The organism is Hallella mizrahii (assembly GCF_009695775.1).
Classification (GTDB): domain Bacteria; phylum Bacteroidota; class Bacteroidia; order Bacteroidales; family Bacteroidaceae; genus Prevotella; species Prevotella mizrahii.
In genome coordinates, this window is record NZ_VUNG01000008.1 from 1 (window position 1) to 102,278 (window position 102,278).

Consider the following 102,278-nt stretch of genomic DNA (forward strand, 5'->3'; position numbering starts at 1 on the left):
ATGGTATAAAGGTACAAAAAAAACGGGACATATGCAAGGAAACAGCGACATAAATACGGTATATCGGATGCATAGAAACAGGCTCTGTGCATAAACATCTAGACAAATTAGTTTGGCAGCAGCCTCGGTAACCCCCGCCCCTACGTTCTCTCCGCCTGCCGCACCGTCAACGGGGTAATACCTCCCAAACGATGTGGATGCTATCCACCAAAAGTCTACTTCTGACGAATCACAACTTACTAACTTCTCCATCGGTAGTGACATTATCCACCGTAGGGGCGGGGTTTATCCCCGCCCTAACCCCCGTGACAGTAATCATTCCACACCCGTGCCATATGTTTGTATATCTTTTGCGGGGTTAGGGCGGGGATAAACCCCGCCCCTACGTTCTCACCGCCTGCCGCACCGTTGTGGCGACATCATCCAAGTAGGGGCGGGGTTTATCCCTGCCCTAACCCCGCAAAAGATATGATTTAACCGATATGGTTACGTCTTACTTGACTTTGAAGTGAAACCAATCGATGTCTACCTGTCCACCGAGCTGCCGGGTGGCGTAGTTGTAGATGCCAAAGCGTGTGCCCATGAAAAAGCGACGGTAGTCGAAGACGAGTTTGAAGCCACTCAAAACCGTTGTCCAATGCTTGCCGTCGAGGCTGTAGGCCAGTGAGGCCACATCTTTGTGGAGACGGAAATCAGCACTTACCTTCAAGTAGACGATGTTCTGTGACAAGACCTTGCGGTAGACTTCGTGACGATGATCGGCAAGGACATGGAGATCCTTTGGCTCCATCTCCACAGAGTCCGTCGAGGCCACGATATATTTCTTACCCTTTTCTTTCACTACGGAGAGCAGGGCGGCATCGTTCTGAAAGGCACAGAAGCCTGCCACATCGCCATCCTGCATCTTGCTGACATCCATGCGGATGATACCCTCGCTCTGTGGTCCCATCATGCGCGTGGTCAGTGTGTTGCGGGCCAGAAAGATGTTGGGAACCACAGCAGCCGTATGCAGACGCAGCCAGCCACGGCGCTCGGTGAGCGACCAGGCGTTGTCCACGGGGTTGTGGTTCCACTGCCAGTCGAGGCTCAGTGTAGGTTTGTTGAACTCATCGCTGTTGACGATGCTCGTCTTCTTATTGCCCGCAAAGGGTACCTCCATCGTTGCGGGCACATAGTCAACCTTTGGCCAGCCGTCGACCCAGCGGACGGGAGAGAGCGTCGGCACGCGGCCTACGCCGCCACGATCCTGGAAGATCAACGCAAACCAACGGCCGTCTGGCGTGTCTACTATCGTGCCCTGCCCGACACCGCCGAAGCCGCCGAACTCTGTCTCGAGCATCACACGCTTAGTATATGGGCCTTGGATATCTTTTGCGCGGTAGACGACTTCGCGGCGCGGATGGCCGTTGGTCCACGAAATCATCTGGAGATAGTAGCGACCGTCGTGCTTGATGACACGAGAACCTTCGAGGAGTCCCTTCTCCTCACTGTCGCGCTGGAAGAGCTGGCGGTGAGAGCCTTCCACGACCTGCTTGAGATCGCTGCTGAGCTCCACCATCTCGCCGGTAGCATAGAAGACATACGCACGGTCGTCATCGTCGAAGAACAGCGTGGCGTCGTGGAAATGAGGCAACCGGCTGACGAGTGTCCACGGACCTTCAGCCTTCTTGGCCGTCATGATATACGTCTCGCCACCGGGATTGTCATTGGGAGCGAAGAGTGCATAAAACCGTCCTTTGTGATACTTCAGCGAGGTGGCCCACTGCCCGCGGCCGTAGACGGTGCCCTGCTCCATATTATATTTAGGCGAGTCAGTGAGTTTGTCGAAGATGTAGCCCACTGTCTGCCAGTTGACAAGGTCGCGCGAGTGCATGATGGGACCGCCCGGCATGAGGTGCATCGTCGTCGAGACCATATAGTAGTCGCTGCCCACACGGATCAAGTCCATGTCGGGCACGTCCGACCAGATGACGGGATTGGAGAACATTGCGGTCTGCGAAGCTTCGTGATTCACGATTTTGCCCATGGGCTTCTTTACCGTCTCCGTTGCCATCATGGGCAGAGACAGTGCAGCGAGAAGCAGAAGGGCTGGGATTGTTTTTGTTTTCATTGATTTGTCTGTTTCTAATCTGCTTGATTCATGAACATTCAGTTCTTCTTTGTAGAACATGGAATTGCCATGAATTAACCACGAATGATTTACAACGATGATGTTGATGAGTAATTCATGGTCAATTCATGAACATCCATGTAAAAGATATATACATGAAACAAGCAGCTAATTTATTTAGTCTTTATTGTTATTTTCTCTAACACCACACCCGGGTCGAGTGGTTCGAAGACGAGGCGATGGATGCCGTCGCTCAGCTGTTGCAACGGCAGCGTGACCTGCTTTTCAACGATGCGGCGGGCTACCGTTGGGTAGTAGATGCTGTAGATATTCTCCGGCTTCTCATTGAGGTTGGCGTTGAAGTTCACCGTTTTACCCTTGCCGTCGAGGCTCACGCGGTAGCGCAGTCCACCCTGGTTGAGGAAGTCGAGCGTGCATTTCGTTGTCACGGTGATGGTCACGCTATCGGTGGGTTGCATACCATGGAAGCGATACTCCAGTTGTGCGCCGTTGACCGATGCTGTAGTTGGACGCAGCGTCATGGCACCGAGCGACGGTCCCATGAATGGGATGTCGATCCAGCGTGCGCCTTCGCCGTCGCGCTTGCTAAAGTAGTGTTCGGCCTCCAAAACCACTTTGTCTCCCTTGGCATCGATGATCCAGCTGTCGGTACGTGGCTTCACCTGATAGAGTTTCGGCAGCATGTCGTGGGGGAAGTTGTCGTTCCAAGTGGTGTATCCGATGTGTTTCTGGATCATCATGCCGTTCCATTTTCCTCCTGCAATATTGTGATTGTAGGCAGCACAGAGCAGAGAGTCACGACGGAAGTCGTGGCGGCAGCGCTCCGCCCACGTGTTGGCATCGGGGTTGCCCTGCTCATAGAGCTGATGGTTCATGGCTTGGGCATAGTACATGTCGTAGAGATTGGCCATTGCCTGCACGGGGAAGAGGATGAGTTCCTGGTAAGCGTCGCGACAACTCTCGGGCAGAGCAGTGTATTGGCGTAGGGCGTCACGCTCCAAAGCAGCGTAGTCGCTGACCACCTTCTCCCATTCGCCATCCTTCAGACTGTAGGTCTTGGCATCGAGCATCTCCGCTGTGCAGCGTCCGGCATACTTGCATTGCAGGTTAAGAATACGCGCGGCCTCCGCAGCCTGCTCCTCGCCGAAGGCAGCCGCACAGAAGCGGCGGGTGTGATCCAAGAGGTTTTCTGTGGTGTAGGCAGTGGGGTTCCATGCCATGTCGATGAAGAGCTGGATGGGGTATTCCATCGGTTTGAGGTCACCGACATTGAGGATCCACAGCCGGTCGATACCGTTTTCGGCAGCCAACGTCAGCTGTTCCCACATATTCTGAATGGGCGTCACGTTGATCCACTTCGAGTTTCTCGGAGCCCCCACATAGTCGACATGATAGTAGAGTCCCCATCCGCCTTTGCGTTTTCGCTCTTTTGGCGTAGGCACACGACGTACGTCGCCCCAGTTGTCATCACAGAGCAGCAGTGTCACATCATCGGGCACACGCAGTCCGGCGTCGTAGTAGTCCATCACCTCTTTGTAGAGAGCCCATACCTGCGGCACCTCGCTGGCCTTCTTGCCACGTTCTTTCTCGATGATGCGTCGCTGGTTGCGGATGATTTTCTCCATGAGCTGAATGTTTGTGTTTTCGCTCATAGCCATGTCGCCGTCGCCGCGCATGCCGATGGTGACGATGTCTTCCGTATTTTTGTTGCGTCGCACGCCACCTGCCCAAAAAGCGTCCAAGGCCTTCTGGTTCGTGGCATAGTTCCACTGCCCGCCTGCTGCCTCACGTGAAGCGCGGTCCTGCGGCTCTACGTTCGGGTCGTCGGTGTGGCCATGCCATTCCTTTTGTGAGCGGCACATCGGCTCGTGATGTGAGGTGCCGATGATGATGCCACGGTCGTCAGCAGTCTTGCTGTTCAGTGCGTCGTCGGCGTAGAAGGCCCAGCCCCACATGGCCGGCCACATGAAGTTTGCCTTTAATCTGAGCAGCAACTCAAAGACGCGGTCGTAGAAACGGTGGTCGCCGTAGTTTGTGCCATAGGTGTTTTTCACCCATGTTGTCAGGCAGGGAGCCTCGTCGTTGAGGAAGATGCCGCGGTACTTTACTCTTGGAGAGGGCTGGTATTGGCGGCCGTTGCTATATATAATATGGTCTTGGTGCTTCACGGGAACATCAGCCCACCAGTACCACGGCGAGACACCCATCTCGCGACTGAGCTCATAGATGCCGTAGATGGTGCCGCGCTTGTCTGAGCCGACGATGACGAGGTTGCCGTCGACAACGTCGATGAGATAGCTCTCCCATTGGCCCCGCAGTTTCCTGACGTCGATTTTATGGGCTTTGACGATGTTGCTGATCATTTTACTCTTGCCGAGCGTGCCGGCGATGATGCGTCCATGTTCCGGCAAATTGACTGATGTAGCGACAAGTATGGGTGCTGCTTTGCCACAGACACGCCCAATATCAGCACTGAGATCGCGTGCAGCCAATCTGACACCCGTCCAGTCTGTGGTGTCCACCACGATGGCGGCAGGTTGCTGTCCGGGCTTGGCAATGTAAAAGTCATTGGCACTGGCCAGCAGAGGAAACAGAGAGAATAAGAATAGGAGGATCTTGTTCATATTGCTTATAAAAGATTATCTAATGCCAAAAACGGCATACGACTTCCCGGGTTGGGTGTCGATGTCATATTCATATACGTGCGGAATCTTCACCTCTTGAAGTTTTTGTGTGTGGATGAGCGGCTTCCTGACTACGGCAGGAGCAAACAGCGCATTGGGGCAAGCACCTTTGGCTTCCCGCAATCCCTGTCCTTTCAGAGGCTGGTAAGCGCGCAGACGCAGCACGCCGCCGATGGTAGAGGTGATGGTGGCTTGTTTAAGCTTGCCGTCGCTCCACTGTTCACTGACGACGAAACCACCACGGGTTCTGATACCCTTCACGCTTCCCTCGTGCCAGGCAGCAGGCAGTGCTGGCAAGAGATGCACGGCACCGTCGTGACTCTGTACCAGCATCTCGGCGATGCCAGCGGTGAAACCAAAGTTACCGTCAATCTGAAAGGGCGGATGCGCATCGAAGAGATTGGGATAGACACGGCCGTTGGGATACTGCCGTTGCAGTGAGTCGCAAGGTAGCAGGTGCAGCAGGTTGTTGATGATTTGCAGCGCATGATCGCCGTCGAGCATACGTGCCCAGAAGTTGATCTTCCATCCTAAGCTCCATCCCGTGGCCATATCGCCGCGCTGGAGCAGGGTGGTGTGAGCGGCGCTGAAAAGCTCAGGATGGCTGAAAGGCGAAATCTGATTGCTCGGATACAGCCCGTAGAGATGAGAGATATGGCGGTGCTCGTCTTTCGGATTGTCACCGTCTTGCAGCCATTCTTGCAGTTGACCGTAGCGACCTACTTGCATGGGAGGCAGCAAAGCGAGCTTCTCTTGTGCCTCGTGGCGGAATGTCGTGTCGGTACCGAGTATTTCTGAAGCCCTGATAGCCGAGGACAGTGCGTCGAAAGCAATCTGGTTGTCCATCGTGCACCCCGCTGTTACGGACGTGCGTTTACCCATTGGGCCGTGCTCAGGACTGACAGACGGAGAGAGGAGAAACGCTTTGTGAATGTTGAAAGTTGAAAGTTGAGAGTTGAGAGTTGAAAGTTGAGAGTTGAAAGTTGAAAGTTGAGAGTTGAAAGTTGAAAGTTGAGAGTTGAACTGATAGAGCGAATCTGTGGGCACGATCTGGCCATAGTCCATCAGGAAGCGGGCGGCGGAGCGGAGAACAGGATACCACTGACGTAGGAAACTCTTGTCGCCTGTGAAGAGATAGTGTTGCCACAGATGCGTTGTCAGCCACGCTCCGCCACAGGGAAACATGCCCCAGTAAGCACCGTCGATCGGGCCGGCAACACGCCAGATGTCGGTGTTGTGATGAGCTACAAAGCCGCGGCAGCCATACATTGTCTGTGCGGTTTGGGCACCAGTCTGGCTGAGATCGTGGATGAGAGAAAAGAGAGGGGGCAGGGTAGAAGTGAGGTTGGTCACCTCTGCCGGCCAGTAGTTCATCTCTGTGTTGATGTTGATGGTGTACTTGCTGTCCCATGGTGCGAAGCGTTCCTTGTTCCAGATACCTTGTAGGTTGGCTGCCTGACCGCCGGAGCGTGATGAGGAGAGCAGGAGATAGCGGCCATATTGAAACATCAGCGTCACAAGACGGGGATCTTGCTGCTGAGGATATTGCTGGAGCAAAACGTCTGTCGGAAGAACCTGACTTTGTGATTTTGCGGGATTGATGCTTAAGCTTACCGTGTTGAAAAGCGGCTGATAAGCAGCTATATGTGCCCGAAGTTGCTCGGCATAGTTACCGGCAAGAGCCTGCTCCAACGCCAGTTGTGCCTTGCCTTCCGCGTTGCCACTGATGTCGTGATAGTTGACGAAATTCGTGGCAGCGGTCAGATAGATGGTAGCGGAGGTGGCATGAGTGATGCTCAGACGATCGTCTTGACTCATCGTTTTGCCGTCGGTTTTCACAGCCACCTTGCACACGGCATGCAGTCCGGCCTTTACGCCTTCCTGTTCTTCACCCTGACAGACCATCGACAGTTGCTGTCGCTGAGCCTCTACCTTGTGGTTGAGGATTGAGGAAAGCGAGACACTGAAGTGCAAGGCACCTTTTCGCGAAGCCTGGAGATGCACCGCCATGAAACGCCCAGCAAAAGAAGTGAAGACCGTGCGCTTGATTTTCACACCGTCTTGAACGAAAGTTGTGGTATTAACCGCTTGCTCCAGAGACAGAGAGCGATGGTAGCTGTTGTCACCAGAGAGCTTGGCCGATGCTTTGAGCTGACGTTTATTTCCCTGACCTTCCGTAGGCATGTCAATGAGCAGCGAGCCCAACGGCAAGAAGCGCATACCGTTCTTGCCGGTGAAGAAGTTGCGGTTGATGACGCCCTCGGCCTGTTCCTCCTTACCATGACGAATCAGTTTGCGCACACATTGCAAGGAATCTTTGGCACGTGGCGCATCGTTGTTGTATGGTGATCCGGACCAGAAAGTAGTCTCATTGAGGTCGATACGCTCGTGCGAAGTACCGCCGTAGACCATCGCCCCGATGAATCCGTTGCCTAAGGGCAGTGCTTCCCACCAGTTTCGGGCAGGTTGCTGATACTCCAAAAGCAACCTTTCGTGGATAGAAGGGGTCGTACTCCAACTCTGAAGACAGATGAGCAGGAGTGAAGAGAGCATCAGAAAATACCCTTGGGTTTTGTTTTGCCAAGTATAGATAGAAGGAAATAGCTTTACCATCATGATTCGTTTCCAGTTATTTTTGCAAAGTTACGCATTTTGTCTCAATGTTTATTTGCCAAACGTTTCATTTTGCTTGTTATTTGTTGCAGATGAAATGTATTTTTGCTCTTTTGTTAGTTTCCTTTGTCAATATCCGAACAGTATTTTGCATATTCGTTATTTTTGTGTTACTTTGCAGCAAGAAAAGAATTAAAGAGTAGAAGCATCGATGAAAGCGGTACTCACGATCACAGGTTCAGACAGTTGTGGCGGTGCCGGCATACAGGCCGACATCAAGACGATCAGTCAGTTGGGTGGCTATGCCCTCACGGCCATTACGTCCATCACGGTTCAGAATACGTTGGGTATTCAGAACTATTACGACTTGCCCCCGGAGACTGTTCGGGGACAGGTGGAGGCCGTCATCAATGATGTGGAACCCAATGTTGTGAAGGTGGGACTGATCCGCACACTTGCCACGCTCAACGTCATTGTCGACTTGTTGCAGAAATATCGTCCCGACAGCATCATCTATGATGCCGTTGTGCGCACAGCTCAGGGCGAGCAGTTGATACCCGATGATGTTCACGACATGATAGTCCGGCGCCTGCTGCCCCTATGTACTGTAGTGATTATCGGCAAGGAACAGTCCATCAGCAAGTTGCCCGATTCGATACATACGATCGCTATCGACGACAATCCCCAGCACGGTTACGCCAACGGCTTTTCCTCAGCTCTGGCTTGTTTTGTCAGCCAGGGACTGTCAGTGGCCGAAGCCAAGGGTAAGGCCCTGGCTTTCGTAAACGCCCAGTCAGCCACAGTCTCAGATGCTACGGGGCGCTGTGGCGAGCTTTATCGGTTGTTTCTCGAAGCGATCGCCGAGCGGGGCGACGAGTATCACGACATTAACTATTATGCCGATCACCTCAACGTCAGTGCCCGCTACCTGGCGCAGGTCACCCATCGGGCTGTGGGGCTCACCCCAAAACAGATTGTAGATAAGGAGATGACACATATCCTACAGTCAGCATTGCTCTCGTCGGCACAGCCACTTCAGCAGTTGGCATACGACCACGGCTTCACCTCCCAGCAGCATTTCACCAAGTTCTTCAAGAAGCAAACGGGGCTGACGCCAAGCCAATACCGTGCGGAGGTCAAACGGAAACGGAGAGAGTGATAAAAAGCGAGTTAGTATTGAACACTTATAAATCAGGATAAGAAACACAACTAAAAGACAGAAACAATGGAAAACGACAGACAAACTTTGAACCGCAACTTGGCACAGATGCTCAAGGGCGGTGTGATCATGGACGTGACAACGCCTGAGCAGGCAAAGATCGCGGAAGAGGCAGGAGCGTGTGCCGTCATGGCGTTGGAACGCATCCCCGCAGATATCCGTGCCGCAGGCGGCGTGGCCCGCATGAGCGATCCGAAGATGATTAAAGGCATTCAGGCTGCTGTGAGCATCCCGGTGATGGCCAAGTGCCGTATCGGACATATTGCCGAGGCTCAGATCTTGCAGGCTATCGACATCGACTACATTGACGAGAGTGAGGTACTTTCGCCTGCCGACGATGTCTATCACATCGATAAGACACAGTTCCGCGTGCCCTTTGTCTGTGGTGCCCGAAATCTGAGTGAGGCTCTGCGCCGTATCGCCGAGGGAGCTACGATGATCCGTACCAAAGGTGAGCCAGGTACCGGCGATGTGGTTCAGGCCGTGCACCACATGAGACTGATGCAGCGTCAGATCCGCGACCTTGTCGCCAAACGCCCCGACGAGCTTTTCGAGGCAGCCAAAGAGTTGCAGGCACCTTACGATTTGGTGAAATATGTCCATGATCACGGCAAGTTACCGGTGGTGAATTTTGCAGCCGGTGGTGTGGCAACGCCAGCCGATGCTGCTCTAATGATGGAGTTGGGCGCAGAAGGTGTGTTCGTTGGCAGTGGCATCTTCAAGAGCGGCAACCCCCGCAAGCGTGCCGCCGCTATCGTCAAAGCCGTCACCAACTACAACGATCCGAAGGTGCTGGCAGATATCAGTGAGGATCTTGGCGAGGCCATGGTGGGCATCAACGCCGACGAGATACAGCTGTTGATGGCCGAGAGAGGTAAATAAGCGAGAGGAGGACCTTTGTCTATGAATAAACGTATTGCTGTGTTGGCACTGCAAGGAGCCTTCATTGAACATGAGAAGATGTTGCAGCGGCTCGGTGCGGATGTCTTTGAGATCAGAGAGAAAGCCGACTGGCAACAGCCTAAGGACGGGCTTGTCATCCCAGGTGGCGAGAGCACGGTGATGGCCAAACTGCTTGTGGAGTTGGGACTCCACGAAGAGATTCGCAACGATATCGTAGCCGGTCTCCCCGTCTTCGGCACGTGTGCGGGTCTGATACTCTTGTCGGAGTATGTGCGCCAGCATGAAGATGAGGAAGCGGAACCGATGGCAGGAGGGCTGTCGACCATGGACATCACCACTTGCCGCAATGCTTACGGTCGTCAGTTGGGCAGCTTTGCCACGGAATCCGACGTAGAGGGTGTGGGCAAGGTGCCGATGACGTTCATCCGTGCGCCGTATATCGAGTCAGTAGGACCCAAGGCTGAGGCATTGGCGAGCGTCGACGGACATATTGTAGCCGCCCGCCAGGACAATCAGCTTGTCACCGCTTTTCATCCAGAACTCACTGATGACACTCGGGTGCACGAAGCCTTTCTGAGGATGATATAAGAGGAATAGTAGCTGTAGATCTGTAAGCCACGCTAACTCTTCCTCCCTCTCTCAACGTGGAGAGGGAGGAAGAGTTTCTTATTTGTTTTTTTCTTCCCGATACACTTTCGGTGATACACCATAATAGCGCTTGAAGACCTGCGAGAAGTGGTTTTGGTCATTGAAGCCGACACGATAAGCAATCTGCGAGATGTTGATAGTTCCCAGATCGAGAAGATGGACAGCCTCCTTCATGCGAATGTCGCGGATGAACTTGCCGGTGGCTATTCCTGTCATCTCTTTCATCTTGCGATGGAGTTGGGCACGGCTGAGGCCTATTTCTTCAGCTAATGTCTCTACATTATATTCGGGATCGGAGAGATGATCATGGATGCAATTGACGATACGCTCCATCAGCACTTCATTGTTGCCCTTTATCTCTTCCTGCCCGATCATCTTCTCTATTTGCGGCTCTGTCGTCACCTTGCCTTTGACACGTCGCAGCGTGTTGATCAGATTGTCGATCGTCAACCGTAACTCTTCCATGTTGAAAGGTTTGGAGAGATAGGCGTCAGCACCATGACGCAAGCCCGTGACACGGTCATCAACAGCGTTTTTGGAAGAAAGCAGAATGACAGGCAGCGCACTGAGATGGGGATTTTCCTTGATTCGCTCCAACAGCGTGATGCCATCCATCTCCGGCATGGACACATCGCTGACGACAATATCGTAATGTCCGGGCATCATCAGCAATTTCTTCATGGCCTCACGCCCATTTCCGGCCACGGTGACATAGTACTCATCGCCCAGCTCCATGGCCACATAACGCGTCAACTCCTCATCGTCGTCAACAAGCAGCACCTGTACATTGCTCTTGGGACGTGAAGCACCTGTCACGCCTTTGTCCTGCAGTGCCTTGCTGTCAATGATTTCCTCTGGCATGAGATGATCCTTTCCAAGCGGCAGGGTCACCGTGAAGCAAGCGCCATGTGCCACATCCGTGCGGTTGGAAGCCTCTATTGTGCCGTGATGCAAGGCCACAACGGAGCGGCAAAGATCCAGTCCGATACCGGTACCCTGGATTTTCAGATTGGTGTTGTTCACACCTTGGTTGAAACGGTCGAAGAGGTGCTTAGCCGTCGATTCGTCACCAACACCAATGCCATTGTCAAGCACCTGGATGACAGCATTGGTGTCTGTCGAGGACAAGACGATTCGAATCTCGCCACCGTCGTCGGTGTATTTAAAAGCGTTGCTGAGCAAATTGCCGATCACTTTGTCGATGTTCATCCGGTCGATCCATACTCGCACATCTTGTTCATGCTCAAAAGTGAAGTGCATGCCACGTTGCTGAGCCTCGTATTCATAGAGCTTGCAGGTGCCGGTGATCAGTTTGACGAGGCTCGTTTCCTGACAATGGATCTGCAGGGCCTCTTTGTCGAGTTTGCGCTTGTCGAGAATCTGATTGACCAGCTGACTGATACGCTTCGTGTTGCGGTCGATGACCTGCAACAGGTTGAGCTTCGAGGGGTCTGTCTCTGCCGACAACAGGTTTTGCAACGGATTGACAATCAAGGTCAGCGGTGAGCGCACATCATGCATGGCGTTGATGAGGAACCGCATCTTCGCCTCGTCAAATTGGTGCTGCTTCCGGTGCCAGTAGAGATGCCAAAGATAGTAAGCCAGTAAGCAAAGAAGCAAAAAATACACGCAATATGCCAAGGTGCTGGCATACCAGGGCGCATGTACCACAACATTGATCTGACAGACACCCGGCAACGTGCTGCCGCCATAGACAGCCCGCACTTCAACGGGATAGGTGCCCGTGCCCAGACTGTTGAACCGGATGGTGTTGTCGCCCGTGACATTGGTGTGCCAAGAGCCATCCTTGATACGGTATTCATAGATGACACCAGCCGCGTCGCGGTAGTCGAGAAGCGAGAAAGTCAGCGTCAGCGTATGGTTGCGGGGATACATGTCGATTTGTCGGTTTTTCGGCAAATGCCATACATCGTCAATCAATGCCCCTGTGAGCCGAACCCTGCCCTGCCGGTTCTTGATCTTTTTCACCTTTTGAGGATAAAACACGGTCAAGCCGCCGTCAAAGCCAAACCCCATCATGCCATCCGAGGAATGAAAAGATACATTGCCGAGATATTCGCCGGTGATCTGGCCGTAGCCGGTACCGTAGGAGATGAAACGGCGTAATCGATGGTCGTATTGCCACAGACCCGCGGGCGTGCTGCCCCACAGATCGCCCCACATGTCACTTTCGATGGCACAGATTTTCTGATCCTGCAACATCTCACTGCCAGGGTAGAGCCTGGCACGACGGGCAACACGGTCGTAGAGATAGAGCCCCGCTTCGGTGCCTATCACGATGTCGTCTTCGGGAGTGACACACAAGGTTCCCGTAACAAGTTCTGGCAGCAAATGATTCCAGCCAAATGGATGAAAGCTGCCCGTACGCAAATCGAGACAGCACACGCCATCCGCCGTCGCCATCCACAGACATTGATTGCGATCTACGACCATCGAGTTGACCCAGTCGTTGCACAGATGACCCAAAGGACCCTTGTCTGAAGAAAGATAATGGTGTGATGCCTTAGTGCGTGTGTTGTAGCTCACCACTCCCTGTCCCATCACTGAGAAAAAGAGCGTTCCAAGACCGTCATCGCACATCACGCCTTTTAGCCCCGCATACTTTAAAACTAAGGAAAGGCGTCCTGCCACCGGATTCAGCTCATAAAGGCCATCGCTGCGGCCCACCCAGTAACGGCCGTCACTGCCATGATAGACTATACTCGCGTCGGAGATGCCGTCTACATGCTGCGTAACGATGCCCTGATGATTGAAACGGTACAAGGCATTGCCCCAGACTGTACACCACATTCCGCCATCGTCGGTAGCCGCTACAGAAGACAACGAAACGTCGATGACTGGATTCTGAGCCATAAACGACCATACTTGGAAAGGCATTGGATAGTCGTTGAGAAGCAACAGACCTATACGGAAACAACGAACCCACAAATTGCCGTTCTTGTCGAAATCCAAGGCGTGAACAGGCGCAGTGCGGAGATTGAAACGGCCATGAATAAAACTCAAAGGTTGAGGAGCCGCATTACGACTAACTCGATAGACGCCTTGCTCGGTTCCCACATACAGTTGACCGCCGGGCGACAACCGCGCACATGCTAAGCCGGCATTGCGTATCTGATCTGAAAGACGATAGCCCGCATCTACAAATCGATTGCCTTTATACGACATCAGCGTATGCTTGAAAACCAACAATATCGTACCATCACAATCGACAGCAAACTGACAGACTTCGCCCTGCGGCAGCTTCCAGCGATTCACTCCTGCAATGTGACCGTTTTTCAGTACGACACGATAGAAGACATTATTCCTTCCTACCATCCAAAGATTGCCTTGACGGTCAAAGCAAAGCCGACCCAACATCTTGTCCCTGACAAGATGGTTGAGCCGGGTTGCTTCTTTTATTTTATCGCTGCCGTTACGGATCACAAAGACGCCATAACCCGATGTGGCTATATAGATATCGCCATTCTTTGCTTCCGCCAAATCGGAAACTCTCGGTTGTATATTCTTTGGGAAAGAAACATTGTCGAAACGGTTAGTAGCAATATCATAGCGTGACAGATTCTTGTTAGTACCCACCCACAGTCTGCCTTTGCTGTCGCTCAGCATGTCGCAAATCTCATTATTGCCAATGCTGTGAATATCGTTGCGATGATGCTGGAAAAGTGAAAAGCTGTAACCATCGAAGCGATTCAAACCATAATCGGTGCCAATCCACACAAAGCCATAACGGTCTTGGCAAACGGCCTTGACTGCACTGCTGGATAGTTGCTTGCCGGTATATAAGACTCCACCCAACTTCAAATCCGTGCCTGCTGACAGATCTGGGTCAGCGAAGGCGCACAAAGAAGGACTCTTCGGCAGAAAAGCTGCGAAGAACAAAACAAAGCATATCAGTGCAATTCGTCTCATCATCATCATTCTGGCTTTTAGTCTTGTTTAGAGTTTAATATGATGCAAAGATAATAATATCCATGGAAAAACGTTTCAATTAATGGATTTAAGTCCGGTCGGTGCAACATTTCTTATCCTATAATGCAACGTTTGTCATAGATAACCTGCCTAAAGATCAGCAAAAAACAACATGCCCGACAGGGCATCTGTCCTGCCGGGCATACAAACGTATATATAATAAGGTGTTGACAAAATAAGATAAACCGGCGGTCATGCTTAGTCAGCACGAATCCTCTTTCCCGGTTCTTTTTTCTCTTCACGCTGTGGGTGTGCAGCACCAAGGGCTTTCATCAGCTTCTGGCGACTGATCTGCGTCCGGTCATAGACAACTACAATAAGATGATGTCGCGAACTCCATGAGGCGGAAAACACACCGGGGAGCGTACGCACCAAAGAGTCGACTCTCTCCTTCCGGTCGGTCGAACAGCTGACCGGGATCTTAACGGTCGAATAGCGGCTGTGCGCTGCAACTGTCGTGGCAGCGTGACATAGAAACAAAAACAGTACCAACTGGGGAAGAGGGTTACAGAACAGCATTGGACATTTCAATCGGGATGCTAATGTGCTCAACACATTCTCTACCTTCTGCTTGATTCTTGTCCTGATGAACGCTATTCCTTTTCTATCTTTTTCCATATTGCCTATTACTGTTTCAGATTATTTCCACCTCGCGTGCCCGGGAGGGACTTCCCTCTCTTAGGCAGGATTGGTGAGGGGGCATTTTATCTCAACTTCTTCATATTCACATGAGTATAGATTCTCTCTATGATGAGCGGGAAGATGAACAGCGTGAAGAGCGTGGCCCCGACAAGTCCACCGATGATCACCGTGGCGAGCGGACGCTGGCTCTCACTGCCGATGCCATGACTGAGTGCGGCGGGCAGCAAGCCGAGGGTAGCCATCATAGCCGTCATCAGCACACTACGGATGCGCGAGTGCATGCCACGCGTCACTGCGTCGGGAAGTGCGTAGCGGTGGCGCAGGAAGTGCTTGATGTCCATGAGCATGATGACACCGTTCTGTATACAGATGCCGAAAAGACAGATAAAGCCGATGCCTGCCGAGATGGAGAAGTTGGTGTGGGTCAGGAGCAGAATGAGAATACCACCCACAGCCGCAAAGGGCACATTGGTGAGCACAAGTCCGGCGTCACGAGCATTGCCGAAGAGTACATAGAGAATGACAAAGATGAGCAGCACGCTGATGGGAACTACCTGCGCCAAACGGGTCGAGGCACGCTTCTGGTTCTCGAAGTCACCGTTCCAAGTAATCTTATAACCGGCTGGTAACTTCACCGCCTTCGCCACCTTTGCACATGCCTCGTCGACAGCCGAACCCATGTCGCGGTCGCGGACACTGAACTTCACGGCACAGTAGCGGTCATGGTTCTCGCGGTAGATGATCAGCGGACCGGTGATGGAGCGGATCGTGGCCAACTCGCTGATAGGAATCATCTGACCGTCATCAGTGGGCACCTTAATCTTTGCTATGGCCTCCGCATTGTTGCGGAACGGCTCCTCATAGCGCACTACGAGGTTGAACTTGCGCTCGGCCTCATAGACTTGTGAGGCAGCCTTGCCACCGATAGCCATCTCTATGATGCTCTGCACGTCGTCTTTCTTCACTCCGTAGCGCGCCAAGCGGTCCTCGTCGATGTCGATCTGCAGCTCCGGCTGTCCCATGTTGCGGATGACACCAAGGTCGGTGATGCCGCGGATTGGCTTCATTGTGTGATAGACCTGCCAGGCCAGACGCTCGCTCTCGGCAAGATCCTTGCCGTAGACCTTGGCAACAATGGCTCCTTTCACTCCACTTACAGCCTCCTCTACATTGTCGGAGATAGGTTGCGAGAAGTTGAAGTCAATGCCCGGATAGACACTCGGCCGCCGGTTCATGTCGTCGACAACCTGCTCTTTCGTGCGTCCCGTCTTCCATTCCTTCTCGGGAAAGAGCTTGACAAAGAGCTCAATGTTGTAGAATCCCGTAGCGTCGGTGCCGTCGTTGGGGCGTCCTGTCTGTGTCATCACCTGGCTCACCTCGGGATAGGACAACAGGATATGTCGGAACTCATTGGCGAGTTTCACGCTCTGCTTGAGCGATACACTCTGTGGCAGCGTGGCGCGCGCATAGACAGAGCCCTCGTTCATCTCGGGCAAAAACTCAGAGCCGAGCAGATGGAAGCAGGTCAAACCTGCTGTCATGCCCACAAGGGACAGGGCGATGGCCTTACGGTAATGGTGATCCTTTTTGAGCAACAACGACGACAAAACCGGTACAAGCGTCAGCGTGAAAAGCAAAGCGCCGAGCAGGGCAAAGCCAAGGGTATAGGCCAAAGGCGAGAACATCTTGCCCTCTACTTTCTGAAACGTGAAAATGGGCAGCAGAGCCGTGATGATAATGAGTTTGGAGAAAAACACCGACTTGGCCTTGCCACGTGCTGTCTGTCTGACCATGCCCAAGTGGCTGCGCCGGTTGAACGCTTCCATGCCGATGGTACGTGCCTGCGCCGAGAGTGCCACGAAAAGCGCCTCCACCATCACCACGGCACCGTCGATGATGATACCGAAGTCGATGGCTCCCATACTGAGTAGATTAGCACTCATGTCACAGACATGCAGAGCTATGAAGGCAAAAAGCAGTGCCAAGGGTATGACAGAGGCCACGATCACCGTTGTGCGCCAGTCCTTCATAAACAGCAGCACGACAAGGGTGACCAGAATGATGCCCTCCACGACATTGTGCATCACCGTGCCCACGGCAAGGTTGACGAGATCCTCGCGGTCGTAGAAAGGCACGATCTTCACGTCCTTGGGCAGGTCGTCGTGCTGTATCTCTGCTATCTTGCTTTTCAAAGACTTAATAACCTCCTCGGTGTTCTCACCTTTGCGCATGACCACAATACCCTCCACGACATCATCTTCCGTGCCGCGTCCTACCTGCCCGAGCCGTGGCTGGCAACTCTCGTGGACGCTGGCCAGGTTGCGTACAAGGATCGGCGTACCACCGACATTCTTCACCACGATGTCACCAATCTCGCGCACGTTGTTGATAAGCCCGATACCGTGCACTACGTAAGCCTGGGAACTACGCTGGATGACATCGCCGCCGACGTTGACATTGCTGTTGGCGATGGCCTGATAGAGTTCGAGCGCACTCACGCCATAGGTGGCGAGCTGGTTGGGATTGACGCTGACCTCAAAGGTCTTTACCTCGCCGCCGAAGCTGACAATGTCGGCAATACCGGGCACAGAACGCAATTTGCGCTCGACAACCCAGTCTTGCAGCGTCTTCAACTGGCGCACCGACCGCTTGTCGCTGCGGAGCGTGTAGCGGTAGATTTCACCCGTAGGGCCTGACAGCGGCTGCACATCGGGATCCACGCCGTCGGGCAGGTCGGCATCGTGAAGCAGGTTGTAGACTTGTTGCCGCGCAAACTCGTCGTCGACATGATCGTCGAAGCAAACGGTGACTACGGACAGACCAAACAGCGTGGTAGAGCGGATATCGGTCTTCTTCTGTACCGAATTCATGGCAATCTCTATAGGAATGGTGACAAACTTCTCGATCTCCTCGGCAGAGCGTCCCGGCCATTGTGTGATGATGGTCACCTTGGTGTTGGTCACGTCGGGGAAAGTGTCGATAGGGGTCCGGCGGAAACTCACCACGCCCATGATCACAACGATCAATGTGACGATAAGGATGAGATACTTGCGCTTGAGCGAGAAGGCGATGATGAAATCGATCAACTTATTCATTGCCCAGTGTATTAAAGACCAACAACGCGTTTTTGCTCACCACACGCTCACCAGGGCGCAGCCCGCTGTAGATGTATGCACTGACGGAATCCATATGCTCTACTTTGACGCGCTGTCGGCGATAACGTCTCTTACCCATATCTTTGACGACGTAGTCCACGCCGCCGTCGAAGACAATCGCCTTGGAAGGCACACAACAAAAGGCTTTGCTGCCCATGCCGGTGGACACATGCACCGTGGCAAACATTCCGGGACGGAGCAAATCGCGGCCATTGTCAAGGGTAATACGCACTTTCATCGTCTTGCTCTCGTTGTCAAGCATTCGATACACCTTATCTATATGGCCACGAAAGACTGCGTCGTCGTAAGCCATGGTGGTGACGGTGACAGGTGCTCCCTGATGTATCTTGGCGATGTCGCTCTCATAGACATCGGCAATAACCCATACTCGACTGAGATTGGCTATCTCCAGCACCTCACCGCTATCCTGACCGACATAGCTGTCGTTGTAGATATTCTTCGCCATGACATAGCCGCTGATGGGCGAACGCAGCACGGCGGTAGCCCTGCCACCAAAGCCATTGATACTCGCTACGGCAGACAGCCGGCTGCGCTCGCTGTGTGCCATGAGCAATTGCTCACGGGCCTCAGCCACCTCTTTATCCGATGCCATTCCCGAGCGGTGCATGTCCTGTTTCATCTGATAGTCGCGCTGCGCCATCTTTATCTGTGCATCGGCGTCGGCAAGTCCTTTGTTGTAGTCGGCAGCCGCCTCGCTGTGGATAGTGGCCAGCCGCTGTCCGGCAGACACTTGGTCACCGACCTCTACAGTCAATCCACTGACCCGGCCGCTGCATGGAACAAACACCTTGCGCACAAGACGCTCGTCGCAGCTCACGTCGCCATTGAGCGTGAGCGCATCACCATAGCTGCGAATCAACACGGGAGTAGATACCACCACGTCGTTGCGCAAGGACTGGTAGGTATCCTGCTCAGCCTTTTCCTCCTTCGATGAACAGGAGACCAGACACAAGAGTCCGGTAAGAAACAGTATATTTCGTTTTTTCATTATTCTCGTTTTATTTTCAGGTACTATTATTTTTTCGATGTCAAGAAATCAAGACTTCAATGATCTACCCTTAAGGATGATACACCAATTCCAAAGTTCTCAAATCCATGATACACCTTATTTATCTTATCCACACAACCTTAAGCCGCTCGGCGGCCTGTAGCATTTTGCTTTGGGCGTCAAGGTGCGCCAGCATCGTGTCGCGGTAGTTGATATAGAGATCCACAAACTCCACGAGTGAGATATGACGGCTCATAAACTGCTGCTCAGCAGCAAGCAGCATCTGGCTGAGATCCTTGTCGAGAGAGGACGCAGGTTCAGCAAGCTGCTTAAGATATTTTCCCACGATATCGAGATCTGTCTGCCGCTGCAATGTCAGGGCGAGCCGTTGTTGCTCCTTGTCAATGGCAGCCTGCTCCAAGACGGCCTGTGCACTGCGGATGTTTCCACGGTTGCGGTTCCATAGAGGTACTGCCACGCTCAGCCCCACGGCAAAGTAGTTGTGCCCTATGCTTCCGTTTTTGTCATATTCTCCTTGCACGGCCATCTGTGGCAGGCTTTGTGTGTGCTGCCAGCGAAGCGCATGTTGCGCCGCCTCAACCCGATGGTCCGTCAACTGTATCTCAGGCAGCGTATCGAGAACCGGACTTTTGTCGGAATGTAAGGTAAGATAAAGTCTCGATGCCTGGGCTACGGCGGCTTGCTCATCGAGATCCACGGTGATGGACTCGATGCCGGGAAGGGCCAATAATTGTCGTAACTGAGTTTCCAAAGCAGCGGCCTCGAGAAGCAGGTCGGTCTGTGACTTGCGCAGTTGATAGACCATTGTGGCAATGCGCTGCGTCTCCATAGCAGCGACATTGCCTTTCTCACTCTGCTCACGGCAGGCTGTGAGAATCTTCTCTGCCGAAGCTATCTCCTCATCATAGACACGAGCTTGTCGCTGCTGGTAATAAAGGGCAATCATAGCTGTGTGCACCTCCGTGCGCAAATCACGCTGCGTCACGAGCAACTGACTGTAGGATGCATTCAGCAATGACGTGTTTTGTCTCACCTGTTCAGCGTGCTGGCCACCGATGGCAAAAGGTTGCGACACTTGCACGTCGACTTCTCCAGTGCTGCCAGGGTCAAACCATCGGCGATTGGTGGGGTTTTGTACATTATACATTACATTGACAGTGGGATTGTCATAGCTACGCGATTGTGTCAACAGTCCTTCCGCGACGGTTACATTCAGGCGTGCGGAGCGTAGAACAGGATTGCGCTGGGCCAGCAGACTGTCGGCCTTTGCAAAACTGAGCCGCACGGCACGAGCTCCATCACAACAAGCCCAAGCCATGAAAAGCATCAGACATAATCGTATTTTCATATTACTTTTTTTCATCGCCGCAAAGTTACGGACTTTGCGCAAAGCCTTGAAACAGAATCGATGAGAATGCTTTCATACCATATTAAAGGTTTTTAATGGCCTTTCTTTGCCCACCCCACCAAAGCTCCCTACCTTTGCAGAGAATTTAAAAGTCGCCTCAGCGCACTGCAATATCATCAAAAGGAAATGCTATTAAAATTCTTTCTCACGTGTAATAAGATAGGCGCGTTCACACTTGGTGGCGGCTACGCCATGATACCTGTCATGGAACGGGAGTATGTCGACAAAAACCACTGGCTCGACCGCGAGGAGTTTATGGATATCATGGTAGTGGCACAGACCACTCCCGGCATCTTCTCCATCGACATGGCAAGCCACATCGGTTATAAGCTACGTGGAGTGTGGGGCGGTATCGTCGGTGCGTTGGGCATCGCGCTACCCTCCATCATCGCCATTCTGCTCATCGCCATCTTCTTTCATAACTTCAAGGACAACGTCTATGTGGAGAAGTTCTTCCGTGGTGTGCGCCCGGCTGTGGTCGCACTCATTGCCGCACCGTGCTTTAAGATGGCACGCACCGCACATATCACTTGGTCGACATGCTGGATTCCCGTGGTGAGCTGTCTGCTCATCGCTGCCTTTTCGGTGTCGCCCATCTGGATTATCATAGTCGCAGGATTGGCGGGATACATCTATGGAAGAGTTAAGAGTTAGAAGTCGTCAACGTTTCAGCAGAGCTCTTCCCCCTCTCTATCACCCAACAGACAAATCATTAAGGAGTTTTAAATGATGATATTTCTTAAATTATTCTATGTCTTCAGCAAAATAGGAATCTTCAACTTCGGAGGCGGCTATGCCATGCTCTCACTGATCTATAGCGAGACAGTAGTGAAAAACCATTGGCTTTCCAATGCTGAGTTTACCGACATCGTGGCCATCAGTCAGTCCACGCCAGGACCTATCGGCATCAACGCTGCCACCTATGTGGGCTATACCTCTGTCATCAACGCTGGCTATCCCGTGTGGGCAGCCGTGCTCGGTTCTGTGCTTGCCTCGCTGAGCATCATGTGGCTGTCCTTTATCCTGATGATCAGCATCAGCCATTATCTGCTCACCCATAAGGACGCGCCATGGGTCAAGCATGTCTTTGCAGCTCTGCGTCCGGCCATCATCGGACTTATCGCTGCCGCTGCTCTGCTGCTGATGAACAAGGAAAACTTCGGAACACCGGGGCAGAGCGTACCCTATTTCATTCTGAGCGTCGCCCTGTGTGTGGCAGTCTTTGTCGCCACACTGCGCTACAAAGTCAACCCTATATTGGCACTGCTTGCCTGCGGCATCGTAGGTTTGGTTGCTTATTAGAAAGAAATGGTTATCTTTGCACAGAAAATGACAATCAACAAAAGAGTGGTATGACAATCAATAGAAAAATAGTATGAAACGGATATTATTGGCTGAAGACGAGGAGAACATCGCCGACTTTGTGTGCCGGGGACTGGAGAGCTTTGGTTTTGAAGCGGACAGAGCAAGCAGAGGTGACGAGGCATGGGAAAAGCTGCAGACCAAAGACTATGACCTGGCAGTGCTCGACATACGCATGCCTGGAATGACGGGTCTCGACGTGTGCCGACTTCTGCGAAGGCAGCAGGGCTATGCCCTTCCTGTGATCATGCTCACCGCGCTGGGCACCACCGATGACATCGTGCTGGGATTGCAGGCCGGTGCCGACGACTATATGGTAAAACCGTTTAAATTCACCGAGTTGGTGGCTCGCATCAACGCACTGTTGCGACGCGTGGAAAGCTATCGTCAGACCCCACCGCTCACCTGTGGCGACCTGAGCATCGACGCGGTCTCGCACAAGGCAAAAAGGCAAGACACTGAGGTGGACTTGAGCACGAAGGAATACCGGCTGCTGGAATATCTCATGCGACATGAGGGGCAGACACTGACACGGCGGCAATTGCTGCGCGACGTATGGGACAAGGATTTCGACACCAACACAAATGTCGTTGATGTCTATGTGCGATACCTACGACAGAAAATCGACGAAGGCTTCGAGCCAAAGCTCATCCATACCATCGTCGGCGTGGGTTACTGTTTCAGCCGGGAGGACAGGCTATGAAAGCGGGACACAAGATTTCAATTATCTATTCGGGTATCACCATCGGACTGGTCCTCATTGCCGGATTGGTCTTCTACTTCTTCAGTTCGAACTATATCCGCAACCTCTATTTTCACTATATGCAGGAGAAGGCACATGCCGTGGCCGAGGAGAAGTTCTCTAAAGATGAACTTGACCCGGTGAAATACCGCAATGTGGTCATTCGACGCCAGACATCCATCCCTACGTCCAAGGAGCTCTTTGTCAATATCGAGAACCGTGACTTGGCGCGGCAGGTGCTCAGTGCCTATCTCGACGACGTGCAAATCAAGCAACTCTATGCCAATCAAACCGTGAACTTCGAACACGGACAGGAAGTGGGGACGGCTTTTGTCTATTACGACAACACGGGGACCTTTGCTGTTATCGTGCTCAGTCGCAACCCTTACGGCACCGACATCGCACGTACGCTACGCTGGACCTTGCTGCTCCTTGTGATTCTTTCGGCGGGAGTGCTCTGGCTCATCAGCCGCCTCTATGCCATGCGCATGCTCGACCGTATCGACCGGGACTATCAGACCGAGAAGATGTTCGTCAACAATGCATCACACGAAATCAACAACCCTCTGACCGCCATACAAGGCGAGTGCGAGGTGGGATTGCTGCGCGACTATTCTGCCCGGGAATATCAGGACATCCTGCAGCGTATCGCCCATGAAGCCGAACGCGTGGTGACCATCATGCGCGAACTGCTGCAATTCTCTCATATCAGAAGTGGCGAAGAGATGAAGGAAATCGAACCCGTGAACATTGCCCCACTATTGCAAAGTCTCTGTGAGGGACGCTGCAAGGTGAACATCCAAAGTGACTTCACGGTTCCCGGCGATGCTCATCTGCTGCGTATGGCTTTCCAAAATCTCATCAACAACGCCCTCAAATACTCCGGCGGCAAACCTGTCTCCGTCACTGCTGCCGACCGTCTTGTCATCATCCGAGACCATGGAATCGGCATCCCGCAGGAAGATCTGCCTCATGTCTTTGAGCCCTTTTACCGTGCCTCCAACACGGGAACAATCATCGGTCACGGCGTGGGACTGGCACTGGCCAAGGCTATCTTGGAGAAGCACAGAGCAAAAGTCAGCATGATATCTCAGCAGGGTGAGGGTACGAAGGTCTGTGTGGCCTTCAGATAGATTTCTGCTACTTCCCCTTGTTGATGATATAAATTCCGGCTGTTGCCAACGCTCCGGCAAGCACATATTTCCAATAGAATGTCTCATGTAGGCAAAGACACGAGCTGACGGCTCCGACTACGGGAATCAGTGAATTGTAGATGGCCACCTTGCCGACGGGATTGCAAGTGAGCAACTTGTTATACAGCGAGAATCCCACGGTGCTGATGCCGATGAGCAACAACAGCCACAGTATTCCTAATGGCGTGACCCGGGGCAACGACCCGCCGGAGAGTAAGCCAAAGCCAAAGAGTATCATGCCACCGATGGCCAGACTATACCCTGTACCGACAAACACATTCACGCGCTTACCGAGTCCCCGGGTGAGCAGAGAGGCGGTGGCCCCACAGAGCGCATTGAGGATGATCATGCCGTCGCCGAGCCAGGTGAATCGACCGCTGTCCACGCCACCTAAGTTCAGCGAGAGAATACCGGCAAAACCTATCACGCAGCCGATGATCTTGTTAGCGGTCATACGGTCGCTCTTGAAAAACATACATGCCATGATCACGACAGAGAACACGCTGAGCGAATTGAGGATAGCTGCCCGCGAACCCTCGCTGTGGGAAAGGCCTGTATAGAAAAAGGCATAGTGTAGAGTCGTGTTGACAAGACAAAAAAGCAGCACATACCACCAGTCTACTCTGCTTCTGACGTGGAAGTCCTTATGCCCCAGCCGCGCCATCAACAAAATGATAGCCCCGGCAAAGCTGAATCTCACGCCGGCAAAGAGCATCTTGCTGCCGGTCATCATAGGAGTGATCTCAAACTCGGAATAGCCCAACTTGATCAGTGGATAGGCAAAGCCCCAGGCTATGGCTGCCGTCAGGGCAAAGACGGCAACCCATAGCGGGTGCTGAAAAATAGATATTGTTTGTGTCTTCTTCATCATTTTCATATCATTATCTTTATGCCTGCACACGTGTGTTATCGTCGTGTCGCTCATGAAGCAATGCAAAGATAAGACTTTTCCCCCATATTCTGTTATGTTCTAATACAATACTGTGACATTATCAATAATGTGTAATAGTACAAAATTTGCTAAAAACAAAAGTTTTTGCTATCTATGGTTTGCAAAATTAAAATTAATCACTATCTTTGCACTGTATAACCAATACATGCATCAAAGATATCTATGGATTCCTTCTTTCGCACACATGCCTACTTGGTAGAGCACACCAACGCCCCAGTTCGCCGCGTCCTTATGGACGAGATTGACTGGAATGAGCGGCTCATTGGTATCAAGGGCACACGCGGTGTGGGAAAGACGACTTTTCTGTTGCAATACGCCAAGGAGCATTTCGGTAGCAAAGACCGCAGATGCCTATATGTCAATATGAACAACTTCTATTTCCAGGGACGCGGCATCGCTGACTTTGCAGGTGAGTTTGTCGGTCAGGGTGGTCAGGTGCTGCTCATCGATCAGGTGTTTAAGCAGCCCAACTGGAGCAGGGAGTTGCGAGAGTGCTACGACAAATATCCTCAGCTGAAGATCGTGTTCACAGGCTCGAGCGTCATGCGCCTCAAAGAAGAGAATCCTGAACTCAATGGCGTGGTGAAAAGCTACAACCTTCGTGGCTTCTCTTTCCGTGAATATCTCAACCTCAAGGCACATACCCATTTCGAGCCACTGACTCTGGACGACATCGTCAACAACCATGAGGCGATTGCCAAGGATATCGTGCAGCAAGTGGATCCTACGGCTTTTTTTGAGGATTACCTCCATCATGGCTTCTACCCATTCTTCCTTGAAAATCGCAACTTCATGGAGAATTTGCTCAAGACCATGAATATGATGACCGAGGTGGATATCCTGCTCATCAAACAGATAGAGCTGAAATACCTTACTAAGATCAAGAAACTCTTCTATCTCCTTGCACTCAATGGTCCGCAGGCTCCGAACATCAGCAAACTCGCCGACGAGATAGACACCAGCCGTGCAACAGTGATGAACTATATCAAATACCTTGCCGATGCCCGGCTGATCAACCTCATCTACAATCCCGGGCAGCAGTTTCCCAAAAAGCCATCTAAGGTGATGATGCACAATCCCAACCTGATGTATGTCATCTACCCCATCACCAGCAGCACGCAGGAAGTCATGGAGACCTTCTTCGTCAACACGCTATGGAAGGATCATCTCGTCAACCAGGGCGACAAGGACCACTGCTATCTCGTGGACAACAAACTGCGCTTTCGCGTCTGCGACGCGCTCGTGGCTGACAAAAGTCGCAACGCCATCGGCACGATCTACGCACGATACCATCAGAAAATAGGTCACGGCGACCAGATACCTTTATGGTTACTTGGTATGCTCTACTGACTCTACTATAAGTATAACGCAAAAACATTATCAACTTTTTATCATCTATTTTTCACAAAATGGCAAAAGAAAAGAAATTTATGACTTGTGATGGTAACACCGCTGCCGCTCATGTAAGCTATATGTTTACTGAGGTGGCTGCTATCTACCCCATCACACCGTCGTCGCCTATGGCTGAGCACATCGACGAATGGGCTGCCAAGGGTCGTAAGAATCTGTTTGGTCAGACCGTCACCGTACAGGAGATGGAGTCTGAGGGTGGTGCTGCCGGCGCGCTTCACGGCTCTTTGCAGGCAGGTGCTCTGACATCCACTTACACAGCATCCCAGGGACTGTTGCTGATGATCCCAAACATGTACAAGATTGCTGGTGAGCTGCTGCCATGCGTGTTCAACGTTTCCGCACGTACACTTGCCAGCCACTCTCTGTGTATCTTCGGTGATCACCAGGATGTGATGGCTTGCCGCCAGACCGGCTTCGCCATGTTCTGCTCCGGTTCCGTACAGGAGGTGATGGATCTCACCGCTGTTCCTTACTTGGCTACGCTTGAGACGTCTGTACCGTTCATCAATTTCTTTGATGGCTTCCGCACCTCTCACGAGTATCACAAGATCGAGGCTATGGACATGGAGGACATCCGTCCGCTCGTCAACCCAGAGTATATCAAGCGTTTCCGCGACCGTGCACTCTCTCCTGAGCGCCCTGTCACACGTGGTACCGCTGAGAACCCTGAGACTTTCTTCACACACCGCGAGGCTAGCAACAAGTACTACGACGTAGTGCCTGAGGTCGTTGAGAAGTACCTCGGCGAGATTTCGAAGATCACTGGACGTGAGTATCACTTGTTCAACTACTATGGTGCTCCCGATGCTGAGAACATCATCGTGCTGATGGGTTCTGCTACTGAGCCTGCACGCGAGGCTATCGACTACCTGACCAAGCAGGGCAAAAAGGTAGGTATGGTGGCTGTTCACCTCTATCGTCCGTTCTCTGTTGAGGCTATCCGCAAGGCTATCCCTGACACCGTGAAGCGTATCGCTGTTCTCGACCGCACCAAGGAGCCGGGAGCTGAAGGAGAGCCGCTGTATCTTGATGTCAAGAGTGCACTCTATGACGATCCTCGCAAGCCGCTGATCGTCGGTGGACGCTATGGTCTCGGTTCTTCCGATACTACACCTGCCAAGATCATCTCCGTATTCAACAACCTCGAGCTCAATGTGCCCAAGAACCACTTTACTGTGGGTATCGTCGACGATGTCACCTTCACCTCTCTGCCTGAGGTTGAGGAAATCCCGATGGGCGGTGACTCTCTCTTCGAGGCTAAGTTCTATGGCCTGGGCTCTGACGGTACTGTCGGTGCCAACAAGAACTCTGTTCAGATCATTGGTAACAACACCAAGAAATACTGCCAGGCCTACTTCTCTTATGACTCAAAGAAGTCTGGTGGCTTCACTTGTTCGCACCTGCGCTTCGGTGACGAGCCTATCCACAGCGCATATCAGGTCAACACGCCTAACTTCGTGGCTTGCCACGTACAGGCTTATCTCCATATGTACGATGTGACACGTGGTCTGCGCGACAATGGTACTTTCCTGCTCAATACCATCTTCGACGGTGAAGAGCTCGTCAACTTCATTCCTAACAAGGTGAAGCGCTACTTCGCTAAGCACCACATCAAGGTGTACTACATCAATGCTACGAAGATTGGTCAGGAAATTGGACTGGGCAACCGCACCAATACCATTCTGCAGTCTGCTTTCTTCCGTATCACTAAGGTGATTCCTATCGACCTCGCTGTCGAGCAGATGAAGGCCTTCATCGTGAAGTCTTACGGCAAGAAGGGACAGGATATCGTCAACATGAACTACGCCGCCGTGGATCGTGGCGGTGAGTATAAAGAGTTGACCGTTGATCCGGCATGGGCTAATCTGGCTGACGACGATGTTAAGGAGGACAACGCTCCGGCATTCGTCAAGAACCTCGTGCGTCCTATCAACGCTCAGGCTGGTGACCTGCTCAAGGTCTCTGACTTTGTCAACAACGACACTGTCGATGGCACTTGGCAGAATGGTACCGCTGCTTGGGAGAAGCGTGGTGTCGAGGCTTTCGTACCTGTATGGAATCCTGAGAACTGTATCCAGTGCAACAAGTGCTCGTTCTGCTGTCCTCACGCTTGTATCCGTCCGTTCGTCCTCGACGAAAAAGAGGCTGCCGGCTTCGACGGAAAGACCATCGACATGCTGGCTCCTAAGACGCTCAAGGGCATGAAGTTCCGCATTGAGACTTCCGTTCTCGACTGCTTAGGCTGCGGCAACTGTGCTGATGTCTGCCCGGGCAAGAAGAACAAGGAAACCGGTGAGATTGAGAAGGCCCTGAAGATGGTTCCGTTCAACGTAGATGCTCCTGACATGAAGAAGGAAGCAGAGAACTGGACTTACCTGACCAACAACGTGAAGTCTAAGCAAGACCTCGTCGACATCAAGCAGAGCCCGAAGAACTCTCAGTTCGCTCAGCCTCTGTTTGAGTTCTCCGGTGCTTGCTCCGGCTGCGGTGAGACTCCTTACGTCAAGCTGATCTCTCAGCTCTTTGGTGACCGCGAGATGATCGCCAACGCTACGGGTTGCTCTTCTATCTACTCTGCTTCTATTCCTTCTACACCATACTGCACCAACGACAAGGGTCAGGGTCCTGCTTTCGACAACTCTCTGTTCGAGGACTTCTGCGAGTTTGGCCTCGGTATGGCACTGGGCAACAAGAAGATGAAGGAGCGTATCACCGTGCTGCTCAACCAGGCCATGGAAGGCGAGCACACGCCCGACGACTTCAAGGCTGCCGCTCAGAAGTGGATCGAGCAGAAGAACGACGCCGACGGCTCTAAGGCTGCTGCCGCTGAGCTCAAGCCGCTGATCGAGAAGGGTGCCGAGGCTGGATGCCCGTTCTGCAAGGAGTTGCAGCCGCTGGAGCACTACTTAGTGAAGCGCTCTCAGTGGATCATCGGTGGCGATGGCGCTTCTTACGATATCGGTTACGGTGGTCTCGACCACGTGCTCTCTACCGGTGAGGATGTCAACATCCTCGTCCTCGATACTGAGGTTTACTCCAACACTGGCGGACAGTCCTCTAAGGCTACTCCTCTGGGTGCTATCGCTCAGTTCGCCGCTCAGGGCAAACGCGTGCGCAAGAAGGATCTGGGTCTGATGCAGACAACCTATGGTTATGTCTATGTCGCTCAGGTGGCTATGGGTGCCGACAACGCTCAGTGCCTCAAGGCTATCCGCGAGGCTGAGGCTTATCCAGGCCCGTCTCTCGTCATCGCCTATGCTCCGTGTATCAACCACGGCATCAAGGGCACCAAGAAGCTCAAGAGAAGCATGGGTAAGAGCCAGATGGAGGAGAAGCTCGCCGTTGACTGCGGTTACTGGCATCTGTGGCGTTTCAACCCCGAACTGGCTGATCAGGGCAAGAACCCGTTCACTCTCGACAGCAAGGAGCCTAACTGGGCTGACTTCCGTGAGTTCCTCCTCGGTGAGGTACGCTACTCTTCTGTTGCCAAGGCTTATCCTGCAGAGGCTGACGAGCTCTTCTCTGAGTGCGAGAAGATGGCTAAGCTCCGCTACAAGTCTTACGTCCGCAAGAGTCAGGAAGACTGGAGCGAGGAATAAATAGGGACAAGGCCGCTTAGCGGTCCCCTTCTATAGTCCTCCAAAAAGGAGGGAATAAGCAATACCCCAAAGCTGCCTTTGAGCGGCTTTGGGGTATTTTCGTGCTTGGAGATTGATACTGCAAGTTTTATAAAGTTTTTGCCTGTGCGGATAGCCCTTTTTTGCCTGTATAAATTGTTTGTTTTCGATGGATATTGCCTATACAAAGTGTTGCCATATCCCAAAGCGTATAAGACTTAAAAAGGGACGACCTAACTAGGCCGTCCCTTTTTAATTTATATGTTCTATTACGTAGGCAGTGCTGTATGTAGGAATCGTGTTATTATTGTTTTGATTTGATATAATCGCTGAAAGCCTTGTCGAAGGCTGCGAACTGCTCCTCGTTGAGGCTTCCCAACGTTTTGCGTAGCCCTTTGTAGTAGATGGCTACCTTTTTATGGATCTGGTCAGGGTCTGTGCTGGAAGCATAGATCTTGTCGATGTCGATATGCATTTGCGGTACGAGGTTATTGAGGAATACCAAGTCACCGGTGTACTGGGGTGTCTGTGCGGCAGCCTGCTGTGCGTTGTCCGTGCTGTCTGGCGAAGGAGCCACAGAGCCCGAGACGCTGTTACTGCTGGTGTCAGAGCTTTGAGACTGCTCGTTGTTGGCAATCTCTGTAGAGTCGTTGCTGGCAGTCTGCTGGTCAGACTGTCCTCCGCGGCTGAAGAGCAGCACGACAGCGATGACCACGAGTACGGCGATAGCAGCTACCAGTCCCACCATCTTTCTGTTGACGGGAGATGAGGTGGTCTCGCTCTTGCGGCTATAGCGATGATGCTCAAAGGCTTCCATGAAGTCTTCTATGCTGGCATAGCGCTCGCTGCGGCCGAAGCTGCAACTGCCGTCGATGACCTGGTCATACTCGTTGCCGAGGTTCATGGCCTTGACGATCATTCCCAAAGAGTAGACATCAGCGCGCGCGTCAAGCGTCACCGTGCCATCCTTAGCCTCGGGTGCGATGAAGCGTAGACTGCTGTTGGGCATGCTCATCGAGTCGGCATAGCGCAGTCGCAGGTTGAGCACCTTCACCTCGTCTGTCTTCTTGGTGACGAAGATAAAGGTGGGGTCAAGAGCCCCGTGTACCATACCATTGCCATGGAGGTATTCCAGAGCTGAAGCGATTTGACTGATGACGCGTTTTTTCTCGTCTTCGCTGTGTCCTTCATCAAGGTATTCGAGCAGCGAGCGTGAATCCTCCCATTCCATCTCTATGCACGTGCCGAGCCCCTCCACGTCCTTCATGGCGAGGAATTTCAGCAGATGCTGATGGTCGAAATCTTTGCAGCGGTCAAACTCCTTTTTCAGAGCCCGCTGATATTGTGGCTTGCTTTGATAGGCTTCTTTAAGAGAGACGAGCAGCACATCCTGTCCACCGTCTTTTCCTGTTGTCAGCTTTTGAATGCTGGCAGTTTTTATCTCCTGCATGTCTGTTACAGTCATGGCATTTTATGTTTTAATGATAATCTGAGTGCAAAGATAGCGCAAACGAGTGAAATGACAAAGGAAAACGAAGTTTTTCTTTTCATTTCCGAGTGCAGCCTATCTTATTTAAAGATAGCGCAAACGAGTGAAATGACAAAGGAAAACGAAGTTTTTCTTTTCATTTCCGAGAGCAGCCTGTCTTATTTAAAGATAGCGCAAACGAGTGAAATGACAAAGAAAAACGAAAAAATAGTCCTCCTTTAGCTCCCTCCCAAGGGGGCAGAACCGCAAATCCTATGCATTAACTTGGAGGGCAGCTTTCTTGTTGGTTGATATAAATCAATTAAGCCTTGTCTCAGCCCTCTCAAGTATACTGGAAAATAGCTTAGAAAGCCCATGCTTTTGACTCTTATAGTTGATATAAATCAATATCAATCGATTACGCTGTTAATTTCTTGCAAGAATATTAGGTGGTACGGAATAAGAAAACTAACTTTGTCTCCGGACAAGACGATAATCGGCACAAGCCGTGAGTCGTAGTATCAACCTTATAAACGTAAAAAGATTGTAGTTATGACAGACAAATTGGTGACAATGAATGCCCAGGCCAATCTGCAGGACAAGATGCGCATCGACATGATTCTCGGTGGCCGTCGTGCAGCCCTGGACGCTTTGAAGGCAAAGAAGGCATAATCTTTTTCGCCTTTAGTAAGATTGAGAAACATCGTTTAGAATCAGGAATCGGTGTTCACTAAGGTTCAAAGACTGTAGTGGGCACCGATATTTTTTGTTTCTCTTTATTTTTCTATCTCCATAATCTCTTGATAGATACGTTGCACAGGGAGTCCCATGACATTGTAGTAGCTTCCGTGGATGGATGTCACGCCGATGTATCCGATCCATTCCTGTATGCCGTAGGCACCGGCTTTGTCAAACGGGCGGTAGTGTGCGATGTAATAGTCTATCTCGTCGTCGGTGAGTTTCCGGAAGGCTACATCTGTAGTGACCGCAAATGTCTTTTGCGCTTTTGCCGTGGTCAGTGTCACCCCGGTGACTACCTGGTGTGTGCGTCCGCTGATGAGGCGGAGCATTCGACGGGCATCGTCGGCATCGCGTGGCTTGCCCAGTATCGTGTTGTCGACAACGACTACCGTGTCGGCGGTGAGCAGCAGTTCGTCGTCGTCGACTTGGTAGGCAGCTGCCTTCTCTCGTGAGATATACTGTGGCACTTCTTCGGCGCGTAGATTCTCGGGATAGCTCTCGCTGACACCTTTGATCACTTTCACCTCAAAGTCCAGGTCCAGTCCTGCCAACAACTCTTTGCGGCGTGGCGATGCGCTGGCAAGTATGATTTTCAGTTTCGTTGTTTCCATTTCCTGTTGTTCAAATCTTTTTTCAGCGCAAAAGTAGCCAAAAGTTATCAATGTACAAAAGGCAACGGGTTAAAGCAGGTTAATATCGATCATGGCATCACAATGATTCTGCAAGATAAAGGATGGAGCAATCTATAGCTTTACGATGTCCTCTATCGACATACCCGTTACTTTTGCGATCGTCTCCAAAGGCAGTCCCAAGGCCTTCATTGCCTTCGCATTCTTTTTCCTTTCATCGGAAGCACCCTGCTCGATACCTTTTTTCAGTCCTTTTTTCAGTCCTTTCAACTCAGCTGTGTCGAGTACATTCTTCATGTCGCGATAAACCTTCAAGCTGTCTTCATAATCCTGACGTTCTTCGGGAGTGTACCGGGCTATCTCAGCCTGGTCAAAAAGCCGTGTGAAGATGCGTTCCTGCAATGCAGCCGGACGTTTCATCAAACGAGAAAGGTTATGAAGGACAAAAAGCCATTTGTCGTACATCGTTTTCAACTCATCCTCTTTCTTTGTAAACTTTGGCATCTCAAGATAAAGGAATGTCAGCTTATCATAGAACACATGCTTGTCATCTACATCCATCAACTTCACTTCGTGGCGAAGGCAGTCTTGGGGATATTCGTTATCGGGAAAGACAAAATCCAGTATTCCGACTGTATAGACTCCTTTAAGTTTAAAATCCCATATTCCTTTCTTCCCTTGATTCTGAATAGGGAAAGTGGAATAGAACACACTTCTGTCCTTAAAAAATTGTTGCTCAGCCTTCTGCATCTCTACGATGAACGTCTCGCCCTGCTCATTCTCGCAGTATACATCAAAGATGGCACGGCGGTCGCCATAGCTATTGCCAAGGTTCTCACCATTAAGATAGGTAAGATCTCTCACTACTTCCTTGCCTTCGAACAGCGAGTTGAGAAAGCTGATCAGCAAATCCTTATTGAGAGGAGTGCCAAACAATTTCTTAAATCCGAAGTCTGTATACGGATTGATATATTTGGCACTTCCCATTTCTTCTATGTCTTGTAAGCTTCTGTTTGTCATGTCGTAGGCTCTTTAAGGGTTTTATTTGCAAATATAGGTATTGTTGATGATTTATGCAAATTATTTGGGCGGATAGTGTTTACATCACTGAAAAGATAATGGTATTGCTTTTAGCCTTTTCGAAAGGATTTTGTGCTGGGCATCCCTTACCACCCGAACGCTTTGGCGTTGTCCATCCATTTGCCTTGTGCCTTGAGCACCTGCTCGATGACATCGCGGGCGCAGCCGTGGCCTCCTTCATAACTGCTGACATAGAGCGAGATCTGCTTGATGTCGGCACAGGCGTCGGCCGGGCAGCAGGGACAGCCCACGAGGCTCATCACCTCGTAGTCGGGGATGTCGTCGCCCATATAGAGCACCTCATCATGGGTCAGGCAATTGTTTTGGAGAAAATGCGCATAGACGTCCTTTTTCATCGCGCTGCCCATGAAGATGTCCTCCACACCCAAATAAGCATAGCGCTTGCGGATGGCCTCTGAGCTGCCACCCGTGATGATGGCGATATGCAAACCGCGTTTGACGGCCAACTGAATGGCGTAGCCATCCTTGATATTGACCGTGCGAAGAGGCATCCCTTCGGCATCCATACCTACCGTGGAAGCTGACAGCACACCGTCGACGTCGAAGACAATGGCGCGAATGCGCCGTAAATCGTAGTTGATCATGGCTTCGTATGATTTTTGACGCAAAGTTACAAAATAAAAGTGGAACTTTATTTTGTGTTTCCCTTGAATTATATTAATTTTGCCACTAAGCAAGCATTCTGTAGCCATGTCGCAGTATCAGACCGCAATCTATACGCGTGGAGACACATTGCCGTCAATGGACGACGGCAATTTCTTCCATAGTCCGGAGCTCTTCCATATTGTGGAGCGGACACCGGGGCAGCGGCCTTGTATGGCGGTGGCTACCGACGGGCAGGGTAGGGTGGTCGGCCATATCCTTGTCTTCCTGCTGCGTGCCTCGTGGATGCCCTTGCTCTATTGGCAGGCGCATGCCTATGGCGAGGGCGACTATGCCGAGGATGTGAACAGCGAGGAAGTCTTCGGCCTGCTCCTCGAAGCTCTTGTCAGGCGATTGCGCCGCAGGCTGTGTTTCTTCATTGAGTTCAGCGATGTCTCCCGCAAGATGTTTGGCTACAAATATTTTCGTTCGCAAGGCTTCTTTCCCATTCCTTGGCAGGAAATCCACAATTCGCTCCACTCCATGGATCCCCACGACCGCCTACAGCCCAAAATGCTGAAAAAGATTGAGCATGCCTATCAGCAGGGTGTCGAAACCCGTGAGGTGACCACGGAAGAGGATCTCGACCGCTTCGCTCATTTGGTGCGTGGCTTCTATCGCTGGAAGGTGCATCGTGTCGTACCGCCTGAGAAGCAGATTGCTGAGCTCTATCTCAGCGACAATGGCCGCCTCTTTGCCACCCTCTACAAGGGTCGGCTGATTGGTGGCTGCGTCTGTGTCTATTCCGAAGGGAATGCCTATCTGTGGTATCTCGCTTCTCTGCGCAAGCGTTACGCCTGGCTTCATCCCGCAATGATGACCGTGTGGCAGGCGATCATTTGGGCGTGGAAACACAACTATGCCCACATCTACTTCCTCGATGCCGGGCTGCCCTATCCCAACAATCCGTTTCGAGAGTTCATCCTTCGCTTCGGTGGCAAGCCCGTGGCAAAGTACCGTTGGTTCCGATTCTCTATTGGATGGCTCAACAAACTGCTCTCCTGGATATGGAAAGAGTAGGAAGGTGGCTGTAAGCTTGCCATTCGGGATGAGAACGGTTATCTGTCCCGCCTGACATCAGATTTGTATCTTCAGGGCTTTACTTCTCTTAAAAAGAAACATGCGGGCTAAAAGTAGAGATGCATAGAATGTGTTTCTTTTCGTGGATCCGGCTGTACGGAGTAGTAGATCATTTGTTTCTCCACTGTCTTGTAAACTGACATTTTTCCGCCCCTGAGAATCGAAAAATCAGAATCAGGGACGTACTTGCGCCTGATTTTCGCCATTTTGCGAAATATTTCGTAACTAATTGATAATTAACAAGTTTGCGTTTTTGTGCTAGAGCGTAAGGGCTCTGCTTATCATCTTTTCGGCCATTTACTTCGCCAAAATAGTCGTTTTTGCCCTTCATCTCGGTACTTTTACACGGTAAAAGTACCGAGATGACCGAAAATTCTCTAGAGAATTTCTCGTCAAAGTCCTTTTTTCATCTGCAGAAAGTCCCGTGATGATACTGTCAAAGTGGCAATTTCTGTTTTTTAAGCAACAAATCTGTGATTCCCAGCTTTCGTTTTTGATTTTGTCTTCTCCAGATTGTCTCTTCTTCGTGATGACTTTTTGTCGGATAAAATCCAATGAATAGAATCATCGGCGCTTGGTATGTGCACAAAAAAAGAGGTGGCAAGCAACATGGCTTGCCACCTCTTCGTGGTTATGAGTTTTTTATTTCGATGTCTCTATTACATCATTCCGGGCTGAGCGGCTGGCATGGCCGGCTTCTCCTCAGGCTTGTCGCAGATGAGGCATTCGGTGGTCAGGAACATACCAGCCACAGAAGCGGCATTCTCCAAAGCCACGCGCTCTACCTTGGCGGGGTCGATGACACCAGCCTGGCGCAGGTCTTCGTACTTGTCCTCACGGGCATTGTAGCCGAAGTCGCCCTTGCCCTCGCGAACCTTGTTCACCACGACAGCACCCTCGCCACCGGCGTTGAAGACGATCTGACGCAGCGGCTCCTCGATGGCGCGACGTACGATGTTGATACCAGTCTGCTCATCGGCGTTGTCACCCTTGAGGTCCTTGAGCTCTTCCTGAGCACGGATGTATGTGGTACCGCCACCGACGACCACACCTTCCTCGCTGGCAGCACGTGTAGCGCAGAGTGCGTCGTCGCAACGATCCTTCTTTTCCTTCATCTCCACCTCGGAGTTAGCACCGACATAGAGCACGGCAACACCACCGCTGAGTTTGCCGAGACGCTCCTGCAGCTTCTCTTTGTCGTAAGAACTCTTGGTGTTGGCAATCTCATTCTTGATCTGGTTGATACGCTCCTGGATGTTATCCTTGGCACCGGCACCACCAACGATGGTCGTGTCGTCCTTGGTGATAGTCACCTTCTTGGCAGAGCCCAGCATGTCGAGAGTAGCCTGCTCAAGCTTCAAGCCCTTCTCCTCGCTGATGACAACACCACCGGTCAGGATGGCGATATCCTCGAGCATAGCCTTGCGACGGTCGCCGAAGCCAGGAGCCTTGACGGCGCAGATCTTCAGACCGCCACGCAGACGGTTGACAACCAAAGTAGTCAGAGCCTCAGAGTCCACGTCCTCAGCGATGACGAGCAGTGGACGGCCACTCTCGGCAGCAGGCTGCAGGATAGGCAAGAACTCCTTGAGGTTGCTGATCTTCTTATCATAGATGAGGATGTAAGGATTCTCCATCACGCACTCCATCTTGTCGGTGTCGGTCACGAAGTAGCCGGACAGATAGCCACGGTCGAACTGCATGCCCTGTACCACGCCAATGCTGGTGTCGCGGGTCTTGCTCTCTTCGATGGTGATCACGCCGTCCTTGGAGACTTTGCGCATAGCGTCGGCGATGAGCTTGCCGATCTCTGGATCGTTGTTGGCACTGACAGTAGCGACCTGCTCAATCTTGTCGTAGTTGTCGCCGACCTGCTCAGCATTGGTCTTGATGTAGTCGATGACCTTAGCCACGGCCTTGTCGATACCGCGCTTCAAGTCCATTGGGTTGGCACCGGCGGTGACATTCTTCAGACCCTCTGTGACGATGGCCTGTGTCAGGATGGTAGCTGTGGTGGTACCGTCGCCGGCGTCGTCACCCGTCTTGCTGGCTACGCTCTTGACGAGCTGTGCGCCTGTGTTCTCGAACTTATCCTCGAGTTCCACCTCTTTAGCAACGGTGACACCATCCTTCGTGATCTGTGGTGCACCGAATTTCTTCTCGATGATGACGTTGCGGCCCTTAGGACCGAGTGTAACCTTTACGGCGTCGGCCAACTGGTCTACGCCAGCCTTGATGAGGTTGCGGGCTTCTGTATTGTATTTGATAATCTTTGCCATTGTTGTGATTTCCTATTTTAGTGTTTTGATAATAGTAAACTGATTGATTGAAAAGAGATGTCTGCGACTAGCAGTGCTTTAGTCCTCTACGACAGCGAGCACGTCGCTCTGGCGCATCATCAGGTATTTCTTGTCACCGTCTTCCAACTCTGTTCCGGCATATTTGCCATAGAGCACGGTGTCGCCCTTCTTCAGAACCATAGGATCGTCTTTAGTGCCTTGGCCTACGGCAACGATCTCGCCGCGCTGTGGTTTCTCCTTGGCTGTGTCAGGGATGATGATTCCACCTACTTTTTCCTCAGCTGGTGCAGGAAGTACCAGCACTCTGTCTGCTAATGGTTTAATTGTCATAATTGCTATGTTTATTTATTGTTCAACTTTCAATATTGGTTGTTGCGTTTCCGCGACACCTTTCAAGTTGCCAAAACTGTGCCAATTGGGATGAAGAGCGGATGGTGACAAAAGTGTCATACCAAGATGTGACAGCTTGTCGTACGGTTTGGCGAGTGCGCTATATATAATAAGGTGTAGTGGGAAAACGGATAGGGATGACTGTTAAGGGAAGCCGGAAAACTTGATCAAGAAGTAAATATGGGAATCGGCGAGCGGGCAGCCTGATGAAGCTTAACTCTGTTGATACCCATTCCCATATTCTCTAATTAAAGTACTCATAAGATTAAAAATCCCCAATCCACAGTAATCACTACTCTGATTGGGGCCTTTAACCTTTTAAAAAAACTAACCTTAACCTATTGAAATGAATCTATGTTGCAAATATAGCATTTTTCTTTCAAAGTATTGTCAATATTTCGGTAAATTTAATAAAAATCTTCATGGCACGCTTTTTGCATTTTTATCGGCAAAAACTAAATTGAAAGCATACCATGAAAAAAGGTAATATTGGGGTTACTACTGAGAACATCTTCCCCGTCATCAAAAAGTTCTTGTATTCCGATCATGAGATCTTCCTTCGTGAAATGGTCTCCAACGCTGTTGATGCTACTCAGAAACTGAAGACGCTGGCACAGAAAGGCGACTTCAAGGGTGAGCTCGGTGACCTGACGATCCACGTCAAACTCGACAAAGACGCCAAGACGCTCACCATCAGCGACCGTGGACTCGGTATGACTGCTGAGGAAATCGACAAATACATCAACCAGATCGCTTTCTCGGGGGTCACTGACTTCCTGACGAAATACAAGGATGAGGCTAATGCTATCATCGGACACTTCGGACTGGGATTCTACTCCAGCTTCATGGTTTCTGACAAGGTTGAGATCATCACCAAGAGCTATCAAGAGGGTGCTAAGGCCATGCACTGGACTTGCGACGGCTCGCCAGAATTCACCCTTGAGGAGACCGAGAAGGAAGACCGCGGTACCGACATTGTGCTGCACATCGCTGACGATTGCAAGGAATTTCTTGAGAAGACGCGTATCACCGCCTTGCTCAACAAGTATTGCAAGTTCATGGCAGTGCCCATTGCCTTTGGAAAAAAGACAGAATGGAAAGACGGCAAGGAGGTGGAAACGCAGGAAGACAACATCATCAACAGCGTGGAACCTTTGTGGACCAAGACGCCGTCAACACTGAAAGATGAGGACTATAAGAACTTCTACCGTACACTCTATCCGATGCAGGACGAACCCCTGTTCTGGATTCACCTTAACGTAGATTTCCCGTTCCATCTGACGGGTATCCTCTATTTCCCGCGCGTCCACAGCAACCTCGACTTGCAGCGCAACAAGATCCAGCTCTATTGCAATCAGGTCTTTGTCACCGACCAGGTAGAGGGTATCGTGCCTGACTTCCTCACACTGCTCCATGGCGTCATCGACTCACCGGACATTCCACTGAACGTCAGCCGCAGCTATCTGCAGAGCGACGCCAACGTGAAGAAGATCTCGACCTACATCACCAAGAAGGTCGCTGACCGACTGCAGCAGACGTTCAAAGACGACCGCAAGGACTACGAGGCTAAGTGGGACGATTTGAAGCTCTTCATCAACTACGGAATGCTCTCGCAGGAGGACTTCTACGACCGTGCCAAGGATTTTGCCCTGTTTAAGGATATCAACGGCAAGTACTTCACTATGGAGGAGTACAAGACGCTCATCAAGGACAACCAGACCGACAAGAACGGTGACCTCGTATACCTCTATGCCACCGACAAGAACGACCAGTACTCTTATATCAAGGCCGCTGAGGACAAGGGCTACAGCGTGCTGTTGATGGACGGCCAGCTCGACATGCCGATGGTGTCGATGCTCGAACAGAAACTGGAGAAGAGCCGCTTCGCACGTGTCGACGCAGATATCATCGACCGTCTCATCCAGAAGGAAGACGCGAAGAAAAGTGCTTTGGAGGCCGACGACCGTGACAAACTGGCAGAGGTGTTCCGCTCTCAGATGCCTGTTGACAGCAAGGCAACCTTCAACGTCGACATGGAGGCACTCGGCGAGCAGGCTCAGCCGGTGCTGATCACCGAGAGTGAGTATATGCGTCGTATGAAGGATATGAGCCACTTCCAGCCGGGCATGAGCTTCTACGGTCAGATGCCGGACAGCTATACGGTGGTGCTCAATACCGACCACGCTCTCGTGAAAGAGGTGCTCGACGAAACCCGCAAGGCCACCGACGAGACCTTGAAGCCGATCGAGAGTGAGCTCAAGGGACAGCAGGCACGTCTCGCCGCTTTGCATCAGAGCCAAAGCAAGAAAAAGGCCGAGGAGATCACCAAGGAGGAAAAAGACGATCTCGAAAAAACCGAGAAAGCTGTCAATGAGCAGCGTGACAAGAAAAACAAAGTCCTCTGCGACTATGCCAAGGACAACAAGATCGTGCATCAGCTCATCGATCTGGCTCTCCTGCAGAACGGTATGCTCAAGGGCAAAGCCCTCGACGAGTTCCTCAAGAGATCAGTGGAGATGATCAAGAAGTAAAAGACCAGCCTCTCTTCTCCCCCAGCCCCCGTCCTCTCCCCAAGGGAAAGGACGGGGATCTGCACACCACTGACACCTTTGTGGAGGAGACTGCGGGGAGAATGTTTCGGGAGATGATGATGATTGAGCGATGGAGGTCTATGGCTCCTATAGTGTCTCTGGTTTCTATAATCTCTATGGGATTCTATAGTTACTATGGTCTCTATAGCTTCTATGGCTCTATAAGCTCTATGGTTGTCATCCCCTCTATATCAGCCTCTGCGCTTCTGTCTTTTCATTCAGCAGCGCAGAGGCTTTTTTGTGCCCTTACACTTTTTTCTTGCCAAAAGTTTGGTGGGATGAAATAATTGTGTTACCTTTGCACCCGCAATCCGAGATAGGGGCGTTTAGCTCAGTTGGTTTAGAGCATCTGCCTTACAAGCAGAGGGTCGGCGGTTCGAATCCGTCAACGCCCACGTAGGGGTGGTCCCTGTAGTCCTTCGGGATTGCGGGGATTTTTATATCGGGCGTTTAGCTCAGTTGGTTTAGAGCATCTGCCTTACAAGCAGAGGGTCGGCGGTTCGAATCCGTCAACGCCCACGTCAAAGCACTTTGACACACGTTTCAGCATACTTCTTTTTGAAAAACAGTCGTGATCGGTGATCCGTATACAGCGTGGTTGCTTGTGTGTGGGTGATACGTTGGTTTGGTTCTCTGTGCTTCTGCTGTGCAAAAGTGCTCGAGCCTCATCGTCGCTCGCCTCTTGTGGCTCGCTTTTCCTCGCTCGTTTTCTTTCTTTTCTCCTTTTTAATTATCTTTTTCATAACACTGTGATTGGATATCGAAATAAATTAGTAATTTTGCACGTAGGAATATAATACGTATTATCACAGCTTATTAATAGCATTATGAATCTGGATACATTGACGGCCATCTCGCCTATCGATGGTCGCTATAGAAGCAAGACAGAGCCTTTGGCCAACTACTTCTCTGAATATGCACTCATCCGCTACCGCGTACGTGTGGAGGTGGAGTATTTCATCACTCTGTGTGAGTTGCCGCTGCCGCAACTGAAGGACTTCGACCACAACCTTTTCGAACGCCTGCGGGATATCTATCGCCACTTCGATGAGAAAAGCGCACAGCGGGTCAAGGACATCGAGAAGATCACCAATCACGATGTCAAGGCCGTGGAGTATTTCATCAAGGAGCGATTCGATGAGATTGGAGGCTTGGATGCCTACAAGGAGTTTATTCACTTTGGCCTGACATCTCAGGATATCAACAACACCAGCGTGCCACTCTCGCTCAAAGAGGCACTGCACGATGTCTACTATCCTTTGGTGGAAGAGCTCATCGCTCAGTTGCAGCAATATGCCGATGAGTGGAAAGACGTGCCCATGCTCGCCAAGACACATGGACAGCCTGCCTCGCCCACACGCTTGGGCAAGGAAATTATGGTCTATGTCTATCGTCTGACAGAACAGCTCAACAGTCTGAAGGCCTGCAAGATTACTGCTAAGTTCGGGGGCGCTACGGGCAACTTCAATGCCCACCATGTGGCTTATCCCAACTATGACTGGAAGGCTTTTGCCAACCGCTTCGTCAGTGAGAAACTCGGCTTGGAGCGTGAGCAGTGGACCACACAGATCAGTAACTATGACTATCTCGGCGCCATCTTCGATGCTATGCGCCGCATCAATACCATCATCATCGATCTCGACCGCGACTTCTGGATGTATATCTCCATGGACTACTTCAAGCAGAAGATCAAGAAGGGAGAGGTCGGCTCCAGTGCCATGCCGCATAAGGTCAATCCGATCGACTACGAAAACAGTGAGGGTAACCTTGGCATCTCCAACGCTATCTTGCAGTTCCTCGCTGCCAAGTTGCCGGTGAGCCGCCTGCAGCGTGACCTTACCGACTCTACCGTGCTCCGCAATGTCGGCGTGCCCATGGGGCACAGCGTCATCGCTATTGAGAGCACATTGAAAGGCCTTCGTAAACTCATCCTCCATGAAGAGAAGATGACAGAGGACTTGAACAATACCTGGGCCGTGGTGGCTGAGGCTATCCAGACTATCCTGCGCCGTGAGGGATATCCACATCCCTATGAGGCTCTGAAAGCGCTGACCCGCACCAACAACGTGATGACGGAGCAGACCATCCACGACTTCATTCAGACACTCAACGTCAGTGATGACGTGAAGGCTGAGCTGATGGCGATCACACCGATGAACTACACGGGTATGTAATCGCACGTCTAAAGATTTGTTTTCATATTACACATTATTATAATATCATTTTTAGAGTATCATTTTCAAGAGTATTAACAAGTAAGCCGAGAGGCTACACAATGTAACTATTATGGCAGAAGAATTAGAAAAGAACACACAGGATTCGTCCGTACAGCCTAAGCAGAGTAGCGATGCAAGCCGTGAAGGCTATCGTCCGCAACAGGGTTATCAGAGAGATTACGTCAATGGCCGCGTACAGCGTCCACGTATTCATACACAGCGCACTTTCAGCTCTGACAAGAGTGCCAGCCGTGACGAGGGCAGCAGCTTCCGTCCCGAAGGCTTCGGCGCTGGCTTGATGGGTGGAGAACAGCGCCCGCGCAACAGCTATCAGCAGCGTCAGGGTGGCTACCAACCGCGTCAGCAAGGCGGCTATCAGTCACGTCAGGGTGGCTATCAGCCGCGTCCGCGCTACAACAACAATAATGAAGAGGGTGGCTACCAACGCGAAGGCGGTTATCAGCCACGTCAGCAGGGTGGATATCAACCGCGTCAGCAGGGTGGCTATCAACCACGCCAGCAGGGCGGCTATCAGCCACGCCAGCAGGGCGGATACCAGCCCCGTCAGCAGGGCGGCTATCGCCAGCAGGGACAGGGTGGCTATCAGCCCCGTCAGCAGGGCGGTTATCGTCAGCAGGGACAGGGTGGTTACCAGCCCCGTCAGCAGGGCGGCTATCGCCAGCAGGGCGGTTATCGTCAGCAGGGACAGGGCGGATACAACCGTCAGGGCGGCTATAACCGTCAGGGCGGCTATGGACAGCACCGTCCGGGATATGATCCCAATGCTAAGTACAGCATGAAGAAGCGCATCGAGTACAAGGAGGAGAACATCGACCCGAACGAGCCGATTCGCCTGAACAAGTACTTGGCCAACGCCGGCGTCTGCTCTCGCCGTGAGGCAGATGAGTTCATCCAGGCAGGTGTGGTGACAGTCAACGACAAGGTGGTTACCGAGCTCGGTACCAAGGTACTTCGCTCCGATGTCGTGAAGTTCCACGATCAGCCTGTCACACTCGAGAAGAAAGTATATGTGCTGCTTAACAAGCCTAAGGACTATGTCACTACCAGCGACGATCCTCAGCAGCGCAAGACAGTGATGGATCTCGTCAAGGATGCATGTCCGGAGCGTATCTATCCTGTTGGCCGTCTGGACCGCAACACCACCGGTGTGCTGTTGTTGACCAACGACGGTGAGCTGGCCAGCAAACTGACACATCCTAAGTTCCTCAAGAAGAAAGTCTATCACGTCTTCCTCGACAAGAATGTGGCAGCAGAGGATCTGCAGAAGATCGCTGAGGGCATTGAACTCGAGGATGGAGAGGTACATGCCGACGCTATCGAGTATGCCGACGACCGTGACCACAGCCAAGTGGGCATTGAGATCCATAGCGGCAAGAACCGCATTGTGCGCCGTATCTTTGAGAGTCTGGGCTACCGTGTCGTGAAGCTCGACCGCGTGCAGTTTGCCGGACTGACCAAGAAGAACGTACGCCGCGGCGACTGGCGCTTCCTCACCGAGAAAGAGGTGGAGATGCTGCGCAGTGGCATGTTTGAGTAATGAGAGTGAGTGAACAGTATGTTTGAATCAACAAAGAGAGACATATCATGAGTAGAACAAAAGTGGTTGATGCCCTGCGGAGCACCGACTTTGGAAAAGAGATGACTGTCAAAGGCTGGGTGCGCTCGCATCGTAGCAGCAAGGCGGTGGACTTCATTGCCTTGAACGACGGTTCGACCATTAAGAACATTCAGATTGTCGTTGACCCCTCAACGGTAGATGAGGAGTTGCTCAAGAGCATCACTACCGGTGCGTGCATTCGTGCTACCGGTAAGCTCGTCGAGAGCCAGGGCAAAGGACAGACCTGCGAGATCCAGGCTTCCGAACTGGAGCTCTACGGTGGTTGCCCAAGCGACTATCCTATGCAGAAGAAGGGACAGAGCTTCGAGTATATGCGTCAGTACGCTCACCTGCGTCTGCGCACAAACACTTTTGGCGCTGTCTTCCGCATTCGCCATAACATGGCTATCGCCATCCATAAGTATTTCCATGACCATGGCTTCTACTACTTCAACACGCCGCTGATCACAGCCAGCGATGCTGAGGGTGCCGGTTCGATGTTTCAGGTGACTACTCTTGACCTTGACCGTGTGGCCAAGAGCGGTAAGGTGGAGTACGACAAAGACTTCTTCGGACGTAAGACCAACCTCACCGTGAGCGGTCAGCTCGAGGGTGAGCTCGGCGCTACTGCCTTGGGTGCCATCTACACCTTTGGCCCTACCTTCCGTGCGGAGAACAGTAACACGCCGCGCCACTTGGCAGAGTTCTGGATGATAGAGCCGGAGGTTGCCTTCATCGACAAGGATGAGCTGATGGATCTTGAGGAAGACTTCATCAAGTACTGCGTGAAGTGGGCTTTGGACAACTGCAAGGACGACTTGGAGTTCCTCAACAAGATGATCGACAAGACGCTGATCGCTACACTGGAGTCTGTCATCAAGGAGGACTTTGTGCGCCTGCCTTATACCGAGGGAATCCGCATCCTTGAGCAGGCTGTCAAGGATGGACACAAGTTTGAATTCCCTGTCACCGGTTGGGGCATGGATCTCAGCAGTGAACATGAGCGTTACCTCGTAGAGCAGCACTTCAAGCGTCCGGTGATCATGACCGACTATCCTTCCGAGATCAAGGCGTTCTATATGAAGAAGAATGCCGACGGTAAGACGATGCAGGGAACTGACGTGCTCTTCCCCCGCATTGGCGAGATCATCGGCGGTTCGGTCCGTGAGGAGAACTATCAGAAGCTGCTCGATGAGATCGAGGCACGCGGCATGGACGAGAACAACTATAAGTGGTATCTCGATACCCGCAAGTTCGGTTCTTGTCCTCATGCTGGCTTCGGCTTGGGCTTTGAGCGTCTGATTCTCTTCGTGACGGGTATGCAGAACATCCGCGACGTCATTCCTTTCCCACGTACGCCGAAGAACGCTGAGTTCTAATCACTGGTGGGATAAGCAAAGGCATGTACTATCGTCAGGTAAAATGCCCCACAGCATACCGAAAGCTATGCCGGGGCTGATCCCTGGCTGTAATCATACATAAAGAAAAGAGCCCCGGTCGACGATGCTTTCGTAGACTGAGGCTCTTTTTGTTGAATATTCCCAAAGAGACATGTATTTGCTCTCTTTGGCTGAATTATTTAATTCTGACAAGAAATGATAGAAGAAAATAGCGTAAAGACCAACTCCTTTCGTGCCTGGCTCTTGGCGGCGCGCCCCAAGACATTGACGGGAGCTGCCGTCCCGGTGATGATCGGCACGGCATTGACGGTTGCTGATCATGGATGGGAAATAGCTTGGCTGCCTTGTGTGCTGTGCTTTCTCTTTGCATTTATCATGCAGATCGATGCCAACTTTGTCAATGACTATTTCGATTTCAAGCGTGGCAACGATGATGCGGCTACGCGTCTTGGGCCTCAGCGTGCCTGTTCGATGGGGTGGGTCACGGAAGAAGCCATGCGTAAGGCACTGCTTGTCACTACGGCTCTCGGCTGTGCCGTCGGTCTGCCGCTGGTATTGTTTGGTGGACTGGAAATGATTCTCGTCGGTGCATTGTGCGTGGTCTTCTGTTTCCTTTATACCACCAGACTCTCTTATCTGGGCTTGGGCGACATGCTCGTGCTGGTGTTCTTTGGCATTGTTCCTGTTTGCCTGACCTATTATCTTTGTCAGCCGGAAGGTTCACGGACGGTGACGCTGACCGTGTTTCTTGCGTCGTTGGCCTGCGGCTTCGTTATCGACACCTTATTGTTAATCAACAACAATCGCGATATCGACAATGACCGGCGTGATGGAAAAATGACGCTGGTCGTCAGAGTCGGTCATCGGGGTGGTGAGATCCTCTATTTCTTGTCCGGCATTGTCGCATTGCTGTTGAATATCGTCTTCATTGTCGAAGGGCATCTATGGGCGTTCCTTCTTCCGTTGATCGTCTATCTGCCCTTGCATACACTGGCTTTCAGCCATCTGGTGAAGATTGACCATGGACGCGAATTAAATAAGGTGTTGGGAGAAACGGCCAGGAATATGTTTCTCTTCGGCATTACTACTTCCATAGGTTTGCTCTTGTGCTAACAGATTATCCGACAATTGTCAGGGCAGTTTTTCTCTCAACGCCCCCAACTTGCACAAGGAAAGTTACGTCTTTGCAGTAAGGACGAAGTCGGCAAACGGGTGTCCGGCAGTGACCACTTTTCTCATGTTCTTCGTGCCCCCAAGTATCGTTCATGGTGGGCCTATACCGATCCAAGCGATGCTTTCCAGCATTACCCATGTCTATCTCTACAAGGTTTATAAGGATTCAAGACTGTGCTTACATCCGTATGGATCTTCTGTCGAAAGAAATTGCGCCTCTATTCAATATCTCTATTTGTGGTGTGGAGATCAGTAGCTACCGACTGCGCAAGAAGATGGGAATTGACATCAAAGTCAACCTCTCTGAATTCTTGTACAAGTTATAGTGATCGTCTCTCAACAAGGTTGTTTCGTACGGACATCTGTCTTGTTGGATAACTGACACCATTCCGGGTCTGAGAATGCATTTTTTTCGAGCAGGACATCCTTTGCCCCCCATTTCACCGAATTGTATAGTTGAGCTTTTAGTCTACTTTCAATAGAAAACAACAAAAGCCGGCAGAAATCGCCGGCTTTTGTTGTTATAGAAAAGAGCTTTCTCCCTTTGATTCCGAAGGCAATCCCTTGTTTTTCGTACGTTATGGACCTTCTGTGGAAGAAATACTGATCCTTAGCTTTTACTTATTCTCGATGTAGTTGACGATCCACTCGCCGACCTCCTTAGTGCCATAGTGCTTTCCGCCTTCGACCTGAATCTCCGGTGTGCGGACGTTCTGCTCCAGACTCTGGTCACAGGCCTCTCGGATGAGTGCGCCCTCCTTGTTCAGTCCGAAGTGCTCGAGCATCATGGCAGCGGAGAGAATCTGTGCCAAGGGGTTGGCAAGGTTCTTACCTGCAGCTTGTGGCCAAGATCCGTGAACAGGCTCGAAGAGCGGAGTATGCTCGCCCAGGGAAGCAGAAGGCTGGAGGCCCATGGAACCCGTGATAGCACTTGTCTCGTCGGTGAGGATGTCGCCGAAAGTGTTCTCCGTGACGATGACATCGAAGAAGCGGGGCTCAGTGAGCACGCGCATTGAGCAGTTGTCGATGAACATATAGTCGACATTGACATCGGGATATTTCGGTTCCATCTCCTTTGCCACCTGACGCCACAGCCGAGAGCTGGCCAGCACGTTAGCCTTGTCGACGACAGTGAGGTGGTGGTTGCGACGCTCAGCGAACTCAAAAGCCACCTTCAGGATGCGCTCAATCTCAGAACGATGGTAGATGTCGGTGTCGTAAGCCTTCTCGTCGTCTTGGTATTTCTCACCGAAGTACATACCGCCGGTGAGCTCACGGATGACCACGAAGTCAGCACCCTTGATGAGCTCTTCCTTCAGTGGGCTCTTGTGGAGCAGACAGTTGAAGGTAGCCACGGGGCGCACGTTGGCGAAGAGACCGAGTTTCTTGCGCATAGCCAGCAGACCCGTCTCGGGACGTACCTTCAAAGTGGGGTTGTTGTCGAAGCGCGGATCACCGACAGCGGCGAAGAGCACGGCATCAGCATCCATACACGTTTTGAAGGTCTCGTCGGGGAATGGATCACCTACGGCATCGATGGCATGAGCGCCACAGATCGCCTCGTGGTAGGTGAACTCATGGTTAAACTTCTTGGCCACGGCGTCGAGCACGTGGAGAGCCTGTGGCATGATCTCCGGTCCAATACCGTCACCGGGGAGAACGGCAATGTTCAGTTTCATAATATGTATTGTTTGTTATTTTTATTTTTTAGTGTTCTCTTCCTCAAAGATATTGAGCATCTTGAAGGTAGCCTTGATGGCAGCCTCTGTCTGGTCGGCGTCGAGTCCGTGGGTGCGGATGACGCGGCCATTTTCATCCTGCCAGGTGATGATGGTCTGGACGAGGGCGTCGGTGTGTCCGCCTGGCGGGATGGTGACGCTATAGTTGGTCAGGCGTGGGAACGTGCGGTTGAGGTTGTCGCGGTAGACCTTGCGTAGAGCTTTGACAAAGGCGTCGTACTGACCGTCGCCGGTGGCGTCGGCGGTGTAGACCTTACCGTTGATCTCCACTTTCAGACTGGCGATCGGCTTCAGCCCGTAAGAGGTGGAGACCATATAGCTCAGGAGTTTCACGCGCTCCTCCATGGCATCATGCCGGTTGAGCACGTCGGAAACGATGTAGGGCAGGTCGTCCTGAGTGACCACCTCCTTGCGGTCGCCGAGTTCCGTGATGCGCTGAGTGACCTTTCGGACCTGTTCCGGCGTGAGCGTCATGCCGAGCTCTTCGAGGTTTTTCTCGATGTTAGCCTTGCCAGAGTTCTTTCCGAGTGCGAACTCACGCTTACGTCCGAATCGTTCAGGCTTCAAGGCGTTGCTGTAGAGATTGTCTTTCTTGTCGCCATCGGCGTGTACGCCGGCCACCTGTGTGAAGACGTTCTCACCGACGATGGGCTCGTTTGGCGACACAGCGATGCCGCTATATCCTTCCACGACGCGGCTGATCATGTTGAGCTGGCTCTCGACGATATTCGTCTCTACGTCGCACATATCTTTCAAGACAGCCTCCACGCTCGACAGCGGTGCATTGCCGCAACGCTCGCCGAGCCCGTTGACGGTGACGTGGATACCCGATGCACCGCATCGCACAGCGGCGAGAGAGTCAGCTACAGCCATGTCGTAGTCGTTGTGGGCATGGAAGTCGAAGCGTTTGTCGGGGTACATATCCACCATCTTCGTGATGAAGTCCTCGCACTGAGTCGGCGTGAGGATGCCCAGCGTATCGGGCAGAAGGAAGCGCTCTATATTTGTATCCTTCATAGCCTCCATCATCTGGTAGACATATTCCGGGGAGTTGATCATACCGGAACTCCAGTCCTCGAGGTATAGATTCACGCGGAAGTGCTTGCTTTCAGCATAGTCGAGCACGTCGAGGATGTCCTCGATGTGCTGCTCGGGCGTCTTGTGGAGCTGCTGTGTACAGTGCTTGTACGAGCCTTTCGCCAGCAGGTTGATGACGTGACAGCCCGTGTCTGCGATCCAGTCCACGCTTTTGTTATGGTCGACGAATCCCAAGACCTCGATCCGATCCAAGTATCCGGCCTGCTCGGCGAAGCGGCAGATGCCGGTGACGGCCTCTTTCTCGCCTTCCGATACGCGTGCCGAAGCCACCTCGAGCCGGTCGACATTTACTTTCTCCAACAGCAGACGCGCGATCATGAGCTTCTCATGAGGCAGGAAGCTCACGCCGTTGGTCTGTTCACCGTCGCGCAAGGTAGAGTCCATGATCTCGATGCGCGACTTCATTTTATTTAGTGATTCCATGTTTTACGGTTCTTTTCAAAGGCCTCCACCTTGTCGCGGTTCTGCACGAGGAAGTCGACATCGTCGAGACCATTCATCAAGCAATGCTTCTTATAACCATTGATTTCGAAGTGCTCGCTCTTGCCTGTAGCCATGTTGGTGACCGTCTGGTTGGGCAGGTCCACCTTTACCTGAGTCTTATGGTCTTTGGCAATGCTGTCAAAGAGTTCCTTCAGGAAGGGCTCGCTGACGACGACAGGGAGCACAAAGTTGTTCAGTTCATTGTTCTTGTGGATGTCAGCGAAGAACGAGCTGATGACTACTCGGAAGCCATAACCGGCTATTGCCCATGCGGCATGTTCGCGGCTTGAACCTGATCCGAAGTTCTTTCCTGCCACGAGGATACATCCCGAGTAGCTGGGATCGTTGAGGACGAAGTCCTTCTTCAGGCTGCCGTCTTTGTTGTAGCGCCAGTCGCGGAAGAGGTTGTCGCCGAAGCCTTCCTTGTCGGTAGCCTTGAGGAAGCGGGCGGGAATGATTTGGTCTGTATCTACATTCTCCAGGGGAAGAGGAATGCAGCTGGATGTGATGACATTGAATTTCTGTTTCATTGCGATAAAATACTGATGTGTTCAACCAAGAAGATTACATGAACTCACGCGGGTCGGTGACTTTGCCGGTGATAGCTGCTGCTGCTGCGACCAGCGGACTGGCGAGGATGGTGCGTGAGCCAGGGCCTTGTCGCCCCTCAAAGTTACGGTTGGAGGTAGACACGCTGTAGAGTCCTGCCGGTACCTTGTCATCGTTCATGGCCAGACAAGCCGAGCATCCGGGCTGACGGATCTCGAAGCCAGCTTCGTTGAGTACCTTGTCGAGCTTCTCGTTTTTGATCTGCTGTGCCACTGCCCAAGAGCCGGGGACGAGCCATGCCACCACGTTGGGTGCCTTGTGATGTCCCTTGACGAGCGAGGCGAAGGCACGGAAGTCTTCGATGCGGCCGTTGGTGCAGGCACCGAGGAACACATAGTCGATGGGATGACCAAGGAGTTTCTCACCCGGCTCGAAGCCCATGTATTTCAGACTCTTCTTGAACGAAGCCTGGTCGCTCTCGGGAATCTCGTCGAGTGTAGGGATCGTGCCGTTGATAGCAATGCCCATACCTGGGTTTGTGCCGTAGGTGATGCGAGGTTCAATGTCGGCCGCGTCGTAGTTTACCTCCCGGTCGAAGACGGCGTCATCGCCGGATTTCAGCGTTTTCCAATAAGCCACGGCACGGTCCCAGTCCTCACCCTTGGGCGCGTATTTCTTGCCTTTGATATAGGCGAAAGTCTTCTCGTCCGGTGCTACGAAACCACCTCGGGCACCCATCTCTATGGACAGGTTGCAGAGGGTCAGACGACCTTCCATGCTCATGTTTCGCACCACGTCGCCGGCATACTCCACGAAGTAGCCCGTAGCGCCTGAGGTTGTCAGCTGTGACATCAGGTAAAGCGCGACATCCTTTGCGGTCACTCCCGGTTTGAGCGTACCGTTGATGTTGATGCGCATCGACTTTGGTTTCTGCTGCAAGATGCACTGCGAGGCGAGTACCATCTCCACCTCGGAGGTACCGATGCCGAAGGCGACGGCACCCATAGCGCCGTGGGTAGAGGTGTGAGAGTCACCGCAGACGATAGTCATGCCCGGCAGGGAGAGTCCTGTCTCGGGACCCACGACATGGATGATACCGTTTTCGGGCGTGTTCATCTTGAACTCCGTGACGCCGAACTCCTTACAGTTTTTGTCGAGCGTGTCGATCTGTTTGCGTCCCACGGGGTCAGCGACGGGCTTGTCCTGGTCGTGGGTTTGTATGTTGTGGTCAGGCATGGCAAAGACCTGCTGGGGGCGGAACACCTTCAGTCCGCGCTGGCGCAAGCCTTGGAAAGCCTGTGGAGTAGTCACCTCGTGGCAGTAGAGACGGTCGATATACAATTGAGTGGGACCGTCCTTGACAATCTGAACGACGTGGCTGTCCCAAATCTTATCAAACAGGGTATTCATATATATAATATGTGTTATAGGATTCTGCTATGTTATTTCACTCTGAATTTATTGATGCAGTCGATATATGCCTCGACAGACGCGGTGACGATGTCGGTGTTAGCACCAAATCCGTAGTAGATCTGTCCGTCGTATTCCACCTGCATGTGCACCTTGCCGACATCGTCGGAACCTTTGGAGATAGCCTGAATGGTGAACTCCTTGAGGGTCATCTGCTTGCGTACGATACGCTTGAGTGCTGAGATGGCCGCGTCGACAGGACCGTTGCCAGTGGAGCATTCCTCGAATTTCTGTCCGGCGATGTCCAGTCCGATGCTTGCCACAGAGCGTACGCCCTTGCCGGTGGTCACCTGCAGATAGTCGAGTTTCACGCTGTGGTTGGCGGTGCGGTCAGCGCCGGCAAGCATGAGCACGTCGTCGTCGGTGATCTCTTTTTTCTTGTCGGCAAGCACGAGGAATTGCTTGTAGATCTTGTCGAGCGTCTCCTCGTCCTTGATGTCCACGCCGTTGACCTCCAGACGATAACGGAGGGCAGCGCGTCCGGAACGTGCGGTGAGCACGATTTCGTTGTTGTCGAGCCCGATGTCTTTCGGGTTGATGATCTCGTAGGTCTGCACGTTTTTCAGCACGCCGTCCTGATGAATGCCGCTGGAGTGAGCAAAGGCATTGCGTCCGACGATGGCTTTGTTGGGTTGTACAGGCATGTTCATCAAAGACGATACCATGCGTGAGATCGGATAGATCTTGCGTGTGTTGATGTTTGTGTCGATGCCGATGTTTTTATGGCATTTAAGGATCATGGCGATCTCCTCCAGGGAAGTGTTTCCTGCCCGCTCGCCGATGCCGTTGATGGTAACCTCTACTTGTCGTGCGCCGTTGAGCACACCTTCGAGCGTGTTGGCTGTTGCCATTCCCAGATCGTTGTGGCAGTGAGTGGAGATGATGGCCTTGTCGATGTTGTCGACATGCTCTTTGAGGTATTTGATCTTTTCGCCGTACTCGTTTGGCAGGCAATATCCGGTGGTGTCCGGGATGTTGACCACAGTGGCACCAGCCTTGATGACGGCCTCGACCACGCGTGCGAGGTACTCGTTGTCGGTGCGTCCGGCATCCTCAGCGTAGAACTCTACGTCGTCGACATACTTTTTGGCGTAAGCCACTGCGCGCACGGCGCGCTCCAGGATGTCTTCGCGGTTGGAATTGAACTTATATTTGATATGAGAGTCACTTGTGCCGATACCCGTGTGGATACGTTTGTGCTTGGCATATTTCAGCGACTCGGCAGCCACGTCGATGTCCTTTTCTACGGCACGTGTGAGTGCGCAGATGGTCGGCCATGTCACCGCTTTTGAGATTTCCACCACAGAGTTGAAGTCCCCCGGCGAGGAGATGGGGAAGCCAGCCTCGATGACGTCCACGCCCAACAGCTCGAGTTGCTTGGCCACCTGAATCTTTTCCACTGTGTTCAACTGACAACCAGGCACCTGCTCGCCATCGCGGAGCGTCGTGTCGAAAATGTAAAGTCTGTCGCTCATATTCTTTATGTATTAATGTTTTTGCTTTCTCTGTTGTTCCCTGAAACTTGTCCAAACAAAAAAGCCTTCCCACTTGTGGAAGTGGAAAGGCTCTGTATGGTTGTTGTCCGTCAGACATGCACGCACACCTTCTCACTTCCAACTGTGGGATACAGTCGAATGCTAATAATAATGCTTAGAAGGATGTACAAACTTGTCATAACCTTATGTGTTGATTCGTATCTATTTCTGTTTACGGGTGCAAAGGTAAACATTTCAGTCGATACGAGCAAATAATCTGAAAGTTTTTTGCTTGTTTTTCTAATAATTTATCAGAAAGGCACTGAGCCGCCGGTGTCTGGAGGCATGCCGCCCAGTGGATCGCCGGCGAAAGGATCCGTATCCGGAGCGCCACTGTAGTCCTGATTCATCTTAGAACCAATAAACTCACCACCGTTCATCTCGCCCGGCAGTGGAGCCAGTTGGGCATCCTCGGGGTTCATGAAGCGGGTATACTGTCCCTGGAACGTGAGCAGCACGTCGCCCGTGGCACCTTTACGGTGCTTTGCGATGATGATTTGTGCCTTGCCGTGTAGGTCGTTGCCTTTCTCGTCCTGGTAGATACGGTAGTATTCGGGGCGGTGGACGAAGAGCACCATATCGGCATCCTGCTCGATAGCACCGGACTCACGCAGGTCGCTCAGCTGTGGTCGCTTGCCCTCGATGCCCTCGCGGTTCTCCACGGTACGGTTGAGCTGTGAGAGTGCGATGATGGGGATGTCGAGTTCCTTGGCCAGTCCTTTCAGTGAACGTGAGATGGTGGAGACCTCTTCCTGTCGGTTGCCGAAGCGCATGCCGTTGGCGTTCATCAGCTGGAGGTAGTCGATCATGATGATCTTCACGCCTTTCTCACGAACGAGGCGGCGCGCTTTGGTGCGGAGCTCAAAGATGGAGAGCCCTGGCGTGTCGTCGACATAGATGGGTGCTCCCGTGAGTCGTGAGAGGTTCTTGTCGAGTCGTTCCCACTCGTCGCGGGCGAGCTGACCGTTCATGATCTTCTTGCCCTCGATCTCGCAGACGTTGGAGATGAGACGGTCTACGAGCTGCTCGTTGTTCATCTCGAGCGAGAAGAAGGCGATGGGCGTCTGATAATCGACAGCAATGTTCTTAGCCACAGACAGCGCAAACGAGGTCTTACCCATGGCAGGACGTCCGGCGATGATGACGAGGTCACTCTTCTGCCAGCCTGAGGTCATGTCGTCGAGTTTGGTATAGCCGGATGGGATACCCGTCAGACCGCTGGTGTTGGCGGAAGCTTTTTGCAGGGTGTCGATGGCCTGGCGGATGACCGGGTCGATCTGTGTATAGTCCTGCTTCATGTTTTTCTGCGAGAGCTCGAAGAGGCTGCCTTCGGCTTCCTGCATGAGTTCGTCGACATCGACGGTAGTGTCAAAGGCCTTGGTCTCGATATCGCTGGCGAAGGAGATGAGCTGTCGGGCGAGAAACTTCTGCTTGAGAATCTTGGCGTGCTGCTCGATGTGGGCTGATGAGGCGACGTGAGAGGAGAGCTCGATGATATAGTTGGCTCCTCCGATGTCGTCGATGGTGCCTTCCCGCTCCAGTTCGTTGGTGACGGTGAGGATGTCGACGGGTTTTTCCTCCATGTTCAAGGTCTGGATAGCCTTGAAGATCTTTTGGTGACGCGGGTCGTAGAAGGTCTCGGGACGGATGAGCTCAGAGACGACCGAGAAGGCGTCCTTGTCGATCATCAGGGCACCGAGCACCACCTTCTCCACGTCGATGGCCTGTGGTTGCAGGTGGCCGTAGGTGGGGTCGATGGGTGCGGAAGTTTTTTTGCGGCGGGGTGTGGTATTTTTTTGTTCTGGCATATGCGTTAGCGAGTTTTGCTTATTGATGGTTTTGCGAATCCATCGACAGCCGGGGAAGAGGAAAGAAAACTCTTGGGCCGGGGATAGGATGGCGAATGCAAAGTTACGGTTTTTTCCTGGCAAAGTGGAGGAAGAAGAAAGAAATGTTGCGGAAAAAACTGCGGAGTAGGAAGGTGGAAGGGAGGGATGCATAGCAACACAAAAAAAACCGTCCAAGGCAACGGATGTGCTATGGACGGCTTGGTAGGGACAATGGGACTCGAACCCATGACCTCTGCAATGTGACTGCAGCGCTCTAAACCAACTGGGCTATGCCCCTATGCTTATAAAGAAAGGCTCTGTACGAACCTCTGTGTTACGGTGTGCAAAATTACGAAAACTTTGCGAGTCCACCAAATTTTTGGGTAATAATTTGGGCTGAGCTGTTATTTTTCTTTTGAAACGAGTGGATAAAACGATAATATTGCTAATTTTGTATAGTATACACATCCTTTGTTTGATAGGGGAGATACATTTAGAAAGATGCGGCATGTCGCCCATAAATAAAAGGAAAGAAATACATTGTACAGATATGAAACACATTGCAGTACTTCTTGCCCTGCTGGGCATGACCTCCATGAGTTGGGCACAGGCAGATCCCGGTACGTTCTCCGTGATTCCGCGCGTCGGTTTCAATCTCTCCACCATCAGTGGTGAGAGTCTCACCACTGATGTGGGTACGATGAAGAGTAAGTTTAAGGCGGGAGCAGCTGCCGGATTGGATCTCGAATACCGCATCAGTGCTCCCTTCTCCGCCAGTATTGGCGCCTACTATTCGCGCGAGGGTTGCAACTATAAAGACAATGTGCTGGATCAGCGTCAGCTGGGAACCTATAATGTTTTCAGCCGTTGCTACTTCACGATCGACTATCTCAAGATTCCCGTGATGGCGCGTTGGTATGCCACGGACAAGCTTTCTGTGGGCACAGGCCTGCAGGCGGGCATCGGACTATGGAATCGCACGCATACAGAGTCCCAGGAAGTCAAGGTCGGCGAAAGCGGCAGATACACTTACTCCACAGACATTGAGAAAACCAATGTCAAGGGCAATGGCCTGCGCAATGTGCTGTGGAGCGTGCCTGTGAGTGTTGCTGTGGAGTATGAGCGCGTCATCATAGACCTTCGCTATAGCATTCCGCTGTCGAAGGTCTATCAGTCTGATGGTAAGCATCCCGGCGGTGATGAGCGCGTCCAGTGCTGGACGCTCAGCGTGGGATACCGAATTTAGACTTTTCTAAAAACTACTATACGGGCGCGGCATCATTGCCGCGCCTTCTGTTTGTCTATTACATACATGCCACGGTCAGTCCTGCCATGACGATACTCACCATTGACATGAGTTTGATCAGGATGTTGAGCGAAGGCCCTGACGTGTCCTTGAACGGATCACCGACGGTGTCGCCGACTATCGTTGCTTTGTGGCAGGGCGATCCTTTACCCCCGAAGCGTCCTTCCTCTACGCTTTTCTTGGCATTGTCCCAAGCACCGCCGGCGTTAGCCATGAACACGGCGAGGGTGAAACCGGCGGCCAGTCCACCGACGAGCAGGCCGAGCACACCTGCCACACCAAGTATCATGCCCACCACGATGGGGATGATGATGGCCAACAGCGAGGGGAGGATCATCTCGTGCTGTGCCGACTTGGTGCTGATCTCGACGCATCGTCCATAGTCCGGAGTGGCTTTTCCCTCCAGGATGCCTTTGATCTCATGGAACTGTCGGCGCACTTCGCTGACCATCTTTCCGGCGGCCCGTCCCACAGCGCCCATGGTCAGCCCGCAGAAGAGAAAGGCCGCCATGGCACCGAGGAAAGCCCCGACGAGGACGCGTGGATTCATCAGGTTGACTTGGAAAAAGTTCATGAAGTCGGGCATGGTTGCCTTGGCTGGGTCAAAGACCTGTCCGGCGGCATCGATGAACTGCTGTCCGTGGGTCACAGCACGGCTCATGGCGAGTTTTATCTCCTCGACGTACGAGGCGAGCAGAGCCAGTGCGGTGAGTGCTGCCGAGCCGATGGCGAAGCCTTTCCCCGTGGCGGCGGTGGTGTTGCCCAGTGCGTCGAGTGCGTCGGTGCGGTGGCGTATCTCCTCGCCGAGTCCGCTCATCTCAGCGTTTCCACCGGCGTTGTCAGCGATGGGTCCGTAGGCATCCGTGGCGAGCGTGATGCCGAGTGTGGAGAGCATGCCCACGGCGGCGATGCCGATGCCGTAGAGTCCACGGCTGATGCTGGTTGCGCTCATGCTCAAGTCGAAGCCGTTGGCACAGAGATAGCTCAGCATGATGGCCACCGAGATGGTGAGCACGGGCACGCAGGTCGAGATCATGCCAGTGCCGATGCCCTTGATGATCACCGTGGCGGCACCCGTCTGGCTGGCCTCGGCGATGCGTTGCGTCGGCTTATAGCTCTGCGAGGTATAGTATTCCGTGGCCTGTCCGATGATCACTCCGGCGGCGAGCCCGCTGAGCACAGAGCATCCGATGCCCATCCAGTTGTCGATCTGCAACCAGTAGAGGATGCCGAAGGTAGCCACTGCGATAAGGATGGCACTCGTGTTTGTACCTACTCCGAGGGCATGGAGCAGGTCTTTCATTGTTGCGCCGTCCTTGGTGCGCACGAGGAAGATGCCGAGCAGGCTGAGGAAGACACCGACAGCAGCGATGAGCATCGGCGCGATGACGGCTCTGAGCTGCATGTCGTCCGCACTCATGGCAAAGGCCGTGGCACCGAGAGCAGCCGTGGAGAGGATGCTGCCGCAATAGCTTTCATAGAGGTCAGCACCCATACCGGCCACGTCGCCGACGTTATCGCCCACGTTGTCGGCGATGGTAGCCGGGTTGCGCGGGTCGTCTTCGGGGATGTCAGCCTCCACTTTTCCCACGAGGTCGGCGCCGACATCAGCCGCTTTGGTGTATATGCCGCCGCCGACACGGGCGAAGAGCGCCTGTGTGGAAGCACCCATGCCGAAGGTGAGCATGGTCGTGGTGATGGTGATGAGAGCGGTATGTGGATCCATGTCGCTGTAGAAACTGTTCAGTATCAAAAACCACACGGCGATGTCGAGCAGGCCGAGTCCCACGACGACGAGTCCCATGACAGCACCGGATCGGAACGCTATTTTCAGTCCTTTGTGCAATCCCTCGCGTGCCGCGTTTGCCGTGCGTCCACTGGCGTAGGTGGCTGTCTTCATACCGAAGAAGCCGGCGAGTCCGCTGAAGAATCCCCCCGTGAGGAAAGCGAAGGGTACCCACGGGTTCTGGGCGTTGAAGCCATAGGCCATGATGGCGAAGATAATGGCCAGCACGACAAAGACGATGAGCACCACGCGGTATTGTTGTCGCAGATAGGCCATCGCACCCCGTCGGATGTAGAGGGCGATCTCCTTCATGCGCGGTGAGCCCTCGTCTTCCTTCATCATATTTTGGAAGAATAGCCATGCCATCATCAGGGCACAGACAGAGGCCAGCGGGATGAGCCAAAAGACAACAGGTAAGTTCATAAGGCAAGACGATTGATGGGTTAGACACAATTGCGACGTGGTTCTCAGCACGTCTGATTTCAATGGCAAATATAGGGAAAAAAGCGATTGCCTGCAACTTTTCCGTGCATAAAATCCTTGATTTTTAGATTGTTTGACCCTATTTGGCGAGATCACACGCTTTCCGAACAAATTATACCGCAATTATCAATACTTGTCCAAATTTGCAGAAGAAGTGGCTCTGGTCATGCGACAGATGATATGAGGGAGGGGCAGAAGCATTTATGTGTTTTTGGATAAGGGGTAGTTGAATGTTGAGAAAACTGACAAAAAAGTGGGTGCGAGACGACGTTTTTTTCGAAGAGACAAGCTCTTGGCCGGATTTTCCTGATTTTTGGCGATATTTCATTAATCTATTGATAATCAATAAGTTATATGCAAAATTAGGTTTTAGAGGGAAGTGAATCTGGTTTTTGCCCGTATCAAACAACTGAGATGACCTTGTCATCTCACTGTTTTGACCTCATCATCTCGGTTGTTTGTCACGGAGAAACAAGTGAGATGATGAGGTCAAAACACTGTTTTTACTGGTGAACATGTATTTTTTTAAGGCTGAGGACGTCATTTCTCGCCCTTTATGCTTTTTTTCTTCTCTAGAATGAACGAAAAGGAAGACAGTGTTTTGTCGTGATTTATTTTGATGATAATTGTGGGTATCGTGTCAAGTCACATTTACCTGAACGAAAGAAGCGCGGCAAAGACCACAGATATCATGTTGGCTTTTGCCGCGCTTGTAGGTGAGGATATGATCAACTCACGAGCAGTTACTCATGGTCATTCGAATTGGAAGTATACGGGTGCCCAATAGCCAGAGATGGATCCGTCGGCGGTTTGGAAATATCCCAGATAGAAAGCACCGGAATTGCGTGCGGCATACCATTGGCAGTTATAGGTAGGCAGGATCTCGAAGTCATTGATGTCCACGCCTCCCTCTTTACCATAGGGATAGAGGTGGACGTAATCGTCGGTAAACCACCAGATGGCTGGCGTGCCGTAGCCATATCCGCCCCAGTCGTCCTCGGTATAGAGCGGACTGCCTGCCGGCAAACTTAGACTGCGCTTTCCGTCCTTGATGGTCAGCACCAAACCATAGCCACTGTGCATGAAGTCGGTGATGCGGTAGACACCTCCGCCAAGGTCGTCGGCCGTCTCCTCCCATTTCTGCTCTAAATAGTTGGGAATCCAGAACTGGATCTTCACCGGCGTGGGGATGGAAGCGCGTGCTTCGAGGGTGATTCCCCCGTCGAGATAGCTGTAGGGATCCACTTCGTCGGAACAGAGCGAGAGCGAATAGGTGAAAGCCTGCGGCACCGTTGCCGTGTCGGGGATCGACACGGTGAGCGTGGCTACCGAGTCGCCGTCGGCAAAGACAACCTCTTCGTCGGCTGTAACACCGGCCGTGGTCGTGCTGTTCTTTACCACGGGCACTGTGAGCGTACCTTTCTTGTTATTGCGGAGCACCTTGACTCCTATTTTATATGTACTCTTGTCTGACGGGTCGAGGATGACAGTCTCTTCATTATCGCCCGCGAAATGCACCTGCTGGTTGTTGGCAGAGAGCGCGGCGGCAGGCTCGTAGTCGTCATCAGAAGATGAGCATGCGCCAAAGCCTATTGCGATAAGCAGCATGATCACAAGTGCGCTGATGCTGGATAATATGTTGTGTTTCATTTCTTATCGTGTTTTGATGGTTGATAATTCCATGTACTGCCTTATTTGTTGGCAGCGCTCTCCACGCCCGACGGATCGGGGTTGTTGATGATGGAAGAATTGTACTGTGTCTCCGAGTTGGAGAAACAGAAATTCATGCGTGGTGCCACGTAGCCGTTTGAGAAGTTGAAGCGGTAGGCTTTCGGGTGGTTAGTGCCGTCGTAGTTGGTTCTTATTCCTATCTTCAGACGCTTATAGTCGAAATAGGTCAGTCCTTCACCCCAGAACTCGATACGCTTCTGACGTACGATCTCATTGGCCAAGTTCCACAGATCTTCCGATGTGCTGGTATATGGTTTTGCGTTTTCTGCCGTAGTGTTGCAACGGTATGTGTTCATGAAGTCCTCGAGGAGTTTCTTTCCGGCGGCTAATCCACTGACGTGGGCTGTTGCTTCGGCATCTATGAAATACATCTCCTCTACGCGCATGAGCGGGATACTGACGGCAGCGCCCACAGTGTAGTCGTCCTTGTTGTTATTGCCGGGCTTGAACTTCAGTCCGGTATAGCCGGCGAGATTTGCGAAGTTGGCAGGAGTGAGTATGGTGTTGTATTTTGAAGCGCTTTCTTCCTTCCCCGCGTCCTCAGGAGCGATCCACGTGTCTTTGCGCCAGTCAGCACTGTTCATGCTTTCATAAGTAACCATTCAGTTTAGGCCGTCTTTCCTATAAGCTGTAATTTTCCGACCTTTGCCGAAAATTTACAGCTTTATGTTTAATCTCAACGAGAATAACCAGTTTTTCCTCTCCAATTCCCCAACTGATATGAGAGTTGGGGTCCGCAATGTGCGGCAAGGTCCGACAAACTGGGCATGAACCTACAAATGGAAAGGTCTACGTCTTTGTAGGGAAAACACGTAAAGTTATGAAACTCCTTCATTGGGAACGAGGAGGTTATGTGATGTATTATAAGCGTCTTGAGACGGGCAGGCTTTCTCCCCGACTGTTCCCGCCATGCCAGCAAGTCGGATTCCGACAAATTCGATGGTATGAGTTGGTTCTTTTCATAGAGGGAATCTCTCCAGGTGTCAGACGAAGGAAGCGCTTTCAAGTCAGCGAAAACAGTGGTGAAGATAATATAAAAAAAATCCCGGGAATAACCTCGGGATTTTTTATCAATTACAGGACGGCCTAAATTGAATGGTTACTAATTTCTAAATGGCCAGGCTTTGATGCGGTTAGTGACCTTGATGACATTCTCTGGCTCGTTTTCATCCGTTAAGATGATGTATGACGGATGCTTGAGATCATCAGTTGTCAACTTGAAGCGGCGTGCAGTCGTCCATGCAAACGGGTAGACGATGTTGGCGTAGCCATAGTATTGGACATAGTAGTTGCCGTTGAGTACATTGTTGGCAGCCACATAGGTCAATTCTATTTCATCTTTACCAATTAGTTTATAGTTCATGGCGAGTGTACCCCACCAGGTACTGCTACCATCATAGTGTCCGAAAGTCAGTCCGAAGTTCTTACCATAAGTAGAACTGAACTCATACGTGCCAAGGATCGCGTAGCGTGTTTCCTCACCGTAAGGTTCCTGATAATTAGTGAGCGAATAATTCCAATAATCCTGTCCATAACTGCTCATCCCGCTCAACGCCACGTTCCAAGCGCCGAGCACAAACTGTTCGTTGATGGGTGGAATGATAGGAATGAGCTTAACACTCTTGTCGGCCGGGTTAACCCAATTGCCACCATCTGCATAGCTGAAACCAGTTATGGTCTTGCCACGGACAGTGACAGGCTTATAGAGCTCGTAACCAGAAGGCGTGATGGTGAACGGCATGCTGGTGCTTGCCCCCGTGGTCTTATCAGTTACGGTGAGATAGTTGTAGCTCAGTGAGGCATTCATCGTATCGTTGTCAACGATCAGCGCATAGTTGTTGTAGGTCGCCATGGAGTCGGAAACAAGAGATACCTTGCTATAATAGTCAGCCCACGTACCCTGCTGCAAGGGTGTCATCACGATGCGATCCTCATGTTTCTTACCCAAGAGTACGATGGAGTCTGGCGAAGCAGACAGTACTCTGAACTCCAGATCACCATTGAAGCCTTTGCCCAGAGTCCCGAAATCTTCATTACTCGGATCGGAGAAGTAATGGAAAATAGGATTATACTCGTCGAAGGAAAGCACTGTACCAGAACTCTGCTCCAACTTATAGTGCGACGTATAAGTGCTATCCGGACCAAAGAACTCGCTGGCCACGGTCACCTTATTGTTGGCGAACTTACAGTAGACGTTGTAGCCTCCGTAAGTGATGTTGCCATAATAGTGCATGATCCATCCGTTGTTTTGTGCTTCGAGGATCTGCCGTGTGGTAGACATCGACTCAGCGATTCGTTCTGCCGATGGCTTGTCGAAGGCATCGTCGACTTCCGGCGTGCATGCACCCACAAGCAGGGCGACAGCCGCCAACAGCCATAGATTGAATATCTTTCTCATAGAATGTGTTCTTTAAATTGTTTACTTTAAATGACGTAGATCGAGCGTTGTGACCTCCTTGGAGCGACGCAGCACAATTTCGCGCAGCTTGTCAAGGTCGATACCCCAATCATTCTTGAAATACTCTTTGACCAATGCCAGTTTCGCGATGATGGCATCACGTCCGCTGGTGTCGTATTGAGCTTGCTTGTTTCCGTTCTTGTCGAAAGTAAAAATCGTGTCATTGTTCTCGTCAAGCTTGACGGCGACACCAGAGGCGACGATCTTATCCCATGCTGCTTGCGTGTGAGTGACGTAAGTGGCATAGATCTCGGCAAAGTCCTCGTTGTACTCTTTTGAGGCATATCCACTCACGAAACCCATGGCTGGAGCTTTATCGTTAGCGACATTGATCCAGTTCGAGGTCTGGTAATTGGCAGACGAGATGGTTTGGAACTCTGTACTATAGTTTTTCTTCTGCGTCATGATGTGACAGAACTCATGGTGCATGGTATGGAAGAACCAGTAGTTCAGATCCATCGGCAGGGCACTCGTATTGGGGAACGGACTGTCGACATCAATAACAGGATGGTCTATGTCGATGTTGTTGACACGGAAAAGCGTCACCTTCACACCGCCTTCTGCCACACCAAGTACGATGCCGCCACCATTGTCATATTCCGGTGAACCGATCAGCTGATAGACACGGGGACTATAAGACTTGAGGAAGTCCTGTCCCAACAAATCTGTATAGGAGTCCATCCACACATGCTTAACCATGATTGCCAGTGCTTTCGACTTGTCATAATCGGCAGGGATCACATTGTAGTAGTTGTCGGTCTCCCGATCGTTATAGCGATAGAGGAACTTAATATTGTAGGGATCTGTGAAGTTGGCCTTTGTCCAACGATCCAGCTCCGTGCTGTCAGTGACCTCAGTCTCCTCGAAGATGCTTTTGCTGCTCAAGTCATCGTCAGAGCATCCGGCAAGGAGAGTTGCCATCAGACCTAATATGATGATTCTTGTATATTTCATAATTCAGAATTCAGAATGGTTGATGTAACTAAGAATAATAGATAAAACTTATCTGGGATTTGCTTCCAGTCCTGCGTTGATGACATCTTCAGGTAGCTGAATGGCACCACGCTTGTCGGCAGCACGGAAGACGACAGGGTCTTCACCATCGAGAAGGTGAGCATACTCAATGCCATAGCGCTTAATGTCCACAAAGCGAAGTCCCTCGCCCCATGTCTCCAGTCGACGCATGTGCAGAATCATCTGGATAAAGTTCTCCTGTGTTCCGGTCTCAATAGTGAATCCTTGTGGGTGGAGATTTTTTTTGATGGTACGCTGACTGTTGGCAGTGGGGATCACCTCACTGTAGCGTACACCATCCATGAACTTGTTGATACTCTCTTCTGTGAGTGTAGGTCTTCTTGCCGTGCCATTGCTGGGGATGCAGTGCGAGCGAATCCAAGCATTCATGTCGTCAAGAGCATGGGCATAGTCTTTTTTCATGGCATAGGCTTCCGCTCTTACCAACAGCGTTTCTTCCGTGGAGAAGGCGGGGAATACGATGTGGGCGTAACCGGTGTTGTTCACCTTGTCAGTGGTTTCAAAGAACTCCTGTACCTTGGGGAAATACTGCTGTGCAGCATCATATTGGTAGATTTTATGAGCATAGACCAGCGTATTGTTGCTTGATCCGCTTCCCCATGGTGCTTTGGCGTAGAAAGTCTCGTTGACATCTATATTTCGGTTGTGGCCATAACGGCGGAACGACGAACTCCATGTCAGAGCACGCGAGGCGGAAGAATATGCAGTGATGATCAGCAGATTGGCGTTCTCTGATGATTTCACATAAGCATTCTGCAGGTCATTGGGAGACATTGATGTGAAGGCGGAATAGTCACGCAGACGGTTGCCAGGGTTGGCACCAAGGACAGCTGTTGCATATTCAATGGCTTTGTCGTAGTTGTGTATCATCAGATTGAAGCGTGCGGCAAAGGCGTATGCAGCACTCTTGTTGAAATGATACTTCGGCGTAGTCATGTAGCTGTCACTGATTCTTGGCAAGGCAGCCTCTATGTCACGATTGATGTTGGCATAGAGCTCTTTCAGCGTCCCACGTTTATATTTGGTGTTGACGCTTTGCTCCGGTTCTGTCGGATAGGGCAGGCCAAGATAGACATCGGCAGAGTCTGGGTTGTATGTCATGCAGAAGATGGTAGCCAACTCATACATGTTATATGCACGGCAAATCAGTGCCTCAGCATATTCCGCGGGATAGGTTGCCGTGTCGCCGATAGCTTTCAGATCAGCCAACGCCTCGTTGCAAGTTCCCACACGGTAGTAGAAATCGTTCCAAAGCGAATAAGGGTCGTCGTTATCGGTATTCGGATCGTCCTTGAAGCGGTAAATCTCGTCTTGAGCCGGTGTGGCGGCATATTGCGATCCGTTGTCGGTAACATTGTCGGAACTCATCTCAAAGAGGAAGTTGGGCATATGTGTAGGATAAGCCGAAGCGAGAAGCTTCTGCACTTTCTCCTGCGTGTCTACTTGCGCACGGTCGTCGGGAAGCTTGTCGAGATAGTCGTTGCAAGCCGTCATGCCCAACATTGCGCAGGCAGCCAATAGTATATGGAATCTATTGATTATTTTCATAGCGTGTAGAATTGAAAATTAAAGACCTAATTTCAGTGTGAAGGTGAACTGACGTGCCATAGGCACTGCCACACCACCGGCATTGAAGAATTCAGGATCCTGACCGTTGAGTTTCTTGTCGGCGTAGATGAGGAAGAGGTTTGTGGCTTGGAGCTTCATACTGATGTCACTCAGACGAATGGCTTTCACCCATTTTGCGGGGAAGTCATAAGCCAGCGACATCTCTTTCATACGGATAAAGTCACCCTTTGCTACACGTGCTGTAGAGAGGTTGTAGGCGTTGTAGGCATAGCTCAGATAATTGTCACTCTCGTAAGTACGAAGGTCTGCAATGACCGGGATGTTGGTTTTCTTCTCGTCACCGGCTATCGTCCAGCGGTTCTTGAACTCTTTCGGCATAGCGTCGAGGTCGGAATAATACGAGCTGAACACTCTGTCAAGACGGATCTTGTTGCCGAAGCTGTATGTGACGAAGACATTCAAGTGCCAGTTCTTATAAGTAAAGGTGTTTCCAAGTGAGCCTGTGATCGTCGGCTCGGTCGGGCCTTCATATACCAGATAGTCTTTGACTTGAGACTGGAAATTAAGGTCACTTGTGGTGAGTTCGCCCTTTTCATTGATGAAGGTAGGCAGACCGCTTTCGTTAAGTCCCTTAAAGTCGATGCTGAAGAGTGCACGGTGAGGGTAACCGACCATGGTAAAGCCGTTGCCGGTGATCAGGTCGATGATACGTGTGTCGGTATCCAGTGTGGTGACTTTGGTCTTGTAGTGGGAGAAGATGAAGTCCGTGTTCCACTTAAAGTCTTTGGATACAATATTCTTAGTGCTGATGGAAAGCTCTTCTCCGTGAGAGCTCATATCTGCGACATTGGCATACTTGATAATGGAGCCACCCACACCCGTGGTACGCTTCGGGCCAATCAGGTCGAAGTTCTTACGTGTCCAAAGGTCAAAGCTCAAACTGATGCGGTTGTTGAGGAAGCCGGCATCAATACCAATGTTGAACTCATGCTTCTTTTCGTATGTCAGATCCGGGTTGGCGAAATCATAGACATAGAGTCCAGACTCCTTGTCGTTGGCAAAGGGGCGATAGGGATTGTAACTCTCAATGATGGACCCCGCGTTGGTCGTGGCTGGATCCTGACCGGTCAGCGAATATGAAGCGCGTAGCGTGAGGTTGGAAACGACACCTTTAAAGGTCTTGTCAAACCAAGGCTCTTCATGGGCGTTCCATGATCCGGAGACGTTCCATGTAGGCAGCCAGCGCGCCGATGTGCTCTTACCCAAGCGGTTACTGCCTTCATAGCGCTCGGTATAGTTGAAGTTGTAGCGATGCTTGTAGGAATAGTTCACATATCCATAGAAACTTGCCTTGCGCTCATACCCGTTACTAAGATAGTAATAGATGTTATTCTGTTCGGCTGCCTGCTTGAAATAGCGATAGTCGAAGTTGCCCAACAATCCCATGTCGTACTGCGTGCCGACATCGTTGGAATAACTGCTGAAACGGTTGGTGGTGTTTACCTCCATACCATAGAAGAGGTTGAGGATGTGCTCTTTCTCACTGCCGTAGGCATCGTTGTAGTTGGCGGTGAAACGGGCATCCCAGCCGTTCATCTTGTATTTCTGCTCGCTATAGAAGCCGCCATGAGGAAGGGTGGTGATCGGCAAAGAGTTGGTCACGTCAGGATCTCTGTAGAGCCAGGGGTTGCGGTCACGGATGGTGGCATTGTCCATGGCACGGTAAGACTGAGCCATGTTGCTGTGCTCCGTGACTTTTGTAGCATCTACTGTTTGCGCGAACTTATAGTCTACGAGTCCTTGGAACTGCAATTGTGTGATGGGCTTGTAGGTGAGTTGAGCCTGATATTTAATATCGGTCACGTCCAAGTCCATATAGTTATTGGCCAGCTCGTTCTTGATGTTGAACGGTGCGTAGTTGCGCGTATAGTATGTATTTGGATCGAGGGCACGTGAAGTGTTGATAGCGTAAGAGTAAGGGTTGATGTCGAAGTCACGGCTGACGGCACCTGTCACGGCATTCACACTTTGATTGGTCGTTCCCGGTGCTTTCTGCTTACGGTAAGAAGCGTTGGCGATCATGTTCAACGACAACTTCTTGCTAAGGTTGTAGTTGGCATTGACGTTGGCCGTATAGCGCTTCACAGAACTTTGCATTGTCCAGCCCGGATCACTCATATAAGAGAATGAGACATAGTACTGTGCCTTGTCGGTACCAGTGCTCATGCTGATGGAGTGGTTGCGGCTGACATTGCTGTTGAAGAGTTCGTCAAACCAGTTGGTATTGCGGTATTCGGCCTCCTTGAGGTAAGCGTTCATGGCCTTGTCGGTATTGGCCAGCGCAAACTTGCCGGTTGCGGGGTCATAGGTGTTCATCAACTGATACATCTTGCCATAGACGCCACTGCTTGAAGCGTTCAGCATGCCGCTGAATGAAAGCCAGCCGTCGTTGTAGAGTTCCTTATAGATACCCATCTGTTCCTGAGAGTTCATGATGTTGAACTGGCTGTAGCTGGGTTTAAGGCGCATGGTGTACTCACCGGTATAACTGATGTGGTTCTGTCCGGCATGACCTTTCTTTGTGGTCACGACGATCACACCCGACATGGCGCGTGCACCATAGATAGAGGTCGCAGAGCCATCCTTAAGGATTTGGAAACTCTCGATATCGTCGGAGTTCAGGCCGGCAATGGCTGAAGAAATCAACGTCTTGGCATCACCGGAGGAAAGCTGGTCGGCATCGACGGAAGTAACGTCTTCCATGATTACGCCATCGACAACCCATAGCGGCTTGCTGCTGCCATAGATAGACGTGGCACCACGCACACGAATCTTCGGTGCCGTACCAAAGGTACCACTGACGTTTTGCACGCTCACACCGGCTACGCGGCCTTCGAGAGAGCGACTGATATCGGCGATACCGTCAAGTTTGGCTTTATCTGCATCGATCTTTGTTGTGGCACCGGTAAACGTGCGCTTATCCATCTGCTGCACACCGGTAACCACCACTTCTCCGAGCGTCTTGTCGTCGTTGACCAATACTACTCGCATACCGGGCTTGGCCGTGATGGTCTGTGGCTGCATTCCCAAATACGAAACGATGATTTTCTTTCCCTTAGGAACTGACAAAGAGAAACGGCCTTGCGTGTCGCTCACCGTGCCCGTCCGACTACCTTCTACGGTAATCGAAGCACCGATGATCGGCTGGTCGTCTTCTTGAGAAACTACAGTTCCAGAGATTACATTTTGGGCGAATACCCCTCCCACGAAGAGGATTAGGCATGCCAACAAAGTACTTAACCTTTTCTCCATATATCTCTCCAATTAAAAATAATAAAAAACGTCTTTACGATTCTTTGGCAATTGTGTGATTTAGGGCTAACAAGAAGCTCATTTTACAAATGCATTAGATAACAGTTGCAAAAGTAAAACAAAATTATGATATATGCAAGCGCTTTGTCGTTTTTTCTAAAAAATATATTGCAAATGTGTTGTTCGTGCTCGATTGACCAGTATCTTTATTGACTATAAACAGTGTTATTTTCTATAAAAAAACGCAACCTACATTCGACGGGATGTAGATTGCGGTAAAAGGAGGATGATTGACAGATTAACTCGTCATCCATCTAAGATCATTTTGTCGACTGTATCATTTATATGTGGGCAACGTATACGTTCCCCGAATTATTCGAATTGGAAGTATACGGGTGCCCAATAGCCAGAGATAGATCCGTCGGCGGTTTGGAAATATCCCAGATAGAAAGCACCGGAATTGCGTGCGGCATACCATTGGCAGTTATAGGTAGGCAGGATCTCGAAGTCACTGATGTCCACGCCTCCCTCTTTACCATAGGGATAGAGGTGGACGTAATCGTCGGTAAACCACCAGATGGCTGGCGTGCCGTAGCCATATCCGCCCCAGTCGTCCTCGGTATAGAGCGGACTGCCTGCCGGCAAACTTAGACTGAGCTTTCCGTCCTTGATGGTCAGCACCAGCCCATAGCCACTGTGCATGAAGTCGGTGATGCGGTAGACACCTCCGCCAAGGTCGTCGGCCGTCTCCTCCCATTTCTGATTAACGAAGCATGAATGCACTGGATTTATCTCACACAGAGAATACGGAGAGCATAGAGAGACTGTTAAGATCTGTGGAGATCTGGAATCTGTGTGAACATTCTCACGGGTAGAGATCTCTGTGTTCTCTGTGTGAGAATATTACAGACAAGAGGGTTAGGGCGGGGATGAACCCCGCCCTAACCCCGCAAAACATATGAGTGGGCAGATATAGTCACCAATCTTGGAACTTGGGTGTTCCAATGACGAAAGCAGGATATAGGTGATTACCAGCGTGCGGGCATTGGCAGGGATGTTAGACAAATGGAACTTACCGTCCACATCCGTGACAGTACCCAACTTGGTACCCTCAATACGAATGGAAGCTCCTGTAATCGGCTGACCGTCGTCTTCGGCGGTCACCACACCTATGACTTGTGTCACTTGTGAGAAAGCACAAGTTAACGCAAATAGCATACAGGCAAAAAGCATCAGAATCCTTTTTTCCATACAACCAACTTTATTAAAACATACTTAACTGTTATGATCTCTCTTCTCAAGGTTGTAGTCACTAAGCTCTCTATTACTATCCCGACTTATGCTTTTGTGATTGTCGTGTCTATTATGACCATTCACACTGACATCTGCATGTCCTTTTTATGAAATCTCTCTATAGTCGTGTGAATATTCTTATTTGGTTGCAAAGATAAACAATAATTTGTAAATAACAGACAAATTGATTGTATTTTTTAAAATAGACGGAATATTTACTTCATATTGATGCAAAAACGTACCAAATGATAATGTTTCATTAAATAACGAAACTAAAAGACTGCTGTCACACCAGCCATCAAGATGATATATCTTAATGCTTTTCCGAGTGTAATGCTGATCAAGCTGGTCAGGAAATTGGCACGCATCAGTCCTAAGGCAATGGTAATGGCTGAGCCAAGGATGGGCAGAAATGCGAAGAAACCCATCCAGGCACCATGTCCTGCCATAAATTGCTGAGCTTTGTCAATGTCGTGTCTCTTTACGTGGAGGTAGCGTTCAATCCATTCCAAACGCCCCATACGACCTACCCCATAGTTAAACAACGAACCGGCAACATTGCCGATGGTGCCATAGACAACCAAGGGCACCGGATGCAGTCCGGCTGCTAAGAGTCCGAGCATCACAGCCTCACTACTGAAGGGAAAGAAACTGCCGGCAAGAAAAGCAGCCAGCAACATGCCCCAATAGCCGTAGTTTTGCAAGAGCAGCGTCAGCGTATCTATCATTGTTTTCCGTCTCCTATATATAATATGGTGTAAGTCCTATATATAATATGGTGTAAGCAGAAATATAATTAAGGTGTAAACTGTAATTATAAGAGATTGTATATGGTCAGCAACAGCGCGACGGCGATGATGACAAAGAAGGCGATGTTGCTCACCCGCGAATGGGTCAAGGCCAGAAAATGTCCGATCAGTGGGGCGATGACTACGATAGCCAATGACATAAAGCCGTTGAAGAGAGTAGGGAAGACCAGCATCATCAACAGACAGCAGAAGCTCAGCGTGATGAACATCTCGTAGATCATGCGGGTGCGGATCTTATCTTGGTAGGAAAACATCAGAAAATGTACACTGCCCAATGCTGCGAGGATCATCAGAAAGATGAACGTCAGCGCCTGATGGTCGTCGATGACAGTAAGATCGAAAACGTTTCCGGGATGAGCCAATGCCGCAAAATGTGAGGATAACCAGTCGAGATGCTGGAAGACAATAGCGTACGCGCCGATAAACCAATAGGGCACCATCAGTCCCAGCAGCGATGCCAGAAAGGTGCGTGGAGACAGTGCCATGATGTTCGTGGCAAGGATGATCCACAAAAGGGGCACGAGATAGAGTATATGTACAAAGGGAATGCTGGCAAGAGACAGTGTGGCGAATGCATAGAACACCCATCCTGTGGCCCGTCCGTCCTGATAGGCATGGAGCAAAAAGATAAAGAAGACGATCAGCCCCATCTGTGCCCATCCGGCGTTTGTAGAAGACAGAAGGAAGTTGGCCGCCGTCGTCATCACGATGAACGAGCACGATACCATGCGGCTATAGATGCGTATGAGGGCATTGGCATTGTTGAGTTCGGCCATGAGCACAGAGGAGACAGCCAACAAAGCCATCTGGAGCCATGTGTCATGCCCCAACAATACCTGAATGACCATGAAGGCGGCCAAATACGTCAACGTCACCGGCAATGCCATGCGACTCTCTGCTATCCTGTTTTGTAAACGTCTTATCATCCTGTCAAAACTATAGTTTCTCTCCATGCCAAGCATGGATGAGATACATGTCAGCGAGACATGTGGTCTTAGAAAAAGTGCCTCTTCCCCAAGGTGCAGTCGGTGCTTCTTGCGCTTTTTCCCTTGGGGAGGAGAGATGAGGGCTAAAGATCCTGCCCGATGTCACTGCGGAAATACTTTCCTTCAAACTGTATCTTCTGTGCTTCTTGGAAGCTTTTCTTCAGTGCTTCTTCCTTGTTGCGGCCATAGGACGACACGGCGATGACGCGTCCTCCGTTTGTGACGACTTGTCCGTCCTTTGTTGCCGTACCGGAATGGAAGACGATGCTGTCCTCAACCTTGTCGATGCCAGAGATCGGATAGCCTTTCTTGTAAGCCTGAGGATAGCCTCCACTGACGAGCATCACGCAAACGGCAGCACGCGGATCCATTTCTACCGGGTGCTGATCGAGGTCGCCGTTGGCCACACCTTCAAAGAGGTCCACGATGTCACTCTTCAAGCGCAGCATCACCGTCTCGGTCTCCGGGTCACCCATACGGCAGTTGTATTCGATCACCATCGGTTCGCCCTTGACATTGATCAGTCCGAAGAAGATAAAGCCCTTGTAGTCGATGCCCTCTTCTGCCAAGCCTTCAACCGTAGGACGGATGATGCGGTCCTCGACTTTCTGCATCCATTCCTTGTCAGCAAACGGCACCGGTGATACGCTGCCCATGCCGCCGGTGTTCAGTCCCGTGTCGTGCTCACCGATACGCTTGTAGTCTTTGGCCTCGGGAAGTATCTGATAGTGTTTGCCATCTGTCAAGACAAAGACAGAGCACTCGATGCCGCTGAGGAACTCTTCAATGACAACCTTAGCGGAAGCATTGCCGAACATGCCGCCGAGCATCTCACGGAACTCCTTCTTGGCCTCGGCGAGTGTCGGCACAATCAGCACTCCTTTGCCGGCTGCCAGTCCGTCGGCTTTCAGCACATAGGGTGGCTGGAGCGTCTCCAGGAACCGGATGCCCTCCTCCACAGTGGTGCCGTCGAAGGTCTCGTAAGCAGCGGTGGGGATGTTGTGACGCTTCATAAAGCCCTTGGCAAAGTCCTTGCTGCCCTCAAGAACAGCTCCCTGCTTGCTCGGTCCGATCACGGGGATGGAAGCAGTACGGCTGTCGCTCTTGAAAGCATCATAGACACCGCGCACCAAAGGATCCTCTGGTCCGACTACAACCATGTCGATGGCTTTGTCCACAGCAAAGTCTTTCAAAGCATCGAAGTCATTGACACCGATTGCTACATTCTCTCCCACATTGCTCGTTCCGGCATTTCCCGGGGCAATGAAGAGTTGTGAGCATTTAGGGCTTTGGGCAATTTTCCATGCCAGGGCGTGCTCGCGGCCGCCACTTCCTAACAATAGAATTTTCATGAGATGATGAGTTGTAGAGTTATCTTTGATTTCTTTTTTGCGTTATATATATAATAAGGTGTATGCTACCGGACAATCTTTCCTTTTTGCGGCTGCTGTCGGTAAGCATCACCTTTATTTTTTGTCAGTGTCCTCGTCGAGCCATTGCCGGATGATGTCCACGATCTCGTTGCGCTCAATCTTTGGGAAAGAGACGATGCGGGTGGCATGGCTGCCACGTGGTAAGACAAAGACGTGGATGTTGTGCTTGTTTTCTAAGAAGTCTAACTTTGCCACGCCAGAACTGCCCCACGGGTCGAGACCGCCATAGATGAAGATCATCTTTGGGTCGTTGTGTCGCAGAAATGCCATCGTCTTGCGGTAGAGGGTGGGATCAAAAGGCTCGTTGCGAAGGCTGTCCGGCAACATGATGCGACGGAGATAGTCCTTGGTGGTCTTGACGGAAAGCCATTTGCGCAGTGGCTTCACGTCGTAACCATAGTACCCTAATTCCTTGGCCGCCTGCACATTGAAGGACAGGTCGCTTGACTCGACAGAGAAGTAGCCGGGGTTGCTGATACGGATCAGATGGTTGAAAAGCGTTTCGTCGCTGGCCGTCGAAGCCGGGATATCGCTTACCGGCGTGCCCCATTGCCACAGCGCGAAAGCATATTCCAGCACACAGAGGTCATAGATCTCGTTGAGCGGAGCGCGGAAGGTGAGCTGGTTTTTCGAGACATAGTCCTTGAAGAGCGGCATGAGCGCATTGCGGCGCTGTAGCACGGCTTGCTGAAACTCCCGCACCCGCTGACGTTCTTTCGCCGTTCCTACCTGGTCTCGCAGGAAGGGTTCGTGCCGTCCGTCTTCCACGCTGCGGTTGAGCGGAGCCACGTAAGGCACTGAGATGTCGACGTCGTCAGGATAGAACACACGGTAGAACAGGCAGGTCTGTCCACCCTTGCTGATGCCCGTAGCCATCCACTTGCCTTTATAGAGTCGGTGGAAGGTGGTGTTGACATGATGGAGGTCAGCCAGAGAATTCTCCACAGTGAGGTAGCGCCAGTTGCAGGGCTGCGGTGTGGAAGCGGCGAAATAGCGATACTCCACAAAGACGAGGTTGGCGTCAAAGAGCTTGGACAGTTCCTCGGCATAGCCTTCCTTGAGCGCATAGTTGCAATTGTAGCCCTCCGTAACCAGCACTGTAGGCCGGTCGAAGCCCGCATGACAGACGATGACCCGCTGTTGGAAAGCCCCCACCGTCGTGTCGTTGGGGTCGATCCATTGGCGGATGTTCATCAGGTATTTATGTTCATACTTGGTGCTCTTGAGCTCCTCAACCTTTGAGATGCCGGGCAGCGCCATGAGCTGCGCCTTGACGTCCTCCCCCCACATCTGTAAGGGGAGCAGCAAGGCAATCAGCAGTGGCAGGAGCCGCATGCCTGTCATCCAATATGCAGCCGTTTGTTTTTTCATTTCAGATAGTCATCGAAATACTGTGAGATGCGCTCGTGGAGATGCGTGGACTGATGTCCTCGCATGTTGTGCGGTTCACCGGGATAGACGAAGAAGTCGGGCTGAGTGCCGTCCTGAATGCACTGTTTGATGAATGTCAGCGCATGCTGTGGCACCACCACTGGGTCGTTGAGCCCGATGATGATCTGCAGCTTGCCCTTGAGATTCTTTGCCTTTGGCAGCAGACTCGAGTGAGCATAGCCGTCGGGATTGGTCTGTGGCGTGTCCATATATCGTTCGCCATACATCACCTCGTACCATTTCCAGTCGATGACAGGACCACCAGCTACGCCCACCTTGAAGACTTCGGGATGCGTGGTCATCATGTTGATAGTCATAAAGCCGCCGAAGCTCCAGCCGTGCACGCCGAGTCGAGTGCTGTCGACATAGCTCAGGCTCTTGAGATACTTCACGCCCTCCATCTGGTCTTCGACCTCATGGTCGCCGAGATGGCGGAAGGTGACTTGCTCAAAGTCCTTGCCGCGGTTCTCACTGCCACGGTTGTCGAGGATGAAGAGCAGATAGCCTTTCTGTGCCATGTAGGTTTCCCACCCACGGCTGCAATAGTGCCAGCGTGCGTCGACGTTGTGGGCATGCGGGCCACCGTAGACGTAGACGATGGTCGGATATTTCTTGTTTTTGTCAAAGCCCACGGGCAGCACCATACGATAGTAGAGGTCGGTCTTGCCGTCAGCAGCCTTGATCGTCCCGCAACGGTATTGAGGGACAGCGTAGCCTTTCCATGGATCGGAAGCCGTAAACCAGCGCACGGCTTTCTTTGTAGCCACGTTGACAAGGTCGATATTGCGTGGAACGGTGGGCTCCTGATAGTTGTCTACGATCATCAGGCCGTTTTCGCTGAGCGAGGCATTGTGCCATCCCTTGCCGTTGTCGAGCAGGGTGCGCTTACCGTCTTTCAGGCTTACCATCCACGTGTTGCGCTGAATGGGACTGCATTCGTTGGAAGCGTAGACGATGGCTTTGAGTTTTGTGTTGAAGCCGAGCATGTCCATCACCACCCAGGACCCTTTGGTGAGCTGCCTGAGTTGCTTGCCCTCCTTATTAAAAAGGTATAGATGGTTGTATCCGTCTTTCTGGCTTTGCATGATAAACTTGTTGCTGTCCCAGGGCAGGAAGACGATCGGGTGGAGGGGCTCCACGTATTTGTCATCAGTTTCGCGGTAGAGTTCAGCCTTCTTCTCGCCTGTGACTGCGTCGTAGCTCACGAGTCGGCAGTCGTTCTGGTCGCGGTTGAGTTCAAAGAGATAGATGGTCTTGCCGTCGGGACTCCAAGCCGGATTGGTGAAATAGCGGTCAGTAGGATCCCCGGCCTTGAGATAGATGGTCGTCCCCTTCTTCAGATCATAGATGCCAAGCGTCACTTTGTGCATCTTCTGTCCTGCCATCGGGTATTTCTCCGGTGCTGGCGTGGCGATGACACCCGTCTTTCCTTTCTCAAGGCTCTCCTTGGCTTCAGGTATGGTGACCAGTGGGAAGTCGGTGACCATGCTTTGATCCATGCGTGTGAAGAGCAGTTTCGTGCCGTCGGGGCTCCAAAAGGTGCCTTTGCTCCATCCGAACTCATCGCGGTGGACACTTTGCCCGTAGACGATGTCGCGTGAGCCGTCCTTGGTGAGCGTCAGCGTTTTGCCTCGGCCGTCAAGCACGCAGAGCTGATGGCCGCTGACAAAGGCTGTACACTCCGTGGCGGGACAGTAGTCGCTGGAGACCACCGGACCCTCGATCTCCCGCGTCCACATCAGCCTGCCGGCCTTGAAGTCGTAGAGCGCGCGTCCCTTGCCGTAATCGATCACAGCCCAACTCTTGTCGGCAAAGGGGAAGAAGACATTGTAGAGCGAACGGACTTTCTTGCCGTCACCGCCGCCTTGCTTTTGTATGTTGCTGAGCGTGAAGAGCGTTGTCTCCTTACCCGTCTGCGGATCGATGAGCGCACACTCTTCCGCGTCGAGCCTGACGGGCTTGTCGCCCCACCAGGCTGTCCAGCGGTTCTTGGCGGTCATCTGGTGATAGTTTTTGCCGCCAAAGTTCAGATCCTCAAGCGTAAACTGCTTGAGGTCTGCCGTTTTTTGCTGTGCTCCTGCTGAGAGAGTAGTCATAGCCAAGAGAACACCTAAGGTAATATGTTTAATCTTCATCTTCAAAGCGTCTGTTTTTTCCAAACTTGTCGCTGCCGCGGCGGTTGCCACGGTCGCTGCGTCCGCGGAAGTCGTCACCGCGTCGGCGATTCTTGAAATCATCGCCGCGTCGGCGTCCCTTATGGTCATCATCGTCGCGCCGACTCTTGAAGTCGTCACCACCACGTCGGCGTCCTTTGAAGTCGTCGTCGCCGAAACGTCGCTGGGAACGCGTGCCGGGAGCGGGGAAGGAGTGGAACTTAAACGATCGAATGTCGCCCTCCTCGTTGGACTCCTCTTCCTCGAGTCGTTGTTTAAACTCGCGGTTTTTCTTGAAGCGGTGCTTTTGTGCCATCTCGCGCTTCTCCTCATCGGTCTTGACGATGCCGCCCTCAGAGCGGAAATCCTTCATCTTGCCGTCGAAGAGCACATATTTTCGGAACTCACATTCCAGGCTGCCATTGTAAAGAGGTATCTTCAGGCTTGGCTTGAGCCCGATCTGCTCGAAACATTCCTCGCGGTAGCTGAGGATCCACGCCTCATTGCCGCCGAAGGCATTCTTCAGTCTTTCGCCGATCATGCGATAAGTTCCTAAGAGGTTCGGCGTGGAGATACGCTCACCATAAGGCGGATTTGTGACGATGATGCTCTTCTGCTCGGGCTTCTTGAAATTCTTGAAGTCCTGCTGCTCCACGGTGATCTCCTTCGACAGTCCGGCAGCCTTGACGTTCAGTCGAGCCGTGTTGACAGCCTTCATGTCGATGTCGTAGCCATAGATATGATAGGGGAACTCGCGCTCCTGCGAGTCGTCGTTGTAGATCTCGTCGAAGAGATTCTGGTCGAAGTCGGGCCATTTCTCAAAGGCGAATTCCTTGCGGAAGACGCCCGGCGAGATGTTGCGTGCGATGAGAGCAGCCTCGATGAGGATAGTACCGGAGCCGCACATCGGGTCAATGAAGTCGCAGTCGCCTTTCCATCCCGTCATCAGGATCATGCCAGCAGCCAGCACTTCATTCAGCGGCGCCTCTACGCTCTCTTGACGGTAGCCTCTTCGGTGCAGGCTCTCGCCGCTGGAGTCGAGCGCGATGGTGGCGTCGTCGTTGGCAATATGTATGTGTAGCCGGATATCCGGGTTGGCTACAGAGATATTGGGTCGTTTGCCTGTCTTCTCTCGGAACTGGTCCACGATGGCGTCTTTGACCTTGTAGGTGACGAAGCGTGAGTTGCGGAAGTCATCGGAGTAGACGACGGTGTCTACTGAGAACGTCTTTCCCTCAAGGATATATTGGCTCCAGTCGATTTTCTGCACCTCGGTGTAAACGTCTTCTGCCGAGCTGGCTTTGAAATGTTTTATAGGTTTCAGGATGCGGATGGCAGTGTGCAGTTGGAAGTTGGCGCGGTACATCATTTCCTTGTCACCGGTAAACGATACCATACGGCGGCCGATTTGCACGTTGTTAGCACCCAGTTGGGTCAGCTCCTGTGCCAGGACGGGCTCCAAGCCCATGAATGTCTTGGCGATGAGTTCGAATTCCATTTTAGCTAAAAATAAATATAAATGTTATTTGAATGTCGTTTATTTGTTTTTGTTGTAGATCTTGGTTTGTGGTGCCATGTCGTCCATGACCCATGTGTTGGCTCCTACGACGCATCCTTTGCCGATGGTCACGCGGCCGAGCACGGTGGCGTTGGCATAGATGACCACGTCGTCCTCGATGATCGGGTGGCGTGGGATGCCCTTGATAGGATTGCCGTGCTCGTCGAGGGGAAAGCTCTTGGCACCGAGTGTCACGCCCTGATAGAGTTTGACGTTCTTGCCGATGATACAAGTCTCGCCGATGACGACACCCGTCCCGTGGTCGATAGTGAACGAGGGACCAATGGTAGCTCCAGGATGTATGTCCATGCCGGTCTCGGAGTGTGCAATCTCTGTCATCATGCGGGGAATCAAGGGTACGCCCATCGTAAACAGTTCGTGAGCGACACGGAAAATGGTCAGCGTCTTGATCACCGGGTAGCAGGCCAGTATCTCAGCCATGCTTGTCGCTGCCGGATCACCGTTGTAGGCTGCCACCACGTCGGTGGCAAGGATGCGGCGCACGGCAGGCAGGCGGCTGATGAGTTCCGTTGCCATCTCCTTAGACTCCTTTTTGAGTGTTTCCAAGTCTCTGAGGATACAAGTGTCAGCAGAAGGCTTTTTCTCGGTATTATCGTCGTTATCGGCGAAGCACATTCCGGCCAGGATCTGTTCGGCAAGCAGTTTTTGCAGCCGCTCCACGTTCACGCCAATTTGATATTTGATGGTTTTGACGTTTACTTGTGACTTTCCAAAATAGCCGGGGAAGAGGATGGCGCGTGCCAACTGGATAATATCTTCAAGCGCCGTGCTTGAAGGCAGTGGATATCCATCCTTATGCTGATGAAACAGTCCCTTGAGCGAGCTCGGCTCGGAGAGCGCCTCTACTGTTTCCGTCAACTTGTGAGCCATATCTTGAGTACTCATCTCTCTGTAGTGTAATCTTAGCGCAAAGATACTAAATTATCGGCGAATGAGAAAACAATCGGCGATTTTTCTTTTTTTATAAGTCGTACTAATCTTCGACATGAGAAAAAGTGAAAGCTACGTTGTTGCCGTTCGCAACATTTTTACACCTGTTGTTGTTGTCATAGTTTGCTCATAGAACGATAGTGGGGGAGAGATTAGGGGATCATTGTCAATTCTTGCATAAAATACGAAAAGCCCCCTTAAGGCTCATTCTTTAGGGGGCTTGGTTGCTTACAGCCGGAAGAAGCTCTTCCGGCGATTTTTTTACTTGGATGTATTTGTTATTATGGATGCACGAGTGTACCGATTTCCTCACCATCCATGACCTTCTTAAGGTTGCCTTTCTCGTCCATATTGAAGACGTAGATAGGCAGATGGTTGTCCTGGCACATACAGATAGCAGTGAGATCCATGACACGCAGGCCACGGTCGAGCACCTCTTTGTAGCTGATGTCCTTGAACTTCTTAGCCGTCGGATCCTTTTCGGGGTCGGCGGTGTAGACGCCGTCGACACGCGTACCCTTGAGCATCACGTCAGCCTCAATCTCAATGCCACGGAGCGAAGAGCCTGTGTCGGTGGTGAAATATGGATTACCGGTACCGGCGGAGAAGATGCAGACATAGCCGGCCTGAAGTGCTTCGATGGCCTTCCACTTGTTGTAGAACTCACCGATGGGCTCCATGCGGATGGCTGTCATCACCTTGTTCTTTACTCCGATAGCTCCTAAGGCGGAACTCAAAGCCAGTGAGTTGATGACCGTGGCACACATACCCATCTGATCGCCCTTGACGCGGTCGAAGCCTTTCTGCGAGCCGCTGAGACCGCGGAAGATGTTACCTCCACCGATGACGATGCCGATCTGTACGCCCATGTCATGGATTTCCTTAATCTGTGCGGCATAATCACTCAGTCGCTCTGGGTCTATGCCATAACCTTGTTTGCCCATCAGACTCTCACCGGAGAGCTTGAGCAGAATACGTTTGAATCTCATATCTTGAATGTTAATTGTTGTATGATGAATATCAGATTGCTAAAAGGTTGAATATCAAAAGATGCGTGTTGAATTGCTTCAAAAGAGAAGCAAAATTCAGAATGATGAGCGTCTCATGCGTTGATAATGAATTCCACCTCTTTGAAAGCGTAACGCCGAATGTGGTCCTCACGGTCGCGGAGTACAAGATGACCGTCGTCTTCCACCTCTACAAGGGCAGCCTCGAAGTCGCCGTCAGCATCGCGATAGGGATAGAAGCCGTGGAGTCGGTAGAGCCATGACGTGTAGTTGCCGACGATCGTTGCGTAATCACCGTTGATGGTCGCTTGGATGTTGGCATCGAAACGCTTCAGGATATCCTGCAGGAGAGCCTCGCGGTCCACTTCGTGGCCTACGATCTGACAGAGTGAGACGGGATTGGGCGCATCACTATGGAAGGTCTGCTGGTTGACATCGATGCCCGGACCGATGACACAGTTCTTGATATGTCCGCCGCTCAGCGTATTTTCAATGAGAATGCCGCAGATTTTCTTATCCTTCCAATAGATGTCGTTGGGCCACTTGATGGTGAAATGATCGTCGTAGACAGCCAATGCATCACGGATAGCCAAGGCGATGGCTTCAGAGAGAATGAACTGGCTGGTGACAGGAATCCAAACCGGATGGAAGAGAATTGAGAAGAGCAGGTTCTTGCCCTTTTCGCTTTCCCATGTGTTGGTTCCTTGTCCACGCCCGGAAGACTGGAATTCTGTGGTGACAACCCAATAGCGGGCTTGGTCGGCCGCAGGGGTTGCCTCACCCTGCTGAGGGGTTGAGAGCATGCGACGAATATAGGCATTGGTGCTGTCGGTCTCTTCCACACGGGTGATTCGAAAGATATTCGTGCTATTGTTTTTCTTTTTAAATAAGGAGCGGATTGAAAGCATCTTGTATATGTTCTAATTGCGGGTGAGGATCATTCTCCTCTCCGATGATGGTTATGATGTCGAAGCGCAGTTCCTCTACAATGTCTCTGATTTTGACATACGTGTCGGCAGCTCGCCCAAGGTTTCTCATTTTACGGATATCGACAGCATCTTCCGGGTTGGTGATTTCTTCTTTGCTTCTTGTCTTCACCTCCACGAAGGCTACAGTCCGACGGTCAGGAGTGAGACATACGATGTCGAGATCGACCAGTCCTTTTCCCGGTCTCCAGTTACGGTCGAGGATGAGATAGTCCTTACCTTTCAGATATTGGGCAGCATAGTCTTCGCCCCATTTGCCGACATCGTTGTGAGTAGCCATTGTTGTCGATTATCTTCTGAGTCGAAAAAATTCCTGCATCAGCGTAGTACACTCCTTTTCGAGTATGCCGGAAGTGGTGGATGCTTTAGGATGCAGGGCGTGCGGCGCATAGCAAGTGTATCCCCGCTTGGGATCGCAAGCGCCATAGACAACACGCGCCACCTGTGCCCATCCGAGCGCACCGGCACACATTGTACAAGGCTCCACGGTGACATAGAGCGTGCAGTCGGTCAGATATTTGCCTCCCAAGAGATTGGCAGCAGAGGTGATAGCCAGCATTTCGGCATGAGCAGTGACGTCGTGGAGCGCCTCTGTCTGGTTGTGTGCCCGCGCAATGACGCGCCCCTTGTTCACTACAACGGCTCCCACAGGGATCTCCCCCTCCTCGAAAGCAGCCCGAGCCTCATTGAGTGCCAGCCGCATAAAGTCTTCGTCGGTCATCATTCTTTATGATATCATGTCTATTTGACCAGTATCACCAGATACTTGCTCGTACTCCAGAACAACTGTGGATTGGTGATGTGCAGGACATATTGGTTGAAGTTGTCACGCTGAAGCGTATAGCTGCTTGCCGGATGTGTGGTGAGAATCTTGGCATATTTGGAGTAGAGCTTGATATCCTTCTCCACTCTGATGTCGATCTTCATGAAGTAGTTATGGTTGAAAGACGCTTGCAGCACCTTTCCGCCAACGAGGATATTCTGCTCCTTCAGCTCACTCTTTGTTCCAAAGACATACCATGCCGTGTTGAGCTGCATGTCCTGACTGTTGATCGTCTGTGTTTTCTGCTCACTCTCGTTCTGCAGGTCAGTGATGTTGTTGTTGAGATTGTCAATGGTCTCGTCAAGTTCCGAGATATGGATATCCTTGGCGTCGAGCTCAGCTCTCAGTTCTTGGAGTTGCTGATCTTTCTCGCTCATGCGTCTCATAAGCCCCTCAATGGTACGTTTGAACTCCTGACTTTTGAAACTGCTCTGTCGCAATTGCTTTTGCAACTTGCTGATGAGCGCACGGTTTTCCTGCATTTTGTCAGTGATGATCTTGATGTTCTTGGCAATCTCCTTGGCTTTGTCCGTGGCATCACCCTCACCGGTCTGTGTGACATTAACCCGGTCCTCAGCCACATTGATGACTTCAAAACCGTCCTCAATCTGGTTCAGTGTCGCCATCATGTCGTTGATTTCGTTGTCGCGTTGGGCGATGATCTTATTGAGGGAATCAGAGACTTGTATATTTTGGAGCATAACGGGTGCTTGCTTCTTTCCCTTGCATGCGGTTACAAGAAGCATGATGCATGTCGACAACATGCACAAGAAAGAAATGTAAAGCAAGCGTTTCCTCATACCTGATGCTTTTTAGTGTCTTTGCCTGCGAGCACGATGACGATCTCACCGCGCGGTTCTGTTTCCTCGAAATGAGCGATGACCTCTTCGAGAGTGCCCCTGACGTGTTCTTCATGTATCTTGGAGATCTCCCGAGCCACGCTGACCTGTCTATCTGTGCCAAACACTTCAGCAAACTGCTTGAGGGTCTTGAGCAAGCGGTATGGCGACTCATAGAAGACCATCGTACGTGTCTCTTCTTTCAAGCTCTCCAGTCTTGTCTGGCGCCCCTTCTTCTGTGGCAGGAAGCCCTCGAAGCAAAAGCGGTCGCAGGGCAGCCCCGACGACACGATGGCAGGAATGCAGGCAGTGGCACCGGGCAGAGTGATCACCTCGATATCGTTGCGTGCCGCCTCACGGGCAAGGAAGAACCCCGGGTCGCTGATGCCCGGTGTGCCGGCATCACTGATGAGCGCGATGTTCTGCCCGGCCTTGAGACGCTCGATGATACCCGACGTTGTACCATGCTCATTGAACTTGTGGTGGGCCATGAGATGATTGCTGATCTCATAGTGCCGCAAGAGGTTGCCTGAGGTACGAGTGTCCTCAGCCAGCACCAGATCAGCCTCTTTAAGAATCCTCAAGGCACGCATCGTGATGTCTTCCATGTTTCCCACTGGAGTGGGGATGATATACAATGTACCCATAATCATTTGCAAATATAAGCAAAATATTCGCTATGCCCAAATTTTATTTGTTTTTTTCCTTAGTAAGAAGAAATGTAGATATGCAAGCGATGCCAATTCATCTTTTCTTATTATCTTTGCAAATAAAAAGAAAGAGAAGAGATGACAGAAAATCTGATAGGTGAGAGCCGTCGCCCCGGCCGCATTGAGGTGGTCTGTGGCAGCATGTTCTCCGGCAAGACCGAAGAGCTGATACGTCGTCTGCGCCGTGCCCGCTTTGCCAAACAGCACGTTGCGATCTTCAAGCCGACAATGGATGTGCGCTATTCACCCAGTGATGTAGTGAGTCACGACCATACCGCTTTACGGTCCATACCCGTGCATCAGTCCGATGAGATACTGAAGCTCTCGGGAGGATGTGACGTCGTCGGTATTGACGAAGCACAGTTTTTTGACAACCATATTGTCGCTGTGTGCAACAAACTGGCCTATCAGGGGGTACGCGTCATCATTGCCGGTTTGGACATGGACTTCCTTGGCAATCCTTTCGGACCGATGCCTGCGCTGATGGCTGTGGCCGACGAGGTGACCAAGGTGCATGCCATCTGTGTGAAGTGCGGCTCACTGGCCTATGCCAGCCATAGGCTTGTCAATGACAAGGAACAGGTGATGCTCGGTGAGAAACAAGAGTATGAGCCCCTTTGCCGAGAGTGCTTCCAAAAGGCATTGCTCAACGACAAGCGCAATGCGCAAAGCCGCAGTCTCTTTGAAAAATAGCACATGGGCAACCGTGTGCACGGATTTTATCAGTCAATCATCGTATTATGCCAAAAGAAATCACATTTGATCGTTTCATACGTTGGGTAGGAGTTGGTAGCATTGTCTTGGTAGTGCTTCTATTAGTGGACTATCTGAGCAGTGTGCTGCTACCATTCTTCGTGGCATGGCTCTTTGCCTATCTGCTCTACCCTATGGTGAAGTTTGTGGAGAACAAACTCCATGTGCGGGTGCGTGCCCTGTCGATTATCATCACGATGATCTTTGTCTTTGCCGTGATTGGCGGTATGCTCTATTTCATCATTCCGCCAATGATCGAACAGTTCCAGCGGTTGTATGTCATTCTCACCCATTGGGTGCACGGAGCAGCGCACACCAACAACATCAGCGGGTGGATTTCCAACTGGCTCATCCATAACCAGCACACGGTGGAACACTTCTTCAAGAGCCCCGACTTTACCAATATCCTGAAGAATGTAGCCCCAAAGCTGTTCTCGGTAGTAAGTCAGACGGCCAGCATCGTGATGAGCATTGTGGCCTCGCTGATCACCTTATTATATATGTTCTTCATCCTTATGGACTACGAATTCCTTACCAACAACTGGATCCGTATCTTCCCCGTGAAGAACCGTCCTTTCTGGCACGAGCTTGCAGGAGACGTAGAACGGGAGTTGAACAACTACATCCGCGGTCAAGGCCTGGTGGCTCTTTGCATGGGCATCATGTTTTGCATTGGTTTTACGATCATGGATTTCCCCATGGCAATAGGCTTGGGCATTCTTATCGGAGTACTTGACCTGGTGCCTTATCTCCATACTTTCGCCCTCATCCCGACGGCTTTCCTGGCCATGCTCAAGGCTGCCGACACTGGTCAGAACTTTTGGGTGGTCTTCGGATTGGCGGTAGGTCTCTTTGCTTTGGTACAGGTGATCAGCGACATGATCGTCACGCCGCATATCATGGGCAAGGCCATGGGACTCAATCCGGCAATTCTTCTGCTCTCGCTCTCGGTGTGGGGTGCCATCCTGGGCTTCATCGGTTTGATCATTGCTTTACCGTTGACCACGCTGATCATCACTTACTGGAAGAAATATGTCACCAAGGAAGAGAGTGTGAGAAGACTGAGGACAAAGTCTGCTGACCAACAACCGCAGAATACAGGCGGCCCGACGGCAGAGGCATAAAAGTTCTCCAGCTCTTTATACGAGGTGTGCATCGAGACACACCTCCCTTGAATACCATATTATAGATTACTTGCCCTTATGAATAAGTATATATCGTTTTGTCTTGGATGTGTCATTATGGTACTGTTGCCTCTGACTCCTTTACATGCACAAGTGATCGAGTCGCCCCGCAGCTACGCTTATCTCGTCAGATATGACAAGAGCCATACGCTTATGCGGCAGGGTAGGGACTTCAATGTTGTAGACATGGATATAGAGTGGCCAGTGGTCATAGACTCAACAAAAGTCACTCCGTTGCAACAGCAGATCGCCGCCACGGTGCTGATGTCCGACAACGCTGACTATGATACGTCCAAGCACAGCTTCCTCGCACGCTTTGGCACACCGGTGACGGAAAAGCTCGACAGCCTGCCCGACGACAGGCATTTCTGCTACGTCGACGCTTCAGCTAAGATCAAGAGCTACAGTCCGGGTAGATACATCGTCTATCAACTCGACTGCAAAGTATTGCCGCAGCCGCTGAGCGCACAACAGGCTGACGACAAACATCTTGTCTGTGTCTATGACTTGCACACTCAAAAAATATGCTCATTGGCGGACTTGATGAAGACCTATCAGTTGCAATCATCAGGCGACAGTCCTCTGATCTCGCTACTCACAAGTGTCCTTAGCGATGACGAATACAACAGTCTGCAATCCGTGGAGGTGCAGTCTGTGTGGCCCGAAGACTCTCTTGTCGGCATGCGCGTCAGATATGGTTTCGACAATGGTGGCTATACCTCAGAGTTGAAGATGCGCTACGATTATGCCAAACCGGTTTTAACCAAGAACTTCCGCAACCTCTTGAAGCCCTCGGCAGTCCATCAGCCCGTCTATGCCACACTGCCACAGATCCTCGGCAAAGACACCCTCTGCTACGCGCCAGACGTAATGCCAACAGAAAAAGACAAAGAATTGGCTCGACGCTATATGGCTGCCCAGACTATCTCCAGCTACCAGGGTGCCGGCACGGTGCTCGTCTCATATGTCGTTGATGGCGACGGCCGACCGACCGACTTGGCCGTTATCAACCCCGTCTCTCCATCGGCGGATCGCTGGGCTGTGTCGGTCGTGAGAGGAATGCCTCCATTGAAACCTGCCATGAAAGCAGGAAAAGCTGTACTGACACGGTTGGTCAGAGGATTTAGATTCCAATGAGACAGCGACTCTAAAAGGCCTCTACACCTATTTATATATTATATCTGCTAAACAGACAACCAATGACAAAAAACAGTAAACCAGTATCCCAACCATCCTGGAGGTAGTGGTCTTCATGACGGAAATGGACATCATCACCATCATCGTCACCACTGTTGTCAGTACTGTCACATCCGTCAGCTTATCAGCCGCTTTCTTCACAGAGCGTGGTTCTTGCTGATTACGATCATCGCCTTGCTGTTTATCGGCCTTGTGTCGGTCGCCATCTACATCCCCAACTTGCGTGACAGTCTGCCCGATATCGATGGATACTTCAACAATGGTGTGAAGTTGTCATCAGCGCATGGCCGACAGCAGACTTGGATGTACTGCCAGAGAGCATCAGTGTTGATAATTTGAAATCAAAACATTGATTTCTGACCGTTTTTCTATCAAAAACCAATGTTATTCCAGTTGTTCACTTTCGAATTGTAAGCTTGTTTTCTTGATCCATATCAATGTGATCATAAGGTAAATGTTACTTACAAACCGAGTCTTTTATACTTAAGTTAAAATTCATCAGATCATATGCGAGAATAGCGCTTTGTCTTTCTACTCTTTCGTTATGTCATTATATGGTCGCTAAACCTCTTAGAAGTTTAAAGCCGAACTTACACTTTGCTTATTTCGGCCCCAAATTGTTTCAAAATAAAAATAAAGGCCGCTTCTAAATTATAATCAAAATTGAGGCTAAAAATAATGATAAATTTGTGTTAAAGGAATTTGGAGATTCAATATAAATTGCATACCTTTGCAGTGTCAAAAAGAAAAAGTAAAACTAAGAAAGGAAACCGATATGAAAAAGTTGATGATTTTATCAATGATGTTTCTCGCTGTTCTGAGTGCTTCAGCTCGTAAGCATGTAAGCGAGAGCGCAACAGTAGTTGCAGACACTATCTACTACGCTGCTGATCAGCAGAACGTGCAGGATCGTGGTCAAGCTGCTTACTATCGTCTGCTCAAGCAGGATGGTAAAGGACTCAACAAGGAAGATGTCTTCCAGGACTACTATATGAACGGCAACCTCAAAGCCGAGGGTGGATACAGCTTCATCGATCTTGGCAATGACAAGAATACCGTTCTCAATGGCGAAGTCACTACATACTATGTCAATGGAAAGGAAAAGCTCCATGGCAACTATGTCAACGGCAAGCGCCAGGGCTACTTCACATTGCAGCTTCGCAACGGCGGTGTCGCTGTGGTGGAATACAGCAATGGTAAGTCGAAATACGACTACTTCATGGTTACCATGCCGGACGGTACACAGGAGAAGCGTCCTCTGAACGAGATCCATGAGCTTCTTCAGTAATCGGTAGCCAGATAACTCGATAATATAAAGTCAATACAATACAGTCTTATTTTCATAAATAGAATCTCTCTTACAATAATAATACGATTTATTTTTTAATTTCTTTTATTGAGCCCTTTGTTCGTGAGAATGAAGGGCTTTTTTATACCCATAAAAGAGGGGAAACAGATCTTCACCCCAACGTGAGTTTGGGAAGATGATCATGGGCAAATCATATTTATTTATCATAACGTCCATTATACGAAAAACTGTTTTCTAAGCCTCAAAAAGGGTAAAACATGATCATTCGATGGTAATCTATGTAAAATCAAGAAAAATCTGCTTGGATTTTTCTATCTCACAAAAGGTCCTTCGCTACGTAGGTTTCAATCATTCTCTGCTTAACGAAGGATCTTTTGCTATAGCATTACAACATAGATAACATAGCTTCGACCCCTCGAACACACAGCTTCGTCCCCAACATAACATAGCTTCGTCCCCAACATAACATAGCTTCGTTCCCAACATAACATAGCTTCGTTCCCAACATAACATAGCTTCGTTCCCAATATAACATAGCTTCGTTCCCAATATAACATAGCTTCGTTCCCAATATCACATAGCTTCGTTCCCAATATCACACGGCTTTGTTCCCAAGGTCTCTTGGCTTTGCTTCATCAAAACATTGGTAAGAACATCATAAAACATCAGAGACAGATACCATGAAATTAGTTTTCTCTCATTCTTAAGATAAAAATATTAAATAAAGTTCTGAAAGATCGTCTATTCTCCTTGCTTTTTGCTATCTTTGCAAAGTTTTTATTGCAATAACACAATTATAGGTTAATAAAATAATGAAGCAGTACAGATTAGTGGACAATGTGCTGGGATGGCTTGTGTTTGCCATAGCGGCCTTTACCTATTGCTCCACCATCGAGCCGACAGCCTCTTTTTGGGACTGTCCAGAGTTTATTACCACAGGCTATAAACTTGAAATCGGTCACCCGCCCGGGGCACCGTTCTTCATGCTCACGGCCAATCTCTTCAGTCATTTTGCCAGTGATCCTAGCCAGGTAGCACGCATGGTGAACACGATGAGCGCGTTGCTCTCAGCCACCACAATCTTGTTTCTGTTCTGGACGATCACACACCTGACACGCAAACTGATTGTTAAGGACTGGGCATCGCTGACCTTGGGCAAGACCATCGCCATAGAAGCCAGTGGTGTTGTAGGCGCACTGATCTACACATGGAGTGACACCTTCTGGTTCTCTGCCGTGGAAGGTGAGGTCTATGCCTACTCTTCAGCATTTACCGCCATCGTGTTTTGGCTGATACTGAAATGGGAAGACCATGCCGACGAGCCCCATTCCGACCGCTGGCTGGTACTCATTTTCTATATGACAGGACTCAGCATCGGTGTGCACCTGCTCAACTTGCTGTGTCTGCCTGCCATCGTGCTGGTCTACTGCTATCGTCGCTTCCCCAACATCGAGCTGAAGGGTTCTCTGATCGCCCTCTTGGTATCTTTTGTGCTGGTGGCCGCCGTGCTCTATGGCGTCATCCCGGGCATTGTCACTGTGGGCGGCTGGTTTGAGTTGCTCTTTGTCAATGTATTGGGCCTGCCTTTCAATACAGGTCTGGTCATCTACATTGCTTTGCTGGTGGCTTCCACGCTTTGGGCCATCTATGAAAGCTATGTCGGACGCAACAGAAAACTGGAGAACATCTCTACCCTCTTGGCTTTCGCGCTGATCGGTATTCCGTTTGTCGGCTACGGCTGGCGCGCCGTTGTCTGCGGCATCGTCATCCTCGCGATCGTATGGTGGCTGTTCAACCGCAAGAAGATTGTGGAAAAGAAACCGGTATATCTCGTCAGTTCTCATCTGAAAAATACCGTGCTGCTGTGTATGCTGATGCTGATGATCGGCTATTCCAGCTATGCGCTCATCGTCATCCGCTCGGTTGCCAACCCGCCGATGGACCAGAACTCTCCGGAGGATATCTTCACGTTGGGCTCTTATCTCAGCCGTGATCAGTATGGCAGCTATCCCCTACTCTATGGCCAGGCTTACACTTCGCAGGTCGCCTTGGAGCAGGATGGCGACATGTGCAAGCCTAAGATGACCGAGGGCGCTCCTATCTACAGCCGTAAGGAAAAGGCTTCCAAGGATGAGAAGGACTCTTACTTCATCGTCTCTCACCGCAACAACTATATCTATGCGCAGAACATGCTCTTCCCCCGTATGTGGGACAGCAACCATGCACAGGACTACGAGAGTTGGATGGGTGGCGTAGATGGTACTGAAGTTCCCTATGACCGTTGCGGTGAGCAGATGACCGTGAAGATGCCTTCACAGATCGACAATATCAAGTTCTTCCTGTCCTACCAGTGCAACTTCATGTACTGGCGCTACTTCATGTGGAATTTTGCAGGTCGCCAAAACGATATTCAGGGCAATGGCGAGCCTGAGCACGGCAACTGGATCACGGGTATCTCTTTCCTCGACAACGCCCGCCTGGGTGATCAGAGCAAACTGCCTGACGATCTGAAGATGAACAAAGGTCACAACGTCTTCTATTGTCTGCCCTTGCTGTTGGGTCTCATTGGACTTTTCTGGCAGGCATTCCGTGGTCGTCGCGGCATCCGTCAGTTCTGGGTAGTCTGCTTCCTGTTCTTCATGACAGGTCTTGCCATCGTTGTCTACCTCAATCAGACGCCGGTACAGCCACGTGAGCGTGACTATGCTTACGCCGGTTCGTTCTATGCCTTCGCCATTTGGTGTGGTATGGGCGTGGCCGCCTTGGTCGACCTGATGAAGAAATATCTCAAGGTCGAAAGCCCGATCGCTATCGGTGCGCTCAGTCTTGCGTGCCTGCTCGTACCTATTCAAATGGTCAGCCAGACGTGGGATGACCACGACCGTTCTGGCCGTTACACCTGCCGCGACTTCGGCCGCAACTATCTGATGACGCTCCAGGACAAGGGCAATCCGATCATCTTCACCAACGGTGACAACGATACCTTCCCACTCTGGTACAACCAGGAGACAGAGGGCGTACGCACCGACGCACGTGTCTGCAACCTCAGCTATCTGCAAACCGACTGGTATATCGACCAGATGAAGCGTCCGGCTTATGGTTCGCCTTCCGTGCCTATCACCTGGCCGCGTCTCGACTACTGTTCGGGAACCAACGAATATGTCGAAGTTAACCCAAGTCTGAAGTCACAGGTTCTTGACTTCTACAAGAAGAATCCGATGGCCGCTAAGGCTCAGTTCGGTGACAATCCATTCGAACTGGCCAACGTGATGAAGTACTGGGTACGCTCTAAAGACGCAGACATGCATGTCATACCGACCGATACGCTCTACGTTACCATCGACAAGAACGCTGTCAAGCACAGTGGCATGATGATGGCCAGTGACACCATCCCCGACCGTATGGTCATCTCGCTGAAAGGCAAGAACGCTCTTTACAAGAACGACTTGATGATGCTGGAGATAATTGCGCACTGCAACTGGACGCGGCCTATCTATGTCGCCTTGACGGTGGGTCAGGAAAACTATATGAATCTCGGTGACAACTTCATTCAGGAAGGTCTTGCCAACCGCATTTCGCCGTTCACAACCAACGCTCCGGGCGCTAAGAACTACGACACGCAGAAGGTCTACAACAACCTGATGTTCCGCTACCGCTATGGTGGTCTGAGCAAGCCTGGCCTGTATATCGACGAGACCGTCATGCGCATGTGTTACACTCATCGCCGTCTCTTCGGTCAGCTTGCCCTTCACCTTATCGCCGAGGGACAAAAGGCCAAGGCACTGAAGGTGTTGCAGAAGGCTGAGAAAGAGCTCCCGACATACAACATTCCGATGAACTACATGAGTGGCGGCAATGACATTGCCCATGCCTACGCCCTGTTGGGACAGAAGAAGAAGGCGTTGGAAGTTATCAACCAAGTATGGAAGAATGCCAGCCAATACGAGCAGTACTATCTGAGTGAGGAAGGCATTCAGTTCCAAGGCTCTCAGCGTGACTGCCTGATGCAGCTGTCGATTATGACAGAGATGACTAAGATCACTGAACTGGTTGACCCAGCTCTGGCCAAAAAGCAAAACAGCCAAATCGACGCCTACTATCGCATGTATGTAGGTAAAGGCGGTCAGCAATTAGGACAGTAACCTCGCCATGTTTATAGAACAACCCGCTAAATGGCTCCGCTGGCTCTATCCAAACGCCCTGTGGCGAATGGATCAGAGCGAGCGGGCTGTATATCTCACGTTCGACGACGGTCCGATACCGGAGTCGACACCATTTATCCTTGACACCTTACGAAAGTTTGGTGCCAAGGCTACTTTCTTTATGGTCGGTGAGAACGTTTTGCGAAATCACGACCTCTACAACCGTATCGTTGAAGAAGGACACCAGGTTGGCAACCACACGTTTAATCATATTGGAGCCTTCAAGCACTGGACGATCACCTATGCCATCAACACGGCACAGGCCAACGAGTTGATCAAGTCACATCTCTTCCGTCCGCCGCACGGATGGATGCGTCATTCAGAATACTGGTGGCTGCAAAGGAAATACAAGATCGTGATGTGGGACTTGGTTACCAGAGACTATTCCAAATGGCTGACGGCTCAGGATGTTATTAACAACGTGAAGCGCTATGCACGCAATGGTTCCATCATCACCTTTCACGACTCGCTGAAGAGTATTGACAAGCTGAAGATCGCTTTGCCTTTATCACTGCAATGGCTCAAGGATCAAGGTTATGAGTTCAAGATCATCGAGTGATCTTGCCTGCGGAAGAGTCAGCATGGTCGTCGAGCAGTCATTTGTTGTCCGTTTCCATCACCTTTTCTATTGTACTATTTTATAATTTTAGATATAAAAGATTATATTTACTATCACTAAAAGACTTGTTCGCTGTAGGCACATATTTGGGATTATTGCTATCATATATCTACGCGATTACATGTTCATATATTGTTATGAGTAATGTTGACTGTTTGTTCTTAAACCCTATTTTGGTTGACTCTGTGTACATTTCGTAAACAATAATGGTCATTAGTGGTGCCTTTTAATGAATACTTTCCATCTTATTTTACTTCTCTCTGTATTCTTTTGGTGTCATTCCCGCAAGCTTTTTGAAGAAGCGTGAGAAGTGCTGGGGATACTGGAAGCCGAGGCGGTCGGAAATCTGCGAGATGCTCTGCGAAGGGTCGAGGAGCAGTTGCTTGCTAAGCGCGAGAATGTGCTGTTGAATATAGTACTGTGCCGTCATTCCCGTCTCCTTACGAATGAGGTCGCCAAAGTAGCCCGGTGACAGACAAGCCTTATCAGCGAAGTAAGCCACTGAGGGCAGTCCGCCGCGCACGGCTAAGCCCTGCTCGAAATAATCTTTGATGTTGCGCTCAAAGGCAGAGAGAATATCGGAGTTCTCCTTGTGACGGATTATGAACTGCCGGTCGTAGAAGCGCTGACAGTAGTCAAGGATGAGCTTGATGCGGTCAGTAAGAATGGTCTGCGAATGTTTGTCCACGGGCTGCTCCATTTCGAAGCGGATGGTGTTGAGCGTGTCGGTGTACATCCGCCGCTCGCGCTCGCTGAGATGGAGTGACTCAGCTGAGGCGTAGTCGAAGAAGTGGTAGCTTCCGATTGCCTTCCCCAAGGGCGTGCCAAAGAGCAGGTCGGGATGGAAGAGGAGTCCTAAGGTGTGTGACGGCGTATGGAGCTGTTCCTCCGTCATATCCACGCGCACCATCTGCCCCGGTGCGAAGCTCACGATGGTACCGTCCTGATAGTCGTATTGCTGGCGCCCATAATGCAGCGCACACTGTATACCGTCCTTCAGCCACAGCGCATAGACGCCATAACGGAAGGTGACGTGGTTGGGAATCTTAGTGGCTTCCGCCAAGTCTACCACGCTCACCAAGGGATGCAGGGTCTCGAAGCCATACATCTTATTATAGTTATCGATACTGTCGATGGGGATGATCGTTGTGTCGCTCATATCTATCTGTCTTTATGTTTCTTCGTACAAAATTAGTTGAATTTTTCTATTTACGCAAGAGGGAAGCTGTAATTTCAGCAAAAAGGGTTATAGCAGCCTTAATCGGGGTAACAGCCTGTTGACAGGAAACTCGTAACTTTGCAACCGGAAACAAAGATAACAACAGATGAGAAGAATAATCACAGCCTTGGCATTTCTGATGATATTTGTCGTTGCTGGGGCGCAAAGCACAAAAAAGATGACACAGTTGAAGATGACACAAGAGTGGGACAAGGTTTTCCCCAAGAGTGAGAAGGTCGACCATAAGAAGGTCTCCTTCCACAATCGTTACGGCATCGAACTCGCTGCCGACATGTACACACCCAAGAACGCTAAGGGACGACTGGCAGCCATTGCCGTTAGTGGACCTTTTGGAGCCGTGAAAGAACAGTCGAGCGGTCTCTATGCCCAACATTTGGCAGAGCGTGGATTCCTCACCATTGCCTTCGACCCCTCGTTCACAGGAGAGAGTGGCGGCGAACCGCGGCGCATGGCTTCGCCCGATATCAACACCGAGGACTTCCTCGCTGCCGTCGATTTTCTCTCTGTGCAGGATAATGTAGATGCTGAGCGCATCGGTATCATCGGCATTTGCGGCTTTGGAGGTATGGCCGTCAATGCCGCTGCCATCGACCCGCGCATCAAGGCAACCGTCGCCAGCACGATGTACGACATGAGCAAGGTGAACATCGAGGGCTACTTCCAGAGCGAAGACACCCCGCAACAACGCATGGAGAAGCGCAAGGCCATGGCCCGGCAGCGCACGGAAGACTACAAGACAGGAACATACAAGCGTGCAGGCGGCGTCATCGACCCGCTGCCAGAGGATGCTCCCCGGTTTGTGAAGGACTACCATGCCTATTACAAGACGGAGCGCGGCTACCATGAGCGCTCAGGCAACTCGACCGACGGCTGGAACGTCACGGGGTGTCAGTCGTTCCTCAATCAGCCGCTGCTGGCCTTTGCCGCAGAGATTGAGAATCCCGTGTTGCTCATCCACGGCGAGAAGGCTCACTCACGCTATTTCTCCGAGTATGCCTTCGAGAAGATGACGGGCAAGCATGTCGAGGGGCAGAGTGCCAAGGTAGGGAACAAGGAACTCTACATCATCCCCGGAGCATCGCACGTTGACCTTTACGACGATGTGGCAGGTGTCATCCCCTACGACAAGATCGAACGATTTTTCCGTGAGAATCTAAAATAATCGTGTATGAGAAATTATCTGCTGACAATTATGACCATGTTCTTCATCTGTTGCTCGTCCAACGGCGGGATGCAGGCGGAGACATTGCAGACAGGAAACGATATGACAATGTATATTACCATCGCAGGACAGACTCAGAGCATAACCCTTGCCAATAATGCGGCAACGCAGGAACTCGTGGAACGGCTACAGAACGGTGCTGTCACAGTTACGCTTAACTCCAGTGGCGGCTGCGAGATATGGGGACCGCTTGGTTTCTCGCTCCCTACGAGCAACCAGCAGATGACGGCACAGCCGGGAGATGTCGTTCTCTATAACGGCAGCAACATCTGCCTTTTCTATGGTTCAAACTCATGGAGTTACACCCGCCTGGGCAAGATAGACGGTTTGTCGGAAAGCCAGTTACGCACATTCCTAAAAGCAGGAGAGAGCAACATCACCGTCACCCTCTCGCTCACGTCAGATGCGACAGGCATCAGCAATATAAGCAACGAGAGTCGGAACACCGTAGGTACTGATTCGCGTGCATACACTCTGAACGGTACACCTGCCTCTGCCAGCCACAAAGGCATCGTCATCAAGGACGGAAAGAAAATCATGAAATAGAATCAATATGAAACAGAATATTGGAAAGAAACTGGCACTCTATCCCACGCCAGCCACAGTAGTAGGAACTGTCGGGGAAGAGGGGAAGGTAAACTGGATGCTCATAGCACACATCGGCATTGTCAGTCACTCGAAACTACTGTTAAGTGTCCACTCGTCACACCACAGTGTGAAAGCCATTGATGAGCAGCACAAGTTATCTGTCAATATCATCGATGAGACATTCGTTGCCGCAGCCGACTACACAGGTACGGTCAGCGGGGCAAAAGTGGACAAGTCGGACATCTTCCCATATCATATTGGCGAGGTTGGCATGCCCGTCATCGAGCATTCTCCGCTGGTGATGGAGTGTGAGGTCGTGGATACCTATGAGATAGACGGCTTCAAAAACTACATTTGCAACATCCTCAATACCTATGTCGAAGAGGATATGCTTGACGAGAAGGGCAAGCCTGACTATTCAAAGCTGAAGCCAGTACTCTTCGAAATGCCTACCTATAAGTATCTGCGCACCGGCGACATCATCGGCGATTGCGTGAAGATGGGGAAGGCTTATGGTGAGACACTGAAATATGAATAAGAATGAGTATGAAGAAAATTATAATGATACTCTCGGTACTGCTGGCCATCAGCCTGAGTGCCTGCTCGCAAAAGAAAACAGCGACAAAAATGGAACAGAAAGTATTGGTAGCTTATTTCTCTGCTACGGGTACGACCAAGGCCGCTGCCCGGCAACTGGCAGAAGTGGCTGGTGCTGACCTGTATGAAATCAAGCCGGAACAGCCCTATACGGATGCGGACCTGGACTGGCAGAACAAGCAAAGCCGTTCATCGGTGGAGATGCAGGACAAGCATTCGCGGCCTGCCATCAGCGGCAAGCTCCAGAATATGAATGAGTATAACGTAGTGTATGTCGGTTTTCCTATCTGGTGGTACACCGCTCCAACCATCATCAACACGTTTCTGGAGACCTATGACTTCAAAGGCAAGACGGTAATCCCCTTTGCCACTTCCGGTGGAAGCAGCATTCAGAAAGCCTGTGCTGATTTAGCAGCAGCCTATCCAGAGATAAACTGGAAAGAAGGTAAGCTGCTGAACCGCACATCGAAGGTTGATTTGCAGAAGTGGGTTGAGCGTAATCGCTGATACATGGAGCCCGACAGATGCAGGAGATGACAGACGACAACAAATATACCATCAACTGGGTTTCTAAACCTAATTTTTAGAACTGGCTTTTAGCTTATCTGCAAGTTCCTGTGAAATGTAGTTGCCAAGATGCATACAGCAGTCTTGCGAAAAAAGTTGGGCATTGTGCTCAAGGCTTTTCCATTGGGCTGCTGTGAGCTCATTTGCCAATTGCTTCAGAGTGATGCCCTGATGAATAAGACCATAGATGAATCCTGCATTGAAGTTATCTCCGGCCCCAATGGTGCTCACCGTCCTGATCTTCTTCACGGGATAGTCTGTCTTCCCTTTTCCTGTGAAGACGGTCACAGCATCGGCTCCACGAGTGCAAACGAACTGCTTGCAGCGAGGGGCGATGATAGAATGATAGACGCTGTCAGCATCTGTGGTTCCAAACACTGTACGCAGGTCGCCACGGCTGGCCCGCACGACATCGGCATGGCTCATCATGTTGGTAATGGCAGGCATCAACTGCGGCAGCATAGAGGCATGGGGCGACCGCAGATTGATATCGTAATAGATGATGGCACCTTGCTCGTGGGCTTTGTTCAAGACAAGCTCCACACGCTGGCGGTTGCGCGGATTGACAGCATAGAAAGAGCCTAGGAGCAGAATGTCGTCCTTGTGGAAATCGGGGGCGACAGCGCTTGGACCATCCTTTGGCGTGTCCATGAAGAACACATAGCTGGCGTCGTTACGCTCGTTCAGGTAAGCAAGGGAAACGGTGGTCCGCATCCCTTCACACCGATGGACGTAGGAAGTACCCACATGGTTGTCTTTGAGAAAGTCGAGAATGTGCATTCCCGTAGAGTCGTTGCCGACTTCACCTATAAATTCCACATGTGCTCCTACCCTTCCGAGCGACACGGCTGAGTTGAGGGCTGATCCACCGGCGTTGGCTGCGATGGGAGTGGAGCCACGAAAGAGAATGTCCATCACAGTCTCGCCCATGCAATAAACCGTTCGAGTAGTCTGGGCAAATGACATTGTCGAGACAAGCAGCATACCAAGCAGTAATATCGATCTGCAAGCTCGTCTCACCTTATTATATATTTCCATTATCATGTATGTTGGTTTTTGTTGTTGCAAAGTTAACCTTTTATTCGCTATTCGCTTCTGCTGACTGTGACTTTTTTGTCTTCATCCGAAAGATGTGAACAAGAAACCGTAAAAAAGGTAAGAAAAACAATATTCTGTATAAACCGACATTTCGAGAAAAGCACTATCTTTGCAATCAGTAATAATTATAAAACAGTTTTTGATTATGAAGCATTTCTTTCTCCGCAACCTTGCGGTAGCCGCACTGCTTATTATGGGCACAACGGCCTGGGCTCAGTCCAAGGTTTATCTGACACGCGAGATCTCTCCCGCCTCACTCGTCCGTATCTACAAGGCATTAGGCGTGAAAGCCAAGGGACGTGTGGCCGTGAAAATCAGCACCGGCGAGGGCAGCAATCCCAACTATCTCAAACCGGAGCTCATCAAAGACCTCGTCTATGACGTTGACGGTACCATTGTAGAGAACAACACCGCCTATGGCGGCGATCCTAACGACGTGCGCAACAACTCTGCCAATCATTGGAAGGTCATTGACCGCCACGGCTTTACAAAGTATTTCCCCGTCGACATCATGGACGAATACGATGAGATACGCATTCCCGTGCGCGACCATACCCATCTGAACTACGACATCGTAGGCGGACATCTTGCCAACTACGACTTCATGATCTGTCTCAACCACTTCAAAGGTCATCCCATGGGTGGCTACGGTGGGGCAATTAAGAACCTCTCTATCGGCTGTGCTTCATCCAATGGAAAGGCCTACATCCATACGGCTGGTAAAATGAACAAACTCAATATGGACTCGGTGTGGACACCGAAGTACATCGCCCCTCAAGACGCCTTTTTGGAGAGCATGGCTGCTGCCGCTCAAGCCGTGGTGAACTATTTTCAGAAGGAGAATGGTATCATCTATATCAGCGTGATGAACAACATGAGCATTGATTGCGACTGTGTCGACCATCCTGCTCCCGTGAAGTTGGAAGATTATGGCATCCTCGCCAGCACCGACCCCGTGGCCCTCGACCAGGCCTGTGTTGACATCATCAACAATCAGAAAGTGACGGCGAATAACGATCCTACAGACCTGCTTAAGCGCATCGACAAGCAGCACGGCACTCACACCATCGACTGGGCGGAGAAGATAGGACTCGGCTCGAAGAAATACACCATCGTCAATATCGACAAGAAATAATCCCCCCCTCTAAATCTTCATGGATAACAAATTGCTATTGTTGGCTGCACTGCTTGGTGCGGCTAACCTTTCCTATGCCCAAACAGATTCGGTGCGTCTGAGCGACGTGGTGGTCACTGGTACGCGCTATCGTTCCGACATTCGCCACTTGCCTCTCGACGTGTCGGTTATCAACCGCTCCAAGCTTACAGCTACCTATCAGCCATCAGTGCTCCCTACGTTGAGTCAGCAAGTGCCGGGACTCTTCGTCACTACTCGCGGCATCCTCGGTTATGGTCTGAGCACAGGTGCTGCAGGAACCATCAAGATGAGAGGTGTCGGTGGCTCGGCAGACCTGCTCGTGCTCATAGACGGACTGCCACAGTATGCCGGACTCTATGGGCATCCGCTTGCCGATACCTATCAAACGATGATGGCCGACCGCGTGGAGGTCGTGGGCGGCCCCGTCTCGACAATCTATGGCAGCAATGCCATGGGCGGAGTGGTGAACATCGTGACACGGCAGATGCGGGAGAATGGCGTGCGCACCAATGTTAATCTGCAAGGTGGCAGCTACGGTACCTTCATTGGCACCGCCACCAACCGCCTGCGTCAAGGCCGTTTCTCGTCCATTGCCGCACTGAACTATGAGCGCACCGACGGTCATCGTGCAAACTCAGCCTTCAGTCAGACAAGTGGTTTTCTCAAACTCGGCTACGACCTCTCGCGTTATTGGCAGATCAACGGCACCGCGAACATTGCTTATCAGGAGTCGTCCAACCTGGGCCCCGTTTCGGCACCGCTCATCGACAACGACATGCTCATCACCCGTGGCATGACAGCGCTATCGCTCACCAACGACTACAGTCGTATGTCAGGTGCTGTGCGTGCGTTCTACAACTGGGGACATCATCATATCAACGACGGACATGTTGCTACGCGGCCTGCACAGACCGTCTACTACATGCACAATGATCGCATGGGAGGCGTCTCTGCCTATGAGAGCTTTGCTCCTTTCTCCACTACTCGCGTGACGCTGGGCTTTGACTATCAGCACTTCGGTGGACATGCCTGGCAGAAGGCGATGGCAGACGGCAGTCGCACGGATCTTGCCAACCGCACCGTCAATGAGGTAGCGGGCTATGCCGACATTCGCCAGGAACTGCTGTCGTGGCTTACTGCCGACGTGGCCCTGCGCCTTGACCACCACAGCGTGTCAGGATCGGAGTGGATACCTCAGGGAGGGCTCACTGCCCGTCTGCCTTACAACATGGAGCTGAAAGCCATTGTGGGCAAAGGCTTCCGCAACCCTACGCTGCGTGAACTCTACATGTTCCGCCCCGCCAATGCCGACCTTGCGCCGGAACGCCTGTGGAACTATGAGTTCTCACTACGCCAACGTCTGTTGGATGGACACTTAGGTTACGGACTCAACGTGTTCTATCTCAACGCTGAAGACCTTATCACCACACAGATGGTCAATGGCCGCCCGCTGAATGTCAACACGGGAAGCACGGAGAACTCTGGTTTTGAGCTCCTTGCCTTCTACGTACCCATGCGGCATCTGCGCTTAGATGCCAACTACAGCTTCCTTCATACCAGCCGCACGCTCACTGCCGCACCGAAGCATAAGCTTTTCATGGGAGCTGACTGGCAGCCGGGACGCTTCACGCTGCACAGTGGATTGCAGTGGATTGATGGGCTGCATACAGCCGACAACAGCCCTAAGACCGAGAACTTCTGGCTGTGGGATCTCACGGCTTCGTTGCGTGTCAGCCGTGCCTTGAAATTCTTCGTCCATGGTGAGAATCTACTTGCCCAGCACTATGAGGTCAACGCCGGCTTCCCCATGCCGCGTGCCACAGTCATGGCAGGTGTTGAAGTGCAACTGTAGGTGTGTACTCTTTTGGTGTCATTCCAGCGAGCTTTTTGAAGAAGCATTCTATTCTCGTAAGCGTGTAGACACGATTTCCGCAATAAGGGTTATAGCAGCCTTAATCGAGGTAACAGCCTATTTGCAGGAAACTCGTAACTTTGCAACCGGAAACAAAAATAAAGAATGAAAATCATTACCACCGTCATCGCACTGCTCTTGGCAGTGGCAACTGTAAATGCGCAAAAGAATATGAAAGAAAATGTTGATTTCAGTGTATGGCCGAAAGGAGAGTTGAACAG

At 51.3% G+C, this 102,278-nt stretch carries 75 protein-coding genes and 3 tRNA genes; 32 read left to right on the forward strand and 46 right to left on the reverse strand.

Annotation, left to right across the window (positions count from 1 at the left end; genetic code table 11):
- Positions 1 to 493 precede the first annotated feature (493 nt).
- The 3 genes from FYJ73_RS04900 to FYJ73_RS04910 form a co-directional block, all read right to left on the reverse strand.
- Positions 494 to 2,110 carry a glycoside hydrolase family 43 protein gene (locus FYJ73_RS04900; RefSeq protein WP_154533594.1) on the reverse strand — a complete coding sequence of 539 codons (1,617 nt, stop codon included), beginning with the start codon at positions 2,108 to 2,110 and terminating at the stop codon, positions 494 to 496.
- 173 nt (positions 2,111 to 2,283) lie between these two features.
- Positions 2,284 to 4,755, reverse strand: a complete 2,472-nt coding sequence (locus tag FYJ73_RS04905; protein ID WP_154533595.1) for a glycosyl hydrolase 115 family protein — start codon at positions 4,753 to 4,755, stop codon at positions 2,284 to 2,286.
- Between the two features lie 15 nt (positions 4,756 to 4,770).
- Positions 4,771 to 7,431 carry a glycoside hydrolase family 95 protein gene (locus tag FYJ73_RS04910; protein WP_154533596.1) on the reverse strand — a complete coding sequence of 887 codons (2,661 nt, stop codon included), beginning with the start codon at positions 7,429 to 7,431 and terminating at the stop codon, positions 4,771 to 4,773.
- Positions 7,432 to 7,639: 208 nt separating this feature from the next.
- On the opposite strand from FYJ73_RS04910, the gene FYJ73_RS04915 reads away from it, so the two are divergent.
- The 3 genes from FYJ73_RS04915 (at position 7,640) to pdxT (ending at position 10,138) form a co-directional block, all read left to right on the forward strand.
- The gene (locus FYJ73_RS04915) at positions 7,640 to 8,587 is read left to right on the forward strand and encodes a bifunctional hydroxymethylpyrimidine kinase/phosphomethylpyrimidine kinase (protein WP_154533597.1); all 948 of its coding nucleotides are present in this window, start codon (positions 7,640 to 7,642) and stop codon (positions 8,585 to 8,587) included.
- 66 nt (positions 8,588 to 8,653) lie between these two features.
- Complete coding sequence (gene pdxS / locus FYJ73_RS04920; protein WP_154533598.1) at positions 8,654 to 9,529, forward strand: pyridoxal 5'-phosphate synthase lyase subunit PdxS; 876 nt, start codon at positions 8,654 to 8,656, stop codon at positions 9,527 to 9,529.
- A gap of 21 nt (positions 9,530 to 9,550) precedes the next feature.
- Positions 9,551 to 10,138, forward strand: coding sequence for a pyridoxal 5'-phosphate synthase glutaminase subunit PdxT (pdxT, locus tag FYJ73_RS04925; protein ID WP_154533599.1), 588 nt, complete (start codon positions 9,551 to 9,553; stop codon positions 10,136 to 10,138).
- Positions 10,139 to 10,216: 78 nt separating this feature from the next.
- On the opposite strand, the gene FYJ73_RS04930 is transcribed toward pdxT, so the two are convergent.
- From FYJ73_RS04930 to FYJ73_RS04950, 5 genes are all read right to left on the reverse strand, one after another.
- Positions 10,217 to 14,131: a hybrid sensor histidine kinase/response regulator transcription factor gene (locus FYJ73_RS04930; protein WP_206081688.1), complete on the reverse strand. Its 3,915-nt coding sequence runs from the start codon at positions 14,129 to 14,131 to the stop codon at positions 10,217 to 10,219.
- A gap of 255 nt (positions 14,132 to 14,386) precedes the next feature.
- Positions 14,387 to 14,668, reverse strand: a complete 282-nt coding sequence (locus FYJ73_RS04935; protein ID WP_206081689.1) for a hypothetical protein — start codon at positions 14,666 to 14,668, stop codon at positions 14,387 to 14,389.
- Between the two features lie 224 nt (positions 14,669 to 14,892).
- Positions 14,893 to 17,925, reverse strand: coding sequence for a CusA/CzcA family heavy metal efflux RND transporter (locus FYJ73_RS04940; RefSeq protein ID WP_154533602.1), 3,033 nt, complete (start codon positions 17,923 to 17,925; stop codon positions 14,893 to 14,895).
- Positions 17,918 to 18,994 carry an efflux RND transporter periplasmic adaptor subunit gene (locus FYJ73_RS04945; RefSeq protein ID WP_154533603.1) on the reverse strand — a complete coding sequence of 359 codons (1,077 nt, stop codon included), beginning with the start codon at positions 18,992 to 18,994 and terminating at the stop codon, positions 17,918 to 17,920. Before FYJ73_RS04945 ends, FYJ73_RS04940 begins: the two co-directional genes overlap by 8 nt.
- A gap of 121 nt (positions 18,995 to 19,115) precedes the next feature.
- The gene (locus tag FYJ73_RS04950; protein ID WP_206081690.1) at positions 19,116 to 20,363 is read right to left on the reverse strand and encodes a TolC family protein; all 1,248 of its coding nucleotides are present in this window, start codon (positions 20,361 to 20,363) and stop codon (positions 19,116 to 19,118) included.
- Between the two features lie 186 nt (positions 20,364 to 20,549).
- Here FYJ73_RS04950 and FYJ73_RS04955 point away from each other — a divergent pair, with 186 nt between their 5' ends.
- The 4 genes from FYJ73_RS04955 to FYJ73_RS04970 all read left to right on the forward strand — a co-directional run bounded on the left by FYJ73_RS04955 (position 20,550) and on the right by FYJ73_RS04970 (position 23,660).
- Positions 20,550 to 21,077, forward strand: coding sequence for a chromate transporter (locus FYJ73_RS04955; RefSeq protein ID WP_154533605.1), 528 nt, complete (start codon positions 20,550 to 20,552; stop codon positions 21,075 to 21,077).
- Between the two features lie 75 nt (positions 21,078 to 21,152).
- Positions 21,153 to 21,725 (forward strand): chromate transporter, encoded by a 573-nt coding sequence (locus tag FYJ73_RS04960; RefSeq protein ID WP_154533663.1) that lies wholly within the window; start codon positions 21,153 to 21,155, stop codon positions 21,723 to 21,725.
- A 73-nt stretch (positions 21,726 to 21,798) separates the two neighbouring features.
- Positions 21,799 to 22,488 carry a response regulator transcription factor gene (locus FYJ73_RS04965; RefSeq protein ID WP_154533606.1) on the forward strand — a complete coding sequence of 230 codons (690 nt, stop codon included), beginning with the start codon at positions 21,799 to 21,801 and terminating at the stop codon, positions 22,486 to 22,488.
- On the forward strand, positions 22,485 to 23,660 hold the full coding sequence (locus tag FYJ73_RS04970; RefSeq protein WP_154533607.1) for a sensor histidine kinase: 1,176 nt from the start codon (positions 22,485 to 22,487) through the stop codon (positions 23,658 to 23,660). Before FYJ73_RS04965 ends, FYJ73_RS04970 begins: the two co-directional genes overlap by 4 nt.
- A gap of 7 nt (positions 23,661 to 23,667) precedes the next feature.
- Here FYJ73_RS04970 and FYJ73_RS04975 read toward each other — a convergent pair whose 3' ends face one another.
- Complete coding sequence (locus tag FYJ73_RS04975; RefSeq protein ID WP_235899236.1) at positions 23,668 to 24,591, reverse strand: DMT family transporter; 924 nt, start codon at positions 24,589 to 24,591, stop codon at positions 23,668 to 23,670.
- Positions 24,592 to 24,834: 243 nt separating this feature from the next.
- Between FYJ73_RS04975 and FYJ73_RS04980 the strand changes: the two genes are divergently transcribed.
- On the forward strand, positions 24,835 to 26,022 hold the full coding sequence (locus tag FYJ73_RS04980) for an ATP-binding protein (RefSeq protein WP_154533609.1): 1,188 nt from the start codon (positions 24,835 to 24,837) through the stop codon (positions 26,020 to 26,022).
- Between the two features lie 59 nt (positions 26,023 to 26,081).
- Positions 26,082 to 29,684 carry a pyruvate:ferredoxin (flavodoxin) oxidoreductase gene (gene nifJ / locus FYJ73_RS04985; protein WP_154533610.1) on the forward strand — a complete coding sequence of 1,201 codons (3,603 nt, stop codon included), beginning with the start codon at positions 26,082 to 26,084 and terminating at the stop codon, positions 29,682 to 29,684.
- Between the two features lie 322 nt (positions 29,685 to 30,006).
- Here the strand turns inward: nifJ and FYJ73_RS04990 are convergent, their stop codons facing one another.
- The 4 genes from FYJ73_RS04990 to FYJ73_RS05005 all read right to left on the reverse strand — a co-directional run bounded on the left by FYJ73_RS04990 (position 30,007) and on the right by FYJ73_RS05005 (position 34,225).
- Entirely contained in the window at positions 30,007 to 31,167 is a 1,161-nt protein-coding gene (locus FYJ73_RS04990) for a protein kinase domain-containing protein (RefSeq protein WP_154533611.1), read from the reverse strand.
- A gap of 779 nt (positions 31,168 to 31,946) precedes the next feature.
- Positions 31,947 to 32,522, reverse strand: coding sequence for a Maf-like protein (locus tag FYJ73_RS04995; RefSeq protein WP_154533612.1), 576 nt, complete (start codon positions 32,520 to 32,522; stop codon positions 31,947 to 31,949).
- 132 nt (positions 32,523 to 32,654) lie between these two features.
- On the reverse strand, positions 32,655 to 33,560 hold the full coding sequence (locus tag FYJ73_RS05000) for an Rpn family recombination-promoting nuclease/putative transposase (protein ID WP_154533613.1): 906 nt from the start codon (positions 33,558 to 33,560) through the stop codon (positions 32,655 to 32,657).
- A 146-nt stretch (positions 33,561 to 33,706) separates the two neighbouring features.
- Complete coding sequence (locus FYJ73_RS05005) at positions 33,707 to 34,225, reverse strand: KdsC family phosphatase (RefSeq protein WP_154533614.1); 519 nt, start codon at positions 34,223 to 34,225, stop codon at positions 33,707 to 33,709.
- A gap of 79 nt (positions 34,226 to 34,304) precedes the next feature.
- Between FYJ73_RS05005 and FYJ73_RS05010 the strand changes: the two genes are divergently transcribed.
- Positions 34,305 to 35,303 carry a GNAT family N-acetyltransferase gene (locus tag FYJ73_RS05010; RefSeq protein ID WP_336509577.1) on the forward strand — a complete coding sequence of 333 codons (999 nt, stop codon included), beginning with the start codon at positions 34,305 to 34,307 and terminating at the stop codon, positions 35,301 to 35,303.
- 719 nt (positions 35,304 to 36,022) lie between these two features.
- Here the strand turns inward: FYJ73_RS05010 and groL are convergent.
- Positions 36,023 to 37,642: a chaperonin GroEL gene (groL, locus tag FYJ73_RS05015; protein ID WP_154533615.1), complete on the reverse strand. Its 1,620-nt coding sequence runs from the start codon at positions 37,640 to 37,642 to the stop codon at positions 36,023 to 36,025.
- 78 nt (positions 37,643 to 37,720) lie between these two features.
- Entirely contained in the window at positions 37,721 to 37,993 is a 273-nt protein-coding gene (locus FYJ73_RS05020; protein ID WP_154533616.1) for a co-chaperone GroES, read from the reverse strand.
- A 533-nt stretch (positions 37,994 to 38,526) separates the two neighbouring features.
- On the opposite strand from FYJ73_RS05020, the gene htpG reads away from it, so the two are divergent.
- From htpG to menA, 7 genes are all read left to right on the forward strand, one after another.
- Positions 38,527 to 40,584, forward strand: coding sequence for a molecular chaperone HtpG (gene htpG / locus FYJ73_RS05025; protein WP_154533617.1), 2,058 nt, complete (start codon positions 38,527 to 38,529; stop codon positions 40,582 to 40,584).
- 380 nt (positions 40,585 to 40,964) lie between these two features.
- Positions 40,965 to 41,039: transfer RNA gene (locus FYJ73_RS05030), tRNA-Val, on the forward strand.
- Between the two features lie 49 nt (positions 41,040 to 41,088).
- A tRNA-Val gene (locus FYJ73_RS05035) sits at positions 41,089 to 41,163 on the forward strand.
- 308 nt (positions 41,164 to 41,471) lie between these two features.
- Positions 41,472 to 42,818, forward strand: a complete 1,347-nt coding sequence (gene purB, locus FYJ73_RS05040; RefSeq protein WP_154533618.1) for an adenylosuccinate lyase — start codon at positions 41,472 to 41,474, stop codon at positions 42,816 to 42,818.
- 112 nt (positions 42,819 to 42,930) lie between these two features.
- The gene (locus FYJ73_RS05045; protein WP_154533619.1) at positions 42,931 to 44,418 is read left to right on the forward strand and encodes a pseudouridine synthase; all 1,488 of its coding nucleotides are present in this window, start codon (positions 42,931 to 42,933) and stop codon (positions 44,416 to 44,418) included.
- Positions 44,419 to 44,465: 47 nt separating this feature from the next.
- Entirely contained in the window at positions 44,466 to 45,857 is a 1,392-nt protein-coding gene (gene asnS, locus FYJ73_RS05050) for an asparagine--tRNA ligase (protein WP_154533620.1), read from the forward strand.
- A 219-nt stretch (positions 45,858 to 46,076) separates the two neighbouring features.
- Complete coding sequence (gene menA, locus FYJ73_RS05055; protein ID WP_336509579.1) at positions 46,077 to 46,991, forward strand: 1,4-dihydroxy-2-naphthoate octaprenyltransferase; 915 nt, start codon at positions 46,077 to 46,079, stop codon at positions 46,989 to 46,991.
- Between the two features lie 677 nt (positions 46,992 to 47,668).
- Here menA and leuB read toward each other — a convergent pair.
- The 7 genes from leuB to FYJ73_RS05090 form a co-directional block, all read right to left on the reverse strand.
- Positions 47,669 to 48,730, reverse strand: a complete 1,062-nt coding sequence (leuB, locus tag FYJ73_RS05060) for a 3-isopropylmalate dehydrogenase (protein ID WP_154533622.1) — start codon at positions 48,728 to 48,730, stop codon at positions 47,669 to 47,671.
- Between the two features lie 21 nt (positions 48,731 to 48,751).
- Positions 48,752 to 50,311, reverse strand: coding sequence for an alpha-isopropylmalate synthase regulatory domain-containing protein (locus FYJ73_RS05065; RefSeq protein WP_154533623.1), 1,560 nt, complete (start codon positions 50,309 to 50,311; stop codon positions 48,752 to 48,754).
- Positions 50,299 to 50,901 carry a 3-isopropylmalate dehydratase small subunit gene (gene leuD, locus FYJ73_RS05070; protein ID WP_154533624.1) on the reverse strand — a complete coding sequence of 201 codons (603 nt, stop codon included), beginning with the start codon at positions 50,899 to 50,901 and terminating at the stop codon, positions 50,299 to 50,301. Before leuD ends, FYJ73_RS05065 begins: the two co-directional genes overlap by 13 nt.
- Positions 50,902 to 50,935: 34 nt before the next feature.
- Entirely contained in the window at positions 50,936 to 52,330 is a 1,395-nt protein-coding gene (gene leuC, locus FYJ73_RS05075) for a 3-isopropylmalate dehydratase large subunit (RefSeq protein ID WP_154533625.1), read from the reverse strand.
- Positions 52,331 to 52,362: 32 nt separating this feature from the next.
- Complete coding sequence (locus FYJ73_RS05080) at positions 52,363 to 53,865, reverse strand: 2-isopropylmalate synthase (protein ID WP_154533626.1); 1,503 nt, start codon at positions 53,863 to 53,865, stop codon at positions 52,363 to 52,365.
- Between the two features lie 311 nt (positions 53,866 to 54,176).
- Positions 54,177 to 55,733 carry a replicative DNA helicase gene (gene dnaB, locus FYJ73_RS05085; protein ID WP_154533627.1) on the reverse strand — a complete coding sequence of 519 codons (1,557 nt, stop codon included), beginning with the start codon at positions 55,731 to 55,733 and terminating at the stop codon, positions 54,177 to 54,179.
- A gap of 241 nt (positions 55,734 to 55,974) precedes the next feature.
- A tRNA-Val gene (locus FYJ73_RS05090) sits at positions 55,975 to 56,052 on the reverse strand.
- Positions 56,053 to 56,304: 252 nt separating this feature from the next.
- Here FYJ73_RS05090 and FYJ73_RS05095 point away from each other — a divergent pair.
- On the forward strand, positions 56,305 to 57,000 hold the full coding sequence (locus FYJ73_RS05095) for a porin family protein (RefSeq protein WP_206081691.1): 696 nt from the start codon (positions 56,305 to 56,307) through the stop codon (positions 56,998 to 57,000).
- A gap of 58 nt (positions 57,001 to 57,058) precedes the next feature.
- On the opposite strand, the gene FYJ73_RS05100 is transcribed toward FYJ73_RS05095, so the two are convergent.
- The 3 genes from FYJ73_RS05100 to FYJ73_RS05110 all read right to left on the reverse strand — a co-directional run bounded on the left by FYJ73_RS05100 (position 57,059) and on the right by FYJ73_RS05110 (position 61,662).
- Positions 57,059 to 59,269, reverse strand: a complete 2,211-nt coding sequence (locus FYJ73_RS05100) for a sodium-translocating pyrophosphatase (RefSeq protein ID WP_154533629.1) — start codon at positions 59,267 to 59,269, stop codon at positions 57,059 to 57,061.
- Positions 59,270 to 60,082: 813 nt separating this feature from the next.
- Positions 60,083 to 60,979, reverse strand: coding sequence for a hypothetical protein (locus FYJ73_RS05105; protein WP_154533630.1), 897 nt, complete (start codon positions 60,977 to 60,979; stop codon positions 60,083 to 60,085).
- Positions 60,980 to 61,020: 41 nt separating this feature from the next.
- A complete protein-coding gene (locus FYJ73_RS05110; protein WP_154533631.1) occupies positions 61,021 to 61,662 on the reverse strand; it encodes a RagB/SusD family nutrient uptake outer membrane protein in 642 nt (213 codons plus the stop codon).
- A 137-nt stretch (positions 61,663 to 61,799) separates the two neighbouring features.
- Here FYJ73_RS05110 and tnpB point away from each other — a divergent pair, with 137 nt between their 5' ends.
- The gene (gene tnpB / locus FYJ73_RS16285; RefSeq protein WP_154533632.1) at positions 61,800 to 62,150 is read left to right on the forward strand and encodes an IS66 family insertion sequence element accessory protein TnpB; all 351 of its coding nucleotides are present in this window, start codon (positions 61,800 to 61,802) and stop codon (positions 62,148 to 62,150) included.
- 12 nt (positions 62,151 to 62,162) lie between these two features.
- On the opposite strand, the gene FYJ73_RS05120 is transcribed toward tnpB, so the two are convergent.
- The 19 genes from FYJ73_RS05120 to rsmI all read right to left on the reverse strand — a co-directional run bounded on the left by FYJ73_RS05120 (position 62,163) and on the right by rsmI (position 84,350).
- Complete coding sequence (locus FYJ73_RS05120) at positions 62,163 to 63,458, reverse strand: DUF4302 domain-containing protein (RefSeq protein ID WP_154533633.1); 1,296 nt, start codon at positions 63,456 to 63,458, stop codon at positions 62,163 to 62,165.
- Positions 63,459 to 63,479: 21 nt separating this feature from the next.
- Entirely contained in the window at positions 63,480 to 64,472 is a 993-nt protein-coding gene (locus tag FYJ73_RS05125; protein ID WP_154533634.1) for a zinc-binding metallopeptidase, read from the reverse strand.
- Positions 64,473 to 64,520: 48 nt separating this feature from the next.
- Positions 64,521 to 66,101 (reverse strand): RagB/SusD family nutrient uptake outer membrane protein, encoded by a 1,581-nt coding sequence (locus FYJ73_RS05130; protein ID WP_154533635.1) that lies wholly within the window; start codon positions 66,099 to 66,101, stop codon positions 64,521 to 64,523.
- An 18-nt stretch (positions 66,102 to 66,119) separates the two neighbouring features.
- A complete protein-coding gene (locus tag FYJ73_RS05135; RefSeq protein WP_154533636.1) occupies positions 66,120 to 69,434 on the reverse strand; it encodes a SusC/RagA family TonB-linked outer membrane protein in 3,315 nt (1,104 codons plus the stop codon).
- 372 nt (positions 69,435 to 69,806) lie between these two features.
- Positions 69,807 to 70,217, reverse strand: coding sequence for a hypothetical protein (locus FYJ73_RS05140; protein WP_154533637.1), 411 nt, complete (start codon positions 70,215 to 70,217; stop codon positions 69,807 to 69,809).
- Between the two features lie 135 nt (positions 70,218 to 70,352).
- Positions 70,353 to 70,619: a carboxypeptidase-like regulatory domain-containing protein gene (locus FYJ73_RS05145; protein WP_206081692.1), complete on the reverse strand. Its 267-nt coding sequence runs from the start codon at positions 70,617 to 70,619 to the stop codon at positions 70,353 to 70,355.
- A 380-nt stretch (positions 70,620 to 70,999) separates the two neighbouring features.
- Positions 71,000 to 71,455: a YqaA family protein gene (locus FYJ73_RS05150; protein WP_154533639.1), complete on the reverse strand. Its 456-nt coding sequence runs from the start codon at positions 71,453 to 71,455 to the stop codon at positions 71,000 to 71,002.
- 86 nt (positions 71,456 to 71,541) lie between these two features.
- Entirely contained in the window at positions 71,542 to 72,462 is a 921-nt protein-coding gene (locus FYJ73_RS05155; protein ID WP_154533640.1) for a hypothetical protein, read from the reverse strand.
- A gap of 143 nt (positions 72,463 to 72,605) precedes the next feature.
- Complete coding sequence (gene purD, locus FYJ73_RS05160) at positions 72,606 to 73,874, reverse strand: phosphoribosylamine--glycine ligase (RefSeq protein ID WP_154533641.1); 1,269 nt, start codon at positions 73,872 to 73,874, stop codon at positions 72,606 to 72,608.
- A gap of 114 nt (positions 73,875 to 73,988) precedes the next feature.
- Positions 73,989 to 75,326, reverse strand: a complete 1,338-nt coding sequence (locus FYJ73_RS05165) for a S28 family serine protease (RefSeq protein ID WP_235899238.1) — start codon at positions 75,324 to 75,326, stop codon at positions 73,989 to 73,991.
- A complete protein-coding gene (locus FYJ73_RS05170; protein ID WP_154533642.1) occupies positions 75,323 to 77,521 on the reverse strand; it encodes a S9 family peptidase in 2,199 nt (732 codons plus the stop codon). The genes FYJ73_RS05165 and FYJ73_RS05170 overlap by 4 nt, the downstream gene beginning before the upstream one ends.
- The gene (locus tag FYJ73_RS05175) at positions 77,511 to 79,037 is read right to left on the reverse strand and encodes a THUMP domain-containing class I SAM-dependent RNA methyltransferase (protein WP_154533643.1); all 1,527 of its coding nucleotides are present in this window, start codon (positions 79,035 to 79,037) and stop codon (positions 77,511 to 77,513) included. Before FYJ73_RS05175 ends, FYJ73_RS05170 begins: the two co-directional genes overlap by 11 nt.
- A 39-nt stretch (positions 79,038 to 79,076) precedes the next feature.
- Positions 79,077 to 80,003: a serine O-acetyltransferase EpsC gene (gene epsC / locus FYJ73_RS05180; protein ID WP_154533644.1), complete on the reverse strand. Its 927-nt coding sequence runs from the start codon at positions 80,001 to 80,003 to the stop codon at positions 79,077 to 79,079.
- A gap of 326 nt (positions 80,004 to 80,329) precedes the next feature.
- Positions 80,330 to 81,037 (reverse strand): UMP kinase, encoded by a 708-nt coding sequence (gene pyrH / locus FYJ73_RS05185; protein WP_154533645.1) that lies wholly within the window; start codon positions 81,035 to 81,037, stop codon positions 80,330 to 80,332.
- Positions 81,038 to 81,150: 113 nt separating this feature from the next.
- Positions 81,151 to 81,897 carry a biotin--[acetyl-CoA-carboxylase] ligase gene (locus tag FYJ73_RS05190; RefSeq protein ID WP_336509578.1) on the reverse strand — a complete coding sequence of 249 codons (747 nt, stop codon included), beginning with the start codon at positions 81,895 to 81,897 and terminating at the stop codon, positions 81,151 to 81,153.
- A gap of 40 nt (positions 81,898 to 81,937) precedes the next feature.
- Positions 81,938 to 82,321 carry a YraN family protein gene (locus FYJ73_RS05195; protein ID WP_154533647.1) on the reverse strand — a complete coding sequence of 128 codons (384 nt, stop codon included), beginning with the start codon at positions 82,319 to 82,321 and terminating at the stop codon, positions 81,938 to 81,940.
- Positions 82,322 to 82,330: 9 nt separating this feature from the next.
- Positions 82,331 to 82,762, reverse strand: coding sequence for a nucleoside deaminase (locus FYJ73_RS05200; protein WP_154533666.1), 432 nt, complete (start codon positions 82,760 to 82,762; stop codon positions 82,331 to 82,333).
- Between the two features lie 20 nt (positions 82,763 to 82,782).
- On the reverse strand, positions 82,783 to 83,664 hold the full coding sequence (locus FYJ73_RS05205) for a Cbp1 family collagen-binding glycoprotein adhesin (protein ID WP_206081693.1): 882 nt from the start codon (positions 83,662 to 83,664) through the stop codon (positions 82,783 to 82,785).
- Positions 83,661 to 84,350 carry a 16S rRNA (cytidine(1402)-2'-O)-methyltransferase gene (gene rsmI, locus FYJ73_RS05210; protein WP_154533648.1) on the reverse strand — a complete coding sequence of 230 codons (690 nt, stop codon included), beginning with the start codon at positions 84,348 to 84,350 and terminating at the stop codon, positions 83,661 to 83,663. The genes FYJ73_RS05205 and rsmI overlap by 4 nt, the downstream gene beginning before the upstream one ends.
- Positions 84,351 to 84,491: 141 nt before the next feature.
- Between rsmI and FYJ73_RS05215 the strand changes: the two genes are divergently transcribed.
- The 7 genes from FYJ73_RS05215 (at position 84,492) to FYJ73_RS05245 (ending at position 93,617) form a co-directional block, all read left to right on the forward strand.
- Positions 84,492 to 85,106, forward strand: coding sequence for a thymidine kinase (locus FYJ73_RS05215; protein ID WP_154533649.1), 615 nt, complete (start codon positions 84,492 to 84,494; stop codon positions 85,104 to 85,106).
- A 47-nt stretch (positions 85,107 to 85,153) separates the two neighbouring features.
- Positions 85,154 to 86,290, forward strand: coding sequence for an AI-2E family transporter (locus FYJ73_RS05220; protein WP_154533650.1), 1,137 nt, complete (start codon positions 85,154 to 85,156; stop codon positions 86,288 to 86,290).
- A gap of 78 nt (positions 86,291 to 86,368) precedes the next feature.
- Positions 86,369 to 87,487 carry an energy transducer TonB gene (locus FYJ73_RS05225; protein ID WP_154533651.1) on the forward strand — a complete coding sequence of 373 codons (1,119 nt, stop codon included), beginning with the start codon at positions 86,369 to 86,371 and terminating at the stop codon, positions 87,485 to 87,487.
- A 213-nt stretch (positions 87,488 to 87,700) separates the two neighbouring features.
- A complete protein-coding gene (locus tag FYJ73_RS05230; protein WP_154533652.1) occupies positions 87,701 to 87,886 on the forward strand; it encodes a hypothetical protein in 186 nt (61 codons plus the stop codon).
- A gap of 436 nt (positions 87,887 to 88,322) precedes the next feature.
- Positions 88,323 to 88,835: a toxin-antitoxin system YwqK family antitoxin gene (locus FYJ73_RS05235; RefSeq protein WP_154533653.1), complete on the forward strand. Its 513-nt coding sequence runs from the start codon at positions 88,323 to 88,325 to the stop codon at positions 88,833 to 88,835.
- A gap of 833 nt (positions 88,836 to 89,668) precedes the next feature.
- Entirely contained in the window at positions 89,669 to 92,998 is a 3,330-nt protein-coding gene (locus FYJ73_RS05240) for a protein O-mannosyl-transferase family (protein WP_154533654.1), read from the forward strand.
- Between the two features lie 7 nt (positions 92,999 to 93,005).
- Positions 93,006 to 93,617, forward strand: coding sequence for a polysaccharide deacetylase family protein (locus FYJ73_RS05245; RefSeq protein WP_154533655.1), 612 nt, complete (start codon positions 93,006 to 93,008; stop codon positions 93,615 to 93,617).
- A gap of 310 nt (positions 93,618 to 93,927) precedes the next feature.
- On the opposite strand, the gene FYJ73_RS05250 is transcribed toward FYJ73_RS05245, so the two are convergent.
- Positions 93,928 to 94,836 (reverse strand): helix-turn-helix domain-containing protein, encoded by a 909-nt coding sequence (locus FYJ73_RS05250; RefSeq protein WP_154533656.1) that lies wholly within the window; start codon positions 94,834 to 94,836, stop codon positions 93,928 to 93,930.
- Positions 94,837 to 95,035: 199 nt separating this feature from the next.
- Here FYJ73_RS05250 and FYJ73_RS05255 point away from each other — a divergent pair, with 199 nt between their 5' ends.
- The 4 genes from FYJ73_RS05255 to FYJ73_RS05270 are packed head-to-tail and all read left to right on the forward strand — an operon-like array spanning position 95,036 to position 97,831.
- Positions 95,036 to 96,079: an alpha/beta hydrolase gene (locus FYJ73_RS05255; protein ID WP_235899240.1), complete on the forward strand. Its 1,044-nt coding sequence runs from the start codon at positions 95,036 to 95,038 to the stop codon at positions 96,077 to 96,079.
- A 6-nt stretch (positions 96,080 to 96,085) separates the two neighbouring features.
- A complete protein-coding gene (locus FYJ73_RS05260; protein WP_154533657.1) occupies positions 96,086 to 96,685 on the forward strand; it encodes a cyclophilin-like fold protein in 600 nt (199 codons plus the stop codon).
- Positions 96,686 to 96,692: 7 nt separating this feature from the next.
- Positions 96,693 to 97,265 carry a flavin reductase family protein gene (locus FYJ73_RS05265; RefSeq protein ID WP_154533658.1) on the forward strand — a complete coding sequence of 191 codons (573 nt, stop codon included), beginning with the start codon at positions 96,693 to 96,695 and terminating at the stop codon, positions 97,263 to 97,265.
- Between the two features lie 8 nt (positions 97,266 to 97,273).
- Positions 97,274 to 97,831 carry a flavodoxin gene (locus FYJ73_RS05270; RefSeq protein WP_154533659.1) on the forward strand — a complete coding sequence of 186 codons (558 nt, stop codon included), beginning with the start codon at positions 97,274 to 97,276 and terminating at the stop codon, positions 97,829 to 97,831.
- Between the two features lie 69 nt (positions 97,832 to 97,900).
- Here FYJ73_RS05270 and FYJ73_RS05275 read toward each other — a convergent pair whose 3' ends face one another.
- Positions 97,901 to 98,929: a carbohydrate kinase family protein gene (locus FYJ73_RS05275; RefSeq protein WP_206081695.1), complete on the reverse strand. Its 1,029-nt coding sequence runs from the start codon at positions 98,927 to 98,929 to the stop codon at positions 97,901 to 97,903.
- Positions 98,930 to 99,134: 205 nt separating this feature from the next.
- Between FYJ73_RS05275 and FYJ73_RS05280 the strand changes: the two genes are divergently transcribed.
- A complete protein-coding gene (locus FYJ73_RS05280) occupies positions 99,135 to 100,124 on the forward strand; it encodes a DUF362 domain-containing protein (protein ID WP_154533661.1) in 990 nt (329 codons plus the stop codon).
- A gap of 19 nt (positions 100,125 to 100,143) precedes the next feature.
- Positions 100,144 to 101,997: a TonB-dependent receptor gene (locus tag FYJ73_RS05285; RefSeq protein WP_154533662.1), complete on the forward strand. Its 1,854-nt coding sequence runs from the start codon at positions 100,144 to 100,146 to the stop codon at positions 101,995 to 101,997.
- The last annotated feature ends 281 nt before the right edge of the window (positions 101,998 to 102,278 follow it).

Excerpts from the sequence above, each read along its gene's own strand:
- FYJ73_RS04900 (WP_154533594.1), bottom strand. The coding sequence starts at position 2,110 with ATGAAAACAAAAACAATCCCAGCCCTTCTGCTTCTCGCTGCACTGTCT.
- FYJ73_RS04905 (WP_154533595.1), bottom strand. The coding sequence starts at position 4,755 with ATGAACAAGATCCTCCTATTCTTATTCTCTCTGTTTCCTCTGCTGGCC.
- FYJ73_RS04910 (WP_154533596.1), bottom strand. The coding sequence starts at position 7,431 with ATGATGGTAAAGCTATTTCCTTCTATCTATACTTGGCAAAACAAAACC.
- FYJ73_RS04915 (WP_154533597.1), top strand. The coding sequence starts at position 7,640 with ATGAAAGCGGTACTCACGATCACAGGTTCAGACAGTTGTGGCGGTGCC.
- pdxS (WP_154533598.1), top strand. The coding sequence starts at position 8,654 with ATGGAAAACGACAGACAAACTTTGAACCGCAACTTGGCACAGATGCTC.
- pdxT (WP_154533599.1), top strand. The coding sequence starts at position 9,551 with ATGAATAAACGTATTGCTGTGTTGGCACTGCAAGGAGCCTTCATTGAA.
- FYJ73_RS04930 (WP_206081688.1), bottom strand. The coding sequence starts at position 14,131 with ATGATGAGACGAATTGCACTGATATGCTTTGTTTTGTTCTTCGCAGCT.
- FYJ73_RS04940 (WP_154533602.1), bottom strand. The coding sequence starts at position 17,925 with ATGAATAAGTTGATCGATTTCATCATCGCCTTCTCGCTCAAGCGCAAG.
- FYJ73_RS04945 (WP_154533603.1), bottom strand. The coding sequence starts at position 18,994 with ATGAAAAAACGAAATATACTGTTTCTTACCGGACTCTTGTGTCTGGTC.
- FYJ73_RS04950 (WP_206081690.1), bottom strand. The coding sequence starts at position 20,363 with ATGAAAATACGATTATGTCTGATGCTTTTCATGGCTTGGGCTTGTTGT.
- FYJ73_RS04955 (WP_154533605.1), top strand. The coding sequence starts at position 20,550 with ATGCTATTAAAATTCTTTCTCACGTGTAATAAGATAGGCGCGTTCACA.
- FYJ73_RS04960 (WP_154533663.1), top strand. The coding sequence starts at position 21,153 with ATGATATTTCTTAAATTATTCTATGTCTTCAGCAAAATAGGAATCTTC.
- FYJ73_RS04965 (WP_154533606.1), top strand. The coding sequence starts at position 21,799 with ATGAAACGGATATTATTGGCTGAAGACGAGGAGAACATCGCCGACTTT.
- FYJ73_RS04970 (WP_154533607.1), top strand. The coding sequence starts at position 22,485 with ATGAAAGCGGGACACAAGATTTCAATTATCTATTCGGGTATCACCATC.
- FYJ73_RS04975 (WP_235899236.1), bottom strand. The coding sequence starts at position 24,591 with ATGATGAAGAAGACACAAACAATATCTATTTTTCAGCACCCGCTATGG.
- FYJ73_RS04980 (WP_154533609.1), top strand. The coding sequence starts at position 24,835 with ATGGATTCCTTCTTTCGCACACATGCCTACTTGGTAGAGCACACCAAC.
- nifJ (WP_154533610.1), top strand. The coding sequence starts at position 26,082 with ATGGCAAAAGAAAAGAAATTTATGACTTGTGATGGTAACACCGCTGCC.
- FYJ73_RS04990 (WP_154533611.1), bottom strand. The coding sequence starts at position 31,167 with ATGACTGTAACAGACATGCAGGAGATAAAAACTGCCAGCATTCAAAAG.
- FYJ73_RS04995 (WP_154533612.1), bottom strand. The coding sequence starts at position 32,522 with ATGGAAACAACGAAACTGAAAATCATACTTGCCAGCGCATCGCCACGC.
- FYJ73_RS05000 (WP_154533613.1), bottom strand. The coding sequence starts at position 33,560 with ATGACAAACAGAAGCTTACAAGACATAGAAGAAATGGGAAGTGCCAAA.
- FYJ73_RS05005 (WP_154533614.1), bottom strand. The coding sequence starts at position 34,225 with ATGATCAACTACGATTTACGGCGCATTCGCGCCATTGTCTTCGACGTC.
- groL (WP_154533615.1), bottom strand. The coding sequence starts at position 37,642 with ATGGCAAAGATTATCAAATACAATACAGAAGCCCGCAACCTCATCAAG.
- FYJ73_RS05020 (WP_154533616.1), bottom strand. The coding sequence starts at position 37,993 with ATGACAATTAAACCATTAGCAGACAGAGTGCTGGTACTTCCTGCACCA.
- htpG (WP_154533617.1), top strand. The coding sequence starts at position 38,527 with ATGAAAAAAGGTAATATTGGGGTTACTACTGAGAACATCTTCCCCGTC.
- purB (WP_154533618.1), top strand. The coding sequence starts at position 41,472 with ATGAATCTGGATACATTGACGGCCATCTCGCCTATCGATGGTCGCTAT.
- FYJ73_RS05045 (WP_154533619.1), top strand. The coding sequence starts at position 42,931 with ATGGCAGAAGAATTAGAAAAGAACACACAGGATTCGTCCGTACAGCCT.
- asnS (WP_154533620.1), top strand. The coding sequence starts at position 44,466 with ATGAGTAGAACAAAAGTGGTTGATGCCCTGCGGAGCACCGACTTTGGA.
- leuB (WP_154533622.1), bottom strand. The coding sequence starts at position 48,730 with ATGAAACTGAACATTGCCGTTCTCCCCGGTGACGGTATTGGACCGGAG.
- FYJ73_RS05065 (WP_154533623.1), bottom strand. The coding sequence starts at position 50,311 with ATGGAATCACTAAATAAAATGAAGTCGCGCATCGAGATCATGGACTCT.
- leuD (WP_154533624.1), bottom strand. The coding sequence starts at position 50,901 with ATGAAACAGAAATTCAATGTCATCACATCCAGCTGCATTCCTCTTCCC.
- leuC (WP_154533625.1), bottom strand. The coding sequence starts at position 52,330 with ATGAATACCCTGTTTGATAAGATTTGGGACAGCCACGTCGTTCAGATT.
- FYJ73_RS05080 (WP_154533626.1), bottom strand. The coding sequence starts at position 53,865 with ATGAGCGACAGACTTTACATTTTCGACACGACGCTCCGCGATGGCGAG.
- dnaB (WP_154533627.1), bottom strand. The coding sequence starts at position 55,733 with ATGCCAGAACAAAAAAATACCACACCCCGCCGCAAAAAAACTTCCGCA.
- FYJ73_RS05095 (WP_206081691.1), top strand. The coding sequence starts at position 56,305 with ATGAAACACATTGCAGTACTTCTTGCCCTGCTGGGCATGACCTCCATG.
- FYJ73_RS05100 (WP_154533629.1), bottom strand. The coding sequence starts at position 59,269 with ATGAACTTACCTGTTGTCTTTTGGCTCATCCCGCTGGCCTCTGTCTGT.
- FYJ73_RS05105 (WP_154533630.1), bottom strand. The coding sequence starts at position 60,979 with ATGAAACACAACATATTATCCAGCATCAGCGCACTTGTGATCATGCTG.
- FYJ73_RS05110 (WP_154533631.1), bottom strand. The coding sequence starts at position 61,662 with ATGGTTACTTATGAAAGCATGAACAGTGCTGACTGGCGCAAAGACACG.
- tnpB (WP_154533632.1), top strand. The coding sequence starts at position 61,800 with ATGTGCGGCAAGGTCCGACAAACTGGGCATGAACCTACAAATGGAAAG.
- FYJ73_RS05120 (WP_154533633.1), bottom strand. The coding sequence starts at position 63,458 with ATGAGAAAGATATTCAATCTATGGCTGTTGGCGGCTGTCGCCCTGCTT.
- FYJ73_RS05125 (WP_154533634.1), bottom strand. The coding sequence starts at position 64,472 with ATGAAATATACAAGAATCATCATATTAGGTCTGATGGCAACTCTCCTT.
- FYJ73_RS05130 (WP_154533635.1), bottom strand. The coding sequence starts at position 66,101 with ATGAAAATAATCAATAGATTCCATATACTATTGGCTGCCTGCGCAATG.
- FYJ73_RS05135 (WP_154533636.1), bottom strand. The coding sequence starts at position 69,434 with ATGGAGAAAAGGTTAAGTACTTTGTTGGCATGCCTAATCCTCTTCGTG.
- FYJ73_RS05150 (WP_154533639.1), bottom strand. The coding sequence starts at position 71,455 with ATGATAGATACGCTGACGCTGCTCTTGCAAAACTACGGCTATTGGGGC.
- FYJ73_RS05155 (WP_154533640.1), bottom strand. The coding sequence starts at position 72,462 with ATGATAAGACGTTTACAAAACAGGATAGCAGAGAGTCGCATGGCATTG.
- purD (WP_154533641.1), bottom strand. The coding sequence starts at position 73,874 with ATGAAAATTCTATTGTTAGGAAGTGGCGGCCGCGAGCACGCCCTGGCA.
- FYJ73_RS05165 (WP_235899238.1), bottom strand. The coding sequence starts at position 75,326 with ATGAAAAAACAAACGGCTGCATATTGGATGACAGGCATGCGGCTCCTG.
- FYJ73_RS05170 (WP_154533642.1), bottom strand. The coding sequence starts at position 77,521 with ATGAAGATTAAACATATTACCTTAGGTGTTCTCTTGGCTATGACTACT.
- FYJ73_RS05175 (WP_154533643.1), bottom strand. The coding sequence starts at position 79,037 with ATGGAATTCGAACTCATCGCCAAGACATTCATGGGCTTGGAGCCCGTC.
- epsC (WP_154533644.1), bottom strand. The coding sequence starts at position 80,003 with ATGAGTACTCAAGATATGGCTCACAAGTTGACGGAAACAGTAGAGGCG.
- pyrH (WP_154533645.1), bottom strand. The coding sequence starts at position 81,037 with ATGAGATTCAAACGTATTCTGCTCAAGCTCTCCGGTGAGAGTCTGATG.
- FYJ73_RS05195 (WP_154533647.1), bottom strand. The coding sequence starts at position 82,321 with ATGGCTACTCACAACGATGTCGGCAAATGGGGCGAAGACTATGCTGCC.
- FYJ73_RS05200 (WP_154533666.1), bottom strand. The coding sequence starts at position 82,762 with ATGACCGACGAAGACTTTATGCGGCTGGCACTCAATGAGGCTCGGGCT.
- FYJ73_RS05205 (WP_206081693.1), bottom strand. The coding sequence starts at position 83,664 with ATGAGGAAACGCTTGCTTTACATTTCTTTCTTGTGCATGTTGTCGACA.
- rsmI (WP_154533648.1), bottom strand. The coding sequence starts at position 84,350 with ATGGGTACATTGTATATCATCCCCACTCCAGTGGGAAACATGGAAGAC.
- FYJ73_RS05215 (WP_154533649.1), top strand. The coding sequence starts at position 84,492 with ATGACAGAAAATCTGATAGGTGAGAGCCGTCGCCCCGGCCGCATTGAG.
- FYJ73_RS05220 (WP_154533650.1), top strand. The coding sequence starts at position 85,154 with ATGCCAAAAGAAATCACATTTGATCGTTTCATACGTTGGGTAGGAGTT.
- FYJ73_RS05225 (WP_154533651.1), top strand. The coding sequence starts at position 86,369 with ATGAATAAGTATATATCGTTTTGTCTTGGATGTGTCATTATGGTACTG.
- FYJ73_RS05235 (WP_154533653.1), top strand. The coding sequence starts at position 88,323 with ATGAAAAAGTTGATGATTTTATCAATGATGTTTCTCGCTGTTCTGAGT.
- FYJ73_RS05240 (WP_154533654.1), top strand. The coding sequence starts at position 89,669 with ATGAAGCAGTACAGATTAGTGGACAATGTGCTGGGATGGCTTGTGTTT.
- FYJ73_RS05245 (WP_154533655.1), top strand. The coding sequence starts at position 93,006 with ATGTTTATAGAACAACCCGCTAAATGGCTCCGCTGGCTCTATCCAAAC.
- FYJ73_RS05250 (WP_154533656.1), bottom strand. The coding sequence starts at position 94,836 with ATGAGCGACACAACGATCATCCCCATCGACAGTATCGATAACTATAAT.
- FYJ73_RS05255 (WP_235899240.1), top strand. The coding sequence starts at position 95,036 with ATGATATTTGTCGTTGCTGGGGCGCAAAGCACAAAAAAGATGACACAG.
- FYJ73_RS05260 (WP_154533657.1), top strand. The coding sequence starts at position 96,086 with ATGAGAAATTATCTGCTGACAATTATGACCATGTTCTTCATCTGTTGC.
- FYJ73_RS05265 (WP_154533658.1), top strand. The coding sequence starts at position 96,693 with ATGAAACAGAATATTGGAAAGAAACTGGCACTCTATCCCACGCCAGCC.
- FYJ73_RS05270 (WP_154533659.1), top strand. The coding sequence starts at position 97,274 with ATGAAGAAAATTATAATGATACTCTCGGTACTGCTGGCCATCAGCCTG.
- FYJ73_RS05275 (WP_206081695.1), bottom strand. The coding sequence starts at position 98,929 with ATGGAAATATATAATAAGGTGAGACGAGCTTGCAGATCGATATTACTG.
- FYJ73_RS05280 (WP_154533661.1), top strand. The coding sequence starts at position 99,135 with ATGAAGCATTTCTTTCTCCGCAACCTTGCGGTAGCCGCACTGCTTATT.
- FYJ73_RS05285 (WP_154533662.1), top strand. The coding sequence starts at position 100,144 with ATGGATAACAAATTGCTATTGTTGGCTGCACTGCTTGGTGCGGCTAAC.